116 protein-coding genes, 4 tRNA genes and 1 pseudogene (1 of these 121 running past the window's edge) are annotated in these 111614 nt (G+C 64.5%); 55 read left to right on the forward strand and 66 right to left on the reverse strand.

Annotation, left to right across the window (positions count from 1 at the left end):
* Both AUL28_RS23020 and AUL28_RS13650 read left to right on the forward strand, forming a co-directional pair.
* Positions 1–346: hypothetical protein (locus AUL28_RS23020; RefSeq protein ID WP_192843461.1), on the forward strand; the 346-nt coding region annotated here is incomplete at its 5' end.
* Between the two features lie 168 nt (positions 347–514).
* Complete coding sequence (locus AUL28_RS13650) at positions 515–2284, forward strand: AAA family ATPase (protein WP_062233532.1); 1770 nt, start codon at positions 515–517, stop codon at positions 2282–2284.
* A 29-nt stretch (positions 2285–2313) separates the two neighbouring features.
* On the opposite strand, the gene AUL28_RS22700 is transcribed toward AUL28_RS13650, so the two are convergent.
* On the reverse strand, positions 2314–2472 hold the full coding sequence (locus AUL28_RS22700; RefSeq protein WP_156420006.1) for a hypothetical protein: 159 nt from the start codon (positions 2470–2472) through the stop codon (positions 2314–2316).
* A gap of 17 nt (positions 2473–2489) precedes the next feature.
* On the opposite strand from AUL28_RS22700, the gene AUL28_RS13655 reads away from it, so the two are divergent.
* The 5 genes from AUL28_RS13655 (at position 2490) to AUL28_RS13675 (ending at position 5056) form a co-directional block, all read left to right on the forward strand.
* Positions 2490–2999, forward strand: a complete 510-nt coding sequence (locus tag AUL28_RS13655) for a metallophosphoesterase (RefSeq protein ID WP_062233536.1) — start codon at positions 2490–2492, stop codon at positions 2997–2999.
* Positions 3000–3218: 219 nt separating this feature from the next.
* Complete coding sequence (locus AUL28_RS13660) at positions 3219–4121, forward strand: metallophosphoesterase (protein ID WP_062233539.1); 903 nt, start codon at positions 3219–3221, stop codon at positions 4119–4121.
* Complete coding sequence (locus AUL28_RS13665; protein WP_156420007.1) at positions 4121–4333, forward strand: hypothetical protein; 213 nt, start codon at positions 4121–4123, stop codon at positions 4331–4333. The genes AUL28_RS13660 and AUL28_RS13665 overlap by 1 nt, the downstream gene beginning before the upstream one ends.
* Positions 4326–4631: a hypothetical protein gene (locus tag AUL28_RS13670; protein WP_062233544.1), complete on the forward strand. Its 306-nt coding sequence runs from the start codon at positions 4326–4328 to the stop codon at positions 4629–4631. The genes AUL28_RS13665 and AUL28_RS13670 overlap by 8 nt, the downstream gene beginning before the upstream one ends.
* A 23-nt stretch (positions 4632–4654) precedes the next feature.
* Positions 4655–5056, forward strand: coding sequence for a hypothetical protein (locus AUL28_RS13675; protein WP_062233546.1), 402 nt, complete (start codon positions 4655–4657; stop codon positions 5054–5056).
* A gap of 42 nt (positions 5057–5098) precedes the next feature.
* On the opposite strand, the gene AUL28_RS13680 is transcribed toward AUL28_RS13675, so the two are convergent.
* From AUL28_RS13680 to AUL28_RS22120, 4 genes are all read right to left on the reverse strand, one after another.
* The gene (locus AUL28_RS13680; RefSeq protein WP_062233549.1) at positions 5099–5593 is read right to left on the reverse strand and encodes a hypothetical protein; all 495 of its coding nucleotides are present in this window, start codon (positions 5591–5593) and stop codon (positions 5099–5101) included.
* Positions 5590–6483 carry a hypothetical protein gene (locus AUL28_RS13685; RefSeq protein ID WP_062233552.1) on the reverse strand — a complete coding sequence of 298 codons (894 nt, stop codon included), beginning with the start codon at positions 6481–6483 and terminating at the stop codon, positions 5590–5592. The genes AUL28_RS13680 and AUL28_RS13685 overlap by 4 nt, the downstream gene beginning before the upstream one ends.
* Positions 6480–6665 (reverse strand): hypothetical protein, encoded by a 186-nt coding sequence (locus AUL28_RS13690; protein WP_062233555.1) that lies wholly within the window; start codon positions 6663–6665, stop codon positions 6480–6482. Before AUL28_RS13690 ends, AUL28_RS13685 begins: the two co-directional genes overlap by 4 nt.
* Positions 6666–6789: 124 nt before the next feature.
* Positions 6790–7547, reverse strand: a protein-coding gene (locus AUL28_RS22120) for an IS5 family transposase (protein ID WP_374701419.1) whose coding sequence is annotated in 2 segments (ribosomal slippage) — positions 6790–7194 and positions 7197–7547 — 756 coding nt in all. Because the reading frame shifts where the segments join, the coding sequence is not laid out codon by codon here.
* A 344-nt stretch (positions 7548–7891) separates the two neighbouring features.
* Here AUL28_RS22120 and AUL28_RS13700 point away from each other — a divergent pair.
* From AUL28_RS13700 to AUL28_RS22130, 12 genes are all read left to right on the forward strand, one after another.
* Positions 7892–8230, forward strand: a complete 339-nt coding sequence (locus tag AUL28_RS13700) for an ArsR/SmtB family transcription factor (protein WP_062233558.1) — start codon at positions 7892–7894, stop codon at positions 8228–8230.
* Between the two features lie 12 nt (positions 8231–8242).
* Positions 8243–8668: a YeeE/YedE family protein gene (locus tag AUL28_RS13705; RefSeq protein WP_062233561.1), complete on the forward strand. Its 426-nt coding sequence runs from the start codon at positions 8243–8245 to the stop codon at positions 8666–8668.
* 3 nt (positions 8669–8671) lie between these two features.
* Positions 8672–9124 carry a YeeE/YedE family protein gene (locus tag AUL28_RS13710; RefSeq protein WP_062233563.1) on the forward strand — a complete coding sequence of 151 codons (453 nt, stop codon included), beginning with the start codon at positions 8672–8674 and terminating at the stop codon, positions 9122–9124.
* Between the two features lie 22 nt (positions 9125–9146).
* Positions 9147–9635, forward strand: coding sequence for a methyltransferase family protein (locus AUL28_RS13715; RefSeq protein WP_062233566.1), 489 nt, complete (start codon positions 9147–9149; stop codon positions 9633–9635).
* Between the two features lie 140 nt (positions 9636–9775).
* Entirely contained in the window at positions 9776–10429 is a 654-nt protein-coding gene (locus AUL28_RS13720) for a peroxiredoxin (protein ID WP_062233569.1), read from the forward strand.
* A complete protein-coding gene (locus tag AUL28_RS13725; RefSeq protein ID WP_062233572.1) occupies positions 10426–11313 on the forward strand; it encodes an MBL fold metallo-hydrolase in 888 nt (295 codons plus the stop codon). The genes AUL28_RS13720 and AUL28_RS13725 overlap by 4 nt, the downstream gene beginning before the upstream one ends.
* 1 nt (position 11314) lies before the next feature.
* Positions 11315–11749, forward strand: coding sequence for an ArsR/SmtB family transcription factor (locus AUL28_RS22125; protein WP_082640457.1), 435 nt, complete (start codon positions 11315–11317; stop codon positions 11747–11749).
* Positions 11750–11839: 90 nt separating this feature from the next.
* The gene (locus AUL28_RS13735; protein WP_062233575.1) at positions 11840–13528 is read left to right on the forward strand and encodes a bifunctional protein tyrosine phosphatase family protein/NAD(P)/FAD-dependent oxidoreductase; all 1689 of its coding nucleotides are present in this window, start codon (positions 11840–11842) and stop codon (positions 13526–13528) included.
* A gap of 62 nt (positions 13529–13590) precedes the next feature.
* Positions 13591–14379, forward strand: a complete 789-nt coding sequence (locus AUL28_RS13740; RefSeq protein WP_062233577.1) for a sulfite exporter TauE/SafE family protein — start codon at positions 13591–13593, stop codon at positions 14377–14379.
* A 130-nt stretch (positions 14380–14509) separates the two neighbouring features.
* Positions 14510–15937, forward strand: coding sequence for a cytochrome ubiquinol oxidase subunit I (locus AUL28_RS13745; RefSeq protein ID WP_062233580.1), 1428 nt, complete (start codon positions 14510–14512; stop codon positions 15935–15937).
* Positions 15938–15950: 13 nt separating this feature from the next.
* Positions 15951–16964: a cytochrome d ubiquinol oxidase subunit II gene (gene cydB / locus AUL28_RS13750; protein ID WP_062233583.1), complete on the forward strand. Its 1014-nt coding sequence runs from the start codon at positions 15951–15953 to the stop codon at positions 16962–16964.
* A gap of 9 nt (positions 16965–16973) precedes the next feature.
* Positions 16974–17105, forward strand: a complete 132-nt coding sequence (locus AUL28_RS22130; protein ID WP_082640458.1) for a DUF2474 family protein — start codon at positions 16974–16976, stop codon at positions 17103–17105.
* Between the two features lie 68 nt (positions 17106–17173).
* On the opposite strand, the gene AUL28_RS13755 is transcribed toward AUL28_RS22130, so the two are convergent.
* Positions 17174–18538 carry an ATP-binding protein gene (locus AUL28_RS13755; RefSeq protein ID WP_062233585.1) on the reverse strand — a complete coding sequence of 455 codons (1365 nt, stop codon included), beginning with the start codon at positions 18536–18538 and terminating at the stop codon, positions 17174–17176.
* Entirely contained in the window at positions 18535–19200 is a 666-nt protein-coding gene (locus AUL28_RS13760; RefSeq protein ID WP_062233751.1) for a response regulator transcription factor, read from the reverse strand. The genes AUL28_RS13755 and AUL28_RS13760 overlap by 4 nt, the downstream gene beginning before the upstream one ends.
* A 110-nt stretch (positions 19201–19310) precedes the next feature.
* On the opposite strand from AUL28_RS13760, the gene dsbD reads away from it, so the two are divergent.
* From dsbD to AUL28_RS13790, 8 genes are all read left to right on the forward strand, one after another.
* Positions 19311–21164, forward strand: coding sequence for a protein-disulfide reductase DsbD (gene dsbD, locus AUL28_RS13765; protein WP_082640459.1), 1854 nt, complete (start codon positions 19311–19313; stop codon positions 21162–21164).
* A 1-nt stretch (position 21165) separates the two neighbouring features.
* Positions 21166–21963, forward strand: coding sequence for a TlpA family protein disulfide reductase (locus AUL28_RS13770; RefSeq protein ID WP_062233587.1), 798 nt, complete (start codon positions 21166–21168; stop codon positions 21961–21963).
* Positions 21964–22003: 40 nt separating this feature from the next.
* A complete protein-coding gene (locus tag AUL28_RS13775) occupies positions 22004–22696 on the forward strand; it encodes a L,D-transpeptidase (RefSeq protein WP_062233589.1) in 693 nt (230 codons plus the stop codon).
* Positions 22693–23304 carry a DsbA family protein gene (locus AUL28_RS13780; protein WP_062233591.1) on the forward strand — a complete coding sequence of 204 codons (612 nt, stop codon included), beginning with the start codon at positions 22693–22695 and terminating at the stop codon, positions 23302–23304. Before AUL28_RS13775 ends, AUL28_RS13780 begins: the two co-directional genes overlap by 4 nt.
* Positions 23305–23423: 119 nt before the next feature.
* The gene (locus AUL28_RS23700) at positions 23424–23690 is read left to right on the forward strand and encodes a thioredoxin domain-containing protein (protein ID WP_374701420.1); all 267 of its coding nucleotides are present in this window, start codon (positions 23424–23426) and stop codon (positions 23688–23690) included.
* On the forward strand, positions 23690–23869 hold the full coding sequence (locus AUL28_RS23175; protein WP_202814889.1) for a hypothetical protein: 180 nt from the start codon (positions 23690–23692) through the stop codon (positions 23867–23869). Before AUL28_RS23700 ends, AUL28_RS23175 begins: the two co-directional genes overlap by 1 nt.
* Positions 23866–25164, forward strand: coding sequence for a L,D-transpeptidase family protein (locus tag AUL28_RS22135; RefSeq protein WP_244493525.1), 1299 nt, complete (start codon positions 23866–23868; stop codon positions 25162–25164). The genes AUL28_RS23175 and AUL28_RS22135 overlap by 4 nt, the downstream gene beginning before the upstream one ends.
* Before the next feature lie 72 nt (positions 25165–25236).
* Positions 25237–26004 (forward strand): substrate-binding domain-containing protein, encoded by a 768-nt coding sequence (locus AUL28_RS13790; protein ID WP_062233592.1) that lies wholly within the window; start codon positions 25237–25239, stop codon positions 26002–26004.
* Between the two features lie 322 nt (positions 26005–26326).
* On the opposite strand, the gene AUL28_RS13795 is transcribed toward AUL28_RS13790, so the two are convergent.
* The 11 genes from AUL28_RS13795 to AUL28_RS13845 form a co-directional block, all read right to left on the reverse strand.
* Positions 26327–26803 carry a VOC family protein gene (locus AUL28_RS13795; protein ID WP_244493526.1) on the reverse strand — a complete coding sequence of 159 codons (477 nt, stop codon included), beginning with the start codon at positions 26801–26803 and terminating at the stop codon, positions 26327–26329.
* A 407-nt stretch (positions 26804–27210) separates the two neighbouring features.
* Positions 27211–28416 (reverse strand): IS91 family transposase, encoded by a 1206-nt coding sequence (locus tag AUL28_RS13800; RefSeq protein ID WP_062233593.1) that lies wholly within the window; start codon positions 28414–28416, stop codon positions 27211–27213.
* 4 nt (positions 28417–28420) lie between these two features.
* Entirely contained in the window at positions 28421–29329 is a 909-nt protein-coding gene (locus AUL28_RS13805) for a tyrosine-type recombinase/integrase (RefSeq protein WP_062233594.1), read from the reverse strand.
* 157 nt (positions 29330–29486) lie between these two features.
* On the reverse strand, positions 29487–29669 hold the full coding sequence (locus AUL28_RS13810) for a hypothetical protein (RefSeq protein WP_062233595.1): 183 nt from the start codon (positions 29667–29669) through the stop codon (positions 29487–29489).
* Complete coding sequence (locus AUL28_RS13815) at positions 29666–30061, reverse strand: hypothetical protein (RefSeq protein ID WP_062233596.1); 396 nt, start codon at positions 30059–30061, stop codon at positions 29666–29668. Before AUL28_RS13815 ends, AUL28_RS13810 begins: the two co-directional genes overlap by 4 nt.
* Entirely contained in the window at positions 30058–30849 is a 792-nt protein-coding gene (locus AUL28_RS13820; RefSeq protein ID WP_062233597.1) for a hypothetical protein, read from the reverse strand. The genes AUL28_RS13815 and AUL28_RS13820 overlap by 4 nt, the downstream gene beginning before the upstream one ends.
* Before the next feature lie 51 nt (positions 30850–30900).
* Positions 30901–31344, reverse strand: a complete 444-nt coding sequence (locus tag AUL28_RS13825) for a hypothetical protein (protein ID WP_062233598.1) — start codon at positions 31342–31344, stop codon at positions 30901–30903.
* A 90-nt stretch (positions 31345–31434) separates the two neighbouring features.
* Positions 31435–31764: a hypothetical protein gene (locus AUL28_RS13830; RefSeq protein WP_062233600.1), complete on the reverse strand. Its 330-nt coding sequence runs from the start codon at positions 31762–31764 to the stop codon at positions 31435–31437.
* A 303-nt stretch (positions 31765–32067) separates the two neighbouring features.
* Positions 32068–33369: a Y-family DNA polymerase gene (locus AUL28_RS13835; RefSeq protein WP_082640460.1), complete on the reverse strand. Its 1302-nt coding sequence runs from the start codon at positions 33367–33369 to the stop codon at positions 32068–32070.
* A complete protein-coding gene (locus AUL28_RS13840) occupies positions 33327–33767 on the reverse strand; it encodes a LexA family protein (RefSeq protein WP_062233602.1) in 441 nt (146 codons plus the stop codon). The genes AUL28_RS13835 and AUL28_RS13840 overlap by 43 nt, the downstream gene beginning before the upstream one ends.
* A gap of 135 nt (positions 33768–33902) precedes the next feature.
* Positions 33903–34289 carry a Rap1a/Tai family immunity protein gene (locus tag AUL28_RS13845; protein ID WP_062233604.1) on the reverse strand — a complete coding sequence of 129 codons (387 nt, stop codon included), beginning with the start codon at positions 34287–34289 and terminating at the stop codon, positions 33903–33905.
* Between the two features lie 64 nt (positions 34290–34353).
* Between AUL28_RS13845 and AUL28_RS22705 the strand changes: the two genes are divergently transcribed.
* Positions 34354–34767 (forward strand): hypothetical protein, encoded by a 414-nt coding sequence (locus tag AUL28_RS22705; protein ID WP_156420009.1) that lies wholly within the window; start codon positions 34354–34356, stop codon positions 34765–34767.
* On the opposite strand, the gene AUL28_RS13850 is transcribed toward AUL28_RS22705, so the two are convergent.
* From AUL28_RS13850 to AUL28_RS22710, 6 genes are all read right to left on the reverse strand, one after another.
* Positions 34764–35075 carry a hypothetical protein gene (locus tag AUL28_RS13850; protein WP_062233606.1) on the reverse strand — a complete coding sequence of 104 codons (312 nt, stop codon included), beginning with the start codon at positions 35073–35075 and terminating at the stop codon, positions 34764–34766. The two genes, AUL28_RS22705 and AUL28_RS13850, sit on opposite strands and share 4 nt — an antisense overlap.
* Positions 35072–35503, reverse strand: a complete 432-nt coding sequence (locus tag AUL28_RS22140) for a peptidoglycan-binding domain-containing protein (RefSeq protein WP_192843462.1) — start codon at positions 35501–35503, stop codon at positions 35072–35074. Before AUL28_RS22140 ends, AUL28_RS13850 begins: the two co-directional genes overlap by 4 nt.
* Before the next feature lie 302 nt (positions 35504–35805).
* Entirely contained in the window at positions 35806–37023 is a 1218-nt protein-coding gene (locus AUL28_RS13860; RefSeq protein WP_062233608.1) for a DUF3800 domain-containing protein, read from the reverse strand.
* Positions 37024–37027: 4 nt separating this feature from the next.
* Positions 37028–38800, reverse strand: coding sequence for an AIPR family protein (locus tag AUL28_RS13865; protein WP_062233609.1), 1773 nt, complete (start codon positions 38798–38800; stop codon positions 37028–37030).
* Positions 38801–38887: 87 nt separating this feature from the next.
* A complete protein-coding gene (locus AUL28_RS13870) occupies positions 38888–39160 on the reverse strand; it encodes a hypothetical protein (protein ID WP_062233611.1) in 273 nt (90 codons plus the stop codon).
* A 1212-nt stretch (positions 39161–40372) separates the two neighbouring features.
* On the reverse strand, positions 40373–40846 hold the full coding sequence (locus tag AUL28_RS22710) for a hypothetical protein (RefSeq protein ID WP_062233615.1): 474 nt from the start codon (positions 40844–40846) through the stop codon (positions 40373–40375).
* A gap of 696 nt (positions 40847–41542) precedes the next feature.
* Between AUL28_RS22710 and AUL28_RS13885 the strand changes: the two genes are divergently transcribed.
* Both AUL28_RS13885 and AUL28_RS13890 read left to right on the forward strand, forming a co-directional pair.
* Positions 41543–43741: a hypothetical protein gene (locus AUL28_RS13885; RefSeq protein WP_192843463.1), complete on the forward strand. Its 2199-nt coding sequence runs from the start codon at positions 41543–41545 to the stop codon at positions 43739–43741.
* Positions 43725–44195 (forward strand): hypothetical protein, encoded by a 471-nt coding sequence (locus AUL28_RS13890; RefSeq protein WP_192843464.1) that lies wholly within the window; start codon positions 43725–43727, stop codon positions 44193–44195. Before AUL28_RS13885 ends, AUL28_RS13890 begins: the two co-directional genes overlap by 17 nt.
* 65 nt (positions 44196–44260) lie before the next feature.
* Here the strand turns inward: AUL28_RS13890 and AUL28_RS13895 are convergent, their stop codons facing one another.
* The 3 genes from AUL28_RS13895 to AUL28_RS13905 form a co-directional block, all read right to left on the reverse strand.
* Positions 44261–44713, reverse strand: a complete 453-nt coding sequence (locus AUL28_RS13895; protein ID WP_062233621.1) for a hypothetical protein — start codon at positions 44711–44713, stop codon at positions 44261–44263.
* Positions 44710–45054 (reverse strand): hypothetical protein, encoded by a 345-nt coding sequence (locus tag AUL28_RS13900; RefSeq protein ID WP_062233623.1) that lies wholly within the window; start codon positions 45052–45054, stop codon positions 44710–44712. The genes AUL28_RS13895 and AUL28_RS13900 overlap by 4 nt, the downstream gene beginning before the upstream one ends.
* Positions 45055–45253: 199 nt before the next feature.
* Positions 45254–45511, reverse strand: coding sequence for a hypothetical protein (locus AUL28_RS13905; RefSeq protein ID WP_156420012.1), 258 nt, complete (start codon positions 45509–45511; stop codon positions 45254–45256).
* A 189-nt stretch (positions 45512–45700) separates the two neighbouring features.
* Here AUL28_RS13905 and AUL28_RS13910 point away from each other — a divergent pair, with 189 nt between their 5' ends.
* On the forward strand, positions 45701–45970 hold the full coding sequence (locus tag AUL28_RS13910; RefSeq protein ID WP_062233636.1) for a hypothetical protein: 270 nt from the start codon (positions 45701–45703) through the stop codon (positions 45968–45970).
* On the opposite strand, the gene AUL28_RS13915 is transcribed toward AUL28_RS13910, so the two are convergent.
* The gene (locus AUL28_RS13915) at positions 45936–46622 is read right to left on the reverse strand and encodes a hypothetical protein (protein WP_062233639.1); all 687 of its coding nucleotides are present in this window, start codon (positions 46620–46622) and stop codon (positions 45936–45938) included. The two genes, AUL28_RS13910 and AUL28_RS13915, sit on opposite strands and share 35 nt — an antisense overlap.
* Before the next feature lie 266 nt (positions 46623–46888).
* Here AUL28_RS13915 and AUL28_RS13920 point away from each other — a divergent pair, with 266 nt between their 5' ends.
* Genes AUL28_RS13920 through AUL28_RS13940 form a run of 5 tightly spaced genes read left to right on the forward strand, consistent with a single transcriptional unit; the run spans position 46889 to position 49131 of the window.
* A complete protein-coding gene (locus tag AUL28_RS13920; RefSeq protein ID WP_062233642.1) occupies positions 46889–47194 on the forward strand; it encodes a hypothetical protein in 306 nt (101 codons plus the stop codon).
* Complete coding sequence (locus AUL28_RS23025) at positions 47191–47502, forward strand: hypothetical protein (protein ID WP_062233645.1); 312 nt, start codon at positions 47191–47193, stop codon at positions 47500–47502. The genes AUL28_RS13920 and AUL28_RS23025 overlap by 4 nt, the downstream gene beginning before the upstream one ends.
* Positions 47499–48410, forward strand: a complete 912-nt coding sequence (locus AUL28_RS13930) for a hypothetical protein (RefSeq protein ID WP_062233648.1) — start codon at positions 47499–47501, stop codon at positions 48408–48410. Before AUL28_RS23025 ends, AUL28_RS13930 begins: the two co-directional genes overlap by 4 nt.
* A complete protein-coding gene (locus tag AUL28_RS13935; protein ID WP_062233651.1) occupies positions 48407–48889 on the forward strand; it encodes a hypothetical protein in 483 nt (160 codons plus the stop codon). Before AUL28_RS13930 ends, AUL28_RS13935 begins: the two co-directional genes overlap by 4 nt.
* A 29-nt stretch (positions 48890–48918) precedes the next feature.
* The gene (locus AUL28_RS13940; protein WP_062233654.1) at positions 48919–49131 is read left to right on the forward strand and encodes a helix-turn-helix domain-containing protein; all 213 of its coding nucleotides are present in this window, start codon (positions 48919–48921) and stop codon (positions 49129–49131) included.
* On the opposite strand, the gene AUL28_RS13945 is transcribed toward AUL28_RS13940, so the two are convergent.
* Complete coding sequence (locus AUL28_RS13945) at positions 49128–49511, reverse strand: hypothetical protein (protein WP_062233657.1); 384 nt, start codon at positions 49509–49511, stop codon at positions 49128–49130. The two genes, AUL28_RS13940 and AUL28_RS13945, sit on opposite strands and share 4 nt — an antisense overlap.
* A 32-nt stretch (positions 49512–49543) precedes the next feature.
* Complete coding sequence (locus AUL28_RS13950) at positions 49544–49921, reverse strand: hypothetical protein (RefSeq protein ID WP_062233660.1); 378 nt, start codon at positions 49919–49921, stop codon at positions 49544–49546.
* Between the two features lie 159 nt (positions 49922–50080).
* On the opposite strand from AUL28_RS13950, the gene AUL28_RS13955 reads away from it, so the two are divergent.
* The gene (locus AUL28_RS13955; protein WP_156420013.1) at positions 50081–51163 is read left to right on the forward strand and encodes a PIN domain-containing protein; all 1083 of its coding nucleotides are present in this window, start codon (positions 50081–50083) and stop codon (positions 51161–51163) included.
* Positions 51164–51170: 7 nt separating this feature from the next.
* Here the strand turns inward: AUL28_RS13955 and AUL28_RS13960 are convergent, their stop codons facing one another.
* Both AUL28_RS13960 and AUL28_RS13965 read right to left on the reverse strand, forming a co-directional pair.
* Positions 51171–51476, reverse strand: coding sequence for a DUF3572 domain-containing protein (locus tag AUL28_RS13960; protein WP_062233666.1), 306 nt, complete (start codon positions 51474–51476; stop codon positions 51171–51173).
* Positions 51473–51673, reverse strand: a complete 201-nt coding sequence (locus AUL28_RS13965) for a hypothetical protein (protein WP_062233668.1) — start codon at positions 51671–51673, stop codon at positions 51473–51475. Before AUL28_RS13965 ends, AUL28_RS13960 begins: the two co-directional genes overlap by 4 nt.
* A 505-nt stretch (positions 51674–52178) precedes the next feature.
* Between AUL28_RS13965 and AUL28_RS13970 the strand changes: the two genes are divergently transcribed.
* Positions 52179–53102: a hypothetical protein gene (locus tag AUL28_RS13970; RefSeq protein WP_062233671.1), complete on the forward strand. Its 924-nt coding sequence runs from the start codon at positions 52179–52181 to the stop codon at positions 53100–53102.
* 708 nt (positions 53103–53810) lie between these two features.
* Here AUL28_RS13970 and AUL28_RS13975 read toward each other — a convergent pair.
* The 6 genes from AUL28_RS13975 to AUL28_RS14000 form a co-directional block, all read right to left on the reverse strand.
* On the reverse strand, positions 53811–54089 hold the full coding sequence (locus AUL28_RS13975) for an HU family DNA-binding protein (RefSeq protein ID WP_058598258.1): 279 nt from the start codon (positions 54087–54089) through the stop codon (positions 53811–53813).
* A 165-nt stretch (positions 54090–54254) separates the two neighbouring features.
* Entirely contained in the window at positions 54255–56681 is a 2427-nt protein-coding gene (gene lon, locus AUL28_RS13980; protein ID WP_062220394.1) for an endopeptidase La, read from the reverse strand.
* 239 nt (positions 56682–56920) lie between these two features.
* Positions 56921–58189, reverse strand: coding sequence for an ATP-dependent Clp protease ATP-binding subunit ClpX (clpX, locus tag AUL28_RS13985; protein ID WP_058598256.1), 1269 nt, complete (start codon positions 58187–58189; stop codon positions 56921–56923).
* 242 nt (positions 58190–58431) lie between these two features.
* The gene (locus AUL28_RS13990) at positions 58432–59064 is read right to left on the reverse strand and encodes an ATP-dependent Clp protease proteolytic subunit (protein WP_058633518.1); all 633 of its coding nucleotides are present in this window, start codon (positions 59062–59064) and stop codon (positions 58432–58434) included.
* A gap of 193 nt (positions 59065–59257) precedes the next feature.
* Positions 59258–60613, reverse strand: a complete 1356-nt coding sequence (gene tig / locus AUL28_RS13995; protein ID WP_062233760.1) for a trigger factor — start codon at positions 60611–60613, stop codon at positions 59258–59260.
* A 77-nt stretch (positions 60614–60690) separates the two neighbouring features.
* A tRNA-Leu gene (locus AUL28_RS14000) sits at positions 60691–60774 on the reverse strand.
* 300 nt (positions 60775–61074) lie between these two features.
* Between AUL28_RS14000 and AUL28_RS22150 the strand changes: the two genes are divergently transcribed.
* Together AUL28_RS22150 and trmFO are read left to right on the forward strand one after the other, a co-directional pair.
* Positions 61075–61218, forward strand: coding sequence for a DUF1127 domain-containing protein (locus AUL28_RS22150; RefSeq protein ID WP_082640465.1), 144 nt, complete (start codon positions 61075–61077; stop codon positions 61216–61218).
* A 205-nt stretch (positions 61219–61423) separates the two neighbouring features.
* Positions 61424–62848: a methylenetetrahydrofolate--tRNA-(uracil(54)-C(5))-methyltransferase (FADH(2)-oxidizing) TrmFO gene (gene trmFO, locus AUL28_RS14005; RefSeq protein ID WP_062233674.1), complete on the forward strand. Its 1425-nt coding sequence runs from the start codon at positions 61424–61426 to the stop codon at positions 62846–62848.
* Positions 62849–62902: 54 nt separating this feature from the next.
* On the opposite strand, the gene AUL28_RS14010 is transcribed toward trmFO, so the two are convergent.
* From AUL28_RS14010 to yajC, 5 genes are all read right to left on the reverse strand, one after another.
* Entirely contained in the window at positions 62903–64645 is a 1743-nt protein-coding gene (locus AUL28_RS14010) for a DUF4153 domain-containing protein (RefSeq protein WP_062233676.1), read from the reverse strand.
* 107 nt (positions 64646–64752) lie between these two features.
* Complete coding sequence (locus AUL28_RS14015) at positions 64753–65586, reverse strand: phytoene/squalene synthase family protein (RefSeq protein ID WP_280137277.1); 834 nt, start codon at positions 65584–65586, stop codon at positions 64753–64755.
* On the reverse strand, positions 65579–65974 hold the full coding sequence (locus AUL28_RS14020; RefSeq protein WP_058598251.1) for an Mth938-like domain-containing protein: 396 nt from the start codon (positions 65972–65974) through the stop codon (positions 65579–65581). Before AUL28_RS14020 ends, AUL28_RS14015 begins: the two co-directional genes overlap by 8 nt.
* A gap of 3 nt (positions 65975–65977) precedes the next feature.
* Positions 65978–68563, reverse strand: a complete 2586-nt coding sequence (secD, locus tag AUL28_RS14025; RefSeq protein WP_062233679.1) for a protein translocase subunit SecD — start codon at positions 68561–68563, stop codon at positions 65978–65980.
* Between the two features lie 123 nt (positions 68564–68686).
* A complete protein-coding gene (gene yajC / locus AUL28_RS14030) occupies positions 68687–69028 on the reverse strand; it encodes a preprotein translocase subunit YajC (protein ID WP_058598249.1) in 342 nt (113 codons plus the stop codon).
* Positions 69029–69163: 135 nt separating this feature from the next.
* Here yajC and AUL28_RS14035 point away from each other — a divergent pair, with 135 nt between their 5' ends.
* Positions 69164–70030 (forward strand): ATP-binding protein, encoded by an 867-nt coding sequence (locus tag AUL28_RS14035; protein WP_062233763.1) that lies wholly within the window; start codon positions 69164–69166, stop codon positions 70028–70030.
* Between the two features lie 66 nt (positions 70031–70096).
* On the opposite strand, the gene AUL28_RS14040 is transcribed toward AUL28_RS14035, so the two are convergent.
* The 12 genes from AUL28_RS14040 to AUL28_RS14095 all read right to left on the reverse strand — a co-directional run bounded on the left by AUL28_RS14040 (position 70097) and on the right by AUL28_RS14095 (position 82808).
* Positions 70097–71446, reverse strand: coding sequence for a M23 family metallopeptidase (locus AUL28_RS14040; RefSeq protein ID WP_244493527.1), 1350 nt, complete (start codon positions 71444–71446; stop codon positions 70097–70099).
* A gap of 106 nt (positions 71447–71552) precedes the next feature.
* On the reverse strand, positions 71553–72191 hold the full coding sequence (locus AUL28_RS14045) for a methyltransferase domain-containing protein (RefSeq protein ID WP_192843465.1): 639 nt from the start codon (positions 72189–72191) through the stop codon (positions 71553–71555).
* 18 nt (positions 72192–72209) lie between these two features.
* Complete coding sequence (gene surE / locus AUL28_RS14050) at positions 72210–72965, reverse strand: 5'/3'-nucleotidase SurE (protein WP_062233688.1); 756 nt, start codon at positions 72963–72965, stop codon at positions 72210–72212.
* 4 nt (positions 72966–72969) lie between these two features.
* Positions 72970–74253, reverse strand: a complete 1284-nt coding sequence (serS, locus tag AUL28_RS14055; protein WP_062233691.1) for a serine--tRNA ligase — start codon at positions 74251–74253, stop codon at positions 72970–72972.
* Positions 74254–74292: 39 nt separating this feature from the next.
* Positions 74293–75108, reverse strand: a complete 816-nt coding sequence (gene tatC / locus AUL28_RS14060) for a twin-arginine translocase subunit TatC (RefSeq protein ID WP_062233693.1) — start codon at positions 75106–75108, stop codon at positions 74293–74295.
* Complete coding sequence (gene tatB / locus AUL28_RS23705) at positions 75105–75608, reverse strand: Sec-independent protein translocase protein TatB (protein WP_082640466.1); 504 nt, start codon at positions 75606–75608, stop codon at positions 75105–75107. The genes tatC and tatB overlap by 4 nt, the downstream gene beginning before the upstream one ends.
* 48 nt (positions 75609–75656) lie before the next feature.
* The gene (locus AUL28_RS14070; RefSeq protein ID WP_058598243.1) at positions 75657–75887 is read right to left on the reverse strand and encodes a twin-arginine translocase TatA/TatE family subunit; all 231 of its coding nucleotides are present in this window, start codon (positions 75885–75887) and stop codon (positions 75657–75659) included.
* Between the two features lie 38 nt (positions 75888–75925).
* Entirely contained in the window at positions 75926–77026 is a 1101-nt protein-coding gene (locus tag AUL28_RS14075) for an ABC transporter ATP-binding protein (protein WP_062233766.1), read from the reverse strand.
* Between the two features lie 91 nt (positions 77027–77117).
* Positions 77118–78143, reverse strand: coding sequence for a glycoside hydrolase family 3 N-terminal domain-containing protein (locus AUL28_RS14080; protein WP_062233696.1), 1026 nt, complete (start codon positions 78141–78143; stop codon positions 77118–77120).
* Positions 78144–78238: 95 nt separating this feature from the next.
* A complete protein-coding gene (locus AUL28_RS14085) occupies positions 78239–79675 on the reverse strand; it encodes an SPOR domain-containing protein (RefSeq protein WP_062233699.1) in 1437 nt (478 codons plus the stop codon).
* 85 nt (positions 79676–79760) lie between these two features.
* The gene (gene argS, locus AUL28_RS14090; protein WP_062233702.1) at positions 79761–81512 is read right to left on the reverse strand and encodes an arginine--tRNA ligase; all 1752 of its coding nucleotides are present in this window, start codon (positions 81510–81512) and stop codon (positions 79761–79763) included.
* Positions 81513–81590: 78 nt separating this feature from the next.
* On the reverse strand, positions 81591–82808 hold the full coding sequence (locus AUL28_RS14095; protein WP_062233705.1) for a deoxyguanosinetriphosphate triphosphohydrolase: 1218 nt from the start codon (positions 82806–82808) through the stop codon (positions 81591–81593).
* 135 nt (positions 82809–82943) lie between these two features.
* On the opposite strand from AUL28_RS14095, the gene erpA reads away from it, so the two are divergent.
* Together erpA and xth are read left to right on the forward strand one after the other, a co-directional pair.
* A complete protein-coding gene (gene erpA, locus AUL28_RS14100; RefSeq protein WP_062220442.1) occupies positions 82944–83291 on the forward strand; it encodes an iron-sulfur cluster insertion protein ErpA in 348 nt (115 codons plus the stop codon).
* Between the two features lie 133 nt (positions 83292–83424).
* Positions 83425–84207: an exodeoxyribonuclease III gene (xth, locus tag AUL28_RS14105; protein WP_062233708.1), complete on the forward strand. Its 783-nt coding sequence runs from the start codon at positions 83425–83427 to the stop codon at positions 84205–84207.
* 38 nt (positions 84208–84245) lie between these two features.
* On the opposite strand, the gene AUL28_RS14110 is transcribed toward xth, so the two are convergent.
* The 8 genes and pseudogenes from AUL28_RS14110 to AUL28_RS14145 form a co-directional block, all read right to left on the reverse strand.
* Positions 84246–84977, reverse strand: coding sequence for a tetratricopeptide repeat protein (locus tag AUL28_RS14110; RefSeq protein WP_244493528.1), 732 nt, complete (start codon positions 84975–84977; stop codon positions 84246–84248).
* Positions 84978–85564: 587 nt separating this feature from the next.
* On the reverse strand, positions 85565–86914 hold the full coding sequence (locus AUL28_RS14115) for a long-chain fatty acid transporter (protein ID WP_062220451.1): 1350 nt from the start codon (positions 86912–86914) through the stop codon (positions 85565–85567).
* 321 nt (positions 86915–87235) lie between these two features.
* Positions 87236–90013 (reverse strand): valine--tRNA ligase, encoded by a 2778-nt coding sequence (locus AUL28_RS14120; RefSeq protein WP_062233711.1) that lies wholly within the window; start codon positions 90011–90013, stop codon positions 87236–87238.
* Between the two features lie 152 nt (positions 90014–90165).
* Positions 90166–90975 (reverse strand): PopZ family protein, encoded by an 810-nt coding sequence (locus AUL28_RS23545; protein WP_280137278.1) that lies wholly within the window; start codon positions 90973–90975, stop codon positions 90166–90168.
* Positions 90976–91150: 175 nt separating this feature from the next.
* Entirely contained in the window at positions 91151–92611 is a 1461-nt protein-coding gene (locus AUL28_RS14130) for a TolC family outer membrane protein (RefSeq protein ID WP_058633501.1), read from the reverse strand.
* A 341-nt stretch (positions 92612–92952) separates the two neighbouring features.
* Positions 92953–93603, reverse strand: coding sequence for a protein-L-isoaspartate O-methyltransferase family protein (locus AUL28_RS14135; protein ID WP_058598232.1), 651 nt, complete (start codon positions 93601–93603; stop codon positions 92953–92955).
* 121 nt (positions 93604–93724) lie between these two features.
* A tRNA-Cys gene (locus tag AUL28_RS14140) sits at positions 93725–93798 on the reverse strand.
* A gap of 173 nt (positions 93799–93971) precedes the next feature.
* A pseudogene (locus AUL28_RS14145) lies at positions 93972–94223 on the reverse strand (hypothetical protein); the annotation flags it as partial.
* A 230-nt stretch (positions 94224–94453) separates the two neighbouring features.
* On the opposite strand from AUL28_RS14145, the gene AUL28_RS14150 reads away from it, so the two are divergent.
* The 7 genes from AUL28_RS14150 (at position 94454) to AUL28_RS14180 (ending at position 101255) form a co-directional block, all read left to right on the forward strand.
* A tRNA-Asn gene (locus tag AUL28_RS14150) sits at positions 94454–94528 on the forward strand.
* A gap of 282 nt (positions 94529–94810) precedes the next feature.
* Positions 94811–95854, forward strand: coding sequence for a cysteine synthase A (locus AUL28_RS14155; RefSeq protein WP_062233721.1), 1044 nt, complete (start codon positions 94811–94813; stop codon positions 95852–95854).
* Positions 95851–96594 (forward strand): alanyl-tRNA editing protein, encoded by a 744-nt coding sequence (locus tag AUL28_RS14160; protein WP_062233724.1) that lies wholly within the window; start codon positions 95851–95853, stop codon positions 96592–96594. Before AUL28_RS14155 ends, AUL28_RS14160 begins: the two co-directional genes overlap by 4 nt.
* A gap of 69 nt (positions 96595–96663) precedes the next feature.
* Positions 96664–97515 carry a 3-mercaptopyruvate sulfurtransferase gene (gene sseA, locus AUL28_RS14165; RefSeq protein ID WP_062233727.1) on the forward strand — a complete coding sequence of 284 codons (852 nt, stop codon included), beginning with the start codon at positions 96664–96666 and terminating at the stop codon, positions 97513–97515.
* 17 nt (positions 97516–97532) lie between these two features.
* Positions 97533–98054 (forward strand): GNAT family N-acetyltransferase, encoded by a 522-nt coding sequence (locus AUL28_RS14170; RefSeq protein WP_058602363.1) that lies wholly within the window; start codon positions 97533–97535, stop codon positions 98052–98054.
* Between the two features lie 50 nt (positions 98055–98104).
* Complete coding sequence (locus tag AUL28_RS14175; protein ID WP_082640469.1) at positions 98105–100060, forward strand: bifunctional 2',3'-cyclic-nucleotide 2'-phosphodiesterase/3'-nucleotidase; 1956 nt, start codon at positions 98105–98107, stop codon at positions 100058–100060.
* 211 nt (positions 100061–100271) lie between these two features.
* Entirely contained in the window at positions 100272–101255 is a 984-nt protein-coding gene (locus tag AUL28_RS14180; RefSeq protein ID WP_244493529.1) for an alpha/beta hydrolase, read from the forward strand.
* Between the two features lie 39 nt (positions 101256–101294).
* Here AUL28_RS14180 and ilvA read toward each other — a convergent pair whose 3' ends face one another.
* Entirely contained in the window at positions 101295–102548 is a 1254-nt protein-coding gene (gene ilvA, locus AUL28_RS14185; RefSeq protein WP_062233734.1) for a threonine ammonia-lyase IlvA, read from the reverse strand.
* Between the two features lie 310 nt (positions 102549–102858).
* Complete coding sequence (ade, locus tag AUL28_RS14190; protein ID WP_062233737.1) at positions 102859–104643, reverse strand: adenine deaminase; 1785 nt, start codon at positions 104641–104643, stop codon at positions 102859–102861.
* A gap of 234 nt (positions 104644–104877) precedes the next feature.
* On the opposite strand from ade, the gene AUL28_RS14195 reads away from it, so the two are divergent.
* Together AUL28_RS14195 and AUL28_RS14200 are read left to right on the forward strand one after the other, a co-directional pair.
* Positions 104878–104962, forward strand: a tRNA-Leu gene (locus tag AUL28_RS14195).
* A 252-nt stretch (positions 104963–105214) separates the two neighbouring features.
* Entirely contained in the window at positions 105215–105397 is a 183-nt protein-coding gene (locus tag AUL28_RS14200; protein WP_062220588.1) for a hypothetical protein, read from the forward strand.
* Between the two features lie 63 nt (positions 105398–105460).
* Here the strand turns inward: AUL28_RS14200 and wrbA are convergent, their stop codons facing one another.
* Positions 105461–106060, reverse strand: coding sequence for an NAD(P)H:quinone oxidoreductase (gene wrbA / locus AUL28_RS14205; protein WP_062233775.1), 600 nt, complete (start codon positions 106058–106060; stop codon positions 105461–105463).
* Positions 106061–106255: 195 nt separating this feature from the next.
* On the opposite strand from wrbA, the gene AUL28_RS14210 reads away from it, so the two are divergent.
* The 3 genes from AUL28_RS14210 to AUL28_RS14220 form a co-directional block, all read left to right on the forward strand.
* Entirely contained in the window at positions 106256–107008 is a 753-nt protein-coding gene (locus AUL28_RS14210; RefSeq protein WP_062233740.1) for a competence/damage-inducible protein A, read from the forward strand.
* A gap of 79 nt (positions 107009–107087) precedes the next feature.
* On the forward strand, positions 107088–107585 hold the full coding sequence (gene gpt, locus AUL28_RS14215) for a xanthine phosphoribosyltransferase (RefSeq protein ID WP_058601037.1): 498 nt from the start codon (positions 107088–107090) through the stop codon (positions 107583–107585).
* A gap of 414 nt (positions 107586–107999) precedes the next feature.
* Positions 108000–111614, forward strand: partial view of a vitamin B12-dependent ribonucleotide reductase gene (locus tag AUL28_RS14220; protein ID WP_374701421.1) — the 5' portion only. Its footprint extends 201 nt past the window's final position; only the first 3615 of its 3816 coding nucleotides appear in the window; its start codon is at positions 108000–108002; its stop codon lies off the right edge, out of view.

A 111614-nucleotide genomic window follows, 5' to 3' on the forward strand; every position in this document is an offset into this window, starting at 1 on the left:
CCCCCGCCCCCGCCGCGAGAACATCCTCCCCCTCGACGACATCCTGGTCCTGGTGAACGACGTCCTCAGCAGCCTCGCACCCGACCGCCTGGTGACATGGCTCGGGGTCTCGAAACGGAATGCCGAGCGCTGGATCAGCGGAGATTCGACTTTCCCCCCTCGCGTCGTCTCCGAACTCCAGCGCCTGAAACCGCTGATCGCCGAACTCGACGCCGAGCTTGATGCCGTCGTCGCGAACTTCAAGGCAGACGGCGTGCCGGAAAATCTTCTGCGGCTACATATAAGAGAGTATACGAAACGCCTCTCAGACGCGCCGCCGCCGAAGCCCGAACCGGTCCGAGAGTAAGGAAACGCGGGTTCTCTAAAGAATTACACCGGCCGTTAACCCATTCTCCGAAGGATTGCGCTAGAATACCGTCATCGGGATCGACCCCGCATCCGCGGACGATTTCGAGAGCTCTCCCACGCCGGCACGGGCCGCCACGGGAAGCGTAGATGGCAGAGGCCATCCCCAATGATGTTCAACGATATATCCGTCGACGAAGCGGACGACTGGCGCGCCACCGAGGATTCCGTCGCCCGCACCGCTTCCGCGTACATGCGCGAGGCCAAGGCCTTCGACGCCCTTTCCGACGCCATCCGCGCCGGCAAGATCTTCCCGACCATCGCGCAGCTGCTCGACGGCCACCCTCCGTTCCGCGACGACCTCGCCGCCGACATCGAGGTCTTCGTCGCCCGCAGCCGTCAGATCTCCGGTCTGCCGGAGAGCCTCCGCGACGACCTGCGCGATTTTCATACCTGGCCCTGCGCCGATGGTTCGATCCGCATCGTCGACGCCGTCAAGGCGATCGACGTCGAGGACTTCGACGAGCGCGGGCTGCATGCCGTCTGGGCACGGGCGGCATGGTACGGCGCCATCTTCGGCGTCCCGCGCCTGCGCCGCGAGTTGTTCGCACCATACCGCGACACCGATCATCGCCGCGTCGCGTACCGCTGCGGACTGGAGCTGTCGGTGGACAGCCTCGGCCACGCGTCGCAGTGGAAGGCCGGACGGCAGTCGGACATCTCCGCCGACGGCCATCTGATCCTGCGCCGCCTCGCGGTTGCGGTAGAGGTCGTCGATTGGATGCGCGAGCACCACCAGCAGGTCCGTCTGTTCACCCGCGGCAAGCTGCAGCGCAGCGAACTTTTCGCGCTCGCCAACCCAGCCACCACCGAGATGTCTGCGGAACCGGAGCCTCCTTCCGAAACGCCGGCCGACCAGCCCCTGCTGCACGACGTCGAAGTCCGTCTCGCCCGCGCCCAGCGCCTCGCCGCCGAGGGGCAGACGGGCCTCGACGAGTCCGGGAACGTCATCGACGACGACGTCCGCCGCGCCGCCGAGGCCCTGGGGACGAAGACGATCGGCGAGCTTCTCGGCCGTCCGAAGCTTCGTGTCCTCGGCCCGCTGCCCGACGTCGGGACCGGCGACCAGCGCTCGTTCGCGAAGGGCTTTTCGGCCCTCGCGAACGTCGGTACGCCCCTCGTCGTCGCGAACGGGGTCGCGAAGATCGCCGCTGGTCTCGTCGAGATGTGGCCGCACGCCGCGAATGTGGTCCACCGCATCCTCGCCGACGTCCGCGACGGCGAGCCCGTCCGCATGCGTCCGATCCTGCTAGTCGGCAAGCCCGGCTGCGGCAAGACCTCGCTGCTCGGCTCCGTCGCCCGCCGCCTCGGGCTGCCGAGCGTCGTCTTCCCGTGCGCGTCGGTCTCCGACGGGTCGTTCGGAGGAACACCGGCGCAATGGCATACCCGCCGAGCGTCCACACCACTGCAGCTGATCCGTTCGTCCGGACGGGCGAATCCGGCTGTGATCCTCGACGAGCTCGAGAAGACCGGAGTCTCGGCGGCCAACGGCAGCTTGGTCCACGCATTGCTGCCCATGCTCGAGCGCCATTCGGCGGAGTCGTATTTCGAGACCGCGCTGGAGCTGTCCGTCGATCTGTCGGCCGTGAATTTCCTTGCGACGGCGAACGACCTGTCGGCGCTGTCGGACCCGCTCCGCGACCGCTTCCGCATCATCACGATGCCGGACGCGACCCTGGAGCACCTCGACGCGCTCGTCGACGGCGTGACGCTCGACGTTTTGCACGAACGCGGGACGCCGACGGGGTTCTACCAGACGCTGGCGCCGGACGAGGTCGAGGTCGTCGGTGCGGCATGGGGCGGCGGGTCACTGCGCAAGCTGCGCGTCGCGGTGGAGGCCGCTATCGATCACCGCGAAGCCTCGCGGACGATGCAGTGATGGAGGCGTATCGCATGGTGCTCACATTCTCACGCGACGTCGCCGCCCGCCTCCGCGCCATTGAAGACGAGGAAGGCGTCCCCGACGTCGAGCTCGTTCATCAAGCCGTCGCCGTATGGTCCGTCCTGACCGCGGACGAACGCCGCATCCTTGGCCTCGCCGCTATGCAGCTCGTCGTCGCCCGCCACTGGAATGGAGGTGCCTCATGACGACCTGGTTCACCGCAGACCACCACTTCGGTCACGCCCGCATCATTGAGCTCTGCCGTCGCCCCTTCGCTTCCGTCGACGAGATGGACGAGGCGATGATCGCGGCATGGAACGCCGCCGTCCGTCCAGCCGACGTCGTGTGGCACCTCGGCGATTTCGCGTACCGCAGCCCCCGCCATCCCGGCGAGATCCTGGATCGGCTGCATGGGACGAAGCATCTGGTTCGCGGAAACCATGACTCGCCACGCACGCGGGAGCTGGACGGCTGGGCGTCGGTACAGGAATCGGCGGAGATCGCGGACGGAGGGCAGCGTCTGTTCCTATCGCATTTCCCCCATCTCGAGTGGCCTGCCTATTGGCGCGGCAGCGTCCACCTCTTCGGGCACGTCCACGGGCGCCGCGCCGGCGTCGGTCGTTCGTGCGACGTCGGGGTGGACGCCTGGGGCTACCGTCCAGTCACGCTGCCCGAGATCCTGACGCGCATCGGAGACGCCCAGAATGAATGACCCGGTCACCGACTGGGGTCCGGCGGCCGCGCATCTCCTCGCCGTCCTCGAGTAGCGCGTCCGACGGCGCCGGGAAGCCGAACATGCCAAAAATATAGAGAAACAGCTAGAATTGGACCTATTCCGTCCATCGCCTGTCTACCACCGCCATGCGATAACGGACCCGTACCCGCCGCGGCCCCTGCCGCACCGCAGGACGCCGCGAGGAAAGCAGAAGGAATGCGATTCCATCCGATCTCCGACATCCACGAAGATTACAGCAGCGGGTCCGGCGCCAGCTACGACATCCCCACCGATCTCGCCGCCGACGCGATCCTCATCGCCGGCGACATCTCCGGCCGCCTCTCCCGCCGCGGCCTCCGCTGGCTCCTCCGCCAACGCGACCGCACCGGCCTGCCCATCGTCCTCATCGCCGGCAACCACGATTTCTGGCGCTCGTCCCTCGACACCGAGATCTCCCGCTTTCGCGATCGGCTGGGCGCCGAGGAAGGCATCCACCTCCTCGACGGCGACGAGCTGATCATCCAGGGCTGCCGCATCTTGGGCGGGACGCTCTGGACGGACTACGAAATCTACAGCGACGCTTACACCGCGCACGCGGAAGGCATGCGTTACATGACCGACATGCGCATGATCCGCACCCGCGGCTACACGCGCCGCCTCAAGAGCTGGATGCTCGCCGAGGAGCATGCTCGCTACCGGGCGTTCATCGAGCAGCGCCTCGCGACACCGTTCGACGGCACGACGATCGTCATGACGCACCATGCCCCGTCCGGGCGTTCGCTCCTCGGCGGCCGCTGCACGGAGCCCCTCGACGCCAGCTACGCTTCGAACCTTGAGCCTCTGATCCGTGGCTACCAGCCCGATTTCTGGATTCACGGGCACATTCACGAACGCCGAGACTACATGCTCGGCGCCACCCGCATCATCGCGAATCCGCGAGGCTACGTCCGCGCCGCCGCCGGCCGTCATCGCCCCGCCGAGATCGAGAACGCGTCGTTCGATCCCGCACTGATCATCGACACCGATGACATGCGCCCGCTCGCGACCGGCGCGAACATCGACGTCGCCATCGATCGCCCCGGCGATTTCCAATGGCCGTTCGGACGGACGCCGAGCTGATGGACGACGGAACCCGCCGCCTCGTCGAGGCCGATCTCGCCTCGATCATGCCGTTCACGCAGATCGCCGCCCGCCACGGCGTCTCATTCGTCGACGTCGCGCTCGTCCATCATCGCATGCGTCCGCAGCCCGTCGCGTGGCCCGAGCAGATCCCCGTCGAGCTCTGGAACGAGGCCCGCGACGCCATTCTCAGGGAGCCGACCGATGACTGAACTCGACCGCGAAGTCTTGCGCCTCTGGCTCGCCGACGAGTCCGCTTCGAACGTCCTCCGCCACGCCCGCCGTCTCGGCTGCACCCTCGTCGACGAGACGGCGATCGAGGGCCTTGCGGAGGCCGAGGGCATCGACTGGCGGACGGTACGCGAAGACGTCCGCCGGGAGCAGAATCGCCGCGATCTGCTTCTGGCGGCCACGATGTCGGACGACGAACTCGTAGATTTCGCGCTCGAGAACCACGGTCTGGCGCCGGCCTACATCGCGGCGCTCGAGGCGGCAGCCCGCAACACCTGAACAACCCCACCAGGAGATCCCGCATGCGAGTCCTTCTCGCCACCCTTTTGCTCGTCCTGAGCACGCCGATCGCCACGGCCGGCGCGCCCGACCCCTACACCGGCCGCTACGCCGCCGAATGCGGCGATCTGGTCTGTGACTTGGACATCGAGCCCCGCCGCGGCGGCTGGACCGTACGCTGGACCGCGACCGACCCTCGCTTGTTGGACGCCGTGCCGAAGTGCGCGTTCACGGCGACGGCGAAGATCGGCAGCGCGGCGATGGGACCGGCCGGCCGAGTGGATGGGATCGCGGTCGGAACGGTGAAGGGGAAGGCGTTCGGGATTTTCGATCTCGAGCCCGGGCGCGTGTCGTGGTCGTCGACGTGGGAGGCGTGCCCGGGCGTCAGCCCGAAAGCGTTCTACTCGGCGTTCGGCGACGAATAGTGAACGTACGAGCGCAGATCAGGCACGGTATTGCCTGATTGATCAGTCGAACGCTCCATCGAGAGCGAGGTCATCGAGACACTCTTCTTCCGAAGATATCGGAGACAATATCGAAGTATTTTCCTCGTCGGCCGGAACGTAGCGCGAAAATCTGAGGAAGGCGCCTCGCTCCGTCGGCGAGATTATCCACTCCCCATCCTTGAGACACTTCAAAGCGTAGAGAAGTCGCAGTTCGTAACCACGGCCACCTCTCTTCTTGAGACAGTCCACGGCATGGAGGACATGGCCCGAGGGCAGGATGCGGGATCGGACGCCGATCGGCAGATACCGGTTGCGACGTCCTTCGCCGTACGTAACGACCCGGTCCGGAAACACGACGAGGCTATCTTCGTAGGCTTGTGGTTCGATCGTTACGAAAACACTCGTGAGACCGAGCACGACCTCCGACGTATCCCCGTGCGCAACCCGGACTACGTGCGTGCGGCCGCGCAGATCGCGGGATATCTCATCCTGATGATCAGCCACGGTGCGGGTCACGCCGCCGCTCCGAAAAGGTCCGGCTCCGGTCCTTCCCGCAGATCGATACCCCGCATTCTCGCGACGCCGTCGATCCAGCCATGCGCGTGTTCCAGCGTCTTGCCAGAGGTCTTCTTGATGCCGGACAGAAAAGCGTGGACTCGCCGGATCGCGGCTTCCCAAGCTGCATTTTCGGTCGCGTAGGTCGGGACGACGTCGAGAGCGGGGTCGTCGTAGCTGTGAACGCCAAGGTGGACGGCGGATGTCTGCGACCAGCGGCCGTCGCCGTTCGGGGCGACGGCGATCGTGGCCGTGGGGGCAGCGGGGGCGCCGAGGAAGATGCGCTTCAGAGGGGCGATCGGCGCGGTCTCGACGGAATTCCTGATCTCGGCGAGCTTCGCCTCGAACTCGGCGATCTTCCGCTGCGCCGCCGCGCACCGACGGAGGTACGCGGGATCGGACGGTTCCATGCCGAATACCCCGGCTTCGGTCTCTTCGCCAACGATCCAGACCTCCGCCTTCGCGATGCCGCGAGAGTATCTCTCGATGGCGGCCTGCGTCCGGGATGCCTCCGCCGCCGCGACACTGCGCAGCCAGCCGACGTAGACGCGCAGCTGCTTCGCGTTCATCCCGACGGCCGGGTTCGTGTCGTACAGATCGCGGGGCGTCCTATGCTGCGTCCGGGCCTCCCTCATCAACCGGGCCACGGACGCCCGAATCGCGGCGGCGCGGGTCGGGAACACGTTGTGGTCCTGGGGCCTGCCGTCGACGAGGACGACCTCGATCGTCCAGCGGTCGTCCGGCAGCTCTGCAACGGCGACGTCGAAGACGAACAGGTCGCGGAGGACGCCGTCCCGGGGCGGGGTCCAGCGGTTGGTGGCGGCGATCTCGGTGGTGATGGTGTCGGTCACAGCAGGTCCTTCTGCTCGGTTTTCGGGGTCCATTCGGTACGGGGCGGCGCCTTGATCACCTCGCGGGCGAATCCGCTGCTCGACATCGAGCGGAGCCAGGCGTTCTCTTCCTCCAGCTCGCGGATCCGCGCCTGGAGCTTCACGGCGTAGCGGTCGAGCTTCGTCATCATCCTGCGCGTCATGCCCTGCCTTCGGGCCGGTGACTCTGATCGACGTCCTCGGCAGTGATCCGGCGGCGCGCCTCTTCCGTGCGACGCCTCTCGACGATGCGGGCCGGCGACGGACGGAGGTGCCTAGGTAGGGGACTCACCCAAGCCATTGCGTGACCGTTGCGATCAGGGCTATGGCGGCCAGATAGTTGATGGCGAGGCGGTCGTACCGGGTTGCGATGCGCTTCCAGTTCTTGAGCCTGCCGAACATGCGCTCGATGACGTTGCGGCGGCGATAGGCCCTTCTGTTCAGCGGATAGACCACGTCACGGGCAGCCCGTCCTGGAATGACTGGCTCGATCTGTCGGTCGATGAGCCAGTTTCGCAGCCTGTCGGCGTCGTAGGCTTTGTCCGCAATCAGCCGCTCGGTCGGTCTCATCGCCTCCAGAAGCGGGAGCGCCATGGTGATGTCTGCGATGTTGCCGGGCGTTAGGGTAAGGGCAACGATCCGGCCGCAAGCATCGGCCAAACAATGGATTTTCGTCGTTCGGCCGCCGCGCGAGATGCCGACCGCTTGGGCAAACTCCCCCCTTTTCCGCCCGATGCCGAGCGGTGTGCTTTGACATGGGTGCTGTCGAGGCAAAGCTCGTCAGGGACAGCACCTGCGGCTGCGACCTTGCCGAAGATCCGCTGCCAGACTCCACGCCGAGCCCAGCGAGTGTAGCGGTTATAGATCGTCTTGGCCGGTCCGTACTCTGGCGGCACATCCCGCCAGCGACCGCCGGTCTTCAAGATATGGAGGATGCCCGAAATCACCCGCCGGTCATCGACCCGTGGCTTACCGGGCTGGTTTTTCGGCAGGTGCGGCTCCAACACCGCCCATGCTTCGTCCGACAGCCAGAACAGATCGCGCATGATCGCCTCCATACAAAGACCCAATCCCGGATGGAATCTGCCAATTCGGGCAATATGTTGGTTGGGTCCCCTACCTAGTCACATTGATCGAGGCTCGGCCCTATAGGACGGCACAGTCCGGAAGCTTCCTCAAGACTCAGGATCCCGCAATGAGCGGTGATCGTGTCGATCTTCGATCTTCGAGCTTCGAGCTTCGAGCTTCGAGCTTCGAGCTTCGAGCTTCGAGCTTCGCGTTCGGGTAATGGAAGACGAACTTGCAACCCACTGCCCCTTGCATCCTTGAACATTAGAGATCTATAGATTAGATATCTCTAATACAATTAGAGGGGAAGAAAGTGCACGGCATGCGGGCGTTTGAAGCCAATGCGAGCGAGGTCGCTGCGATCCTGAAGGCGGTCGCCAACGAGCGGCGCCTGATGCTTCTGTGCAAGCTCCTCGACATGGGCGAAGCGAACGTGGGCACGCTGGCAGACGCTGTCGGCCTCTCGCAGTCGGCGCTCTCCCAGCATCTCACCGTCCTGCGCGAGCAGGGCATCGTCGCCTACCGGCGCGAGAGCCAGACGCTCTGGTACCGCATCGCCGATCCCCGGATCGAGGCGTTGTTCGGGGCGCTCCAGGGTCTGTTCTGCCCGCCGAAAGACGGGGCCACCGCCGCGCCCCCCTCGCACACGTTCACCGCCTGAGGCGCTGCGACCATGGACCAGTTCACTCCCCTATCCGCCCTCGGAGGCGGCCTCCTGATCGGGCTCTCTGCCGCGATCCTGCTTCTGGCGAACGGGCGCATCGCCGGGATCAGCGGCATCCTCGACGGAGCGCTCAAGCCCGGAGGGTCAGAGACCTCGTGGCGGCTCGCCTTCCTCGTCGGGCTGCTGGCCGCCGTCCCCGTGATGGCGCTTGCCGGCTACGCGCTGCCGGCCGTGCGCGTCGAGGCGACGCTTCCCGTCGTCGCGCTCGCCGGGATCCTTGTCGGCTTCGGCACCCGCCTCGGCTCGGGCTGCACCAGTGGTCACGGCGTCTGCGGCATCGGACGCGGGTCGGGCCGCTCGATCGCCGCCACGCTCGCCTTCATGGCGAGCGCCGCAGTTACCGTCTTCATCGTCCGCCACGTCCTCGGAGCCTGATCCATGGCCCGCATCCTCCTCGCCCTCCTGTCCGGCCTCGTCTTCGGCGTCGGGCTCGTCGTCTCGCAGATGGTCGTCCCGGAGAAGGTCCTCGGCTTCCTCGACGTGTTCGGGACCTGGGACCCGAGCCTCGCTTTCGTGATGGGCGGCGCGATCCTCGTCTCGGCGCCCGCCTTTGCGCTTGCCCGGCGCATGGGACGACCACTGGCCGCCCCGCGCTTCGAGATTCCGACGCGCCACGACATCGACGCCCGGCTTCTGTCCGGTGCCGCGATCTTCGGCCTCGGCTGGGGGCTCGTCGGCCTGTGTCCGGGGCCGGCGCTCGCCGCGATCGGACTGGCCCCGACACTTGCGATCGTCTTCGTCGCGGCCATGGTCGTCGGGATGCTCCTGTTCCGCCTCGTCCCGCCCAACCGAACGAACGTCGGCGCGCCGGAGCGGCCGGCAGATGCCTGACGCAGGGCCGAAGAGGTCGCCGATGAACCCTGGAGCCCATCCACCAAATCGCATTCCCTGGCCGCCGGTGATCCTTCTCGCGAGTATCGGCGGCGGTATGGTGTTCGGGCGCTTCCTACCGATCCTCGCCTTCGAACCGGGCTGGATCTCCCGCACGCTCGGCGCGGCCACCTGCCTTACAGGGATCGGTTTCGACGTCGCAGCGGTTCTCGCGATGCGCAAGGCTCGTACCAACATCCTGCCGCATCGGTCCGCCGACCGCCTCCTCACGCAGGGGATCTTCGGCTGGAGCCGCAACCCGATCTATTTCGGTAATGTCCTGGTCGTTCTTGGCCTGGTTGGGGTGACCGGGAACGGCTGGTTCGCTTTGTCGGGTGTCGCCTGCGCGCTTGCGACCCTACACCTCGCCATCCGGCACGAGGAGGCCCACCTCAGCGCTCGGTTCCCAGAGGCATTCACGGCTTACCGCTTGCGCACCGGTCGCTGGCTCAGCAGACGCCGAACCGGCTGACCCCGACGGTCGCCCATCTTTTTACAAAAATGTAGACTGATAGTTCAATTTCGTCGGTTATTTCGCATTTCGTGCAAGTGACCGATTGCCCCGCAGATCGGGGAAGAGTTCATTCGTCTCCGACACACAACGGACGAACGATGAGCGACAACACAGCATCCCCTTCGAAGACGGTCGGCCGCATGCCGATGATCGGCGACATCGCGCCGGACTTCGAATGCCGAACCACGCACGGCGTTCGTCGCCTGTCCGACCATCGCGGGCGGTGGCTCGTCCTCTTCTCGCATCCTGCGGACTTCACCCCGGTCTGCACATCGGAGTTCGTCGCCTTCGCGCGGATAGCGCCGGACTTCGAGCGGATCGGCTGCGACCTCCTCGGCCTGTCCGTCGACAGCCTGTTCTCGCACGTCGCCTGGGTGCGCACGATCGAACGGCGCTTCGGCCTCGCCGTCCCCTTTCCGGTCGTCGAGGACCCGTCCATGGCCATCGCGTCGGCCTACGGCATGATCCATCCGGGCGCGGCCGACAGCGCGACGGTGCGCGGCTGCTTCGTCATCGACCCGCAGGGCATCATCCGCATGTCCTGCTGGTATCCGATGTCCACGGGCCGGAACGTCGCGGAGATCCTGCGCACGGTGGTCGCGCTCCAGGTCCACGACGCCGAGGGCGTGTCGACGCCGGAGAACTGGCAGCCGGGTGAGGACGTCATCGAGATGGCCGCGTTCGAGACCGGCGACGGTCGTGACGTGGCGGAGTGGTTCTATCAAACGCGCAAGCTGGAGGCTGCGGAATGAGCGTTCCCATCGTCAAGGGTTTCTTCGATCCCCGGACCTTCTCCATACAGTATGTCGCCGCCTGCCCCGTTACCCAGCTATGCGCGATCATCGACCCGGTTCTCGACTTCGACGAGAAGTCCGGCGCGACCGGAACGGTCAGCGCCGATGCCATCCTGGACTATATCGAGGCCGAGGGGCTCAAGGTGGAGTGGATCCTCGACACCCACCCGCACGCCGACCATTTCTCTGCGGCTCGCTACCTGAAGGAGCGCACTGGCGCGCCGACGGCGATCGGCGAAAAGGTGATCGAGGTTCAGAAGCTCTGGAAGGGCTACTACAACTGGCCGTCCTTCCCGACAGATGGATCGCAGTGGGACAAGCTGTTCGCAGAAGGCGAGCGCTTCCGCGTCGGCGAGATCGACGCGCATGTCCTCTTCTCGCCGGGCCATACGCTCGCCTCCATCACCTACGTGATCGGCGACGCGGCCTTCGTGCACGACACGCTGTTCATGCCCGACAGCGGAACAGCGCGTGCCGACTTCCCCGGCGGCAGCGCCTCTCGCCTTTGGAACTCGATCCAGGGGATCCTCGCGCTTCCCGACGACACCCGCGTCTTCGTCGGCCACGACTACCAGCCTGACGGTCGCGAGCCGATGTGGGAATCGACGGTGGCCGAGCAGAAGCGCTCCAATATCCATCTATCGAAGGCATCGACCGAAGCGGAGTTCGTCGCGATCCGCGACGCCCGCGACCGGACGTTGCCGATGCCCAAGCTCATCCTGCATTCGCTCCAGATCAACATGAGCGGCGGGCGACTGCCCGAGCCCGAGGACAACGGCCGGCGCTACCTGAAGATTCCGCTGGATACGCTGGGCGGGGCCCCGTGGGACGAGGCGGCCTGAGATGTCGCCGCCGCTCGGTCGCCGCCCGGACGACGCCGCACGGGCCGCCGAGTTCCTGAAGCGGCTCGGCAATCCAGGCCGCATGGCCATCGTCGCCCGCCTGCGCGAGGGCGAGATGACGGTGGCGGAGATGGAAACGGAGCTCGGACTTCGCCAGCCGTCCCTGTCGCAGCAACTCGCCGACCTGCGTGCGGGCGGAATCGTCGAGGCTCGGCGGGAGGCGAAGTCCGTCCGGTATCGTCTGACCGACGATCGGGCCAAGAAGGTGGTCGATCTTTGCGACCTCCTCTTCGGCCCCGCGCCAGGGCGATCGGCGACGGGCGCTGGGCAGGATACGGGCGCGCCCCCCACCGCGAGGGCGAGCATCGGTGCCGCGGTCTTCGCCAGGGTCGGTGCCAGCCTGCCGCCACGCACGGACGATGCCGCCGGGGCCTGATCGGGCAACGACGCGACGGCGCCATGCCGCACGTGCCGGCAACCGCGACGGGCGGAATCGAACGAACGGAACACTTGGGAGGATCACGAGATGACCATCAAGACGCTCGACGAGGCCCTGTCGGTCTCTCCGCAAATCGCCGTTGCCGACCTGCCGAAGTTGAGAGAACAGGGCTTCCGCTCGGTGATCGTCGACCGACCGGACGGCGAGGAGGCGGGACAGCCGAGCTTCGCGGAGATCGAGGCGGCCGCCCGTGCCGAGGGCATGGAGGCGCGCCACGTGCCGATCCGTCCCGGAGAACAGACGCAGGCGGACGTGGGCGCCTTCCGCGAAGCTATGAAAGCGCTCCCGAAGCCCATTCTCGGCTACTGCCGTTCCGGCACGCGCACGGCGACCCTCTGGGCGCTCGCACAGGACGGGCGGATGCAGCGGGAGGAGATCGTCGCCCGCATCGGGCAGGCGGGCTACGACGTGACGAAGTCTCTTGCCGCGCGTCCGGCATCCGCTTCGCCAGCAAGGATGGACGGGGAGATGCGCCATGACATCGTGATCGTCGGCGCCGGAACGGGCGGCCTCGCCGCGGCCGCCAGCATGCTGGCGCGCGTTCCCGGTCTCGACATCGCCGTCATCGACCCGGCCGACGTGCACTACTATCAACCCGGCTGGACGCTTGTCGGCGCAGGCGTCTTCACCCCGGAAGAGACCCGGCGTGACATGGCGTCCCTCATCCCCAAGGACGTCACCTGGATCAAGGCGTCCGTTTCCGCCTTCGAGCCGGAGACGGACACGGTCGTCCTGTCGGACGGCCGAAGGGTCGTTTACCGGAAGCTGGTCGCCGCGCCCGGCATCGAGCTGAACTGGTCGGCGATCGAGGGTCTGGAGGAGACGCTCGGCCGGAACGGCGTCACCTCGAACTACCGCTACGACCTCGCTCCCTACACGTGGAAACTGGTCCAGGAACTGAAGGGCGGAAAGGCCTTGTTCTCGCAGCCGCCGATGCCGATCAAGTGTGCCGGCGCGCCGCAGAAGGCCATGTACCTGTCCTGCGACCACTGGCGCTCGGAAGGCTGGCTAAACGCCATGAAGGTGGAGTTCCTGAACGCGGGTCCCGTCCTCTTCGGCGTCGCGGACTACGTGCCGCCCCTGATGGAATACGTCGAAACCTACGGCATCGACCTGTCGTTCGGCCACAACCTCGTGAAGGTGGACGGGCCGGCGAAGAAGGCTTGGTTCGAGCGGAAGGACAAGGACGGGCAGGTCGAGACGGTGGAGCGCGAGTTCGACATGCTCCACGTCGTGCCGCCGCAACGCGCTCCAGGCTTCGTCCGGAACTCGCCGCTCGCCAATGAGGCAGGCTGGATCGAGATCGATCCGTCGACGCTGCGTCATGTTCGCTTCCCCAACATCTACGCGCTGGGCGACGCGACCTGCACGACCAATGCCAAGACGATGGCTGCCGCCCGCAAGCAGGCCCCTGTCGTCGCCGAGAACCTCCTGCGCGACCTCGGACGCCTGAACGTCAAGACGGTGGCGATCTACGACGGCTATGGGTCCTGCCCGTTGACGGTCGAACGCGGCAAGGTCGTGCTCGCCGAGTTCGCCTATGGCGGCAAGCGGGTCCCGAGCTTCCCCAAATGGTTCATCGACGACCTGAAGCCCTCGAAGGCGGCATGGCTTCTGAAGGAGCGCCTGCTCCCGCAGGTCTACTGGCGCGGCATGCTGAAGGGGCGCGAGCCCATGGCCAAGCCCGCCCATGCCCCGCTGAAGACGGCGGCCTGACGCGGCCGCCATCGTTGGGGAGCCCGTTTGGCTCCCCGTTTTACCGAACACTGGAGGCCCCGATGGTCCTCGAACCGCTGCAATATGGCCTCGGTGCCTTCTCGGGCTCGCTCGTCGGCTTCACCCTCGGCCTGTTCGGCGGCGGCGGGTCGATCCTCGCCGTTCCGTTGATGGTCTACCTCGTCGGCGTGCCGAGCGCTCATATGGCAATCGGCACCAGCGCGTTCGCGGTGGCCGCCAACGCCGCAACGGGTCTTGCCAGCCATGCGAGGCAAGGCACGGTGAAGTGGCGCTGCGCGGCGCTCTACAGCGTCGCCGGCATCGCGGGGGCCGCGCTCGGCTCGACCATCGGCAAGGCGATCGACGGCGAGAAGCTTCTGTTTCTCTTCGCGCTCCTGATGCTGGTCGTGGCCGTGCTGATGTTCCGCGGGCGCGGCAACGTCGGGATGCCGGGCGCGGAGTGCAACCGGGAGAAGGCGCCCAAGGTCTTGGGCTTCGGCGCCGCCACGGGCATCTTCTCCGGGTTCTTCGGGATCGGGGGCGGCTTCTTAATCGTCCCCGGCCTCATAGCCTCGACGGGCATGCCGATCCTCAACGCCATCGGCTCGTCGCTCGTTGCCGTCACGGCCTTCGGCCTGACAACATCGGTCAATTATGCCCTGTCCGGCCTCGTGGACTGGCCCCTCGCCTTCGTCTTCGTCGCCGGGGGCATCGCGGGCGGCCTGGTCGGCGTCCTGTTTGCCAAGCGCATGGCCACCCGCAAGGGCGTTCTCAACGTGGCCTTCGCGGGCCTCGTCTGCTGCGTCGCGGTCTATATGCTGGTCCGAAGCGCGGGAAGTCTCATTGGCTGACGTGGACGCTTCGTCCAATGGTCCAGCGACATGGAATCCTGTTTCATGACGGCGGCACTTCTGGAACCGACGCATCGACATCCCGCCGACGCCTCGCCGAGCGTCTTCGCATGACGAAGGGACACCCCTCATGTTCGATACCTTCGATCCCATCCTCCTCGCGCGGATCCAGTTCGCCTTCACGGTCGCGTTCCACTTCATCTTCCCCGCCTTCTCGATCGGGCTCGCGTCGTTCCTGGCGGTCTGCAACGGGATGTGGCTGGCAACGGGGCGGCAGGTCTACCTCACCCTCTTCCAGTACTGGCTGAAGATCTTCGCCCTGTCCTTCGCCATGGGCGTCGTGTCGGGCATCGTCATGAGCTACCAGTTCGGCACGAACTGGAGCGTCTTCTCCGACCGGACGGGACCGATCCTCGGCCCGATGATGGGCTACGAGGTGCTGTCGGCGTTCTTCCTCGAGGCCGGCTTCCTCGGCGTCATGCTGTTCGGCCTAAACCGCGTCGGCAAGGGGCTGCACTTCTTCGCAACGCTCATGGTCGCCGTCGGCACACTGGGCTCGGCCTTCTGGATCCTGTCGGTGAACTCCTGGATGCAGACGCCGGTCGGCTACTCCGTCGCCGCCAACGGCCAGTTCGTCCCGGAGGACTGGTGGGCGATCGTCTTCAACCCGTCCTTTCCTTATCGCCTCGGGCATACCGTGCTCGCGGCCTACCTGACGACAGCCTTCATCGTCGGCGCCGTTGGCGCCTTCCATCTCCTGCGCAACCGCCACAACGGCCCGGCCCGCAAGATGTTCTCCATGGCCCTCTGGATGGCAACGATCGTCGCGCCGATTCAGATCTTCGCCGGGGACGCCCACGGGCTGAATACGCTGGAGCACCAGCCGATGAAGGTCGCGGCCATGGAGGGGCACTTCGAGACGAACCGCGAGGGCGGAATGCCCCTCACCCTGTTCGGCCTGCCGGACATGGATGAAGGCCGCATGCGCGCCGAGATCGGCATCCCGAACGTCGGCTCGCTGATCCTGACCCACTCGCTGAACGGAGAGGTGCGCGGCCTCGACCAGTTCCCGAGGGAGGACTGGCCCAACGTCTGGATCGTCTTCTTCACCTTCCGCATCATGGTCGGCATCGGCTTCGCCATGCTCGGCATCGGCCTCTGGGGCCTCTGGCGCCGATGGAAGGGCACGATCTACGACGCGCCCTGGCTCCAGCGCGCCATGGTCGCCATGGGGCCTTCCGGGCTCGTCGCGGTGATCTGCGGCTGGTTCACCACCGAGGTCGGGCGGCAGCCCTACACGGTCTACGGCCTCCTGCGCACGGCCGAGAGCCATTCGCCGATCGAAGCCGCGGCCGTCGGCACCTCGCTCGTCGCCTTCGTCCTCGTCTACTTCGCCGTCTTCGGGGCCGGCACCTACTACATCATGCGCCTGATGGGACGCGGCCCCAGCGTCTTCGAGACGGGACCGGATCCGCGCGAGCCGATCCGCACCGCCGGCATCACGCCGGGCCCGGCCATGGACACGCAGGAGGGCCCCGTCTCCGGGGCCCGCATCTGACAGGAGGCGACCGATGGACCTTCCCCTGATCTGGGCCTTCATTTTAGCCTTCGCCGTCCTCGCCTACGTCGTGCTCGACGGCTTCGATCTCGGCATCGGCATCCTGTTCCCGTTCCTGAAGCGACACGAGAACCGTGACACGGCCATGAACACGATCGCCCCCTTCTGGGACGGCAACGAGACCTGGCTGGTGCTGGGCGGCGGCGGCCTCTTCGCCGTGTTCCCGCTCGCCTATGCGATCGTCATGCCTGCCCTCTACGCACCGATCATCGCCATGCTGCTCGCCCTGATATTCCGAGGCGTCGCCTTCGAGTTCCGGTGGAAGACCGTGCGCTGGCGCGGCGTCTGGGATCTGTCCTTCTTCGTCGGCTCCGTGGTCGCGGCTTTCGCGCAAGGGGTCTCGCTCGGCACGATCGTGCAGGGCATCGAGGTCGCGGACCGGGCCTATGCCGGCGGCAACTTTGACTGGCTGACGCCGTTCTCGGCCGCGACGGGCGTCGCGGTCGTGATCGGATACGCGCTCCTCGGCGCGACATGGATCGTCATGAAGACCGACGGCCCGCTCAACCGCCTGGCCGCCCGCTACGCCATAGGCCTAGCGATCGGTACGCTCGTCGCCGTTGGGCTCGTGTCAGCCTGGATGCCCTTCCTCCAGCCGACCTTCTTCTCGCGCTGGTTCGCCGTCCCGCAGATCCTCTTCGTCGCGCCGATCCCGCTCCTCGTCGCCCTAGCGGCCTTTAGCCTGTTTAGGGCGCTTCGCGACCACGTCTCGAACTACCGCCCGTTTCTGTCTGCACTGGCGATCTTCGTCCTGTCCTTCATCGGCATCGGAATCTCGTTCTACCCGAATATCCTGCCGCCCGAGCTCACGATCTGGCAGGCCGCGGCACCGGACTCCAGCCTCGTCTTCCTCCTCGTCGGAGCCGCCGTCCTGATCCCGACGATCCTCGCCTACACGGCCTATTCCTATTGGGTCTTCCGGGGAAAGGTCGTTGAGGGCGAGGGCTACCACACCCATCACCACTGAAGGTGGATCATGTCCCGCATCGCCTTCGAGCGCCTGCCACCGCGCATGCGCCAGCTCGCCTGGTTCGTCGGCCTGTGGGTCGGCAGCGTCGCCACGCTTGCCGTCGTGGCACTCGCCATCCGCTGGGTTCTTGTGCCCTGAGCCGTTGGGCGATGGACCGGATGGGGGCGCTGAAGCGCTGGCCTAAATCCCGCCACCTCAAGGCACTCTCAGGGTTTAAGGGCAGCCTCCGGATTTCGGCCGCCGAACCGCAACATCGCCGAGAACCCGCTAGGGGGAAGGTTCGCGAGGACGAGTTCGGCGCCCATGCGCCGGGCGCAGAGTTCCACGATGGTCAGGCCGAGCCCGCTTCCCACCGCGGTCCGGTTCGTCCCGCGGAAGAAGCGCTCGGCCGCCCGCCCGATCTCTTCCTCCTTCATGCCGTCCCCAGCGTCCACGACCTCGAGGCGAGAAGCGTCCCAGCGCACCGTCACCATGCCGCCGTCCGGCGAATGGTTGATGGCGTTCTCGATGAGGTTGCGAACGGCCAGCACCGCCAGGGTCTCGTCGACGGCGGGATCGGCGGCTCCCTTGGGGGGCATCAGGGTGATGCCGATGCCCCGGACGGACGCCCGGCCCGCCTGCTCGTCCGAAACCTCCCGCACGATCTGGCCGAGGTCCACCTGCGTCCCGGCCCGCTCGCCGACGCCAGCCTCGGCACCAGCCGTGTCGAGAAGCTGGCGGACGAGGCGCGAGGTCCGCTCCACCGCCGTCACGATCTGCGTTAGCGCCGTCCGGCGGACGTCCTCCCGGTCCGTGCGCAGGGAGATCTCCGCCTGCGTCTTCAGTCCGGCGAGCGGGGTGCGGATTTCGTGGGCGGCGTAGGCGAGGAAGTGACGCTCGCGCTCGCGCGTCTCGTGAACACGGCTGAAGAGGCCGTTGAGGGCGGTGACGACGGGGCGTATCTCCGAGGCTGCGCCCTCCGAGGCGATGGGATGGAGGTCGTCCGCCGCGCGACGCGCCAGCCCGTCCGCCAGCCGGTCGAGAGGACGCATGCCGCGCCCGACGCCGATCCAGAGGAGTCCCCCAAGGGCAGGCACGACGAGAAGCATGGGCAGGAGCAGCCCCTTAACGACGTCCCGCACCAGACGAGCGCGGATGTCAAGGTTGTCGCCCACCAGCACCTGAACCCCTGCCGCCTCGTTGCGGACCGCGTAGACGCGCCAGGCACGACCGTCGATGTCCCGCTCGGAGAAGCCTTCCGACGCGTCCGACATGCGCGTCTCCGGCGCACCGTCGGACCGTCCGAGGAGCGAACCCGACAGGGACCAGATCTGGCAGGATATCTGCCGTTCGTAGTCGCTGTGCCGGCGTGGCGGGATGGTGCTCGCGTCGAGCGAGGCCACGGTCACGTCGATCTCCTGGCTATCAACGAGCGACGACACCATGCGCGCCGCCTCGGTCAGGCGCGCGTCGAGGACGCGCTCCACCTCCGCCCGCGTGCTGAGGTAGATCCAGGCCGTCGCGAAGGCCCAAACGAGTCCCGTGCTGAGCACGAGGATGACGAAGAGGCGTCCCTTCAGGGATCCGGTCATCGCGCAGGCTCCGCCATCCGGTATCCGACGCCGCGCACGGTCTCGATGGAACGGCTGCCGAGCTTGGCCCGCAGGTTGTGGACGTGGACCTCGACCGCGTTGCTTTCGACGCCCTCTTGGAAGCCGTAGAGCTTCTCCTCGATCTGTGCTTTCGAGACGATCGAGCGGGGCCGTTCCATCAAAGCGTGGAGCACTCGGAACTCCCGGCGCGACAGGTGCACTTCGCCCCCCGCGTTGCGTGCCGTCAGCGCCGCCGGGTCGAGCGTCACCCCGTTCCACGTCAGGCAGGCCGTCGGCCGCTGCACGGCACGCCGCAGGAGGGCGCGCAGCCGCGCCGACACCTCATCGAGGTCGAAGGGCTTTCCAAGGTGGTCGTCCGCGCCAGCGTCGAGCCCCGCGATCCGGTCGGCAACGGAATCGAGCGCCGTCAGGAACAGGACGGGCGTCGAGTCGCCTCTCGCACGCAGGCGTAGCAGCAGATCCCTCCCCGAGCCGTCTGGCAGCATGACGTCGAGGACGACGGCGTCGATCCCGCCGCCCCGCAGCGCCGCCTCTGCCTCGTCGCAACGCGTCGTGAGGTCGGCGGTAAAGCCGTTCATTTCCAGGCCCACCTTGAGACCGCTCCCGAGGATGTCGTCGTCCTCCACGATGAGGATGCGCATGGACGCGCCTTTCATTCGGTTCCTTCCGTCCCGACCTGGGCGCGGCACCTTAAGCCTGCCTTAAGCTGCCGGGTCGACCCGGGGTGCAACGAACGCATCCGAGGGACGCCATGCCGCTCCACCGCCTCCTGCCCTTCGTAGCGGCACTCTTCGTCGTCGTTCCCGCCGGGGCACAGATCGCCGAGCCGCTGCCGGTCGACCAGGCGTTCAAGCTGACGGTCCAGCCGGGAACGGCAGGGTTCCGTACGACGGCCTCGTTCGAGATCGCGGACGGATACTATCTCTACCGGGACAAGATCGCCGTCAAAACCCCGACCGGAACCGCGTTGTCGCTCGAGCTTCCGGCGGGCGATCACAAGGACGATCCGAACTTCGGATCGACCGAGGTCTACCATCGGTCCGTGTTCGCCGGCCTGACGCTGCCGTCGAACCCTCCTTCCGAAGTCACCGTCTCCTACCAGGGCTGCCAGGAAGGCGGCATCTGCTACCGTCCGGTGTCGAAGACGTTCGATCCCGCCGTCGGTCTCCGGCCGGATGCCGGAGCCTCGACCTCACCGCTTGCGACGGGCAACTGGAAAGCTGGGACCGAACCTATAGAGACGACCGTCAGCAACCTGCCCGATGACGTCGGGACGCCCCCTTCGCCTGCGTCGGGCATCCAGATCGACACGTCGGCCGGTGGGCTCGTCGCCTCGCTTCTTGGCGAGGGCGGTGCCCCGTGGGTGATCGCATCGTTCTTCGTCCTCGGCCTCGGGCTTGCCTTCACCCCTTGCGTCTTCCCGATGTACCCGATCCTCGCCGGGCAGTTTTCGCGTGGAGGCGGGTCGGTGTCGCCTGCCCGAGGGTTCTTGCTCTCCCTGGTCTACGTCCTATCGATGGCCGCAGCCTTCGGACTGCTCGGCATCGTGGCGGCATGGTCGGGACAGAACCTCCAGCTTGCCCTCCAGTCACCTGCGGCGGTCGTCGCCGTGTCCGCCGTCTTCGTCGGCCTTGCTCTGTCCATGTTTGGCCTGTTCGAGCTGCGCTTGCCGGGCGCCTGGATCAATGCGGTAGCGGGAAGCGTCGGTCGAGCTGGCGGGAGCCTGCCGTCGAGCGCGGCGCTCGGCTTCACCTCGGCGCTGATCGTCGGTCCTTGCGTGACCGCCCCGCTCGCGGGCGGGCTGATCTACATCGCGCAGTCGGGCGACGTCGCGCTCGGTGCGGCGGCGCTGTTCGCCCTCGGCCTCGGCCAGGGCGTGCCACTCGTCGCGTTCGGGACGCTGGGTGCGGGCGTGCTTCCGAAGGCGGGTCCGTGGATGGCGGGCGTGACCCGTGCCTACGGTTTCGCCTTCCTCGCCATGGCGGTCTGGATGCTGTCGCGCGTCGTGCCGCACCCCGCCACGCTCGTCCTCTGGTCCGCGCTCCTGATCGGAGCGGGCGTGTTCCTCGGCGCGTTCGATCACCTCACGGCCGCCTCGGGGGCAGCCCAACGGGTCGCCAAGGCCACCGGGCTCCTCGCCATACTCTACGGCGCAATCCTCGCGGTCGGTGCCTCGTCCGGCGGGATGTCGCCCCTGCGCCCCTTGGCCCTCGGCAACGCCGGGCAGGATGCGCTGAAGGGTCTAGCGGCCAGCTTCCAGACCGTCCCGGACCCACAGGACCTGTCGTCCACGATCGCATCCTCAAAGCGACCGACCCTCCTCTACTTCACGGCCGACTGGTGCGTGTCCTGCGACGTGATCGAGCGGGAGGTGTTCTCCAATCCGGCCGTCCGAATGCGTCTCAACGGCTACCGCCTCCTGAAGGTGGACCTGACGCGGGACGAACCGGGCGGCCGTGCGCTGATGCGCGAGCTCGGCGTCGTCGGGCCGCCGACCATGCTGTTCGTCGACCGCGACGCGCGGGAGGTCGGGGGTTCGCGGCTTGTCGGGGAGGTCGACGCCGAGACGTTCCTGCGTTCGGCTCGGCTCGGGACGGGCGGCTAAGATGGCGACGCTGGCCCTCGGACCGTTCACCTTCGCCGGCGACCGCCTCGCGCTGTTCCTTGCCCTTGTCTTCCTGCTGGTCGCGGGCATGATCCTGTCGCTGCGCGTCGACGACCGCCTCGGCACGTGGGCGATGAGCATCGTCTCGATCGGCATCGTTGCGGCACGGCTCGGGCATATGGCGGCCCGTCCGATCGGCTTCGTCGACGACCCGGTCGCGGTCCTGCGCATAGCCGATGGCGGGCTGATGCTGTCCGTCGGGCTCGCGGCCGTCGCGGCCTACACGGCTTACGCCATGCGGGGCCGGCGGATGCGGCTCTGGTCGTTCGGCACCCTGTCGGCCGTTGTCCTCGTCTGGACGGTGAGCTGGCAGCTCGCGACGGCGACCGAGGCCATCGCGGCCCCGCGCACCGCATACCCGATCCTGAAGGGCGAGGCGGTACGGCTCGACGACTTCCGCGGCAAGCCGACGGTAGTCAACCTGTGGGCTACCTGGTGCCCGCCCTGCCCTCGCGAGATGCCGATGCTGGCGAAGGCCGCCGGCGAGCGGTCCGACGTCAACTTCGTCTTCGCCAACCAGGGCGAGGGACCGGACGCGATCATCCGCTACCTCGCGCAGTCCGGCCTCGACCTGCCCGCACTCCTTCTCGACCAAGGCTTCGAGATTTCCCGGCACTACTCGGTGCAGGGTTACCCCGCGACGCTCTTCCTCGACGCCGAGGGCACCGTGCGGACCATGCACTTCGGCGAGATCGACCGCCCCACCCTCGACGCCAAGATCCACGACGCCGGCTCGTAACGTCCGTTCCTTCCGACCTTCCCCCTGTACGGAGTATCGCATGAATCTCGCCTCTTCCCTCAGGGCGCTTGCCCTTGTCGCCGCCGGGCTCTCGGCGGCTGCCTGCACGACGGCGGGCGGCCCCAAGCCGGTCGCCTACGCGCCCGAACCGGCGGTCGACGCGGATGCGGCCCGCATGTACGGCGCGCTCGAGGACGGGGGCTGGACCATCCCCGCCGCCGACCTCAAGAAGATGGCCCCCCGCAATGTGCGCCAGGTCGTGGACTTCCGCACCGACGAGCCCGTCGGGACCGTCGTCGTCGATCCGCGTGCGCGGTTCCTCTACCTCGTGATGCCGGGCGGCAGGGCGATGCGCTACGGCGTCGGGGTGGGCAAGGCCGGTCTCGAGTTCACCGGCGAGGGGATCATTCAGAGAAAGGCGGCGTGGCCGCACTGGACCCCGACGCCGGACATGATCCGCCGCGAGCCCGAGAAGTACGGGGGTGAGCTGCGCAACGGCATGGACGGAGGCATCCAGAATCCGCTCGGCGCACGTGCCCTCTACCTGTTCAAGGACGGGCAGGACACGCTGTTCCGCATCCACGGGACCAACCAAGCGTGGTCGATCGGCAAGGCGGTCTCGTCCGGCTGCATCCGGATGCTGAACCAGGACGTCATCGACCTCAACAACCGCGTGCCGCCGAAGACTCGCGTGGTGGTCCTAGGCGCGCCCGCCACCGGAGCCACTTCATGAACCCGAACCGCCGCGACCTCGCTCGCCTTGGCCTTGGCCTCGGCCTGGCCCTCGCGCTCCCCCGCTGGGCGATCGCCGCGCCCGACCCGATGTCCAAGGAGGCCGTCCTCTTCGATCCCGATGCGCCCGCCCTCGGAAACCCGAAGGGCGACGTCACGATCGTCGAGTTCTTCGACTACCAGTGCCCCTACTGCAAGAAGGCGCATCCCGACGTCGCGCGCCTCGTCCGGGAGGACGGACGGATCCGGCACGTGATGAAGGACTGGCCGATCTTCGGGCCGCCGTCGCTCTACGCCTCGCGCCTGGTGCTGGGGGCGGGCAAGGACTCCACGAAGGCGCGGGACGCGCTGATGGCGACGCCCGGACGCCTGACGGCGGAGCAGATCGACGCCACGCTCCGGAAGGCGGGCCTCGACCCGCAGGCCATGAACGCCGCCTACGGGAAGGACAGGGCCCGCGTCGACGCCCTGATCGAGCGCAACGGCGTGCAGGCCGAGAACTTCAACCTCATGGGCACGCCCGCCTACATCGTCGGCACCACGCTCTTCCCTGGCGTGATGGATGTCGCCGACATGAAGCGGGCGGTCGCCGGGGCACGGCGCCGGTGACGGGCCGCAACGGGACGGGCGCGGCGCAGGCGACTCTCGACCGCCGGACGCTCATCGCGGGGGCCGCGGTCCTGCTCGGCGTCGCCGCGGGGGCATCCCCGTCGGCCGGGGCGACGCGGATGCCGACGCCCGCGGAGGTGTTCGACGACCCCGACATTCCGGTCCTCGGCAACCCCGATGGCGACGTCACTATCGTCGAGTACTTCGACTACCAATGCCCGTTCTGCAAGAAGGCGCATCCGGTCCTGCATGAGGCGGTCCGGACGGACAGGTCCGCCTCGTCCTCAAGGATTGGCCGATCTTCGGCGACGTTTCGGTGGAGGCGTCGCGCCTCGTTCTCGGCGCCGCCGGAACACCGGACTACGCCAGGGGACTCGAGGCCCTGATGGCGACGCCGGCGCGGCTCCAGCTCGTCGAGGTCGACGCCGCCCTGCGGGACGTCGGACTCGATTCGGAAGCCATGGCTGCGACCTACCGGCGGCGATCGACATTCGTGGACGGCATCCTTGCCCGCAACGCGGCGCAGGCGGACGGTTTCGGACTCTCGGGACCCCGGCCTTCGTGATCGGCACGCGCGTCTACGGCGGCGCGCTCGACGCCGCCGGGTTCGCCCAGCCCATCTCCGAGGCCCGCGGGGCCGAAACAGGGAAGAAGCGAACGATGAGCAGACGGGCCTTCCTCGGCCGCACCATGGGCGCCGCCGCCTCGCTCGCATGCGTCCCGCCGGCCTTCGGCGCCTGGGAGGACGGGTTCGACACGGACAACGCGACGCTCTCGACGCGCTTCACCGACGACCCGATACTCAGCCAACGCACCCTGGCTGCCACACACGAGGCCGCCGCTCTCTACGAGGCGATGGCAACCAGCGGCGGCTGGCCCGCCGTGCCGTGGTCGGCCAGGCTCAGCCTCGGCACGCGGCACCCCCAGGTCGCCGACCTCCGCCGGCGTCTTGCCGCCACCGGCGACCTGTCCCAGCAGATGGCGGACGGCGACGTGTTCGACAGCTACGTCGACGCGGCGGTGCGCCGGGCGCAGGCCCGACACGGGCTCGGGGTCGACGGGGTAGCCGGGCCCACGACGCAGGAGGCGCTGAACGTGTCCGCCGGTGTGCGAGCCGGCCAGCTCAGAGCGAACGTTCCCCGAATCGGTGACGCGCTCGTGAGCGACGCGCGGCAGGTCACGGTCAACGTGCCCTCCGCCGGGATCGAGCTCGTCGAGGACGGCCGCGTCGCCTTCCGGCACACCGCCGTGGTCGGCAAGGCGGACCGCTCCACGCCGCTGCTGTCCAGCGCCATCCACGAGGTCAACTTCAACCCGACCTGGACCGTGCCGCGCAGCATCGTGCGCAAGGACCTCCTTCCGATCATCCGCAAGGACCCGAACTACCTGCGTGAGATGGGGATGCGGATCTTCGACGGGTCGTGGAACGAGATCGATCCCGCGACGCTCGACTTCACCGGATCGGAGGCGGAGGCCTACTTCTTTCGGCAAGATCCCGGCTCGCGCAACGCCTTGGGGCGCGTGCGCATCAACTTCGCCAACGACCATCAGGTCTACCTCCACGACACCCCCCAGCCGGGGCTGTTCGGCGACGCAAGCCGCTTCCACTCCTCGGGGTGCGTCCGGATCCAGAACATTCCCGCCTTCGTCGCATGGCTCCTGCGCGAGACGCCCGGCTGGGACGAGCGCGCCGTGGCGTCCGCAATCTCGTCCGGCGACCGGCGCAACGTCTCGCTGTCCCGACCCGTGCCCGTCCACTTCGTCTACGTCACCGCCTGGGCGGGGGGCACCGACCTCACCGCCAACTTCCGCCAGGACATCTACGGTCTCCTGCCGACCCGCACCGCGGCGGACGGCTAGGCGGGATCCGCCGGCGCGACCGACGCGTTCCCTTAACCACGATCACCCAAGCCGAAAGGACCTCCCCTCCCGATGCGCAGCCGCTCCCTTCTCGCCGCAGGCCTTCTCGCCTGCATCCTCTCGCCCGCCGTTTCGCTCGCGGCCGATCTCCGGGTCTACGGTCCGGGCGGCCCGGCGCCGGCCATGAAGGAGGCGGCCGCGGCGTTCGGCAAGGCCAGAGGCATCGAGGTCGAGGTCACCGCGGGTCCGACGCCGCGCTGGATCGAGAAGGCCCTGATGGACGCCGACCTCGTCTACAGCGGCTCCGAGACGATGATGACGGACTTCGTCGCCGCGATGGACGGCAAGCTCCGCTCGGAGGATGTCCGCCCGCTCTACCTCCGCCCGTCCGCCATCCTCGTGCGGCCCGGCAACCCGAAGGGCATCCGAGGGCTGAAGGACCTGTTCGAGCCGGGGCATCGCGTCCTCGTCGTCAACGGTGCGGGCCAGAACGGCCTGTGGGAGGACATGGCCGGGCGCCTCGGCGACATCGCCTCCGTCCGCGCTCTGCGCGGCAACATCGTTGGCTTCGCGCCGAACAGCGCGGAGGCCAAGAAGGCCTGGACCGGGGACGCGTCCCTCGACGCCTGGATTATCTGGAACATTTGGGAGCGCGAGAGCCCGGACCTTGCCGACGTCGTCGAGGTCGAGCCGGAGTACCGTATCTACCGCGACACGGGGATCGCCCCGACGCAGAAGGGGAAGACCCAGCCGGCGGCCCGCGAGTTCATGACGTTCCTCGAGAGCGACGAGGGAGCCGCCATCTTTGAACGTTGGGGGTGGACCATGGCAAAACGGTAAATGCACGCGTCTGAAGTTGGCCGCTGACGCGGGTATCGTTGTCATCCCTTCAGATGCTATTTCCCCTTGCCAATGCTCAACAACGTCGGCTTCAAATCATCTGGAACAGCATCGATTCTCGAGAGTGACCGGGAAGCTGACTGTTTCCAATGCGCCTTATGGTGCCGATCGTTGATGGGAAGGAGGACGCCTGGGAGTGGTCCATCCGCTAACGACCCACCCCAGTCGCCCGAACTGCCGTCGAGGCTTCCCTGAAGCGGTCGTTCGCCGCAGCCCTGTCGACTTCGGATCGGGGCGACAAGCGACCTCTCTCCCGGCGTCGTCACAGATCTTGGACAGAGGATGGCGGCTGCATGAACTCGATCGTCGCGCCGTCAGGGCCAACAGCATAGATCACGCGCGTTCCCGCCCGCGCACCGCTTGCGATCGGCTGCGGAATGCCCTGCGGTTTCCAGCCGTAGGCGGCGATCCGCACCAGGAGCGCGTCGATGTCATCGACGACAAGGGCCAGATGAGCAAAGCCCGGTTGAACGGCTTGGCCGGCACGGTTGGCCGATCCAGCCCCCGATATTCCAGAAGTTCGATCGTCTGATCCGCCAGCGAGACGATCGCCATGCGAACCTGTGCCCCATGCGCGCCTGTCACCTGACCAAGGAACTCGCCACCCATCTCGCCAGTTAGTACAAGCTTTGCGCCGAGCCCATCGACCCAGAACCGAAGAGCCTCGTCGAGGAAGGCGACCGCGAAGCCGACATGATCGGCGCGACGCACGTGGATGCTCGTGTGTTCGTTCATGCAAAACTTCCTGCCGACAAAGGGGTCAATCGTCTGCAACGGGTCGTCGCCGGTCTCCCGGCTATGTCCGCTTGGATGCATTTGACATTTAGAAGCGGACCGGCAGGAAACCTGAAGAGTTTCGGGCGCCGCGAGGCGTACGAAAGTCGCGGAAGAACGAACCCGCGGGATGCCGTTCGGTGCGCTATGGGATTTTGGGCTGCCAGGCGTGCCGGGGCGTGGAGCTGCAATCCGGGAGCGGGGCGACTTGCGGGTCGAGGTTGACCCGTGGGGCGGCCGCCGGCACCGACGACCGGGCCTTTGATCCTGCGACCACGGGCCGGCGGCAGCTCGTGCCGACACGATGGCCGTACGCGAACCTCCCCGGGAGCGTGCTGCTCTCGGCGGATGCGGATGTCATGCCATTCGGGGTCATGGCGATCGCTCCCGGTTCGATGGCGGGCGTGGCGGCGGTCCTCGCGGCTGATGCCATCGCAGGAAGAGGCCGACGACGCGCATCGCTCCGCCGCAGCACGGGCAAGGCGGGCGGATGTCGGGCGGCTCGGGCTTGTCCGCTGCCGTGGTGGCGGGTTGAGGCGCGGGCGGCGTGCCGAGCATCAAGCGGATGCGCTCAAGCCCGGCTTTCCGATCCGGCCCGGTGAGGAACCCGTAGTGTCGGATGCGATGGAAGCCGCGCGGCAGGACGTGGAGGAGGAAACGGCGAATGAACTCGTCCGCCTCCAGCGTCAGGGTGCGGTAGCGGGCGGCGCCGTCCTGGCGGTAGTCCTTGACGCGGAAGGTGACGGTGCGGCCGTCGAAGGCGGTGATGCGCCGCGACGAGATGGCGACGCGGTGGGTGTAGCGCGACAGGTAGGCCAGAACGGCCTCCGGCCCCGTGAAGGGCGGCTTGGCGTAGACGACCCAGCGCTTGCGGCGCGCCGGGGCGAGATGGCGGGTGAAGGCGCGTGGATCGGCGAGGTGGGCGAGCGCGCCGTGGAAGGCGAGCTTGGCCGTCTTGTGGAGGGCGACGAGCCCTTCGAGGAAGAGGCGGCGGAACAGGGCGCCGAGCACGCGCACGGGCAGGAGGAAGGCGGGACGTGAGGCGATCCAGCGCGCCCCGTCCGGCGACAGGCCGCCGCCGGGCACGATCATGTGGATGTGGGGATGGTGGGTCATCGCCGAGCCCCAGGTGTGGAGCACGGCGGTCAGGCCGATCCGGGCACCCAGATGCTTCGGATCGGCGGCGATCGTCGTCATGGTTCGCGACGCTGCCTGGAACAGGAGGTCGTAGACGGCCCGCTTGTTCTGGAACGCGACGCTACCGATCTCGGCGGGCAGCGTGAAGACGACGTGGAAATATCCGACCGGCAGGAGGTCGGCCTGTCGCTCGGCCAGCCAGTCGCGGGCCGCCGCGCCCTGGCATCGCGGACAGTGCCGGTTGCGGCAGGAGTTGTAGGCGACGCGCAGATGGCCGCAGTCGTCGCATCCCTCGACATGACCGCCAAGCGCTGCGGTGCGGCAGGCCTCGATCGCCGACATGACCTTCAGCTCCGCCAGGCTTATGTGCCCGGCGCGAGTCGCCCGGAACGCAGGTCCGGCGATGCGCAGGATGTCGGCGACCTCGATGGAGGCGCCCATCGGCTCAGCCGGGCGAAGCCTCCTTGCGGGGAACCAGGGCGAGCCGGTCGAGCGGGCTGACCACGGCCCGCACCGTGCGCACGGCGACCTTGGCATAGAGCGCGGTGGTGTCGAGCTTGGCGTGGCCGAGCAGGACCTGGATGACGCGGATGTCGACGCCGTCCTCGAGAAGGTGCGTCGCGAAGGAATGGCGCAGCGTATGTGGCCCGACCCGCTTGGGGATGGCGGCCGCCCGCGCCGCCTCAACGACGATGCGGTGAAGTTGCCGTGTGGAGATCGGTCGATCCCAGCTCTGCCCGGGGAACAGCCAACCCTCACGGTGCAGGACGCCCTGCCGGTGGCCCTCAACCCACCATTCGCGCAGGAGGGCGAGGAGGTCGGCGGAGAGCATGGCGTTGCGGTCGCGCCCGCCCTTGCCTCGCTCGACGCGCAGGAGCATCCGCGTGGAGTCGACGTCGCCGACCTTCAGGCTCGCCACCTCGGCGACGCGCAGCCCCGCCCCGTAGGCGACCGAGAGCGCCGCCAGGTGCTTCAGGCAGACGGTGGCGCCGAGCAGGCGGCGCACCTCGTCGGGGCTGAGAACATCGGGTAGGCTGCGGGGATAGCGCAGCCGCACCAGCCTGCGGGCGAGGTCGGGCCGATCGATCGTCTGGACGAAGAAGAAGCGCAACGCCGAGACGACCGCATTCATCGTCGGCACGCAGAGACCGGCCTCTTGGAGTGCGATCTGGAAGCGACGCAGGTCCTCCCCGCTGGCCGTGTCGGGCGAACGTCCCAAGAAGGAGGCAAGGCGTCCGACGTCGCGCAGATAGTTGCGCTGCGTCTCGGCCGAGAAGCGGCGCATCGTCATGTCGGCGATCAGGCGCTGGCGCAGCGGGCTGACCGCCGCTGCGGGGATAAGGGAGGTCGTCATCGGGAGGCTCCGTCCGGGTGAAGGAACCAGCATCGTCCGCCCGCACCGGGCGACGCTCAATCAGCGCAGCGCGCTCGTATCATTCCCCCAACGACGAAGCCGCCGCCCTTCCCGCGGAAGCGGGTTCGTTCAACCACCCTTCTGCGAACCGCTTGGATCAAAGGAGGTCCTCCTCTTCCTCTGCGGGCGTCCAATCGATGCGGGGCGGCGCCTTGATCGCGCCGCGGGCGAATCCGCTCGACGACATCGAGCGGAGCCATTCGTTTTCGCGCTCGAGATCCCGGACGCGACACTCGAGCTTGACGACGTACCGGTCGAGCTTTGTCAGCGTCCGTCTCATGCGGACCCCTCCGGCCAGCGCATCTGGTCCGCGTCCTCCGCCGCGAACCGCTCGCGGACCTGCGCTTCGAGCCGTGCGCGCTCGACGGCATCCATCTTCGGCGGCCGGACGGGCTTGGGACCGCGGGCGACGTCGGACTTGGCGGCGATCATCGGGCTCTCCGGCGACGCGATGCCGTCAGCGTGCGCGAGGTGGACGGCGTAAGCGTCCGCCCTCATGGCCAAGGCGTTCTCGAGCTTGTCGCCGTTCCAGCGGAACTCGGGCGTGCGGCCCTTCCGGCGGATCCAGTCGCCGAGCTCGGCGACGTCGCCCTGGACGACGCGGCGGCGCCAGACCGTGGGTTCGGCGGCGAGGAGGATGGTCAGGACGCGGGCGAGATCGGTGCGGGTCATGCGCGTGCGCTCCCGATCCGTGCGGCCATTTCTTCCGGGAGCTGGCCGCGATGAAGCCTGGCCAGCTTCAGAGCGAACGCATCGTCGAGCGGCTGACGGCGGCGGACTGCCAGCTTCGACAGCCGGTGTCCGATCTTGGTGTGCGCGTGACCGAATCCGCGGCCGTTCAGGTACGTGGCGTGGTCCATGTCCGCGGCGGCGAGCAGCTTCATCGCTTCGTACGCGGCGTCGATCTCCTCGACGGCGGCGCCGACGAGATGCGCCATCGTGCCGGCGTTCTCCTCGTCGATCTTGCGCTGCCTCTCCGAGGCGGCGGCGGCCTTCTCGGCGGCCTTGGCGGCGGCGCGCTCGGCCCAGATGCGATCGATCCGCTCCCGCTCGGCGCGGTCGTACTCGCCCCAGGCCTCCACCTCCGCGAGGCACTCGGCCTCCGTTCGCCCGACGACGGTCGTCGCCCCGGCGAATGCCTCGCGGTAGTCCGGGTCCACGCCCGGGAATCGCGTCTGGAACTCGTCCCAGGCCTCGACCGTGAACTCCGGCGCGAACGGAACGGGGTGCATGCTGCCTTCGTAGAGCGAGCGGACGCTCGCGCACATGTCTGCGACGGCGTTCTCGGACCCGTACCAGCGGCGGCTCGGAAGGTCGTAGCGGAAGGCGGCGCGACGGGGGTCGTCCGTCGCTTCGTCGGCGGAATAGAACTGGACGAAGAACGAGAATTTCGGGCGGCTCGGGTCGAGGCGGATGACGAGAGGGCTGTGCGCGATGCGCTTGTCGCCGGGGTAGAGCATGGTGGGATCTCCTACGGGAAGGCGGGAGGAGCCTGAGCCCCTCCCGGGGCATCAGGACCTGACGAGCTCGTCGTGCAGGTCGCAGCCCTGCTCGTCGTCCGTGTAGTCGATGACCATCAGGCGGAATGACCCAGCGCCGTACTTGCCGGACTTCACGTCCGTCTCGGCCGCGTAGAAGGTCTCCTGCGCGAGGACCTTCAGCGCCTCGGGGTCGGCGACCTCGATGTCGCCCTGAGCGACGATGCCGTCGCCGTTCGGGACCGGGGCGTCCTCGTCCTCGGGGCGGATGGTGACAATGATGTGCCGGATCGTCTTGAACTCGACGGCTTCGATGACGTCGCGCCAGTCCTTGGTCTCCTCGCCGACGACGTCGCAGAGGTCGGCGTAGCTCTTGAAGCCAGCGCCGCGGGCGTAGGCCTCGACGGCGGCATCGGCGTCGGCGCCCTCGTAGGTGCCGAAGTAGTCGCCGCGGACGTTGATCTCGAATTTCTTCATCGTCGTCTTCCTTCACGTTGGCGGGCCGCGCCCGATGAACGTGAAGGTAGCCATGGGATGACCGATTGTCAATCCTATGGCTACTGTTGGTTAACGATTTCGGGTAGCCTTGAGAAACTCCTCGATCTCGTCGAGCCGCCGGGCAAGCGCCGCTACGTCTTCAGCCGACCGGGCGGCAGGCTGGGCTGGGGACGCGCCGGCGGGCCAATCGGCGGGACGGTAGCCGTCGAGGTACGCCTGCAGGAGCCTAGCCGTGTAAGGCATGATCTTGCGGTGATGCGGCTTGTCGACGTCGGCCTTGAGGCGCTTCATGTTCTGGGCGCTTTCGAAGCCCAGCATCTCCGCCATCTGCGCGTCGTCGAGGCCGAGCTCTTCCTGAATCCGGCGGAAATCCTGCGGGGTCATCGTCGGCTGCGGCATTGTCCGTCTCCAAATCCTTCCGGATCGGAGTCCGGCACCAAGGAAATGCCCTCGGGCCTGCCGAGAGTCAATCCCATGGCTACCGGATGGAACTGGAACTTAAGTATCCTTGGGATGGATACTGGAACGTAGTCACCGCCGCCGCCGTACGTACCCCGCCGACACCGTCGCCTCACGCTCCCGATCCATCTGCCACTGCGCCCTGATCAGTCCCGCGATCGCCGCACGCCTGGATCGCTTCCGCGACCGCCACGTCGATCTCGTCCACCGCGGACTGCCTGCGCTCGTTCATGGTCGCCTCCATCATCGCGCCACCGGAACCTCCGCCAACCGCGTCGTCCACGCAGGCGACTTCATGGCTCGCTTCGTGTCGTGCGTCCGCGCCCCGACGCCCGCCGCCCCGAGCGCCAGCGTGTCGCGCCCGAACCGCTGGTTCACCCCGTCCATCGCAGCCATCAGGTCGCCGCCCCGCGTATCGATCGGCGCGAACATGTCGGTCTGCTCCCGGCCGGCGTCGGACAGGTCTTCGAGCATGACGCCGCACTTCGTGTAGACGCCGCCCTGCTGCCACATGCTATCGACCATTCGGCTCGCCCATTTTACGATGACCCTGGAATCATTCGTCGGCGGCGACAGGCGGCAGGTCCGCTGCGCACTCGGAGCGTTCGCCTTGTGGCCGTCGCCGTGGGCGAAGCCGATCAGACGGGCCGCGACCGATCCTTCCTCGCGCAGCTTCTCGGCCGCCCTCGCCGCTCGGCGTGCCATCGCCTCGCGCAGGGAATCGATATCCGTCACCCGCTCGCCGAACATGCGCGTGACGGCGACAGCCTTGCGCTTCTCCGGCTCGACGACGAGGTCATCGCATCCGACCCCGTTCAGTTCGCGCACCAGGCGCTCGAGGACGACCGTCCCGACGTCTCGGGCTTGGTGCGGGTCCATCGCGGCGAGGTCCGCCGCCGTCCGGATGCCGAGCGGGCGCAGGCGCTCCGTCAGGGCGCGGCCGATCACCCACACCTCGTCGACCGGCCACTGCATGAACAGCCGCCGACGCAGCTCTTCGTCATGAAGATCAATGACGCCGCCGAAGATCTTCTCGCCTGCCTTGGAGAGACCGTTCGCGAATTTCGAGAGCGTCCGCGTCGGGCCGAGCCCGATGCGCGTCGGCAGGCCCGTGTACCGCTTGATGTCGTCGCGGATCCGGCGTGCGGTCGCGACGTCGCCGAGGCCGTCAGCGAGGACGGGTAGCCGGAACCAGCTCTCGTCGATCGAGTAGACCTCGATCTCCGGGCTGTGCTCGGCGAGGACGGCGTTGAAGCGGCGGTTCATGTCGGCGTAGAGCTCATAATTCGAGGACCGTAGCGCGAAGCCGTGACGCTCGATCAGGTCGCGCATCTTGAAGACGGGCGCGCCCATTTTGACCCCGAACGCCTTGGCCTCGCCGGACCTGGCGATCGCGCAGTGGTCGCCGTTCGACAGGACCAGGACCGGGACACCCTTCAGCTTGGGATCGAAGACGCGCTCGGACGAGACGTAGAAGTTCTCGACGTCGACGAGGCCCCAGCTCACGGTTTCAGATCCCGGACCGAAGCGCGGACGCAGCCCCATATTTCCACCAGCTCGTCGGCGACGCAGACCGGATAGCGCATCTGGGCGTTGCGGGCTTCGAGGTGCGGGACGCCGTGCTTCACGACGAACTGGCGGCAGACGAAGCCACCTTCGACGATCGCGATCACGATGCTGCCGTTGCGAGGGCGGCTGCCCTTGTCGATGATCACCAGGTCGCCGTCGAACAGGCCGGCCTCGATCATGGACGAGCCGGCCAGCCGGAAGACGAACGCCGACGCGCTGTCGAGGCGGAGGATCTCCACGAGGTTTAGTGCCTCATCTTCCCAATCTTGCGCCGGCGACGGAAACCCGCACGCGGCAGGCGACACGACGCGTAGCTTGAAGCCCGGCGGAAGCATCGTGATCGGTATTGGCTCAGGGGTGGAGAACTGGAGCATGCGCTGGATCCGCGGGCATTCGAATCAGAAGGGCCAGCGAAGGAACATATAGTGAACGGCTTTTGTAGGAATAGATACCTGTCGCGGTCGCGACGATGGGTGTGGAATCCGGGGACAACACAGGGGGTCTGGCGGCTATTTTTCGACCGGCTTCCAACCCGGCTCGCACCGGTACGCCTTCGCAATGGCGTACTCGACGAAGTCGAAGGCGTTCTGGTCCAGGGCTTCGGGAACGCTGCCGGCCTCTTTCATAACGATCCTCCAGGCGTCCCGCACGGGCATTTCAGACGGCGCACAGCGCAAAGCCGGGTCCAACTTCATCGACCACCCGTCAATGATAGCAACGAGATAACCCCAGCATGCATCGTTCTCGCGGGCACATTCGTCGATAAGCTCGCGTGCGGAAGTGCGCCCCTTCTGCTGCGCCGCCCACCGGTCCCTGTCCGAATTCGTCACTTCCGCATGAAGCGACGCGACATATCCAAAAACGAGAAGGCCGGTGATTATGAAACCTGATCGCATTGGTCGTCGCATCCGTAACGAGTAATCTACTGCGCAAAAGCTGTTCAACGCCTGAGGAGAGCCCTTGCCCGATCTTCCAACATACGACGTTCCACGCGTCACGTTTCGCAAGATTCTGTTCGCATATGAGCTCTACGTAACGACGCGAACCTTCTGGAAAAACGAACGCGAACGTCGGATATCACGGATCTACGGCTATGGTAGAAGGCTGAGGAAAGCTGGTCGACGAGGGGTCGAGAAACGGCTCGAGGTAATCGGATCGATTTGCAAGACTTCCGAAGATGAGAAGTCGAAGCTATTCGCGCACCGCTCGGAATTGGAGACTGCTGCGCTAGGTTTCCGTATTCCAGGTGTCGCATCAGTGCAGCTTGGCCTTATGACGCTTCTAGCTGTCCGATTGATGATCGATGATAAAGAAACCGCAGAAGCCCATCCAAATGTAGCGGCGGCGATCAAAGCCATCGAAGATCTGACTTAGCACCTCCCTATACTGCCCCAATACCGCCTCATCCCATGCGGCAGCACCGTCACTATGCTCCCGCCGTCAACGACGAGCGTCCACGACGGATATCGGATCGCCGTCGCGCCCCTCTCGATGAAGTCCCTGACCCGCTCCGGAGCGATCTCCTCCCGTGCTTCCGCCGGTGTCAAACCGAGCTCCCGGCAGCCGTGCTGGACGAGGTCGTGCTGCCCGAAATGGGCGGTGCAGCGAGAGAAATCGACGTGCCGGACGCGCTCGAGCCAGCGGAGCGAGGCATGTTCGGTGACAGGGCTGCGATCGGTCATGCCGGACCGGGCCCGCCAAGCGCCGGCGGCGGCGCCTGGATCGGAAGGACGAGCGCCGGGATCTGGATGCCGGCAGTGCGCATCAGACTCTCCAATGCCGCGATATGGCGGAGATAGGCGTCCGAGACCATGCGCAGATAATGGATTTCGTGCTCCTGATGCCGGAGTTCGCGACGCATCTCGTTGATGTTGTCATGCATGCGGGCTCCGAGCTTCTCGTCGGGGGACGTCCGGAACGTCGTGAACGCGGCCATGGTCTCGGGGCCGGCGACGCCATCCACGGCGAGGCCGAGTCGCTTCTGGAGGGCACGCACCGCGTCCCGCGTCGTCTGTCCGAAGTCACCGTCCACCTTCACCGGCTCTCCGGCGCGGACGAGCAGCGCCCGCAGCTCGCGTACACAGGCGCCCTTCGCGCCGAGGCGAAGCATACCGTCGGGGGAGCGTCCACGCGCCGTCCTTCCGGGCGTAGAGGGCACCGTCCTTCGGCGCCTGGGGCAGGTCGGACGATGCCGCCCACGCTCCCGCCTTGCGCACGTAGGATGCACCATCGGCCGGAGCCTCACGTCAACCTCGCCGCCTGAGATGGCGACGGTCTTGTCGGCGTGGACGGCGGAGGCGACGAGGGCGTCGAGGCCTCGGGCAATGGACTTGGACATGCGAAAGAATCCCCGAATCAGTATCGATCCCGGGAGCCTGCTTCAGGAGGTGCGCCCGTTTGGAGGCGCGATGCTCACTCGGTCGGCGTTACATCGCGCATCGGCGGATTGGAGCGCATGAAGGGAACGATCCCATCCCTCGCGTACTGAGCCAGCGAGTCGCGACGATGCTGCTCGAGGGTCGAAATCATCCCGCGGGACTCCTCGATCTGCTCGGGTGTCATCTCGCCGAACATGAGTTCGCGGTTGTTCGCCACGAACTGCCGCTCCACGCCTTCGAAGGAGAAGTCGTTGTGCCAGGCGCGGCTGATCGCGAAGGCGATCAAGGCGGAGCAGCCCCTGGGAAGATCCCTGCCGTTCCGCACCTGCTTGTAGAGCCAGAGGATCGTGTCGGCGATCTGGATGCCAGGGCTGTCGTCGTCGGCCTTTACCTCGAACGTGCTCCCGACGACCTTCTGGAACACCCACGTTTCCCCAGCCCAGTCCAAGGGTTCGTCGGATGCGTTCGAGAACATTTCGTGCCAGACCGCCAACGTCTTCTCGAACTGGTTCTGACGATCGTGCGTGATGCGGGCGACACGCTTCTTCCAGCGTTTCGAATAGCCATCGAGACCTTCGAGCAGGTTGCCGAAGGCGACGACGTTCGGGAAGTGTCCCTGCCGGGTCGACTTCGATGACACGTGCATCTGGATGGCCTCCGGGTGGTCGCGGGCCCATTCCAACGCCTCGGTGATGATTTCCCGCGACCGGGCATCCACGACGCGGTCGATGTGCTGGAGGAGACCAGTGCAGATCTCCGGGATCATGGCCTGGACCCTCTGCGGCCGGGGCTCGCACAGACAATCCCAGAATAGGCGCGCAGTCTCGACGTCGATCATCCGCGAGACCTTGTATGTCAGGGCCAGACGCAGGAACCGCACGTTGTAGCAATGCCACGGCACGGCGGCGTTCTCGCCGGAGTCGAACAGCGAATCGAACAGCTTCGTGGCGAGGAGGTATTGCTTCTCCACTCTAGAGAGGAAGAAGTGCGCATTCGCGTCGATCAGAAGTCGGATCAGGTCCGGCGCGATCTGCTCAATGCGACCAACACCCAACTCGTTCGCGTGGATCCCCTCCGCGCCGATCTTCGCGGCGATCGCCCGAAGCGCCTTCCCATGGACGGCGTCGAAATCACCTCGAAGGACGAGTGCGGCGGTGAAGTAGTCCGGCTGCGCCTCGTCGAAGATGTTGGCGCCCGTGTTCCCGGTCTCATCGACGTACGCGTGGATCGGACGTTTCTTCGATTCACCCATTCCCTCAATGAACCCTAACCACGGCGTTCTTCACCGTATCGAAAAACGTCGCGTAGGGCACTCGAAGGCTAGCTACGAGTTGCGAGAACGCCCTTGTCGTATCGGCTACCCGCTCCTGGTTCTTCAGACCGTCACTGAAGGCCGGGTCGAGGTAGGTATGAAGCGACGACAGCACCTGGACCGTCGGCGACCATATCCGCACGGCCTCGTCCGGCGACACCTTGTTTCCGAACGAGACGGCGAAGCGGTTCGGCACGACCGTCTCGATGATCGTCTCCAGACACTCCGCGACAGCTGCGGCCAGCAGGAACGCCGAACCACGCTTCCGATAGAATGCGAGCTTCGCCTTCTCAGCAGATGTGAGCTGCACTACGCCGGCAGACTCCTTAGTCCGAAGATCGTTCTTCTCGCTTTCGATAGCCCTCAATAGTCCGTAGGCGAACACGATATGCGTGGCGGTCAACGAGTCGTTGAAGAAGCGGCTGTAGAGACCGTCCCTGGACCAGATCGCGGATTTCTCATTGTACGCGACCGTTGGCGAACCATGGAAGGTCGCGAGCGCCTGACCGACCGAGTAGGAGGGCAACAACTTCGGGCGACGTTTGATAGCGGCCGATACGCCACCGCGCCGACCACCATCGTATTCCGCGTCGGGAATTACCTTCATCTCATCGACGAGGCGTCGTTGCGTCGGATCTGTGCTTCGGAAATCGGAAGCCGTGACGGCGTTCTGACTGTTGTTGTAGCGGACGACGTCGGCAACGAGCTCCTCGGCCTGGGTCGATATGAACCGAGCCAGCACATAGGCTGACTCCGGTGGTCGCTCGTTCGATGTTCCGATCGTTCCCGTCGTTTGCGCGCCGTTGACTATGGAGAGACCGTGGACCCTGACCCTGACCCGGTTACCTTCGATGCTTTCCTGCTCGATCTTATGCGTGAGAACGGTCAGACCGTTGTTGTAGACAAAGAAGTTGGTGGGCTTTTCCCGAAGCGACTTCTGCATCTGATAGTTGATGTTCGAGTCACCAGCCTTCACGCCGAGAAAGTCCCGGACGTTGGCGGAGAAGAGATTTGTCTTGTGCCGGGTGTAGAGGTCTTGGAGCAGACGGAGCTGCAGTGGTACGACCAGGCAATGCCAATCGCCTTCATCAAAGGCGAGTCCGGGAGCGGTCTCGAACTCGATCGGATCGTTCACCAAAATGGGCGTGTTGGTGTCGGTGTAGAGCTTCTCCAAGACAGGAGACGAAATCTCCTCCGCGTAGATGGAGACGGACCGATCCTTGAACCGGGACTTGAGGACGGAGGAAGCCGTCTCCTCGACGGCGCTCACCTCTTTCGCGACGTTGGGTGACGCGGGACAGTTGTGCACGAACCAAATATGGATCTGATCGACGTCGCCCTCGCTGATCGCTGTTCGCAGAGCAATCGCACTAGCCTTCAGACGCTCCGGTACCTTATCGATGGCGACTTCGAGAAGGTACGACAGGCCCTGACGCAGCGTCGCCGCCTTGTTATCCTGCGCCGACGCCCTGGGGGACTCGGCACGGTAGGCCTGTGCTACGATCGCGATGCTAAGGTCTCTGTCGATGTAGACAACGTCGCAGCCCTTGTCGTCCGGGCCGTCGACGACCGCGTCCGCGCCAATCGTTTCGAGATCGTCGTAGCCGAACTTCAAAGCCATTGCGAATAGCGCCAGGCCAGCGCTTCCGAAAGCGGAAAGATCTTCTCGCTGCCGATACGCCGTGTTCCACGATGAGGTCGTATCTGCGCCCGTCATGCCATCCTCGAACGTTCGAAATCGAAAGATTCAGATAGCGGGAGAAAGATGATCATTCAACCTGAGATTTAAACTATATGGCTCGCCTCACGCGCCCGGGATGTCGGTCGCCCGTCCGTAGGCGAACGCCGTCTTCCTCGTCGCGTCCGCATACACCTTTCCCATCACCCACACCGTCCCCTGGTCGATGGAGTTCGAACCGAGTGCGACCTCGCCGTCGCCCGTCAGGCCGACGTCCCAGAACTCGACGAGCTGGCGCGGCCCGTACTTGTTCGTGCTCCGGAACATGACGGACCCGTGAATGTCGAGCTTCGACGCGACACCCCAGAGCTTGCGCCCGGCGACGGCCGCTGCCGACACAGTGACCTTTACGCTGGGCGGCGGCGTGCGGGACTCAGGAACGCCTCCGTGAAGGCTCGCTGATAGGCGGAACGGGGGTCGGGAGGCAGTCGAACTTAGATCGGGCGCGAACGTGGGCTGAAAAGGCGTCTGCGGGCGTCTGGAGGGTCGTCGGCTGAACGCGGTCGGGGCGGCGGCGAGCATCGAGGGGCGGAATCGGGAAACTTCGCGACGCAGACGGATCGGACGGACGCGGCGTCGCAGGATGGGGCGCAGGACGGCAGCAGAGGCGCGCAGGACGGCGAACGGGCGGGGAGTCCGAAAATGTGACGGAGGGGCGCGAAACGGCGATAGGAGGGACGCTGGGCGGGTCCGAACGGACCCATGGAGGGTCGGAGCATCGTCCAAGACCGGCGTAGAAGCCCGTACAGGCCACGTTCGCGTCCGACCCCTCCCGTTCCGCGTCCGCGCCCCTTTAGCCCTCCTGCACGCCCTAAGACCGGCGACCGGCCCATCCGGCGCACCTCCCTCATGATCCGCAAGGCGATCTCGGGCGACATGCGGCCGCCGGCCCTCTCCACGCTGACGTTCCAGCCCTTCTGGAGCCTCGGGTTGCCCTCGTACTTCGACTGCCTCGCAGCGGCGACGAGGAACTGCGGCGCCGACCGCCGGCCGTTCCTGCGGTAGAAACCCTTCGGGCGGCGTGATCCGTTCGGGACGCCGTAGAAGACGCCCTGGTCGCTCGACGACGTGCTGCCGGTCAGCGAGACCAGGCGGCGCAGGATACCCATCGGCATGTTGCCATGAGGCATGCGGGTCTTCATCAACCGCTTCAACGCCTTCGCCTGCGGCACGAAGTTCGCCTTGTCTGCCGCGCCTACCTCGCCCGGACGGCGTCTGCGGCGGTCTCCGAGCTGGAACTGGAGCCATCGTGCGGCCTTCCGCGACACGCGCAGGCTGACGCCGACGTCGCCCTTGCCGCCCTTCAGTTCGGTCTCGTCGACGAGGACGGAAGACGACGGCGATCCCGGGCGGACTCGGGTCGCGGGCGCGGGCCCGCCGTCGATGTCGCGGCGGAACACGCCCTGGAGCAGGACTTGGGCGCGGTGTCCAGCGTCCCTGGCGCCTTCCCTCGATGCCCTAGGCACGACGACGTTCCCGAGGGCGGTCATGTTCCGCTCGAAGCGGCGCAGCGAGCGGCGGTCGATTTCGACGATCGGTCTGCGGGCCATGTCAGCGTCCTCCCTGCCGGCGCACGCGGTCCTGCTCGCGCCTCTGACGGGCCTCGGACTGTGCCAGCTTCGCGACGCGCAGCCCTTCCGTCTCGGCGGCGTCGGCACGGACGGCCATTGCCCAGGGCGACATGTCGTCCGGTTTCCTCGCCGCGGCGAAGACCAGCGGCCTCGGCGCCCCGACGATGAACGTCTCGCGGTTCGCGTCCTCGCTCGCCGACGGATCGCACGGACCGTCGTAGAGCAGCTCGACGGTCTCGCCGGCGGCGGCGACGCGGACGCAGAGCCAGTCCTCGACGTGTCCTGCGTGGCGCAGGCGGCGCTTCTCGACCGGCGCATCGCCCTTCGGCTCGAACGCCACGTGCCAGACGGGAGAGAGCGGCGCTCGCCAGGCCTTGCCGGATCCCCGCGGCCCGATGAGGCTCAGGCGAAATCCGGCGGCGGTAGGATCGGGCGCGTCGGTATGGTCAGACATGCAGGGTCTCCTCGTCCGCATAGGCTGCCGATTCGGGCGGCAAGGGGCAATCCTCCGCGGTTCGGGGCGGTTAACGGCCCTATCTGAACCTGCGTCGTTTCCGGGTTCACACGGCGGGTGGCAGCGCACACGGGATCGGAGGCATCCTGTATTTGTAACACGCAGAAATCTTCAGGAGGGTCGGTGGCGGGCTACGCTCTGTCGGAATGGGGCTCCGCCCCTTCTTCCGTTCCTTTCTTCCCGCCCGGGAGGGTCGATCCGGACACCGTCCTGTCCCGGTCTCCTGGAACCCGTCCGCGGGTCCGCAGGAGGAACCGACTCCTTCCACCGGCGGATCTCAAGGAATCACAGGGATTCTAGATTCTTAGATATTACAATTGCGCGGCGACCGAACGCCCTGCACGAACGGCATCCAGCCGTGTGAATTCGGGGAACCGTTTCCGACCGTCCCGCTCCTGATTTTCAGGACGCTACTTCGCACAACGGAACCCCCGGGATCCAGTCCAAGCCGCATGTCGCCGTGTGAAGCCCGACGTTCCTCCTCCGCCGGACGCCGCTCCGCGTCGGACCATCGTATTTATTCTTTCTCATACCGATATCGATGTTGTTTAATGCACTGGCGTACATAATTCCTACCGTGTGAAACCAAACCGTGTAAATCCAAATACGCCATTCCTCATGCTCCACGGCACCCGCATGTCCGAACCGTCGCCCGAAGCCTCCCCGAGCCGCCGCCGCGGTCGACCCGTCCTCTCGCCGGAAGAGAAGGCCGCACGGGAGGAGGCTCGCCGCGAGCGCTCGTGGCAGGCTCCCCAGACCCGCCTGACCTGGAGGACCCGCCGCGAGCAGGACGAGGCCGGCCGGCACTTCGCGTCGCCCGACCGCTTCTCCGTCTCGGCCCTCGCCGCCGGCGTCCTGCCCGACCGTCTCGAGGCTCCGCGCCCGGTCGACTTCCTCCTGTCCTTCCGCTGCGATCCCGCGCCGGCTCCGGACGGGAAGCAGTCCAGGGTCCTCGCCGCCGCCGATCACGTCGTCCTCGAAATGCTGATCGCCGGGGCGCGTACGGGCCACCTCGCTCTCGAGACCCAGATCGCATCCGTCCCCGTCGCCGCCGTCCTCGCGCCGTTCGAAGGCGGTCACGACGAGGACTGGCTCCGCGTCTCGCTCGGCCGTCTCGCTTCGAAGGAATGCGTCCTGCCCGGTCTCCGGCAGCCCCGCTTCCGCATGACGCTGCGCCGCCTGCGCATGGGCGTCCCGACGCCGGAGGAGGCCGAAGCCGATCCCCGGCCGGAGGACGCGGAGTTCGGCCCGATCCTCGCCCCCAAGGCCCGGCACGGCCAGATCCCGCCCGAGGCGCCGAAGCCGTCCCGCGCCGCGACGCTGCCGACGCGCATGCCGATGCTGCCGGTCCGGGGAGCGGCTCCCCGTCCGGTTCCGCACGACCACCCGCCGACGCCGGCGCCGGACTTCGTCCTGTTCCACCGGGGGACGCCGGAACGCGAGTTCGACTGGTGGGGCGCTCCCGTCCACCGCGAGCGCCGGTTCGTCCCGGTCGTCCGCTGGTCCATCGTCGATGGCGTCGTCTGGTTCGAGCTCGCTCGGTGGATGCGGCATTGGCTGAACGCGTTCCGGCTCGTCGACCACGCCCGAGCTCCGTACGCCCTCGTGGACATCAGGCAGATGGCGTCGTTCCGCTCGCCCTACAGCGCCCCGATCTACCGCAGGCTCGTCGCCGAGACGTACGACCCCGCGATCCGGAACAGCCTACTCGACGGAAAGGTCGTCGAGATCCCCACCCGCGAGCTCGCAGAGCTGGCCGGCTGGCGTCCGACCGGGGGCGGACTGTTCTCAGAGATGGACCGGGGCTTCCTGAAGAAGGTCGCCGCCGACTTCGACCGCATGGGCGGCCGTCTGACGATGCGCTGGCTCGACGTCGACGCCGATCGGAAGACGCTCGACAAGTCCAAGGTCCGCTTCTTCGTCCACGCCCCTCTCGACGTCGCCCGCATGCGCGCCGCCCGCACGTGGAAGGACGCGCTCGGCCGGACCGTCCCGATCGATCCGGAGGACCTCAAGCTGCTCGCCCCGTTCGACCGCGAGGCGTACCACGTCCCGGCCATCGTCTGGCTGAAGCTCGTCAACCGCCTGAAGATCGACCGGTCCACCGCGATGCGCATGGCCGAGGCCTGGCGTCTCGCCCTCGACGAAGCCCTGCACCTCGACCATCCGGTCTTCGGCCTCCTGACCGACGCCGCGGCGACGCGTCGGGCCCGCCGGCAGGAGCTGCTCCGGGTGCTGCGCGAGGAAGGCGCTCCCGCGACCGCGTTCCGCTTTGTCGTCGAGGAGCTCGAAGCGCCCGACCTTTCGGATCCGGATATGCTCGACGTCCTGCAGTCGGAGGGCGTCGTCGGCTGGGCCGCCGAGGACCGCACGGCCCGCTACCACCACGAGGAGAACGGCACCTCGGGCGAGCCTCCCGTCGCCCGCCGCGTCGATCTGCGCAACCGCGAACTCGCGAAGCTCGCCCTCTGGAAGCAGAGGAAGGAGCGCCGGGAGGACGAGTGGCTCCGCGAGATGGTCGAGGCCGAGGACCGGCAGGAGCGCAGCGAGTATTTCCGCGACCGCCGGCAGGCCGTGACGGTCGCGTCCGGAGGCGTCGAGCTCGATGCCTTCGACGGGAAGTTGTTCCTGGAGTTCGAGGGCGAGCGGATGGCGGAGCCGGTCGATCTGGCGGTCCTCCGCCGGGACGCGGTCCGCGACGACAAGTGGACGGCGCCGATCGGCACGGCCGACGAGCTGAACGCGTATCTCGGCCACATCTACGCCGGGATGAATTGGCGAGCCCTGTGGGTCCGAGATCTGATGGAGGAGGCGAGGAATGCCCGCGACTACTAACAGGACTGTACGACGGTTCGACGGCAAGCCCGGCAGCGAACCCGCACCGGCGCCCGTGCCGGAAGGATTCGTCGAGCAGCAGCCCATGGACGGAGACGACAGGCCGCTCTCGGCGACGACCCGGCGCTTCCGCGTCTGGATCGACGGCGTGCAGCTCCGCGATCCGGTCGAGCCGACGGTGTTCATTCAGGCCTGGCGAGACTTCGGCATCGTCGAGCCGACGGTGCTCGACCTGCGCCGCGCCTTGTCCTTCCGGCACGGCGAGGGTCAGGTCCGCGTCGTGCAGCTGAAGCGCATAGACGTCGATCCCTCGAAGGACGATCCCGAGGAGGTACGCAACGGCGCCGGATGGCTGGATCCCTATGCGGGGCTCGACGTCGACGATCTCGGAGCGCTGCCGGTGGAGATCGCGCCGGGATACGTCGGCGACGAGGAACGGCAGTACCTCGACTGAACGCGGAGAAGCCGCCGGAGACGATCCGGCGGCTTCTCCGCGTTCAGTCGAGGATCCGGACGACGTCAGTCCTCGTCGTCGTCGCGTCCGCCTTTCGCGATCAAGTCCCACATCGCCGCTTCCGCCATCTTCCGCTGGTAATCCTTCGGCGCCATGTCGACGCCTTCCGGCACCACCGGCGGCCGGCCGCGGCGCGCCATCTCGGGCGCCCGCTTCCCCGACAGGACGAGCATGGCCGCCGACATGGCCCACGGCCCAGGCCACTTGTCTCGGTCCACCTTCCCGATCCGCACGTCGTGCCAGAGCCGGGACAGAGCCCGTCCGTCTTCGAACGTCGCCGCCAATGAACCGGCCCTCTTCTTCTCGATCGCGGAGCGGGACTGCCCGAGATACCTCATGGCCTCGGCAGTGTCGCTCAGTCCGCACGCGTCCAGCATGAGCGCGAAGCCGCTCTTATCCCGGCGTTCCGGCGTCTGCTCGACGGTCTCCATGGCGTCGAAGTCCTCGGAATCGATCACCGGCGCATCCCCCTCGCGCTCGAAGCCGCCGCCGGCGCGTCGCGATCCCGCAGCGCCTTCGCGACGAGCCCGTCCGTCTGCGCGTCGATCTCGGCCTGCGTCAGCCTTGGCAGCGTCGTATCGGACCAGGCGTCCGGATCCTCCTCGGCCGCCGCCGTCGCCTCGACGAGGTCGAGCAGCTCGCACATCCACATGTCTTCGTCGAAGCTGAGGACCTGCCCAAGGGCTGCGTGCGTGTCGTCGTAACTCGCCGGCACGTTGTCGGCGCCGAGGACGTGGAGGGCGATGGCGCGGAGGGCGCGCTGGCGGGCGGCTTCGGCGAGGGTCTGGGCGTCGGTCATGTCGGTCACTCCGGTCCCGCGGGGTGCGGTCCATGGGCGCGAAGGTGCGACGTCTCCAAGAAAGATTTCAGCGAAAATGGGTGATGCCACACGTCATGAGAAAGCCGCCGCGGAGGGTGCCACGGCGGCTCTGATGTTCGCGTTACGCGGAAAGGTCGAATGCGTGACGCCGTATGAGGAAGTAACGCAGGTGTGGGGGCTACTGCACCGTGATGCCGTCACGCTTCGCCATATCCTCGCGGATCGCCTTCCGGTCCACGGCGGCACGGACGGAGCCGGACGTAGGCGTCGGCGAGACCCATCCCGCGAGCCGGAGAGCCGCCCGCTTCCGGGACGAATTCGGACCGTATCCGCGGAACTCGAGACCGGCCGCCGCCAGGTCGACCATCGTCGCGAGGAAGGCGGTCGCCTGCTCCGGCGGCAGCGTGCGGGCGTAGATCGAGATCGCTTCGCACATGGACTTGTCCACAGCCCGAACGTCCGGACGATTCGCCCGGCGCTCCCGGTATTTCGCCGCCCGGATCGCAGCGAGATCGCGTTCGCGACGCGCTTTCGTTATCGTTTTCTCAACCATTGTGTGCTCCTATTCCTTCCGTGAGACGCCCTCGGCCCGTGCCGTCCCAGCGTCCCGACGGAGGGACTTCCGATGACGTACAATCCGACCGGTTTCTGCCGTGGTCTCGAGGGCGGCATCCAATCGCTGGCCATGGCCGCCTTCAATGCGGCTCAGGCCGAACGTGCCATCGATCGCAGTGCGCCTCAGGCCATCGACCTCCTCGCTCGTCACCTGCGCCGCGAGCGCGGAATCAGCAAGGCGCTGGCCGCCGAGCTCGCGTGGGCCCGTGCCCGCATCGAGGAGCTGGAGGCCGCGCAGGCTGCGGCTACGCGGCCTCGTCGTAGCTCCGCTCCGCGCTGACCCTCCTCGGCAGGTCGTCGCCGATCCGGGCACGGGTGCGGACCAGGTCGCGGGCTTCCCGCAGCAGGTCGTCCATCTGATCGCCGTCGGGCGAATCCCCGTTCCGCGTCCTCTTGTCGATGAGGATCTGAACCCATTCGATCTCGGTCGGCAGCCTCTTCGCCTCGCGATCCTCCTCGGCGCGTCGCTCGTCGGCCGGCAGCATCGGGATCCCGCGGTAGCCGTCGCCCCGCAGATGGTCCTCGATTTCCGAATCCCTCGCGTTGACGAGCATGCCGAGGTGCAGGTCGCCCAGCGACTGTAGCCACTCGAGCACCTCCTTCTCCTCGGCGACGTCCGGATCGAAGAGCGCCCGCGAGACGGTGCGCCCTTCCATCAGCTCCCGTGCCGCCAGCCTGACGCGATCGGGCTCGGAACGCCGGACCTGCGCCGCCGCCTTCCGGGCCTCGCGGGCCGCTGCCATTTCCGCCAGCTGCTCGTCCGGGAAATCCTCGCCGACAACCTCCTCCGCGACGTCCAAGGAGCCGGTGTTCCGTGCCGGCATCAGCGTGGCGATGACGGTTCGGACACCATTGATCACGACCGCGACGGGAACGAGCACCAGGCGGGCGATGCCGGCCAGAGCGCTGCGGATGATGGACCTGATCGACATCGGGACTTCCTTTCCTTCGCGTGCGTGATCCGAACGTAGGCGCAGCGTAAGAAAGATTTCAGGTATCCGCGCCGCCGATCCTTCGGTCCATCGAAATCCTTCGAAAGTCGAACGATCTCCTTTCTCGCGCAAGAATTTGAACATTGTTCGACATTACTTTCCTTGCGAATGCATTTTGCTGATTTTCCGTGTCCGTACACAACGGTAATACTTGAAACCGAACCGTGGAGGGCGCATTTTCCAGCGATAGAAAGGCTGGAATTCGCATGTCGGAGACGAAGGGCGCCATAACGGGAAGGCCGTGGACGGACGCGGAGCGCGTGGAGATGCGTCGCCTTCTCGCGACCGGATCCACGATGCGTCAGACCGCCGAGGCGCTCGGCCGGCCGATCACGACGGTCCAGAGCATGGCCAGTCGCGCAGGGCTCGTCGCCTGGGACCGGATCCTCCCCTCCACGAAGGAAGGCATCCTCCATTTCGCCGCCCAGGGATGGTCGTCCCGCCGCATCGGTCAACGCTTCAAGGTCCCGGCCGAGTTCGTCGACCACGTTGCCGGTCGGACCGGCGCATGAAGAACACGCGCTGGACCCCCGAGGACGATGCCGTGCTTCTTTTGGAGGCTTCCGAGGGCGTCCCCTACGCACGCGTCGCGGAGCACCTCGACCGCACGCACACCGCCGTCATGCAGAGAGCCTGCATCATCGGCGCCGACTTCCGGAAGCGGCGATGGAGCCCCCGCGAAGAGGACGACCTACGGCGCGAGGTCGCCGCCGGACTGACCTACCGCGAAATCGCCGGGCTGCACGTCCGCACGGAGAACGCCATCCACATCCGTGCGCACGTCCTCGGCCTCACCAACATGGAGAAGGAGAACGCATGAGCAAGCCCGACATCGACCACCACATCTTCTTCGACGGCGAGACGCTGCCGACGAACCGCGCCGACGTCATCGAGCACCTCGACGCCAAGATCGAGGTGCCGAGCAACATGTCGAAGCCCGAGACGATCGAGGCGTGGTACGCCGAGAAGCGGCCCGGCGTCCTCAAGGAGGCCGTCGCGAAGACCAGCTTCGACGGCGGCTTCGGCCGGATCGCCAGCATCGCGTTCGCGGTCGGGAACGGCCCGGTGGTCTCGGCGACGAGCGCCAGGCCGGCCGTCGGCGACGTTCCCGCCGCCTACGACATCGAAAAGGAGCGCAAGCTCCTCGGCCGGTTCTTCGCCGCCTGCAACCGCGTCCGGAATCATATCGGCAAGCCGCCGACGCTCGTCGGGCACAACATCGTGGCGTTCGACGTGCGCTGGCTCTGGAAGCGCTCGATCGTGCTCGGCGTCGAGGTGCCGGAATGGTGGCCGGTCGAGGCGAAGCCCTGGCAGAAGGAAGCCGTCTTCGACACCATGACGGTCTGGGAAGGCGTCGGCGGCCGAATCTCGCAGGACCGCCTGGCGCTCGCGCTCGGCCTGCCGACGAAGTCCGATTTCGACGGCTTGATGGTCGCCGACGCCTGGGAGCGCGGCGAGTTCGAGCGGATTCGCACGTACAACGGCGACGACGTCGAGACCGTCAGGTCGATCTGGAAGCGCATCGTGGGCTGGCGGGAACCGGCCGTCGCGTCCGAGACCGTCGCCGAGGCGCCCGTGGAGACGAAGGAGGAGCGCGACGCCGCCGTGGACGCAGCGGTGAAGACGTCTCAGAACGGCGCCGGCTTCAAGCCCGGTCTGCGCCCCGGCTTCCGTCCGGCGGTCCGGGCCGAGAGCTCCGCGCACGCCACGACGGGAGCGGCCGCATGACCGAACTCGCTTCCGTCCGCGAGACGCTCGCCGCCATCGCCGAACTCCCCGACGCCCGAGCCGATGAGGCCGCCGTGATGGCCCGAGGCGCGCTCGCCCGCCTCGACAAGCACGTCTGGGATCTCCGGAAGTCGTACCCCTTCCTCCTCGCGTGCGTGACCGAGGACTGCATCACCAAGTGCGAGCCCTTCGGCGGCGGCGCCATGGACGTGCGCGCCCGTCTCGGCGTGGTCGAAGTCGCGGACATCTACATCGGCGACGAGTCGAGCATGTCCGACCAGACCATCCGCCGGAACGCGAAGGAGTCCGTCCTCGACTCCCTTCGCGTGGAGATCGTCCGCCGGCGCGTCCTCGAGGCGTCGGACCACGACCTCCTCGACGCCCTCGACGCCCTCGACGCCGCCGAGAGGGGTGGCGACGACGAGGTCGGAGAGATCAAGGCCGCCGCGCACGACCGCGGCCTCCGGCTCCTGTCGTGACCGCACCCGCCACCCGGAATGCGTGCGGTATGCCCGCACGATTTTCGCGCCTCTCGTCCGCCGCCCGCCTCCGCGCCCTCCGCGACGCCGCCGGCCAGTCTCTGGACGACGTCGAGCGGGGCACGCGGCTGCACGTCGCGCTGCTCCGGACGCTCGAGCACGGCCGGCCGATCACGCAGGCGCAGGCGGCCGTCTTGGCGCGACATTTCAGCGTTCCAACCGCCGAGATTGTCAACGGCTAGTCCAGGCGCCGGCACTCCTGCCCGCCTTTTCCGTCGTCGATCACCTCATCGAGGTCGGTCACGCCCCCCATGGTCTCCTCGCGGAATCGACCGCGGGCGAAGTCCGCGTCCAGGAGCCGGACGGGCGAATCGAGCGAGTTGCCGCCAGGCCGCGATATCGACGAGGCGACCACGCGCAGCCCGTCGTCGGAGCGCCATACCGTTCCGTAGCGATCCGTTTCCGCGTCCTCAGCCGGCGCCTTGCCCTCGGCGCGGGCCACCAGGAGGCCGTCGGTTCCGTCGGTCGTCATCCGGACGAAGCGGCGCTTGGACTTCAGACCGTCGGCGCCGACGCCGTAGGTCTCGCAGACCATCGAGGCCGCGGCGGCGTCGGCCGCCATCGTTCCGAGCAGGACGATAGCGACTAAGGCTCTCATTCGTTGTCTCCGTAGACGCACTTCGCGAGCACGGTCTCATAGACCGTCACCGACGCTGGATTGTCGAAGTCGCCGGGGTTATCCGCCATGAACCGTCTGAGGTCCACGACCCGCTCGTCGTCCGTCCGCGCCTTCAGGCAGGCTTCCGCCGCATCGGCGCATTCCGCCGGCACGGACAGGAAGGGCATCGTCCGCAGGCCGTCGGCGTAGCCGCGCAGGAACGTCTTCAGGTCTCCGTCCGACATCGCGGCTAGGTCTCTCGTCGAGACGCTGCTCGCCTGGAGCTTCACTTCGACGGTCGGAAGGACGCAGCCGGGCGCCGCGGCGGCGGGACCGGCGACAACCAGCAGCAGGGCGACGAGGGCAGTGCGCATTGGCGATTCTCCGGATTGCCACGCTGGATGATCGGACGAACGACTCTTCGAGTCCACGACGGGCGATGGAGTGACCGCAGCTGTCGCCGATGCTAGCTTCGGCGGGCATCGTTCGGGGTCGGAATGTCGGAAGCAGTCGCAGTCGAAGAGCAGCTCGAGATGGCCGAGCTGATCGCCGTGCCCGTAGGCCCACGTAGCCGCCACTTTCTCATCGACAGCAACGTCTTCATCAAGGAGCGCGTGAACCTGGACAGCCGGCTCTTCACCGAGCTGAAGGCCGCGGTCGAGGAGTTCGACCTCGTGCTCCACTTCGATCTCCTGATCCTGTTCGAGGTGACACGGTGGCTGACGGAGCAGATGGAGGAGATGGCGCGGGAGCAGCGCAAGAACGCCAGGAACCTCGAGTCATGGAATAGGCGTTTCCCGCTCGACGCCGTCGCGATTGGGCCCTCGATCGACGTCTCCGCCGCCGTGACCGCCGCGAGGACCAGGTTCGTCCTGCGGCTCCTGACAGAATTCCGTGCCGTCCAGCACGACCTCGAAGCTATCGAGCTGCCGGGAATCCTCGAACGGTACATGACGCGCCAGGCGCCGTTCCAGCCGAGGGAGAGCAAGGAGTTTCCGGACGCCTTCATCGTCGACGCGGCCAGGATATGGGCCTGGGAGAACAGCGAGGACGTCCATATCGTCACCTTGGACGAGGCGATGCTGGCGCACGCGGGATCGGTCGAGAAGCTCGTCCCCGTTCCTGGATTGCCGGCCTTCCTCGCCATGCTCGCTGAGGCCAAGGATCCCCAGGTCGTCGCGCTGATCGATCAGATCGTCGACGAGCAGGATTTCATTGACCAGCTCTTCGAGCGCGTGGACGTCGCACTGCGGACGGCGGAGTTCATCTACCGTGGCACGACCCTCGATGCCGCTACGGTCCATTCGACGGATCTCAGGGAGATCGGTCTGACGGAGAACTGGAAGGTCCTGTCCGTCCACGGACCTACCGTCGCCATGACGGCCAAGTTCAAGGCACTGGTCGGCCTGGAGGTCGAGTGGATCGGACAGATCGAGGACGAGGACGGCGGCAGGGCGATGGGTCTGGACGAGTGGGACGACGCCGTCAGGGGACGATTCTTCCTCGAATACGATCGCATGAACCGCAACATCGGGAGGGTCGAGATTCTCACGGCCCTCGATTTCGAGGAGCCGTACGACGGCTACGATGATGACTACTTCGACGACGATCGCTGACGCCGCCTCAAGACAGGTAGTCCTCCGGTTGGATACCGTCCCGCTTCGCCAGTAGGTTCCTAGCCTTCCCGATTCCCTCCGGCCGCATCGCCAGCTGCGATGCCAGGTCCAGCACGTCGGCCTCGTTCGCGAGGATGAAGTCCAGCACACCGACGAAGAAGCCGGGCTGGGCCGCGGCTTGACGCAGCTGGGAGACGTCAACGCCCGTGACTTCGACGAAGCGGTCGATCAAGTCCTGGTGGCTGGCGATGAACTTCAGGGCTTCGATACCGATGGCGTCGGGATCGGTATCGGGGGTGCGTTCGCGGATCATCGGCGGCCGAGCCCCTTCCGGACGTAGCCCGCGCTGATGCGGCTGTCGTAGGCCTCCATCAATGATCGCTGGCCGAGGATCAGGCTCTGGATGGCGAGACGGGCGTCGCCGCCGGAGGTCGCGAGGGCGGCGTCGACTGCGGCTTCGAGGTCGTCCGTCAACGGGAGGTCGATGAGGCGTTCTGCAAGCTTGGACATGAGGGAGGTCCTTCGATTCTGGCGCGTCAGGATGACCTTCGCAACGTCCGGAGTCGAGTTTTTGTTCTGGTTTCGTTCTAGTGCTGTGGATAAGTTTCTCGGTGGGTCCGATGACTTATATGCAAGGCACTAAGCGCTCGAATGGTCGCGATATCGACCATGACATGCAGGGTCGAACAGTTCCGTTAACCAGGGTGCAGGGACGATCGGAGAAGGCGGGTTGCGGAGCGGCGGGGAGCGTCCTACGTTCCGATTCGAGCGTCGGACGGATGGGCCACGCGTTAGTCAGCCGTGAGGAAGACGGCCACTTTGATCCCGAGGCCTCCGGTTGGTCTGGATGAAATGCGGGGCGTCGCCGGTGAGGAAAGCTGGCGGCGCCCTTTCAATTTGAGCACAGGATTCGGAGAAGATGCCCGGATTTCGCCCCGTGGATTGGGGCGAAATCCTTGGCGACGGATGATGGCGGTCGTGCCATCCTCGAGCAGAAGTCTGATCCGGAGCGACCGTGCCGAAGAATCCGAACCCGCCCCCTCCCCGCGAGGTCCGCACCTTCGTCAACCCGATCGCGATCCGATACGACACGCCGGACGGCCATACGTTCCACTACTATCGGGAATGGCACGGCCTCACGCTGCGGATCGACGACTATCGCCTCACCCGGTCTCTCGCGAGCACAGAGCGAGACTTCGGCGCCGGGCATCAGGAGGGTGACGACGAGATCCTGAAGGCGGCCTACGCCGACTATGCCGGCATGTCGGCCGACGATCGGCAACGCCTAGAAGACATCCAGCGTCGCGAGATCGTTCTGGCCAGGAACCCCGACGTCCGCCGCCTCGAGGGATGGGGCGAGATCGTCAACAAGAGGACCGTGCAGGTCTTCGAAGCGGGACGGGACGGCAAGCCTCAGGGAGATTACGATCGACGGTTCCGGCGGATTCACGTCAACGTCCGCTCCTTCGGCGGCGACGACCAGGTCGGCAGCATGTTCCTCTGGAGCGGCGATCGGCAGGATCCTGTCTCGGATGAAAACGAGTATCTCTCCGTCGATATCGCCGTCCGGGCCGAAGTCCTCGAGGCGCTGGAGCGGACGATCCGCGAGACTGGTGCGGCGCCGGTGCTGACCATGCATCTGGACGCCCTGCTCTACCAGACCGAGGTCGAGCGGTCGCTCGCGGAACCGTGGCATCCGCAGGACTACGCCATGCTCCGCGAGTCGTACGCGGGCGTTTCGATGTCGCACCTCATTTGGGACGTCGCGGAGCGCAAGGCGTCCCCCGAAGAAGAGGCGGACGTCGAAGTCCCGAGGGATGCGCGGGCTTCTCCCGCGCCGGCCGCCCCTCAGACGGACGTCGCTCGGAGGATCCGCGGGCTGGCGACGGCCGTATGGGGATTGGCGGCCGCGGTGGTCGTCGCGGCCATCCTGCGGTAATTCTTCCCCCTGCGCGCTCCCTGCCGCAGGGGGTTCTTCGAACCGTCTTTCGGAGGCTCCGCAATCCTACTGGGATGCCGTCAATCCCCTGCAGTTCAAGGTTTTCCCGCCGCGCCCTCCCCGCTTACACCGAGGATGTCGGGGATTCGAGTTCCTCATCGCCCACCACCCCTCCGCCCCCTGCGGCGGCGGGATTTTCGCCCTCCCGGTCTTAGGCCTCGGAGAGCGGGAAATCCTTACTCCCTGCCGACTCCCTGCAAGCGCGGGTCCTTCGGCGGGAAGATCGGACGCCGGCGACAATCCTTCGTCGAGGGTCCGATCCTGATGGTCGGAAGGACTACCGGGCGGGTCCCTCGCGTTTACACCGAGGATGTCGGCAGTTCGAGCCTGTCATCGCCCACCACGCCGGTTCGATTGCGGTTCAGGGTTTCATACCCTTTCATCACGATATCCATCATCCCGTGAAAGCGACGCTTCAGCGGTCTCGTATGCCGTTGCTGTACGAAACACCGCTCTCGGTCGTGTTGTCGTACGTCGTCGTCCGACCCCGAAAACGCATCGCGGCGTTGGCCTCTACGGCTCCGCTCCCCACGCAATGGTTTGCATATCGTCCCCTACGCCACGGATCTTCCTAAGGCCCCCGCTTCCCCCCCCAAAAAAAAGCCGACGGCGAGCGTCGGCTTTCCAAACTGCATTCTATGAACGTGGTCAGCTCGCGTTGACGGCGTCCTTGAGCCCCTTGCCAGGCGTGAAGCGCGGCACGTTGCGGGCGGGAATATCGACTTCCGCACCCGTCGACGGATTGCGTCCCTTCGAGGCGGCGCGGTGCGAAACGGAGAAGGTGCCAAAGCCGACGAGGCGGACGTCGTCGCCCTTGGCCATAGTTGCCTGGAGCGCATCGAAGACGGCATCGACAGCCGTCGTTGCGTCTTGCTTCGAAAGACCTGCCTTCTCCGCAACGACGGATACGAGCTCATTCTTGTTCATGCCAAATCTCCAAACGTTCTGTCTTCCCGACTCAGGCGGTCACGATGCTGAAAATGCCGCCCAGGTTCAAGGAGAGATGGACCAGAAGCCCTCGAAACAAGGCTTTTGCAAGCAAAATGCCGCCCGAGAGGGCGGCATCTCTTCGTTTTTAGCGGTCGATCGCTTTCAGTGAGCGATCGTGGGGGAGGCATCCTCTCCCGAATCACGGGCGGGCGTCGGCTCGCTCACCTCGGTCCACTCGATCGGTTCGGGCTTGCGTATCAGCGCGTGAGCAAGAACCTCGTTCATGTGCGAGACCGGGATGATCTCGAGACTGTTCTTCACATTGTCCGGGATTTCCGCGAGATCCTTCGCGTTCTCCTCAGGAATCAGCACCGTCTTGATGCCGCCGCGCAGAGCCGCGAGCAGCTTCTCCTTCAACCCACCAATGGGCAGGACGCGGCCGCGTAGCGTGACCTCCCCCGTCATGGCTATGTCACGACGCACGGGAATGCCCGTCATCACCGAAACGATCGCCGTCGCCATCGCGGTGCCCGCCGACGGTCCGTCCTTCGGTGTCGCGCCCTCTGGAACGTGAACGTGGATGTCACGCTTGTCGAACAGTGGCGGCTCGACCCCGAACTCAATGGCTCGTGAGCGGACATAGGACGCAGCTGCGGAAATCGACTCCTTCATCACATCGCGAAGATTGCCCGTCACCGTCATCTTGCCCTTGCCGGGCATCATGACGCCTTCGATCGTCAGCAACTCGCCGCCCACCTCCGTCCAGGCCAAGCCCGTGACGACACCAACCTGATCCGACAATTCCGCCTCGCCGTAACGATAACGTGGTACGCCCAGGTAGTCGGCGAGATTGGCGGCCGTCACAGCGACGGACTTGACATCACCCCGCACGATTTGCGTGACCGCCTTCCGTGCGAGCTTCATCAGCTCACGCTCATAAGACCGCACACCGGCTTCCCGCGTGTAACGGCGGGCGATCTCGCGAAGCGCATCTTCGGAGACCGAGAACTCGCTGTCCTGCAACGCGTGGTCCTTGATGGCCTTCGGCAGAAGGTGCCGCTTGGCGATCTCGACCTTCTCGTCTTCGGTGTAGCCGGCGATCCGAATGATCTCCATACGATCCATGAGGGGACCGGGAATGTTCAGCGTGTTCGCCGTCGTCACGAACATCGTGGACGAGAGGTCGTACTCGACCTCCAGATAATGGTCCATGAAGCTCGCGTTCTGCTCGGGATCGAGCACCTCCAGCATCGCCGACGACGGATCGCCACGGAAGTCTTGGCCCATCTTGTCGATCTCATCGAGCAGGAAGAGCGGGTTGTTCCGCTTCGCCTTCTTGAGCGACTGAATGACCTTGCCGGGCATCGAGCCGATATAGGTTCGACGATGACCACGAATCTCCGCTTCGTCGCGCACGCCACCCAGTGCCATACGGACATATTCACGGCCCGTCGCGCGAGCGATAGACTTGGCGAGCGACGTCTTACCGACCCCCGGAGGGCCGACCAAGCAGAGAATCGGACCTTTGATCTTGGGCTGACGAGCCTGAACCGCCAGATATTCGACGATCCGCTCCTTCACCTTATCCAGACCGTAGTGCTCTTCGTCGAGAATTTCCTCGGCGCGCTTCAGATCAATCCGAACCTTGGACGACTTGCCCCAAGGCAGACCCAGCAGCCAGTCGAGATAGTTGCGGACCACCGTCGCCTCGGCAGACATGGGGCTCATCTGCCGGAGCTTCTTCAACTCGGCGGACGCCTTCTCCTTGCCTTCCTTCGACAGCTTGGTCTTCTTGATACGCTCCTCGATCTCAGCCAACTCGTCGCGGCCTTCCTCGCCGTCGCCGAGTTCCTTCTGGATCGCCTTCATCTGCTCGTTCAGATAATACTCGCGCTGCGTCTTCTCCATCTGACGCTTGACGCGCGATCGGATGCGCTTCTCGACTTGGAGCACCGAGATTTCGGCCTCCATGAAGCCGAGGGCCCGCTCCAGCCGCTCACGAACGCTCACGATCCCGAGCATCTCCTGCTTTTCGGGGATCTTGATCGCAAGATGAGACGCCACGGTATCAGCCAGCTTGGAATAGTCATCGATCTGACCGGCCGTGCCGACAACCTCGGGCGAGATCTTCTTGTTCAGCTTGACGTAATTCTCGAACTCCGAGATCACGGAGCGGGCCAGGGCCTCGACTTCGACCTGATCGTCTTCCTCGTCTTCGACGATGAAGGCATTGGCTTCGTGCCACTCGGTGCGATCAGTGAAATCCGTGATCGACGCGCGCGCGATTCCCTCGACCAGAACTTTTACGGTTCCATCAGGCAGCTTCAGGAGTTGTAGAACATTGGCGAGCGTGCCGAGATCATAGATCGCGTCGGGCGCGGGATCTTCGTCGCCGGCGTTCTTCTGAGTGGCAAGCAAGATCTGCTTGTCCGACCCCATGACCTCTTCAAGAGCCTTGATCGATTTTTCCCGCCCCACGAAAAGAGGGACGATCATGTGCGGGAACACCACGATGTCACGGAGTGGGAGAACCGGATAGGTCTGCGCGTTCTCGGAGCCGTGACCGCTGGCGGATGTCGGAATGGACATGGAATTCCTTTCTGCGGCTGAGCCGCTGGAGGCCCCTCATCCCGGCCCTTTCAGGCACCGAGACGAAAGCCGTCATCGAACTGCAATGTGGCTATTTCCTCCGGCCCGTTCAAGCGTCTGGCGCGACGCGAAAGAACGAGCGGGTCGGTCGCTCAACGGAATATAAAAGCGAATGGCCCGCTCCGGTGTCTTGCCGGAACGGGCCATCCAACGATCAAACTTTCGAAGTGTTCAGACGATCAGGCACTCGCCGGTTCCTTTTCGTCCTTCCGCTCGGAATAGATATAGAGCGGACGCGCGTTTCCATCGATCACCTCTTCCGAGATGACCACCTCCCGAACGCCTTCGAGCGTCGGCAGGTCGAACATCGTGTCGAGCAGCATGGCTTCCATGATCGAGCGAAGGCCTCGAGCGCCTGTCTTGCGCTCGATGGCCTTGCGAGCGATCGCCTTCAGGGCGTCCTCGTGGAATGTCAGCTCGACATTCTCCATCTCGAAGAGGCGCTGATACTGCTTCACGAGCGCGTTCTTCGGCTCCACCAGGATCTGAACCAGCGCGGGCTCATCCAGATCTTCCAGCGTCGCGAGAACCGGCAGACGACCGACGAATTCCGGAATCAGACCGAACTTCAGAAGATCCTCAGGCTCCACACGGCGGAACAGTTCGCCGGTGCGACGATCTTCGGGTGATTCGACGTTGGCTGCGAAGCCGATCGACGTCTTGCGACCGCGATCCGAAATGATCTTGTCGAGACCGGCGAAAGCGCCACCGCAGATAAAGAGGATGTTGGCCGTATCCACCTGCAGGAACTCCTGCTGAGGATGCTTGCGACCACCCTGAGGAGGAACCGACGCGACGGTGCCTTCCATGATCTTCAGCAGAGCCTGCTGAACACCCTCACCCGACACGTCGCGCGTGATGGAAGGATTGTCGGACTTGCGGCTGATCTTATCGATCTCGTCGATATAGACGATGCCACGCTGCGCGCGTTCGACATTGTAGTCGGCCGACTGCAGCAGCTTGAGAATGATGTTCTCGACATCCTCACCGACGTAACCGGCTTCGGTCAGCGTCGTCGCATCCGCCATGGTGAACGGAACGTCGAGGATGCGCGCCAGCGTCTGCGCCAGCAACGTCTTCCCGCAGCCCGTCGGACCCATCAGCAGAATGTTCGACTTCGCCAGTTCGACGTCATTGTTCTTTTGCGCGTGGGCCAGGCGCTTGTAGTGGTTATGCACCGCAACGGACAGAACCTTCTTGGCGAAGGACTGGCCGATCACGTAATCATCGAGAACCGCAATGATCTCCTGCGGAGTCGGCACACCCTCGCGCGACTTCACCATCGAGGATTTGTTTTCCTCGCGGATGATGTCCATACAGAGTTCGACGCACTCATCGCAGATGAAGACCGTGGGCCCGGCGATCAGCTTGCGGACTTCGTGCTGGCTCTTTCCGCAGAAAGAGCAATAGAGCGTGTTCTTGCTATCGCCGCCGCTCACTTTGCTCATCGTTCTTCCTTCCGTTCCGCACCTCGGACTTGGAGGTCCGGAGATGGGTCGTCAGACCCTTTTCGTCATCCTATGCTGCAACGCTCACAAAGCAATCGTTCAAGTCGACCGGCAGAAGGCTTCGTCGCAGTTCCGTCACTACAAGGTAGCCGGATCATCCTTGATCGACGCTTAACGACAACGCCGGCTTCCACCGTTCAAGGTAGAAACCGGCGATGGCAACATCAAGGTCGTTTCGTCGATCAGTTCGCGGTGCTGGTTTCCAGCGCCTCACGCGAGGAATAGACCTTATCGATCAGGCCGAACTCGCGGGACTCGTCGGCCGTCATGAAATGGTCGCGGTCGAGCGTGCGTTCGATCGTCTCGTAGTCCTGGCCCGTATGCTGAACATAGACTTCGTTCAAACGACGCTTGAGCTTGATGATGTCCAGAGCATGGCGCTCGATGTCCGAGGCCTGGCCGGAGAAGCCACCCGAGGGCTGGTGAACCATGATGCGCGCGTTGGGCGTGGCAAAGCGCATATCCTTGTGACCCGCGCACAGGAGAAGCGACCCCATGGAGGCCGCCTGCCCGATGCAGAGCGTCGACACGGCCGGCTTGATGAACTGCATCGTGTCGTAGATCGCCATTCCGGACGTCACCACACCGCCCGGCGAGTTGATGTAGAGCGAGATTTCCTTCTTCGGGTTCTCGGCTTCCAGGAACAGGAGCTGAGCGCAGACCAGCGTGGCCATCGAATCCTCGATCGGCCCGGTGATGAAAATCACGCGCTCCTTGAGCAGCCGCGAGAAGATGTCGTAGGCGCGCTCTCCACGATTGGTCTGCTCCACCACCATGGGCACGAGGTTCATCGCGGTTTCGAGGGGATGCTTCATAGGAGGAATCGTCCGTTGATGGAGGGGTCGGTGGTGCCACCGCAATGCGTCGAATCGGGCTTTCGTCCGGAGCCCCCTAGATAGGGCTTTGCCGGGCCGCTTCGCAACCTTGGCCGCTGGAGCGTTACGGTCCGCTGAAAACGAAGAAGGCTGGCCCATGGGCCAGCCTTCAAATGGTCATTACGTCCAATGATCAGGCCGCGACGGCCTCGTCCTCGTCGTCCTTCAGGAGCTCTTCCTTGGAAACGGTCTTGTCGGTGACATCCACCGTGGCCAGAAGATGGTCCACGACCTTCTCTTCGAAGATCGGGGCGCGCAGACTCTGGACCGCGTCCGGCGTGTTGCGGAAGTAGTCGTAGACCTGCTGCTCCTGACCAGGATACTGGCGTACCTGCTCGATCACGGCGCGCTGAAGTTCCTCGTCGGACACCGTGACGCCGGCCTTTTCGCCGATCTCGGAGAGGACGAGACCGAGACGAACACGACGCTCGGCGAGCTTGCGATACTCGTCGCGCGCCTTTTCCTCGGTCGTGTCTTCGTCCTCGAACGACTTCCCGCTCTGCTCCAGTTCGCGCGTCACCTGCGCCCAGATGTTCTGGAACTCGGCTTCGACGAGCTTGGAGGGCAGTTCGAACGAATAATCCGCGTCCAGCGCGTCCAGGAGCTGACGCTTCACCTTCTGGCGCGTGGCCTGACCGAACTGGCTTTCAATCTGGCCGCGCACGATCTCGCGCAGACGATCGATCGACTCGAGGCCGAGCTTCTTGGCCAACTCGTCGTTCAGTTCCATCTCATCGGGCTTCGCGACGGCCTTGACCTTCACTTCGAAGGTCGCGGGCTTGCCGGCCAAGTGCTCGGCACCGTAATCCTCGGGGAACGTCACTTCGACGGTCTTGTCCTCGCCAGCGGACAAACCGACGAGCTGGTCCTCGAAGCCGGGGATGAACTGGCCGGAGCCCAAAACGAGATTCGAGTCGGTCGCCGAACCACCCTGGAAGGCTTCGCCATCCACCTTGCCGACGAAATCCATCGTGACGCGATCGCCGTTCTCGGCCGCGCCATCCTTCGGCTGGAAGGTGCGCGCGCTCTCGGCGATACGCTTGACCTGATCCTCGACTTCCGTCTCGTCGATCTCCACGACCGGACGCTCGATCTTGATCCCGTCCGTGCCCTTGAGCTCGAAGGTCGGCAGGGTTTCGTAAGCCACGGTGAAGCGGAAATCGCCCTCGCCGCGCAGAACCTTCTCGGCCTCGGACTCGTCTTCCGTCATCTGAATTTCGGGACGCATGGCCGAGCGCTCGTTGCGCTCCGCGATCACCGAACGCGGCGTCTCGTTGATGATCTGGTTCACGATCTCCGCCATGATCGACCGACCATATGTCTTGCGCATATGGCTCATCGGGATCTTGCCGGGCCGGAAGCCCTTGATCTTCACCTGATCCTTGATTTCGAAGAGGCGGGTCTGCAGCCGTGCCTCAAGGTCCGACGCCGGCACGACGATCTCGATCTCGCGCGACAGGCCTTCGGCCTTGGTTTCCTTAACCTGCATCATCAACCCTTTATGGTCTGCGACGGCGGCCCCTGGTCCGTCGTCGCGCGTCTATCTCGTTTGCCTGGGTTCAGACATGGTGCGGGTGGAGGGACTCGAACCCCCACGCTTTTGGCGCCAGAACCTAAATCTGGTGCGTCTACCAATTCCGCCACACCCGCCCGGTGTCGTGAACCATACGGCTTGCACGACGCGCGCTCTATATCATCGGTGCCTGCCGCGTCAAAGTTTAAAACAGGTTTGCGACAAAGCCAGTTGTATGCGCCTTGCGCCGAGCTGCCGCGCCGAAACGCCGTCCCAATCGTTTAAATCGGTTCATGTTGCATTGCATCATTCGCAGACCTGCCATGCGAGCCCGGCCATACCAGTCGGGAGTAGGCTCCCGTATGTTGTGACCACGGAAGCGGATCGCCTCTCGATCTCGACTTCAATCGATTAGAACCGATCACGGAACCCGACCGATGAACATTATCCGCTCGTATTCGACTTGGCGCCGCTACCGCGAAACCTGCACCGAGCTGAACCGCCTTTCGCAGCGCGAATTGTCGGATCTCGGTATCGCCCGGTCCGACATCCCGTCGGTCGCCCGTCAGGCCGTTCGCTGAATTCCCTTTATCCCTCGGGCTCTCTCCTCCTCCCATGAGCCCTTGTGGACAGCAAGCCTGCGGCTCCTCCTCCCATCGCAGGCTTCCTAACGACACCCGCCGGTCCTCCCCCGGCGGGTGTTGTCGTTTCGGGGATATGTCTTTCGCACCCGACTGGTTGTCGAAGCCCGTTCCGATCGGGCAGTCGATGCGGTAAGACAAGGGTATGACCAAGATCACACCCATTCACATTATCGGCGGCGGCCTTGCCGGCTCGGAAGCCGCTTGGCAGATCGCGCAGGCGGGCCAGCCCGTTATTCTTCATGAAATGCGCGGTGTCCGCGAAACGGACGCGCACAAGACCGATGCCTTGGCGGAGTTGGTCTGCTCCAACTCGTTCCGCTCGGACGATGCCTCGACCAATGCGGTGGGCGTTCTCCATGCGGAAATGCGCCTTGCGGGCTCGCTGATCATGCGATGCGCCGACGCGCATCAGGTGCCCGCCGGTGGGGCGTTGGCCGTGGATCGGGACGGTTTCGCCGAGGCCGTCACCGAGATTTTATCCGCTCATCCGCTGGTGGAAATCCGCCGCGAGGAAATCGCCGGCCTGCCGCCCGAAGACTGGGGTTCGACCATCGTCGCGACCGGGCCGTTGACCGCTCCTGCTCTCGCTGAAGCCATTCGCGATACGACCGGCGCGGATGCACTCGCCTTCTTCGATGCGATCGCCCCTATCGTTCATTTCGAGACGATCGATCTGGAGAAGGCGTGGTTTCAGTCCCGCTACGATAAGGTCGGCCCCGGCGGGACGGGCAAGGACTATGTGAACTGCCCTCTCGATCGCGATCAATATGAGAGTTTCGTCGCGCAGCTGATCGCCGGCGACAAAACCGAGTTCAAACAATGGGAAGGCACACCCTATTTCGACGGGTGTCTTCCCATTGAGGTGATGGCGGAACGCGGCGTCGAGACGCTGCGACACGGCCCGATGAAGCCGATGGGCCTCACCAACGCGCATCAGCGGGACATCAAGCCCTATGCGGTCGTCCAATTGCGGCAAGACAACGCGCTCGGCACGCTCTACAATATGGTCGGCTTCCAGACGAAGCTGAAATATGCCGATCAGGTACGTATCTTTCGCAGCATTCCGGGCTTGGAGAATGCCGAGTTCGCGCGGCTGGGTGGCTTGCATCGCAACACCTACCTGAACTCGCCGACGCTTTTGGACGGGACGTTGAGGCTCAAAAGCTTGCCGCGCCTGCGATTCGCCGGGCAGATCACAGGCTGCGAGGGCTATGTGGAATCGGCCTCGATCGGTCTTCTCGCGGGCCGTTTCGCGGCTGCGGAAGCGCAGGGCCAGATCGTCTCGCCGCCCCCCGCGACGACCGCTATGGGCGCTCTGCTAGGACATATCACCGGCGGTCATCTCGTGACCGATGAGGAACCCGGCAAACGTTCGTTCCAGCCTATGAACGTCAATTTTGGTTTGTTCCCGCCGATCACCATTCCTCGCGAAGAAGGAAAACGGCTTCGCGGCAAGGAGAAGACCATCGCCAAGAAAATGGCTTTGTCCGCACGTGCCCTGGAGCACTTCGCAGCTTGGCTGGCGAACACGTCCGAACCCGAATCCCTCTCCGAAGCTGCAGAATAGCTCGGCCATCCGGCATCGGTGGTTCCGCGAGTGCCGCCGGCGTCCGCCCAATCCTTAGCGCGCCGGTTCAGCGCCGGGCGACACATGCCACTGATCGGCGCGGATCAATAGTGTGGCGGTCAGCGCTGTGAGCCGTGGTGGCTGGCTCTCGTAGTTCGCGCGCGTGACATAAAGCCTGATCCCGCGCCCGTTCTCCGTACCAAGGTCGAGCACCAGAGGCTCGGCCACCGACACGCCCAGCTCGATCAGCCTGCGTAGCAACAGGCCCGTTTCGACATGGTCTGCGCGACCCTCGAAATGGATCGCCAAACGACGGCCATCGCTCTCTAGCTCAAGACGCCCTCGTCCAGTCTGCTCCTCGCCGCTCCCCGTTTGTAGATCGATCAGCGCGAGGTCATAGCCCGTCAGCGAAACGGCTTGGCCTTGCGGTGCGCGAAAGGAGCGGATCAGCGTCGGTTGCTCTGCTGGGCTGTCCCAGCCCAGCGCCTGAAACAAAACGGGAAGCGAAGACATCGAACCGTCCAGATGTTTGTCGGCGACCAACTGCGCGGGCAATGCTGAGCGAACCGCGTCCATACCTCCCACATCTTCCAGGATGGCAAGCCGCTCGCGAATCTCCGCGCGCCGACGGGAATCGCCTGTTCGCCAGACATCCACGCTCAAAGCACGAAGAGCCGATGTTTGGCTTCGTTCGACGCTGGCGATCATACTCCAGGGGCCGAAGCTGGAGGCGATCATGGCCGTCATGGGAATGGCTACCATCCAGCGAATATCCCCTCGGGCGCGAGGGACGATCTGAATGAGAACGATGCCAGCGAAGGTCGCGATCCACAGGGCGGAGTAGTAGGTCGATGGCGTGAGGCCCCACACATCCACCTCGCGCCATTGAGAGACTGCCAGGGTCGCAATGGGAGCGATCGTCACGCCAACCCAGTACCGATGGAAAAGCCGGGTCGACGTCGCGCTGGACGGCGCAAATGGGTCAGCGCCGATTCTCAGCATCAGCGCAAGGCTGCAGAACACGAATAGAAGCCACCGCGCTTCGCTCGCTTCCAAACCGCCCGAGAGCAACGTGCGAATGATGTAGGCGTGAAGCACCAACGCTGCGAGCCAGACGAGCGGCGCCAGAATCCAGTCGAACAACGGCCGAATCGCCTTTGCCAGTCGATCTTCGGAACCTGAGATGACGGGGGACGGAGACACTTCGGGCACGCGACCGAGCGCGATCAGCGGTGCGACGAGCGTCAGCCCTGTCACGAGGACGTAGCGATCTGCGTTCTCGAAAAGATCGGTGTCGAACAAGGTTCGAACCATTTCCACGATAGCGTAGAGCCCGACGAGGAAAACGCAGGCGGACAGAAACGCGATAACGAGCCCGACCGCCGCCCAAAGACCGAAGCTCCAGAATTCGTCCGAGCCGCCGTGCCGGACGAAAGGCGCAAGTGGCACGGCGAACATCATGGCGGACGAGAGGCCGGCTAGTTGATAAGGTGAGACGTCGACGAAGAGGACGATCGCTCCGACACATCCAGCCGTCCCCATCGACAAGAGCAGACCGATCAGGCGCCCCCATCCCTGCCCTTCCGCCGCCAATGCGACGATTAACCCAGCCATTGCGGCGAGCGACAGTGCGGTCAAAAATAGGAGCGAACGGTCGAAACCATCGATTGAACCGGCCTCGAGATTGGACGCAACCGAGAAGGCCACGATCAACAAGGCAGGAATGGGGAATCTCTGAAGACCGGACGCGGCGTTATGGGCGAGACCACGACCGATGCCTGCGATGCGTCCCAGCATGATCGATCCTCAAACTCGGAACCAGCGATTCAGGGGAGCCATCCCGGTTCGAAGCGGACTGATGCAATGCCCTCTTCCGCTTTCAGAACCGGTTCCTTGTAATCACCTCAAGAGCGCATCTGCCGCCAGTAGAACCAAAGCCGTCGGAGAGCGCTCGGTTCCGCACCGGCCGTGATCGGAGCCTTGCCGGCCCATAGCGCAGGCAGAAGTGCCGGGCGGACGGAGACGGGAATAGATGCCCACAGATGCAGGACGGGATCGAGATGCTCTCGCGCGAACGCACGCATGGCATCGCGGGCGCGCTCAGATCCGGCTCCACCTGCCAACCAAGTCGAGGCATCGATACCGGTCGCGGTCAGAATATCGGCGGGCACGTAGACTTGGTGACGGTTGCGATGAATCGCCTCCGAGCGCAGCACGGAGATCGCGGTTTGGCCCACTCCGGCGTGGCCGCACGCGTCCGCCAGACTGGGCGCGGCCGAGCGATCGAGCACCATCGTCGCCATCATGATCAAGGCGGAAGACGTCTCTCCTGCATAGGCTTCGAAGTCGGCGCGCGACGGCATCGGGTCGTTGTAGAGGTCGAAAACCCGAGCCTCGAGATAGCGCTCGAACGCATCGAGCGGCAGGGCGTGTTCGCGAATCGTCGCGATCAGAGCCGTCGCGATCGGGGAGCCCTGAGCGGCGTCCTCCAAGGGTTCCTCACTCGCCAAGCGGTCGCGCCACCATTGAAGGCGGATTTCGCCGGGCAATGGCTGCGACACCAGATCGCGAATGCGCAGCGTTTCGAGATGGAAGGCGTAGAGCGCAAACAGGTGCTTCTGCGCCGGCTTCGTGGCGAACCCCACCGCAACAGCACGATCGGGATCGCCGTCCTGAACGATTCGCTCACATTCGGCGTAAGCGGACAGTAGGCCGCCGGAAGGAGCTGAATCAGTCAACGGCGATCAGCGCCGCCGCGACCGGGCGTCCTTCCGCGAGCATGATATTGTAGGTTCGCACGGCGGCGCCCGTCGACATGGGATCGCAGGAGATCCCGGCCTTTCGAAACCGATCCAGCAAAGCCGGCGGAACACGGCGAATATCGCCGCCGGTGCCGTACAGGAAAAACCGGATATCCTCCGCTTCCTCGAACGCCTTCAGCAGCCTCGCGCCGCCGAAGGGCTCGTCCGCGTCAGCGGACCAGCCATAAATGCCGGACGGGAGACAGAGAATCGATCCGCGATGCGACATGTCGGCGAACCGGAAGCCGCCGTTCCCGTAGGCGTCGATCGGAGCGCGACGCGGATAATGTGCGTCGCGAATTTCGGGATCGCTCGGCTCGGCCATAGATCAGGCCTTGCCGGAGGTCGACGGCGTCGAGCCGCCAACGCGTTTCGGCTCGGGCGCATCGCTCTTGTCTCCGCCTCGGATCGTTTCCGGGCGAAGCTTGAAGTAGATCAGGACCGGCGCCGCGATGAAGATCGATGAATAAACACCGACCAACACACCCGCCAGCATCGGCGCGACGAATACGCGAATGACGTCTCCACCGAAGGCGTACAAGGCGACAAGGGCGAGCACGAGCGTCACGGCGGTGAGCAGTGTGCGCGATAGGGTTTCGTTCAGAGAAAGATCGATGATGTCCGATATCGGCATCTTCTTGTATTTGCGCAGGTTTTCGCGAATTCGGTCGAACACGACGACCGTGTCGTTCAGTGAGTAGCCGACAATCGTCAAGATCGCTGCGATGGAAGAAAGATTGAACTCCAATTGCGACACGACCAAGAAGCCGATCGTCATCGCGACGTCATGGGCCGTTGCGAGCAAAGCACCGATGGCGAACTGCCATTCGAAGCGCAGCCAGACATAGATCGAAATCGCGAGAAGCGCGGCGCCGACCCCGAACACCGCCGCCCAGGCCAGCTCGCCCGACACGGTCGGACCGACCACCTCCACGCGCTGGAAATCATAGTCGTTGGCGAGAGCCGAGCGTACTGCATTGACGCTGGCCTGCGGTGTTTGAGCGTCTTGGGGCTGCACTCCGAAGCGAACGAGAACATCACTCGCGGCGCCGAACTGCTGAACCTGGACGTCCCCCTCGACAATGCCGGAGAGATCCTGACGGATCGTGCCGACGTCGGCCGTTCCATTCTTGGCGCGCAGTTCGAGGACCGTACCACCGGTGAAATCGATGCCGAAGTTCAGGCCGCCGACGAAGAGACTGCCGATCGACGCCAGCGAAAGTCCGATCGTGATCGCAAAGGCCCAGCGACGAATGCTCATGAAGCGAATGCGGGTTCCATGCGGAACGAACGACACCCAGCCCTTCGGCACTTCCTTCGGGCGGCGATGACGGAGCCAATAGGACACCATCCAGCGCGTGAGCGTGAGGGCGGTGAAAACGGTCGTGAAGATGCCGAGCGCCAGTGTAATGGCGAAGCCACGCACCGGGCCCGATCCCAGGAAGAACAGAACGACGGCGGCGATCAACGAGGTGACGTTCGCGTCCATGATCGTGCCCAGCGCCTTATGGAACCCGGCATCGATCGACTGGACGACGGATCGCCCGTTTCGCCGTTCCTCCAGCAAGCGCTCATAGATGAGAACGTTGGAGTCGACCGCCATGCCCATCGTGAGCACGATGCCGGCAATGCCAGGCAAGGTCAGCGTGGAGCCGAGCGCCGACAGAAGCGCCACGAGCAGAATGACGTTCACCAGCAGCGCGATGTTCGCGATCACGCCGAGGAAGCCATAGGCCACGAACATGAAGACGACGACCAGCGCGCCGCCGATGATACCGGCGGCCTTGCCCGCCGCGATCGAATCGGCGCCGAGGCCAGGCCCAACCGTCCGCTCTTCGATGATATCGAGCGTCGCCGGAAGCGCACCGGCGCGCAGCAGGACGGCTAGATCATTGGCGGATTGAACGGTGAAATTGCCGGAAATCTGCGCTTGGCCGCCGAGGATCGGCTCGCGGATATTGGGTGCGGACAGAACCTTGTTGTCGAGGACGATGGCGAACGGCCGACCGACATTTTCCTGCGTCACCTGACCGAAGCGCTGCGCGCCCCGGGCGTCGAAGCGAATATTGACGACAGGCTGGTTGGTCTGCTGCTCGAAACCGGCCTGTGCGTCCGTCAGGTTCTCGCCCGAAATCATGACCTGACGCTGCACCAGAATCGGATGCGGCTTGGTATCCGTCGTTTCGAGCAACTCGTCACCGGCCGGCAGAGGCTGCGCGCCACTCGCCACGGCTTCGGCCGAGTTGTTCACGTCCACGAGGCGGAAGGTCAGACGCGCCGTCTGGTTGAGGAGGCTTTTCAGACGAGCCGGGTCTTGCAGGCCTGGAACCTGAACCATGATTCGGTCGAGGCCTTGGCGTTGAATCACCGGTTCGGTCGTGCCCAGTTCGTCAACGCGACGACGCACCACTTCGATCGACTGCGACACGGCGGTCGAGAGTCGATAATCGATGCCGGCATTCGTCAGCGCCAAGCGGTACGTGCCAGGCTGTGGTTCGGTGAGGTCGGTTTCCGTGACCGATCCGCCGGCTAGAAGCCCGCTGGAAATTGGCGAGGTCAGGCCCTGCAGAGCTGCGCGCGCGGCCTGAGCCTGGGCGGGATCGCGTAGGGCGAACTGGATCGCACCATTGTTCTCACGCAGATTCGTGAAGCCGACATTGGCCGAGCGCAAGCTGACCTGCACGTCCTCGCGCAGGCTCTGGAGCCGATCGTTGATCAACGAAGCGCGATCGACCTCCAGAAGCACATAGGAGCCTCCTTGGAGATCCAGCCCCAGTGTCATGGGCTGTTTCGGCATGAAGGAGGGCAGACTGGCCCTCTGCTGTTCCGTCAAAAGGTTCGGGAGCGCGAACAGCACGCCCAAGAGAACGGCGAGCCAGATGAAGGTGGTCTTCCACCGCGAGAAATAGAGCATGGCGTTCCCGAACGACAATCGGAGCACCGGACCTTCTGGCCTGCGGCGCTCCGAAAATGCGGTACGGCAGAGTGATCTGCCGAATACGAAAATGGATCGGGACGACCCCGATCCGCTGACAGATTACTTCGAATTCGCCGCCGTGGGCTCGCCCTTCACGCGCACATCCGCGACCATGGACTGGAGCACCCGAATCTTGGTCTGCTCGGAAATCTGCACTTCCAGTTCGCCATTCTCCTGGACCTTGGTGACCTTGGCGATGATGCCGCCACCGGTGACGATCGTGTCACCACGACGAATATTGCGCAGCATTTCGTCTCGCTTCTTCGCCGCGGAGCGCTGCGGGCGAATGATCAGGAAATACATGATCGCGAAAACGGCAATGAACGGCAGAATGCTGATGAGGATGCTCTCCGGCCCCCCCGCTGCGGTGGCGGTCTGTGCGAAAGCCGGCGATACGAACATCAAGATCTCCCAACAAACGGAAAACAGGGCGCCCGGCCCTTCACAAGATGCGCGCAATATACGATCGGTCGAACCGATTGCAACACGCGCCGCCCGGCAATGCCCGGCGGTATCGGTCTTTCCAGAGGTCAGCCCGTGACGTCCGAAACGGAACTTCTTTCTCTCCTGCGCCGCGCGGCGGATGCGCTGGAACGGCTCGCGCCGCGCGCAGCACCACCCCTCGACCTGGAAGCCGCCGATTGTTTCGTCTTCGCGCCGCCCTCTGGTTTGACGCCCGTACCCCGCGTGAACCGCGTGGATTTCGAACTGCTTCGCGGGATCGATCGCTCCCGTGACATTCTGCTCGACAACACGGAGCGGTTCGCAGCCGGGCTACCCGCCAACAATGCCCTTCTTTGGGGCGCGCGCGGCATGGGCAAATCCTCGCTGGTGAAGGCCGTGCACGCGAAGGTCAATTCGTCGCGAGGTGAACGTACGGCGCTGAAATTGATCGAAGTCCATCGCGAGGACATCGATGATCTTCCGCAGTTGATGACGATGCTTCGCGATCTGCCCTGCCCCATCCTGCTGTTTTGCGACGATCTGTCATTCGATCACGACGACACATCCTACAAGTCGCTGAAAGCGGCGCTCGATGGTGGCGTCGAAGGTCGGCCCGAGAACGTCCTGTTCTACGCCACCTCCAATCGGCGGCACCTCCTGCCGCGAAACATGATGGAGAACGAGCAGTCAACGGCGATCAACCCCAGCGAGGCCGTGGAGGAGAAGGTTTCTCTTTCCGACCGATTCGGTCTCTGGCTGGGTTTCCACAAATGCTCGCAGGACGACTATCTTGCGATGGTCGATGGCTACCTCGCCGCAGCGGGAATCGATCTGGACCCTGCGGAGATGCGACGCGATGCGCTAGAATGGAGCACGACCCGGGGCAGCCGATCGGGCCGCGTCGCGTATCAATTCGTGACGGACCTCGCAGGACGCCTCGGGCGGTCCCTAACGCGTTAACAAAAACGCCGCACCGAGCTTCGATAAGCTCGGTGCGGCGTTACATGACAATCGTTGAGCCGACGCTCAGCGAAGGTAGGTCATCGGGTTCACTGGCGAAGAGTCCTTGCGCACTTCGAAGTGAAGCATCGGGGCGTCGGCGTCACCGGTCATACCCGCCGTCGCGATCTCCTGCCCCCGCTTCACGGTCGCGCCGCGCTGCACCTTGATGTCGTCAGCGTGTCCGTAAACCGTCACGAGACCGTTGTCGTGCTTCACGAGAACGGTCTTGCCGAACTCCTTGAGCCCTTCCCCCGCATAGATGACCACGCCGTTCTCGGCCGCCTTGATCGGCGTACCGCGCGGCACGGAGATGTTGAGACCGTCGTTGCGGCGCGAACCGACCTTGTCACCGAAGCTCTTGATGACGCGGCCCTGAACCGGCCAGCGCATCTGGTCGATGCCTGTGCCGCTCGGGATCGTTGCGATCTCCTCTTCGTCTTCTTTCGAAGCGGATGCTGCCGGAGCCGCTGTGGCAAGCGCCGTGCTGGAAGCGCTGGGCGCTGCCGCAGGCTGCGCGGGGGCCTCATGCGCAACCTGCTTGGGCGCCGTCGCGACTGGAGCTGCCGCCGCAACCGGCGTAGTGATAGCCGGAGCAGTCGTAGCGGTCGCCGGCTTCGCCGAAGCCGCCTCGTGCGCCACGGGCGGTGCGGCTGCGGGTGCCGGGCGCGAATGAGCCGGAGGCGAGCGCGGAACGGCGATCGCGGCGGCCTGTGCCTGAAGCGTCGTCGGCGGTGCTCCGAGCGCTGCATAGCGCGTGTTGGTCGCCGGCTGCGCGGCTGCCGTCATGCTACCGCCCGCCGGAATCACCAGCTTCTGGCCAATCTTCACATTGTCGTCGCTCATACGGTTCGCGGCCCGCAGGTCACTCGACCGTACACCGTGGCGGCGCGCGATACCCAGAAGCGAGTCGCCGGACGTCACGACATAGGTGCCGGCAGAGCCAGTCGAAGCGGGCGCAATCGCGCGGGACGCTTCCGTGCGCGCGACTTCGGCGCGATTGACAGGCGAGGAAACCGGCTGGGACATGGTCGCCGCTGCCGCTGGACGGATCGGCTCATAGGTCTCGTTGCCGCCGCTATAGGACGCGGCCGGCGGAGGCGGCAGGGCCGAGCGCGAGACGCGCGGCGTCGCGGCGGCGTAGGTGCGCGGAGCGCCTGTCGTGCCGGCCCCGTAGGACGCGTTGGGCTGACCCTGCCCATAGGACGGGGCCGCCTCGGCCATAGCGGGCTGCGATTGGATCGGCGCCTTCGGTATGGCACCGGTATAGAAACTATCCTGCAAGCGCGTGGCGTCCGCGCTGCAACCAGCAGCCAAGGCGGCGAGCGCGATCAGCCCCGCCGAGCGCACAAGCCGAAACCGACTCTGATTCAACACGTCCGTCCGCATTGCAGTCCCCAAAAGCATTCGCCCAACCTGGGAACATTAGAGCGCGTTAATGTTACCCGAGGGTTAAACGCCGTCAGGTCATCGATCGAATTCTTTAGAGGTAGCTGGCGACACCCGTCTCAAGCGGCTGGAGACGCGCGTGAAACAGCGTCTCCTCTTCGAAGCGACTGCCTAGGCGCTGATGACGGACGACCCGCTGAACATGGCTCGGATCGCCCAAGGCGCACAGAAGAATGCCCTGAGAGGAAATCTGCTCGACGAAATTTCGAGGCAGCATCTCGAACGAGCCATGAACGACGATGCGATCGAACGGCGCCTGGTCGGGATAGCCCGTTCGCCCGTCTTCTTTCAGATAGGTCACGTTGCCGATGCCGCAGCTTTTCAAACGATCCTGCGCCTTGGTCAGGAGCGTTTTGTAGCGGTCGAGCGTCAACACCTGCACGCAAAGCTTGGCCATAAGTGCCGTAATATAGCCGCTCCCGGTCCCGACCTCCAAAACACGGTGTTCGGGTGCGATCTTCAACGCCGCAACGAGGCGCACCGCGTGGCGTGCGCCCGGCATGGATTGCCCGCAATCGATTGGAAACACCTTATCGCAGTACGCGTCCTTCGCATCCTGCGGAACAAAGAGGCGTCGCGGCACGGACTCGACGGCCGTCAGAACACGGGGCGTCATGCCGTCCACCGTTCGCACCGTCATCAGGAAAGCGGCCAATTGCTCGCGATCAAGCATGGAGTTCGGCATGACGGATCAGCGGAAGAGATCGCGCATCTGCTCTCGCAGAGCGTGATGCGTCAGATCGAGATGAAGCGGTGTCACGGAGATCCGGTGGGCGTTGAGTGCACCGATATCGGACCCGTCCAGTTCGCCCCCCGCTTGGCGGCCGAACTTCAACCAGAAATACGGGAAGCCGCGACCGTCGAGACGCTCTTCAACGCCCAAGGCATAATCCAGCTTTCCCTGCCGGGTCACCTCGATGCCTTCCACGGCGTCGGGCTCCACAGCCGGGAAATTGACGTTGAAAAGCGTGCCGGCCGGCGCATCCACCGAAAGCAGGCGTTGTACGATCAGAGCGCCGTGTTGGAGCGCCGTGGCCCAAACCACATCGCGACCCGAGTTCGGGCGATAGGCCTGACTGAGCGCAATCGAGCGAATGCCCAGCATCATACCCTCGATCGCGCCGGCGACGGTCCCGGAATAGGAGACGTCGTCGCCGATATTCTGCCCGGCATTGACGCCGGATAGAACGAGGTCCGGCGGCTCGGGCATCACATGCTTCACCGCCATGATGACGCAATCCGTTGGCGTACCGCGAAGCGCGAAGCGGCGCTCCCCCTCCTGACGGAGCCGAAGCGGCGATGACAGCGTCAGCGAATGCGACAAGCCGCTTTGGTCCGTTTCCGGTGCCACGACCCACACTTCATCAGACAGCTGGCGTGCGATCTCTTCAACGACCTTCAAGCCTTCGGCATGAATGCCGTCGTCGTTCGTCAGGAGGATGCGCATGAGATCAGCGAGCCCCGATCCGCTCGAGACCGCCGAGATAAGGTTTCAGCACCTCGGGAAGGAGAATGCTGCCGTCTTCCTGCTGGTAGTTTTCCATAACGGCGATCAGAGCCCGGCCAACCGCAGTTCCTGACCCATTCAACGTATGAACGAAGCGCGGCGCGGCCTTTTCCCCAGCCGGGCGATAGCGGGCGTTCATGCGGCGCGCCTGGAAATCTCCGCAAACGGAGCAGGACGAGATCTCGCGGTAAGCGTCCTGTCCCGGCAGCCACACCTCAATGTCGTAGGTCTTACGGGAGGAGAAACCCATATCGCCGGTGCACAGCATCATCGTGCGGAAATGCAGGCCGAGCTTGCTCAGCACGGCTTCGGCGGCCGCCGTCATACGCTCATGCTCTTCCAACGATGTTTCCGGGGTCGTTACGGAAACCAGTTCAGCCTTGTAGAACTGATGCTGACGCAGCATTCCGCGCGTGTCGCGGCCGGCGGACCCCGCTTCGGATCGGAAGCTGGGCGTCAGGGCGGTGAAGCGCAGCGGAAGCGCGGATTCGTCGGTGATCTCCTCGCGGACGAGATTCGTCAGCGACACTTCGGCCGTCGGGATCAGCCAGCGCCCGTCCGTGGTCTGGAACAGGTCCTCGGCGAACTTCGGGAGCTGACTCGTTCCAAACAGCGCCTCGTCTCGCACCAGCAAAGGCGGCGACACCTCTTCATAGCCGAACTCACGCGTGTGAGTGTCGATCATGAACTGACCGAGCGCGCGTTCCATCCGCGCCAGATCCCCCCGAAGCACCGTGAAGCGGGAGCCGGACATGCGGGCGGCGCGCTCGAAGTCCATGAGACCCAGCGCTTCGCCCAGTTCGAAATGCTCCTTGGGCTTGAAGGCAAAGGTCGGCTTTTCGCCTGTGCGCCGAACCTCGACATTGCCTGTTTCGTCGGTCCCGAATGGCACCTCGGGTAGCGGAACATTGGGCAGCGTGGCGAGGACGGCGTCGATCTCGGCATCGATCTCGCGCTCGAGCTTTTCGCCGTCCTGAATCTTCGCCTTCAGCTCCGCGACCGCACGCATGACCTCGTCGACAGCTGCCGCGTCGCCGGACGCCTTGGCCTTACCGATCTGCTTTGAGGCTTCGTTGCGCTGGCTCTGCCAATCCTGCAGAGCCTTGAGATGCTGGCGCCGCTTTTCGTCCAGACGAAGAATGTCGAAGGCGGTCGCGGTTGAACCGCGACGCTTCAAAGCTTCGTCCAGAACTTCCGCGTTTTCGCGGATCCATTTGATATCCAGCATCTTTTCCAGTCCGCTACAGGCGGGCCGGAACCGTCCGGATTACTCCGTGCCGGCTTCTCTGGCCGCCAGACGCACGCCACGTTTCTTCTCGATCATCCGCGCCGTGATGATGGAAATCTCGTAGAGAATGATGGCCGGGATCGCAAGACCGATCTGGGACATGGGATCGGGCGGCGTCAGCACCGCCGCCACGATGAAGGACAAGACGATCGCATATTTGCGCTTGGAGCGCAGACCATCGGCCGTCACGATCCCCGCCCGGACGAGAAGCGAGCAGATCACCGGCAGCTGGAACACGAGACCGAAAGCAATGATCAGGGTCATGATCAGCGAGAGATATTCGGACACGCGCGGCAACAAGAGAATCGCCGCATCGCTTCCCTGCCCCGGCTGCTGCATGGACAGGAAGAACCACATCACCATCGGGGTGAAGAAGAAATAGACCAGGAGCGCTCCCAGCAGAAACAGGAGCGGCGTCGCAACAAGGAACGGAATAAAAGCCGCGCGTTCGTCCCGATAAAGACCGGGTGCCACGAACTTGTAGATCTGGATCGCGATCACTGGAAAGGCGAGGAAGACGCCGCCGAAAGCAGCGACCTTCACCTGCGTGAAGAAATATTCCTGAGGGGCCGTGTAGATCAGCTCCACATTGGAAGGGTCGAGCCCAGCCCAACCGCTGGCGATCTGGTACGGGACGACCAGAACGTTGAAGATGCCCTTCGCGAAGAAGAAGCAGATCAGGAACATCACGAAGAAGCCGGCGATCGACCAGATCAGCCGACGACGCAACTCGATCAAATGTTCGATCAACGGGGCGGACGATGCCTCGATGTCGGACTCGGAACGCTCGGTCACTGAATGCCTCCAACGGGCGTGCGCGTAGCCGAGGATTCGCTGGCCGTCGACGTTTCGGGACGAACCTGAATCGGCGTCGAGCTTGCATCCGTTAGGGGGTAGGCACTCCCATTGACAGCCGAATCGGGTTGAGGAACGGGCCCGGACTCCATCGGCACGGGCGATTGCGTCGGAGACGGAACCTTGGGCTCCGGAGCCTCCGCCGCAGCCTTGATGGACGAACGAATTTCGTCGCCGACTGCGCGGATCGGATTCATCGCCTTGCGAAGGTCGTTGCGCGGATCGAGATCACGCACATCCTTGGCGGTCTGGCGCAGTTCCTCCAACTCGGCCTCTTTCAAGGCCTCGTCGAACTGACGGCGAAAATCCCCCGCCATACGACGCATTTGCGAGCTCACGCGCCCGAAGGTGCGCAGCATCTTGGGGAGATCCTTAGGACCAACGACGACGATCAGAACGACCGCAATTACTAGAAGCTCAAGTCCACCGATGTCGAACATGACGATCCCCGGAAGGCGAACGGCGGCACGATACGTGCCGCCCGTCCCTTAGATGCGGGACTTCTCCGTGACGGAGTCGTGGGTCATGGCGTCGCCCTCGCGAGCGTCCAGAGAACGACGCTCCTGCGTGACCGGCGTTTCGTCGTCGGCCATGCCCTTCTTGAAATTCTTGATGCCCTTGGCGACATCGCCCATCAATTCGGGAATCTTTCCGCGCCCGAACAGAAGCAGCACGACGGCCAGAACGATGAGCCAGTGCCAAATGCTGAAGCTACCCATGATACGCCTCCATGGCGCGGGCAGGCCGCGCACCAAATTCAAACCGAACCCTCGGTCCTTTCAAACACGAAAGTCTCAACCGGATCAACGGCTACAAAGACATCGTGCACATTGTCGGCGAGTTCGCCAGGATGAAACCTCGCCCTGACGGGACCGGATGCGCCATCGACCGCGAGAAGAACTAGTTCCTCGCCGCCCAGGAAACGCCGCTCCAGAACGCGAGCAGACGTTCCCCCCGTCGAAGTCGACAGTTTGACACCGGTCAAACGAACTGCAACGTCCATTTTCGTGCCATCCGATCGTGGCGAGTGTGCGACGATGCCCAGGGGCGTCGTCACTTTTCCTACCTGCACGCTCCCTGCCAAGACATTGATCTCGGACAGGAAACCGGCTGCAAAGAGGCTGGATGGATGGAGGTAGAGTTGTCTCGGCGTTCCCGTCTGGACGAGGCGCCCGTTCCGCAAGAGCGCGATCCGATCGCCCATGCGCATTGCCTCTTCCGGGTCATGCGTGACGATCACGGCAGTCGATCGCGTTTGTGCGAGGATCGCCAGCGTTTCGGCACGCACCTCATCCTTGAGGCGACTATCGAGCCCGGAGAAGGGCTCATCCATCAAGATCACGCGAGGACGCGGCGCCAGAGCGCGGGCCAGGGCAGCCCTTTGTTGTTCCCCGCCCGACAGATGATGCGGGAACGAATCGGCGAGAGGCCCGAGCCGGACATGGTCGAGCGCAGCCTCCGCTCGGGCCTTGGCCTCCCGACGCGGAAGACCGGCAAGGCCGTAGAGCACGTTGTCGCGAAGCGTCTTGTGAGGAAACAGGGCGAAATCTTGAAAGACCAGCCCGACGCCCCTCGTCTCGGGTGGCAGAAATCGCTCTGGTCCGGCAACCAGCCGATCCCCGATCCAGATTTCGCCTCGTGTTTGCCGCTCGATACCCGCCGCCATCCGCAGAAGGCTGGTTTTCCCAGAGCCGGATGGCCCTAGCAGGCACAAGACCTGCCCGGCTTCCGCTTGAATCGATACGTCCCGCAGAATCTCACGTCCCTCGGCCTTGAAGGAGAGATCGCGAAACGTGAGGGCGGATGGCCCAGAATGGATATCGAGAGCAGGTGTGTTCGCTGCAGCGACCGGACGCATGTGAAGTGTCATGTGTCGCGCCCCTCAGCCTCGCTCATCGACCGATCTGAACTTGATCGTTGCGATCAATTAAAGCCGAAGCCCGCTGTCCTCAAGCGAGAGTCGCTGTGAGTCTGGTGAACTCTTCGCGAAGCATCGGCTCGTCGAGAGCTTCCGGGGCGACGCGAATTACGTCCAGCGCCCGTTCCGCGCGCTCGCTGGCGCGTCCGCCCAGTTCGGGAACGCCGGCGGCCACCTGCACCATCTCTGTGATGTCGCCGTTGCAATGAAGCGCCAGATCGCAGCCCGCAGAAATCGCGCCCTTCGCCAGCTCGCCCATATTGCCTTGAAGCGCCTTCATCGACATGTCGTCGCTCATCAGCAATCCGTCGAAGCCGATCAGGCCGCGAATGATCTCGTTGATGACGATGGAAGACAGCGTCGTGGGATGCGCCGGGTCGAGCGCCTCAAACAGGAGATGGGCGGTCATTCCCGCTGGCAGATGGCGCAGATCGCGGAATGGCCGGAAATCGAAACCTTCCAGATCGGTCCGCTCCGCCGTCACGCACGGCAGTTCCAGATGGCTATCGGCGTTGCCACGCCCATGCCCCGGTATGTGCTTCATCACAGGCAGAACCGCGCCCGCCATCAGGCCACGGGCGGCGAGCCCGCCGAGTTCGGCGACGCTGCCCGGATCATCAGCATAGGCGCGATCTCCGATCACCGAATGCGCGCCGGGTTGCGGCACGTCGAGACAGGGAAGGCAATCGACATTGATGCCGTAACCCTGTCGAAGGTCGTGCGCCAGCAGGCGGCCTTGAAGCCATGCGGCCCGCCTGCCCTTGTCGCGATCGGCAGCGTAGACCTGCCCGATCGTCGCCGAGGGCGGAAAGCGCGGCGAAAGCGGAGGGCGCAGGCGCTGAACGCGGCCGCCTTCCTGGTCGATCAGCACAGGAACGGTGTCGCGGCCGTCGAGGCTTTGCAACTCCGCCACGAGGTCACGAACCTGCGCAGCTTCGGAAATATTTCGACCGAAGAGGATATAACCCCAGGGCCGCGCGTCCTGAAAGAAACTGCGCTCGTCGGCGGTCAGCCGAAGTCCGCTGCAGCCGGAAATCCAAGCCTTGGTTCCACTCATCGACACGTCCGTAGGATGCGATTGCTCTGGAGCGGGCTCTGGCGGCCCGCCCTTTCCGGGCAGCTGAACGCTGATCGTGAAGCCAGCCGCGAGGCTCAGCGCGTCACGAAACAGCTTCCGCCGGCTGATTTCAGGCTGTCGCACAGGGATGCCGCCTCGCCCTTGGTCTTGGCCGCCACGCGAACGCGATAGAACGTTCCCTTGCCCGCGATTTCGGCTGACTTGATGCCGACATTGCGGCCGCCGATCACGCTGGAAAACCGCTTGGACAGGTTGGCCATCGATTCTTCGGCCAACGCCTGGCTCGGCTGCGAGGAAATCTGCACAAAGAACGCATCGTCGCTTGGCTGCGCTGGCTGAACCGACGCCACCTGAACGGGGTCGGGCTGCGGAGCGGCGGCCGGCATGGTCGGCGCAACAACTGCGGCAACCGGGGCCGCCGCGGCCGGCTTATGGGCGATCGGCGTCGAAGACGTCGGCAGCATGGCCGGCTGGCCGGCGATACTCGCCTCTTCGGCGGCAGGCGCGAGCGAGCCGTCCGGGCGCACCGTCAGTGTGCGAACCTTGCGCGGTTGGAGCGTCCCTTCTGCCGAGGCGACCTGTGCGCCGGGTGCCGGCGGCACTTCGGGCTCGGCATCCGATTCGCTCGGTAATGCGACATTCTCTCCGACCATGACGCCAGGAAGAGCGGCGGACGATGCGTCGTCGTTTTCCGAAATGTCGATCGGCTCTTCCATCGCGGTCACGAGCTTGCGCTGCGTCGGCGCATCGACCTTGGCGTTTCCGGCCGCAACGTGCTCGTACACCGCCTTGTTCTGGTTCGGGATCGTCCGGCCGCCCGTCTCGGCCGGAACGACCTTGTAGGGCTGGGCGTCGGCCTTGATCAGGATCGGGCCGTCATTGCCCGGCGCGAGCGAGCCGCCGCCGGTGTAAACCATCGTTCCAGCCACGGCGACCACAACGGTCGCGGCCATGCCGCCCATGACCATCGCGAACTTGCGCAGGCGCGACGGACGACGCACGTTCGCGGCAGCCTCTTCGCCATAACGATCATCGTCATAGCCGTATTCGTCTTCGTCATAGGCTTGCGGAGCGGGCTGCATCGCGGCCCATTCGCTGGCGATCAGATCGTCGAAATCATCCAGCGTCAAAGTCTGGCGGGTGTCGGACAATTGCTGACGCGGCGCGACATAGGGCTCGGGCTCGATTTCCCGAGCCGGCGCGAACGATTGTGTTTCCGTCGGATAGCGATCGCGGGGGCGCGCAGGTTGGCTAAGATTGCGCAGGGCTTCCTGGGTCTCCGCGTTCACCGGTCGCGACGGGCGCCCCTGCGGCATGGGGGCGGCCACGCGATCTTCCGGCCCGAGAACGGGTTCATAGCCATGCGAACCCGCCCAATCCTGGCGGGCAGCCTGCGAAGAACCACGCCCCGACGAGCCCTCGACGGCGCGAACGAGATCCGCGAAAGGATCGCGATCGGTCGCGGAGAAATGGGCGTCCCTGTAGTCCTTCATCGCGCCGACCTCACGCAAGGATCACCTCCTAGAACCGAGGCGATCCGTCATTTCCTGAACGTCCTTCCGCCCTATGGGTCGAACATGGTCAAAGCGTGGAGCGTCAACGCATTTCCTCGGGGGCCGATACGCCGACCAGACTGAGACCAGAGGCAATGACGAAGGCGACGGCTTGAACCAATCCCAATCGAGCTGCGGTCATTGTCACATCGTTAGGCTTAACGAAGCGTAACTCGGGCTGATCCTTGCCGCGATTATACTGCCCGTGGAAGGCCGAAGCGACGTCGTAGAGATAGAATGCGAGGCGGTGCGGCTCCTTGGCCTGGGCCGCGCTTTGGATCAAGCGTGGATATTCCGCCAGCTTGCGCACCAGCGCAACTTCCCCTTCGTCCGTCAGACGCGCCAACGCATCGCGATCGACCCGGTCCAGAGCCGACACGTCGATGCCCTCGGCCTGCGCCTGGCGCACGATCGACAGAGCGCGGGCGTGCGCGTACTGAACGTAGAAAACCGGATTGTCTTTCGACTGTTCGGTGACTTTCTGAAAGTCGAAGTCGAGCGGCGCGTCACTCTTGCGGAAGAGCATCATGAAGCGAACGGCATCGCGGCCGACTTCTTCCACCACATCAGCCAACGTCACGAACTCGCCGGCGCGCTTGGACATTTTGACCGGCTCGCCGTTGCGAAACAGCTTCACGAGCTGGCACAGGACGACATCGACCTCGGCCTTGCCGCCGGACACGGCCTTTGCCACCGCTTCCAGACGCTTCACATAGCCACCATGGTCCGCGCCAAGCACATAGACCATCTCGTCGAAGCCGCGCGCGAACTTGTCCGCGAAATAGGCCACGTCGGCCGCGAAGTATGTGTAGGCGCCATTCGACTTGACGAGTGGACGGTCGACATCATCCCCGACATCGGTCGAGCGCAGCAGCGTCTGCTCGCGGTCTTCCCAATCCTCGGGGAGCTGGCCCTTGGGTGGCGGCAATGTGCCCTGATACACAAAACCGCGCTCGCGCAGCGCCTCCACGCTGGCGGCAATACGGCTCGGATCGCCCTCATGTAGCGTCTTTTCGGAGAAGAACACGTCCTGCGTGATGTTGAGCGCCTTCAGGTCGTCCCGAATGCTCATCATCATGGCGCTAATGGCATAGGCCTTCACGACGGGAAGCCATTCGGCCTCATCCTGCGCCAGAAGCGCGCGGCCGTAGCGGATGGCGAGTGCCGAGCCGACCGTCTTCAGGTAGTCGCCGGGATAAAGCCCGACCGGAATCTCGCCGATCGTTTCCCCCAGCGCTTCGCGATAGCGCAGGAAAACGGAGCGGGCGAGGACGTTCACCTGCTCGCCCGCATCGTTGATGTAATATTCCTTGGTCACGTCATGACCGGCAAAGCCCATCAAATTGGCGATCGCATCGCCGACGACAGCGCCCCGGCAATGGCCGACGTGAAGGGGCCCGGTAGGGTTGGCCGATACATATTCGACGTTCACGCGGTGCCCGGTCGACGCACCACGACCGTAATCCAAGCCCTGGATCAGAAGCGCGTGGAGATGGTTCGTCCAAAAAGCCGGCTGGAGACGCAGATTGATGAAACCCGGCCCGGCGATCTCGACCGATGCGACATCCGCGTCGTCCGCGAGCTTGGCAGCGATGTCGTCCGCCAGGTCGCGCGGCTTCAGTCCCAGCGGCTTGGCCAGAACCATGGCGGCATTCGTCGCGAGATCGCCATGGCTGGCGTCCCGTGGCGGCTCGACGGTAATGCGGGAGAGATCGGCTCCCTCAATTCCGCGTGCGGAGAGAATAACTTCAACTGCTTTGCGAACGCGCTGCTCGAAGTCGGTGAAGATATTCATGATCAGGTCCAGATTGGAGAAACCGGCACAACGAGACGCCGCCCACCGCTCGTCCGAACGGGAGTTGAAGCGGCGCGCCTAACGCAATTCGGGCGTATCGTCAAACAAGCGGCGATGTTCCGATACCGCGTAGCTGTCGGTCATACCGGAGAGATAGTCCGAAACGCGCCGCGCGAGGCGCGCCGCGTCCAGACCTTCCAACGCCTCGCTCCAGGCTCCGTGCATTTCTTGAGGAGCGGCGACAAAGCGATGGTACAGATCCTCGACCAAGGTCTCCGCCCGCGTCATGACACGCGAGACGCTTGGGCTGCGATAGACCCGCGCGAAGAGGAAGCTCTTGGTCCGACGGGCCAGTTCTTCCATCTCGGGCGAGAAACAAAGCAGGGTCCGGCCGGCATCGCGCACATCCTGCGCCGTCTCGATGCGATCCTCCTGCAACCGTCGCAAAGTCGCGGTGATCACGTCTTCGACCATGCGCGTGATGTGGCGGCGCATGATCTCGTTCGCCATGCGGGCCGGGTCGAGATTGGGATATTGGGCTCGAACGTCCCGCAGAATGGAACCTGCCAGATCCAGTTCGGCGAGATCATCCAGATGGATCAGCCCGGCTCGCAGCCCATCGTCCAGATCGTGAGTATTATAGGCGATGTCGTCGGAAATTGCCGCCGCCTGGGCTTCCAGGCTAGCGAACCGAGAGAGATCGAGTGGATAGCGCGCGTCGAATTCGAGGATCGGGCGGGGCACCTCACCCTGCCAGGTCGAGTGAGGACCGAGCATGGGTCCATTGTGTTTGACCAGCCCCTCCAGCGTTTCGAAACTAAGGTTCAGACCGTCGAACTCCGCATAGCGCCGTTCCAGCGCCGTCACGATCCGCAGCGACTGCGCATTGTGGTCGAAGCCACCATAGGGCGACATGCAGCGGTCGAGCGCTCGCTCCCCGGCGTGACCGAAAGGCGTATGGCCGAAATCATGGACCAGTGCGATCGCCTCGGTCAGATCCTCGTCCAGCCGAAGCGCACGCGCGAAGGCACGAGCGATCTGCGAAACCTCGATCGTATGGGTCAGGCGCGTGCGGAAGTGATCGCCCTCATAGGCGACGAAAACCTGGGTCTTGTGCTTGAGCCGACGAAAGGCAGTGGAATGGATGATCCGATCCCGGTCGCGCTGAAACGGCGTGCGCGTCGGGCTGTCCGACTCCGCCACGAGGCGGCCGCGCGACCGCTCGGGATCGCTCGCAAAGGGCGCGAGAGCGCAGCGGCCAAAGCCGATCGGGATAAAGCTTGAGTCCGCCGCCATGCAGCCCATCCCTTCGCCTGCGCGCCGAAACATCGGTTCGGCCCGGCGTTGACCCACCGGGAGCGCATCCATACGTTAGGAGCACGAGGTCAACAAGCAGAGGTCGGACAGCGCGTTCCGCTGGCCGAATTCGACATGAGCGAAGTGCTCGCAACGACGACGCCCGTCACGGTTTCCGACGCAGCCGCACAGCGGATCCTGTCCATTCTTCAAAAGACGCCCAGCGAAAACGCCTTACGCATTTCGGTGGAAGGGGGCGGATGCTCCGGTTTTTCCTACAAGTTCGATCTGACGCACGATTCCGAAGCCGACGATCTGGTGATCGAGAAGGACGGCGCGCGGGTGGTCATCGACCAGACCTCCCTCGCCTATCTGGACGGATCGGTCGTGGATTTCGTGGACGATCTCATGGGCCAGTCCTTCCAGATCCGCAATCCGAACGCCGTCGCCTCCTGCGGATGCGGAACCTCCTTCTCGATTTGACAGGGCGCGCCCGCAAGGGCATGGCGGGCAGGTCAGCGACCGAAACGCGCCAGCCGCGTTTTCAGGGCCGCTATGATGGATTGTGGTGGTCCCAGACGGTCTTCGCAGGCCTCGGGCTTCACGGAGAGTTTCGATGCTGGTCGCCACATGGAACATCAACGGCGTCAAGGCGCGGCTCGACGCTCTTCTTCAATGGCTGGACGAGTGTCAGCCTGATGTGGCCTGCCTTCAGGAGATCAAGAGCGTCGATGAGGCCTTCCCGCGCGCCGAAATCGAAGCGCGCGGCTGGCAGATCGAAACACATGGCCAGAAAGGCTTCAACGGCGTCGCGCTCGTGTCGAAGACCCCAGCCCTCTCGATCGAGCGCGGGCTGGCTGGCGACGAGACGGACGAGCAGGCGCGCTTCATATCGGGGCTATGGTCGACGAGCCGAGGTCCGATCCGCATCGCCTCGCTGTACCTTCCCAACGGCAACCCGGTCGGCACGGAGAAATTCCCCTATAAGCTTCGCTGGATGGAGCGTCTGGAGCGCACTGCACGGCAATGGTTGGCTGAGGAGACGCCGTTCGTTCTCGCCGGAGATTACAACGTGATCCCGCAGCCGGAGGACGCCAAGAATGCCGCAGATTGGCTGGGGGACGCGCTGTATCAGCCGGAAAGCCGCGCCGCTTATCGTCGTCTGATGAATCTGGGTCTGGTCGATGCCCTTCGCGCCACCACGGACCGCGCACAGACCTATACGTTCTGGGACTATCAGGCCGGCGCTTGGCCGAAGAACAACGGCATCCGCATCGACCATATGCTCCTGTCTCCCGAGCTATCGGCGGCCATGAAGGGCGTGCGGATCGACAAATATGTCCGGGCTTGCGAAAAGCCGTCCGACCACGTTCCGGTCGTGCTCAATATCGAAGACTGAGAACCCGCGACTGAAAGCTGGCCGATTCGGCTGGCCGCTTATTGCGGGTCCGGGTCGCTCTGGGACGCGTAAGCCAGCGCTGTGCGTCGTTCGGTTTCGCTCGACAGGGAGAAGGCTTCCTCCTGAAGCGGACGAATCCAATCCTTGTCCTTGTCGGGCGCCGCCTTCAGCGCGCGCGTCAGCATGGCGAGCCCCTTGGCCGGCTCGGCCTGAAGCGAAATCGTTTCGCCATCGAACAGGAGATAGCCGAGCAGCGCCTCAGCCTTCGCATAGCCCTTCTTGGCGGCAAGTTGCAACCAGCGCGCGGCTTGGCGAGGATTGGGGCGCCCGCCCTCGCCCGCCAGCAGCATTCGACCCAGTTCGAACTGCGCCTGCGCGTCCCCAAAATAAGTCGCCGCATGAGCGTAAAGCTGGCGCGCCTGCGCCGGGTCCGCCGAAACGGGCGTGCCGGGAATGCCGCTGCGCATATACTCCGCCAGCGCGATCACTGCGCTCGCGACATAGGCCGCGTTCGGCGAGGAAGACGTATCGTCTTCCTGATCGCGAACGATTTCCTCGAACATCTTGAAGGCTTCGAAATCGTCTTCCTTGACGCCGTCGCCTTCGGCATACATCTGACCGAGCTTCCAACGCGCGCCGGCATGACCGAGATCGGCTGCCCGCTGCAAGGCCTGTAAGGCTTCGAGCTTGTGGCCGCGCTTATAGGCCGCAAAGCCCATCGAGAAAAACTCGCGCGGCGATTTGCTGTGCGGGTCTGCCGCCAGGGACAAGGGATCGAGAGCCCACGCTTGCCCCAGCAAGCTGCAGACGATCACAAATGGCAGGCATAGGACGGAAACACCGGTCAGACGCATCGGCACGAAACTCAAGCGTCTCGAGTCCGAAGGACAATTGTGCTGGAGCCCATCGAACCGTCGACGCGAGTTTCCCAAGACGAACCGATCGTGATCACGCCAAACGTCGTCCGCATTTGAGCGGACATCCGAGGGACGGACGTTTGTTGACACACAATATCGCGGCGGCTCCCGGGAAGATTCGGGTGTCTGACGAGGGCCTGAGCGACCTTACTGACGGGAACTTGGTCGAACGTCATGACACCTCAACGACCCGACCAATCCTAAGGGAAAATCGAGTCTTTCCAGCGATGATGCTTGCCGGGTCTTGCCGTTCTTTTATGGCGGCAACGGGGCACCATCTCGCGGATCCATGTTATCCGATGAGATCGCACAATACTGTTGCCGTCACTCCACAGAATGCCCCTCGGCAACTTTGCGAACGAGTTGATTCCGAGCCGGCAACACAAAAAGCGCCCGGACGAAGCCGGGCGCAGACGCTCATTGATCGGTAGGTACGACGGTCAGAAGTTGAGTTTCAGCGAGGCATTTGCCGCATAGACCCAGTCGTCGCCGACCGTCGCATTGAAAAGCGCACCCCGACTGACGCTCTGGCTCCCGCCGGTCCAGTAGCCGACGAGACCACCGAAGCGGAGTTCCGCCCACTTGTTGTTCTTGAGCGAGACGCCGCCGGACAGCGTGTAGATATCCGTATAGGTCGTTTCGGACCCACGCGAGACGCCGCTGTCGTAGCCAATCGAAATGCTGCCCGAGACGTTCTCATTGAAGGCACGGCCGACGCCGAGGCTCACGGTGTAGCCATCATCCCAGTTGTAGGGGCTGATATTGGGAATGCCCGCTACCGTCGTCACAACGGCCTTGTTGGTGCTCCAGTCCGTCCAGCGGAATGAAGCGAGCAGAAGCGTGCCTTCTGCTATGCCGGTCTGGAAATTGACGTTCAGGCTTTGCGGGCTCGTGGCCGTGTTCTGATATGCCGGAAGACCGCTCGCCAGAACCGTTCCCGTGGTCGGAAGAGCGGAGATCAGCGCCGACGGAACGGAAATACCGTTGCCGGCGAGGAAGGCCGCAGCGGTTGGGATCGAAAGGCGGCGACCATCCGCGAGTTGGACAAATGCGTCACCCGTCGCGGCTAGAGTGCCTGTGCCTGCGATGTCGTCATGCTTCACTTCGGAGCGGTAGAGCACCTGAGCGCGCAGAGCGATCTCCGGGATCTCGAAGGCCGCGCCGATGCGATAGCCAGGCTTGTTGCTCGCGTCGGTATCGGCCGTCAATGCGACCGGAACTAGAAGGCTGGCCCCGAGACCGCCCAGCGTCCGGCTCAGGGAAGCCGGCAGGCTGGCCGAAATATTGCGGTTGGCGAGCGAAGTTCCGTTGAACTCGAAATCCTCGACGAACAAACCGCCGAGCAGGCTGAAGCGCATTCGATCCTGCGTATAGCTCACGCGGCAGGTCGCGCTCCATTCGTTGGATTTGAATTCCAGATCGCGCACGCGCGCCCCGCCGGGAAACTGCGCGGGCTGGGCGCCCCCGGGAAGCGATCGGTAATCGCCTTCCCCCGCAAAGGACTCCACGTAGTTGCCAGCGCAGGCGGCCGCTTCGCCGCCGAATTTGATGGCCGCGCTGGGGATCTGATAACTGCCGGTATAGGTCCCGTAGTCGCCGCGAACCCCGTTGATCGACTCGAAGCCGCGCTGGGGCGAAACATAGGTGAAGCTCAGTCGATTGGAGAACGTGCCCGGTTCGTAGAGAATGTCGGTATCGGCCGTTCCACGCTGGAAGCCGCCGGCCTGCGCCATTCCCATGGTCGACGCGAGCGCCGTCGAAGCGATGATCAGTTGACGCGCGAACTTCATGCAAATTTCCCCCAGACCGGTCTGCGCGCGAATTCTAGACGCTTCGGCTTGCTGGGAGCCTGTCATAAGTGCCTTCTGGTTGAAACCTTACGATCTGGCCATCTCGCGAATTGTGGCAGTGCTGTGATCCCGTCTCAACACCTGAAGCGTGATGCGAAGCGCAAGCGCCAAGATCCTGCGATTCCAGTCTATTTAAAGAAAAGGCGGAGGACCTGCCTGCGCGATCCTTCCGCCTTCCAATCGATATGGAACTCTTCCCTTTACGGAAGAGTTCAAATGCGTTGCGCGTAAGTCACATAATGCGGTGCGACAATTCTTTCGTCACTGCAGCATGTCCAGCGCAGCGCGAAGTTTGCGAGCCTCGCCCAAGAACGTTTCGCGCTTCTCACGCTCTTGCTCGACCAACTCTTCGGGCGCATTCGCCACGAACTTCTCGTTCGATAGCTTCTTGTCGATTCGCTCCACTTCGCCCACGAGCTTGGCTTCGGCCTTCTGCAGGCGAGTCCGCTCGGCGGCAAAGTCGATCATTCCCGCCAGCGGCAGCGCGTAGGTGACGTTGCTCAGAACGAGCTGCGCGGATTGCGTCGGCGCAATTGCAGCCACGGACACTTCCGAAAGCCTGGCCAGACGACGCAGCGCCGCATCATGCCGTGCCAGGCGCTCCCGCACGGCCTCGTCCGCTGCCACGGCGACCAGAGCCGCCTCCGCCGATGGCGGGACGTTCATCTCCGCTCGCACCGAGCGAATGGCGCCGACGAGATCGACCAGCCAGTTCAGATCACTGGCGGCAGTCTCGTCGCGGAAGGACATGCTGGGCCAAGGCGCGTGACACAGGAGCGTGTCGCGCGAGCGCCCTTCCGGCGCCGTCACGTCCCACAGCTCCTCCGTCAGGAAGGGCATGAAGGGATGCAGAAGCGCGTAGAGCTGATCCAACACGAAGCCGGTGACGACCCGCGTCTCGGCCTTCGCCTGTTCGTCGTCCGACAGGAAGATCGGCTTGGCGAGTTCGAGATACCAGTCGCACACGATGTTCCAGGCGAAGCGATAGAGCGTCGCAGCTGCATCGTTAAAGCGATGGGACGCCAGAGCCGTATCGACATCCGCAATCGCGCGGGACAATTCCGTCACGACCCAGCGGTTGACGGCAAGGGTCAGTTCCTCGCCGCGCACGCTCTGGCCATGAACAGCGCCGTTCATCTCCGCGAAGCGCGTGGCGTTCCAGATCTTGGTGCCGAAGTTGCGATACCCGGCGATGCGCTGTGGATCGAGCTTCACGTCCCGCCCCTGCGCAGCCATGATGGCCAGCGTGAAGCGCAGGGCGTCGGCGCCATACTCGTTCACGATGTCGAGCGGATCGATGACGTTGCCTTTCGACTTCGACATCTTCGCGCCGCTCTTGTCGCGGACCAGAGCGTGGACGTAGACGGTGTGAAACGGCTCCTGCTCCATGAAGTGAAGGCCCATCATCATCATCCGGGCGACCCAGAAGAAGATGATGTCGAAGCCGGTGACGAGCACGCTCGTCGGATAATAGGTCTTCAGCTCCGGCGTCTGGTCGGGCCAGCCCAGCGTGGAGAAGGGCCAGAGCGCCGAGGAGAACCAAGTGTCGAGCACGTCCTCGTCGCGCGTCAGGAACGGGTCGAGCCGCTCCTGATCGTCGGCGTAGGCGCGGGCTTCCGCATCCGTGATCGTGCCGTTGGTGACGTAATGGGCCAGAGCGGCCGCGATCGCCGCCTCCTCGTCCTCGTCGACGAAGATGGTGCCGTCCGGGCCATACCAGGCCGGAATGCGGTGTCCCCACCAAAGCTGGCGGGAAATGCACCAGGGCTGGATATTCTCCATCCACTCGAAATAGGTCTTTTCCCAGTTGCGCGGCACGAACTGGGTGCGTCCTTCGCGCACGCTGGCGATTGCGGGCTTGGCGAGCGTCGCGGCGTCGACATACCATTGGTCGGTAAGGTACGGCTCGATCGGCACGCCGCTGCGGTCGCCATGGGGGACCATATGCGTGTGGTCCTCGATCTTGGCGAGATAGCCTTCCGACTCCATCCATTCGACCAGCAGCTTGCGCGCGGCGAAGCGGTCGAGCCCCTCGAACAGCCCAATGGCGCGCTCGCCATCGGCGGGATAAAGCCCTTCGAGGAAATCGGCATTGTCGCGCAGCGCGATCGTGCCATCCACCGCCATGATGTTGATGCGGCGCAGATCGTTGCGCTTACCGACTTCGAAATCGTTGAAGTCATGGGCCGGCGTGATCTTGACGGCGCCGGACCCGGCTTCCGGATCGGCATAATCATCTGCGACAACGGGAATGAGACGGCCGATCAGGGGCAGGCGCACCATCTTTCCGACCAGCGCGGAATAGCGCTCGTCGCCCGGATTCACGGCCACGCCGGTATCGCCCAACATGGTTTCCGGCCGTGTGGTGGCGACCGTGACGAAGGTTTCCGGGTTCTCCGGGTCGTAATTGCGACCTTCCACCGGATAGCGGAAGTGCCAGAGCGAACCCTTCACCTCCTGCTGCTCGACTTCCAGATCGGAAATTGCCGTCAACAGTTTGGGGTCCCAGTTCACCAGGCGCTTGTCGCGATAAATCAGCCCCTCGCGATACAGCTGGACGAAGACCTTCCGCACGGCTTTCGACAGACCCTCGTCCATCGTGAAGCGCTCGCGCGACCAGTCGCAGGACGCGCCGAGACGACGGAGCTGGCCGAGGATCGTCCCGCCCGATTCGCCCTTCCATTTCCACACGCGCTCGATAAAGGCCTCGCGGCCCATGGTACGGCGCGAGGGCTCCTGCCGCTCGGCCAGTTGACGTTCGACGACCATCTGCGTTGCGATGCCGGCATGATCGAGGCCCGGCTGCCACAAGACGTTCTTGCCGCGCATTCGCTCGCTTCGCACCAGAATGTCCTGAAGCGTGTTGTTGAGCGCATGGCCGATATGGAGCGAGCCCGTGACGTTGGGCGGGGGAATCACGATCGAGAAGGGCTCGGCGTCGGGCTTGGCAGCCGCACCGGCGGCGAAGGCATCGGCGCTTTCCCAACGCTCCGCGATTCGGGGCTCGACGACGGCCGCGTCGTAGGTCTTCTCGATCATGATTGTCCAACCATTCCAAAGGAGGATTGTCGGTTACAGGCAGAGTTTTGCGGGTGTCAACGCGGCGGCAACGCCCAAGCGCACGCCGCGCCTCCTAAAACAAAAAAGGAGCGGTCGGACCGCCCCTTTCGCACCCCATCGAGGTTAGCGGCTCAGCGACGGCCGCCGCGCGACAGGCGCTCGATTTCTTCGCGCACCAGACGCTCCACCATGCGGGGCAAATTGTCGTCCAGCCATTCGGCCAGCATCGGCTTCAGCATGTCCTGCGCCATGGCTTCGAGCGATTTCAATTCGCCGTTGCGAATGGCTTGGGCCAATTCCTCGAAGGACGCCGCGACCATCTGCCCGGACGATCCCGACAGAAGCGGATCATGTCCTGCCGTGGAATAGGTCTGATAATCGGCATGGGATTCGAGATCGCGGCGATCGGTATTGGCGGGCTCGAAAGACGAACGGTCGGTGGAGGCCGGGTGGCGTGCGGTTTCGCTCATCTCTGTGTCTTCCCTGTTGGGGGCGGTCGGCATCGGGTCTGGCGTGACTTGCGAATGGGGCTGCGCTGGGATGGGCGCGACATGAGTTTGCGCCGCATAGGCTGTTGCCGGCTGAACGGCGGACAGCGACCCGCCATCCATGCGGTGATGTATCTCGAAATCGCCCCAGGAGGCGGCGAGTTCACTTTCCAGCTCAACCGTCAGATGATCGACATCCACACCATGCGAATGGATCGAGGCCTCCGGCGCCGTGTCGCGAAGCGGCGTAACCGACGCCGTCGCGCGGTCGTCCGCTCGAGGAATAGGGGCCTGCGAGAGAAATACTTCGTCGGTCGCTTCCGCATCCTCCGCCGCGCGGCGAATGGCGTCGAGAGCGACATCTCGAACCGGCGTCGGTCGCACGCCGGACGGCGACGTCCGATCCTCCCCTGTCTCGATAATCCGCCGAATGGACGCCAGAATTTCGTCCATGGACGGTTCTTGCGCGACGTTCGCCTTGCTCATGACTCCGCACCCGATCTCGACTCGCGGCCTGACGCGACCTCGATGAAACATAGGTAGAGACAAAGAAAGCGTCGTTGAAGCCTTTTCTGGGCCTTAACGACGCTTCGCAACGCTTTTTTAATAAATGGTTAGCGGCTTATTCTTAACGACCGTCCGGCGTGCGCAAACCGTACCACTTGTCCTTGACGGCCTGATAATGCTCTTCAGGCTCGTAAGCCGCGACGTTCAGGCTCAAGCGCTGGGGCGAAAGATGCCCAACGGAGGACACCAGCGTATAGGCCGCGACCACGGCGTCACGCTGCGCGCCGGCCAGAAGAATCTGCGCGGTGATGACATCGGACTGCGCGTTCAAGACGTCGAGCGTCGTCCGCTGTCCGACATTGCGCTCTTCGATGACGCCGTTCAAAGCCAGCTGCGCGGCCGAAACCTGCGCGCGGTAGCCGGTGACATTAGCCTCCGCCGCCTGCTTCTGGGCCCAGGCGGTTGCGACGGCCGAGCGCACCTGATCGCGCGTCGAATCGACCTCGATGCGGCGCTGACCCAGGACTTCCTTGGACTGACGAACGCGGGCCGAGACAATACCGCCCTGATAGATCGGGACGGTCAGACGTGCGCCGACCGTGGCAGACACCTGATTCTGCGTCACCACATCGACGCCCGGCAGGCTGGCGCTGTTGGGATCGGTGTCGTTCAGCGAGTAGGTGTTCTCGACCGAACCGGTAACGGCCAGATTGGGCAGGCGCTGGCCTTCGGTCGCCTTCACCTGGAACGACGCCGCATCCACGGCGAATTGCGTCGCCTGAATGGCGGGGTGCTCGTTCTGCGAGATCGTCAGAGCCTGAGACACGCTGGGCGGCAAGGTCGCGCGTGGCGGCAGGCTGCCATTGTCGAGCTCGCCCGGCGGATCGCCGACAATATCGAGATACTGCGCTTCGCTGCTGGCGACCTGAGCCAATGCGCTATTCAAAAGCGCCGTCGCCAACGCCTGTTGCGACTGGGCCTGCGCCACGTCGGTACGGGTGCCCTCACCCACGTCGAAACGTGCCCGCGCAGCCCGGACCTGTTCGTTCAGGAAGGCGAGGCTCTGGCGCCGGAACGCGGCGATCTCGCGGTCACGACGAACGTTCATATAGGCGGTCACCGTGTTCAGAAGCGTGTTCTGAACGGTGTTTTCCAAATTCTTCTGGGACGCGCGGACCTGAGCCTCGGCAGCGTTCACATTGTTCGGCGTCTGAAAACCGTCGAAGATCGTTTGGTTGATCTCGATACCGCCGACGAGCGCGCCCGTGCGGGAGCGGGTCGAGCGGATATTGTCGCCGAAGGTCGTGCTGGACCGCGACGCCTGCGTCTGACCAACAGCCGAGACGGTCGGGCGAAGTCCGCCCTTGGCGATCGGCACGTTTTCGTCCGTCGCGCGAAGCTGAGCGCGCGCGACATTCAAATCATGATTGTTGGCGTAGGCTTTGGCCAGCGCACCGCGAAGCGTCTCGGCACCGGCAAAGCTACCGCTTCCCAGCAGAAGCGCCGCCGATAGGGACAGCAGAACCCAGGACTTCTTCCGCAATGGCTCACTCCGAATATCGGGCGTCGAACCTGATGGCATCAGGATATCTTCAACATCAGACAAGCCTAGCCCGAACCTTGGCTTCCCTTACCTACTCGAATGAACCTTCGAACCCGTGAACACCAGATCACCCGTGCCGAAAGTCGCCATTTTGCTCAAGAGTGTGGCCGGGCTAAAACACTTACAGCACGTAAACACCCGACCCCTTCGCCGAGATTCAGGCAAGCTCCGTACTGACCAGTCTGGTTCCTGCCCGACGCTTCAAGCACTTAAGAAAAAGGGCGCGCCGCAACGCGACGCGCCTCTGATGATTTTCGGATTCGATTCCAATTGTCCACAGGGCCGAGGCACACAACGTCCTCGGCCAGCATCAAGGATAGTTAGAAAACGAATGTCTTCTCACGCTCGAAGCCGGGGAGCGGTTTCACGCCGCAATTGAAGGCGAACCGGCCCGAAACGACTCCATCTTCCTTGACGTAAAGCTTGGCATCGGCCGACAGACCCTTGCCTTCCACGACCACGAGACGACCGCGATCACGCAGTTGTTCGAAAAACGCCGAAGGGATTTCTTCGACCGAACCCTGGAAGATGATCACGTCATAGGGCGCATCGGCAGCATAGCCGGCCTTGAGGGGGCCTTTGGCAACGGCGCAGGACAGGCCACCGATCCGCGCCAGAATGTCGCTTGCCTGATCGGCCAAGGCTTCGTTCTCTTCGAGCGCGACAACCGAGCCCGCCAGATGAGCCAGAATCGCCGACGAGTAACCGGTGGCGCACCCGACATCCAGAACCACGTCCTGCGGACCGATCTGCGCCAGCTGGATGAGCTTGGCGATAGGCGACGGCTCCATCAGATAGCGCCCGCCACCCAGCGGAATATCCTCGTCGATATAGGCTAGCGCCTGCCGCTCTGCGGGCACGAACATTTCGCGCGGCACGGTCAAGAACGCGCGAAGAATCTCGTGCGAGGTGACGTCCGTCGTTCGAATCTGGTTGTCGACCATTTTGGTGCGAGCAGCCGCGAAATCCATGGCAGTTCCCGGATTGGAGGTTTCGCGCCACCCATAGGCGTCTGCCGAAACACTGGCAAGAGAAACCGCTCCTGCGCGAATGGGCAGCACGGTTTCGATCAAGCTCACGGTGTTTTGGGATTGGAGGCCTCGGCCGGAATCGAACCGGCGTGCAAGGATTTGCAGTCCTCTGCGTAACCACTCCGCCACGAGGCCCCTGTGGGATGGCTACCTACCGGGCGATCCGCACTTGCGCAAGCCCTGTCATACGACATTCGCATTCATGCGTCTTATCGCCGGCCAAAGGACGGCAGCCGGACCCAGCGATACCAGCCTCTGCTCTCCTCACCCGTGGCGGCGGCTATGTATTTGGGCCGACGATAACGGCCCCACTTTACCTCGCTTCGACGCCGAAACCGTCGCACGAAGGGCATGTCGACCGACAGAATCACCAGCCCCAGCGGCAGCATCCAGAGCCCCAAAATGGGAAGGAAGCTGAAGACGCCGCCGATCATGAAGGCGATGCCCAGGCCCATGCGTGCGAACCGATTGGCCGGCAAGCGGATCGACCGACCGAAAATCTCGATTCGATTGCCGCGAAGCTTGAAGAATTCGCGCTTGCGCGGCGGATCAACGCTCATGCACCTGATGCCCCTCGAAACAGCGTCTGACTTGATCGACATAGGATCATGATCCCCGCTTCTCCAGAGGTGGTCGGGGCCATGGCTGACGCGTACGAGAAAGCATCTTTACCATGACGGTGCCGAAAGAAGGGCAGATCGAAAAAACAGCCGCGACAGGTGCCCGCCCTCTTTCCAAATCAAAACGACTCGATGTATAGGGCTCTTCGTTCGCAGCAGATGCGAACCATTCCCCGGTAGCTCAGTGGTAGAGCAATCGACTGTTAATCGATCGGTCGCTGGTTCGAATCCGGCCCGGGGAGCCACAAGAAACTTTCCCCTACCCCTTATGATAACTTCCTCGCGACGTGGTACGTTTCGCGAAGACTGCTTGCGTGTGCATCCGCGGAGACAGCGTTCTCCCGCTTCTGAACATCGCTTGAGTAGGCCACACCGAGCGTGCTTCGAACGAAATCAGCGTTGCGCCGATGGGTCCGATACGAGATCAAGCTTCCAATGGTTGGGCTTTCGGGGGATGCCGCGTCCTTGCCGCCCCCCTGCCGCCACCCTAGGCTCCTGCTCATCAACGCACTCGATTCGGAGCCGCCATGTCCAGATTCAACTCCGTTATCGACGCCATCGGCAACACGCCGTTGATCCGCCTCGCCAAGGCCAGCGAACTCACGGGCTGCGAGATTTACGGCAAGGCGGAATTCCTGAACCCCGGTCAATCCGTGAAGGATCGCGCCGGGCTCTTCATCATTCGCGACGCCGAAGCGCGGGGCCTGCTTCAGCCGGGCGGCATCATCGTCGAGGGGACGGCGGGCAATACGGGCATCGGCTTGTCGCTCGTAGCGGACGCGCTCGGCTACAAGACCGTCATCGTCATTCCCGAGACGCAGGCGCAGGAGAAGAAGGACGCACTCCGCCTGATGGGCGCGGAGCTGATCGAAGTTCCAGCCGTCCCCTACAAGAACCCCAACAACTACGTGAAGCTGTCCGGCCGCTTGGCCGAGCAGCTGGCCAAGACCCATCCGAACGGCGCGATCTGGGCCAACCAGTTCGACAACCTCGCCAACCGCGAGGGGCATGTGGTCACCACCGCCGAGGAAATCTGGCACCAGACCGGCGGTCAGGTCGATGGCTTCATCTGTGCCGTGGGAACCGGCGGCACGCTGGCGGGCACCGCCATGGGGCTGAAGCGCCATTCCAGCCATATCAAGATCGGCATTGCCGATCCCTTGGGCGCAGCGCTCTACAGCTATTACACGACGGGCGAATTCCATTCGGAAGGCAGCTCGATCACCGAAGGCATCGGGCAGGGTCGTATCACGGCCAATCTCGACGGGTTTGAGCCCGACTTCGCGTATCAAATTCCCGATGAAGAAGCTTTGCCGATCCTGTTCGATCTGATCGGTGACGAAGGCCTGTGCCTCGGTGGCTCATCGGGCATCAACATCGCGGGCGCCATCCGTATGGCGCGCGAAATGGGTCCGGGCCATACGATCGTGACGATCTTGTGCGACTACGGCAATCGCTACCAGTCCAAGCTCTTCAATCCGAGTTTCCTGCGCTCGAAGAACCTGCCTCTTCCCGCATGGCTAGAGCGGCAGCCGGAGTTCGACATCCCGTTTGCACGGGTTGACGCATGAGCGGGGAAACCGACGCCGTCTATAGCGAGGACAGCTATCTCTCGACCATGGAAGCGCGTCTCCTTCGAATCGAAGGCACAGCCGGTCTGGTCTTCGATCGCTCGAACTTCTTTCCCGCGGGCGGAGGACAGCCGGGAGATCGCGGCTTCATCGAGCGGGCGGACGGGACGCAGCTGCTTGTGGTGGATACCCGCTACAACGAAGATCGCTCGGCGATCCTCCTGGTGCTGGACGAGACCTCACCGCAGCCCGAGCCCGGCGAAACGCTGATCTTACACGTGGATTGGGCGCGGCGTTATCGCATGATGCGGATGCACACGGCGCTGCACCTCCTCACCGTCGTCTGTCCCTATCCGGTGACGGGCGCGGCGGTGGGAGAGGACGATGGCCGAATCGATTTCGATCTACCGGAGGCCGACACCGACAAAACGGAGGTGACGCGCCAACTCATGGAGTTGGTGCGGGCCAATCATCCGGTTTCCATCCGCTGGATTACGGATGCCGAACTCGACGCCAACCCATCTCTGGTGAAATCCGCCCATGTGCGCCCGCCGCATGGCTCGGGCAGAGTGCGGCTCGTCGTCATCGGAGCCGAGGGCGAGGTGGATTCCCAGCCCTGCGGTGGAACGCATGTGTCCGAAACGCAAGAAATCGGAGACATTCACATCGCCAAGATCGAGAAGAAGGGCAAGACAAACCGCCGCTTTCGTGTGCGCTTCGGCGAGGCGTCCCTCGCCTGACGCTTCGCTCTTCCGTCCAGCGGCCGCTCTCTCTATGTTGGCGGCCGAACAGTCGGCAACGAGGCTCCGGTGAGCGACAATCCCTTCTTGATCAGCGCGTCTGAACTCGAACGCCATATCGGCCGTGACGGTCTCTCGATCGTGGATGCGTCCTGGTATCTGCCGGCGCAGAAGAGATTGGCGCGGCCTGAGTTCGAGGCCGGCCATATCCCCGGAGCGGTGTTCTTCGACCAGGACGAGATCGCCGACACATCGTCGCCCCTGCCCCACACGCTGCCGGACGAAGCCTTCTTCGCTCAGGCGGTCGGCGCGTTGGGGATTCGCGAGACCGATACGGTCGTCGTCTATGACGGACTCGGCTTCTTTTCCGCGCCGCGGGTCTGGTGGTTGCTGCGAACCTTCGGCGCTCGGGATGTGCGGCTGCTGGATGGCGGCCTGCCGGCCTGGACGGAAGCCGGCTATCGCCTGGAAACCGGCCCGGCCTCCCCGCGGCCCGCTTCGTTCCAGGCCAAGCTCGACACGAACGCGGTCGTGTTTCTGGATGAGATGAAGCGCATCGTGGATAGCGGCGCACACCAGATCGCCGACGCGCGCTCGCCGGAACGCTTCCGGGCCGAAGCGCCCGAGCCGCGCCAAGGCGTCCGCAGCGGGCACATGCCGGGTGCGCGCTCCGTGCCCATCGGGCATTTGGTTGAGAACGGCCGCCTCAAGAGCCTGGACGCGTTGCGCACCGTGTTCGCTGAAGCCGGCATCGATCCCTCCCAGCCCGTCGTGACCTCCTGCGGATCGGGCGTGACGGCCGCAGCCATCAATTTCGCGCTCGCCTCGCTCCACAATCACACTGTACGACTCTACGACGGCTCCTGGACCGAATGGGGCTCCCGCGACGACACGCCGGTCGAGACCGGCCCCGCTCGATGAAAGACTGACCCCGAATCATGCGCCTTCTCACCACCACCGTCACGCAGCTCGTCATGCACCAGCTGCCCGAACGGCCCGTGCCCGCCCCTCAGAACGGGCGCGACTATGTGCTTTTGAAGGTTCGCCAGATTCCGCTCGGCTATTACCGCTATCTCTACGAAGCGGTGGGCAAGCCCTATCACTGGACCTCGCGCCGGCTGCCCGACGCCAGCCTGTCACGCGAAATTCATGCGCAGAATGTACGATTACGCATCCTCTACTGCGACGGCGTTCCGGCCGGATGGTTCGAACTGGATGTCGGCCGCGCGCCGCGCGACACGCGACTCGTTCATTTCGGAATTCTGCCCGAATTCCGAGGGCAAGGTCTTGCACGCCACCTCCTGTCTCAGGCCATCACCACCGCCTTCGAGGAGCAGCCGAGCGCGCTGACGGTGGAAACGAACACGCTGGATCACCCGGCAGCGCTTCCGCTCTACCGCAAGATGGGGTTCCGTCCGCTGTCGACCCGCGAGGTTTCGACGCCGGCCTACGACGATTGATGAAGCGGCCCGGCGCTCGGAGCTTGGGTCCGCGTTCGAAAGGACATGCCATGACTGCCGACGCCAAGCTCAACCGCAGACATTTCCTGGCCGCCGGCAGCGCGGCGGCGGCCGGTGTCCTCATGCATCCCTGGAGCGCGCGGGCCGAGGCCCATCAGGCTCATCTGCGCCTGATGGAAACGACCGATCTCCACGTCAACGTCTTCCCCTACGACTATTACGCCGACAAGGAGACGCCGACCGTCGGGCTGGCGCGCACGGCAGCCCATATCGATCGCATCCGGGCCGAGGCGCGCAACTCGCTGCTGTTCGACAATGGCGACTTTCTGCAAGGCAACCCGATGGGCGATTACATCGCCTTCGAGCGCGGCATGAAGGCAGGCGACATGCATCCGGTCGTCGCGGCCATGAACACGCTGAACTATGATGCCGGCACGCTCGGCAACCACGAATTCAATTACGGGCTCGACTTTCTCGACCATACGCTCGCCAAAGCGAACTTTCCTGTCGTCAGCGCCAACGTGCTGAAAGCGTCGGGCGAGCCGCTCGTTCGTCCGTACATCGTGTTGGACCGCCAGCTCGAACTCGGCGACGGCACGCGCCATCCGATCCGCATCGGGGTGATCGGCTTCCTGCCGCCGCAGATCAGCGTCTGGGACGCGCAGAACCTCAAGGATCGCGCCACCACGCGCGGGATCGTGGAAGCGGCGCGCGATCTCGTGCCCAAGCTCCGCGCCGAGAAGGTCGATCTCATCTTGGCGCTTTGCCATTCCGGCATCGCCTCCGGCTCGACTGACGACGCAGGGCTGGAGAACGCCGCGCTGCAGCTCGCCTCGGTGGAAGGGATCGACGCCCTTTTCTGCGGCCACCAGCACCTGCGCTTTCCCGGCGAGGATTTCAAAGCCATCGATGGCGCGGATGCGGAAAAGGGAACGCTGGCCGGCAAGCCCGCCGTTATGGCTGGCTTCTGGGGCTCCGATCTCGGCGTGATCGATCTTCGATTGGAACGCGCAGGCGATCGCTGGAAAATCGCCGAGGCCAGTTGCGAACTGCGCCCGATCTATGAGCGGGTCGATCGCAAGCCCAAGGCGCTGGTGGAATCGAAGGCCGCCGTTCTCGATGCCGCGCGGGCCGAGCATGAGGCGACGCTGACCTATGTCCGGCGCCCGGTCGGCGAGACGAGCGCGCCGCTTCATTCCTATTTCGCGCTGGTGGCGGATGATCCGTCCGTCCAGATCGTGAATCAGGCCCAGCTCTGGTACATGAAGGAGATCCTGGCGCAGACCGAGCTGAAGGATCTGCCCCTTCTGTCGGCGGCAGCACCCTTCAAGTCGGGCGGTCGTTCTGGGCCGGATTATTTCACCGATATTCCGGCCGGCCCGATCGCGATCCGCAACGTGGCCGATCTCTATCTCTATCCCAACACGGTTCAGGCCGTTCGCATCACGGGCGCCGGCGTGCGGGACTGGCTCGACATGTCGGCCGGCATCTTTCGGCAGGTCGAACCGGGCAAGGCCGATCAGGAACTGATCGCCGACGGCTTCCCGTCCTATAATTACGATGTGATCGACGGTGTGACCTATCGGATCGACGTGACCAAGCCGGCCCGCTTCGACAAGGATGGCAAGCTCGTCAACGCGAATAGTTCCCGCATCGTGGACCTTGCCTTCGACGGCAAGCCGATCGACCCACAGGCCGAGTTCGTCGTGGTGACGAACAATTACCGCGCGGGTGGCGGTGGCAAATTCCCCGGAATCGGGCCGGACAAGATCGTCTTCATCGCGCCGGACGCCAATCGCGACGTGCTGATTCGCTACATCATCGAACAGAAGACGATCAACCCGACAGCCGATCGCAACTGGCGCTTCGAGCCGGCGGCCGGCACCTCCGTTCTGTTCAGCACAGGTCCTGCCTCTGCCGCGCATCTCAACGACGTCGCCGATCTGAAACTTCAGGATGCCGGCCGCACGGACGATGGATACGCGCGTTATCGCTTGCCGCTCTAATGCCCTTCCCGCCGAGGCGAGACGGCGGCGGCGGGATTTTCTTGGCAAGCGAGCGACGATCCTGGCAGTTGTGGTTGAAGTCCCGGCTTCAAAAGATCGTCTTGGTCTTTTAGAGCCTGTTGGAGAGCCGTGGCCAAAGTCTGGCCCGGCATCCCAATTGCCTTCGTCGCACCGCTCGCTCGCGCGGCCCTGCGCGCCATAGGATGCTCACTTGCTGATCTTGCGCCGCACCTTGCTCGTTCTCATCCCGATCGTTCTGATTCTCGCGGGTCTCTGGGTTTTCGGCCCGCGCGAGCCTGCAAGGCTGGAGCCGCAATTCAGCGCGGCCGCGATCGGCGATGATCCCGCAAGCTATCTCGCTCGAACGGAAGCCGACGTCCCGAACCTTCGTTCGAATGCGGAGAAGGAGATCGTCTGGGCCTACCCGCTTTCAAAAGCTAAGACTCCGATCGCCTTGGTCTATGTTCATGGCTTTTCCGCCGCCAAGGGTGAGCTCCGCCCCCTTGTGGACGATGTGGCCAAGAAGATCGGCGCAAACCTCTTCTACACGCGCCTGTCGGGCCACGGCCGCAACGGCGCGGCCATGGGCGAAGCGACCGTCGGGGATTGGGTCGATGATATGGCGGAAGCCATGGCGATCGGCCGGCGCATCGGCGAGCGGGTCGTGGTGATCGGCTCCTCGACCGGCGCGACCCTGGCAACGCTGGCCGCCAGCCGCCCGGACCTGTCGCAGGATATGGCGGGCCTCGTCGCCCTCTCGCCGAATTATGGGCTGCAGAACTGGCGCAGCTTCGCTCTGACGTTGCCCTTCGCGCGCAAGCTCCTGCCCTATCTCCAGGACGAGACCTATTCCTATACGCCGCTCAACGACGCCTTTACCACCAATTGGACGGTGAGCTATCCCACCAGCGCGCTTCTACCCATGGCACGTCTGGTCGAGGTCGTGCGCGGCCTCGATATGTCCGCAATCCACGTCCCGGCCTTGTTCATCACCTCGCCCAACGATGTTCTGGTGAACCCGGAGAAAACGGCCGTGATCGCCGCTCATTGGGGCGCGCCGCATGAGGAGATCAGCGTGACCGACGATGGCGATCCCGAGCACCATCTCCTGGCGGGCGACATCGTGTCGCCTGCGACGACCGCACGGCTGGCAGACCAGATCGCCCGATGGATCGAAGCGCTGCCGGCGCGCTGAAACGAAGACGGGCGGCTCGAAGGCCGCCCGCTCGCATCGTCAGATCAACAGATCGGACATGATCTGGTTTTCGGTGATATCCTGATAGCGGATGCCTTCGTCGGCAAAGCGACGCAGCAGGATGTCGAAATTGCCGGGCTCGCGCGTTTCGATGCCAAGCAGGATCGAGCCGAACTCGCGGGTGCTCTTCTTCAAATATTCGAAGCGAGCGATATCGTCGTCCGGTCCCAGCAGGGCCAGGAAGTCGCGAAGCGCACCGGGGCGCTGGGCCAGGCGCAGGATGAAATATTTTTTGCGGCCCTCGAAGCGCAGTGCGCGCTCCTTCACATCCGGCAAGCGCTCGAAATCGAAATTGCCGCCCGAGACGACCAGCACGACCGTCTTGCCCTTCACCTCGGGTCCGAGCGTGCGCAGCGCGTCGATCGCCAGCGCGCCGGCGGGCTCCAACACGATGCCCTCGACATTCAGCATTTCCAGCATGGTGCGGCAGAGTCGACCTTCCGGGGCCAGCACCACCTGCTCCGGCGAGAAGCGGCTGAGGATTTCGAAGGGCAAGGCGCCGATCTCGGCCACCGCCGCGCCGTCCACGAAGCCTTCCATCTGCGGCAGACGCACGCGGCGCTTCTCCTGAAGGCTCGTGCGCAGGCTCGGTGCGCCCAGCGGCTCCACGAGGCGGAAGGCGGGCTTGCGCTGACCATCGAAATAGAGCGCCATGCCCGAAGCGAGGCCGCCGCCGCCGACCGGCAGGACGAGCATATCCAGCGCTTCGTCGCCGAGCTGGCGCAAGACTTCCAACGCGACCGTCGCTTGACCTTCGACGATATCGGCATGATCGAAGGGCGGCACCATTTCGGCTTGGCCGGAGGCCGCGTAAGCGCGGGCCGCCGTGTAGCAATCGTCGAAAAAGTCGCCGACGAGTTCGATCTCGACCGCGCCGTTGCCGAAGGTTCGCGTCTTGTCGATCTTCTGCTGCGGTGTCGTCACGGGCATATACACGCGCCCTTCGACCCCGAAGTGTCGGCAGGCGAAGGCGAAGCCCTGCGCGTGATTGCCGGCCGAAGCGCAGGTGAACCGCGCCGCCGGGCCGCCCTGCGCCAATCGCTTGCGCATAAAATTGAAAGCGCCGCGGATCTTGTAGGAGCGCACCGGCGTCAGATCCTCGCGCTTCAGATAAATGCGCGCGCCATAGATGTTCGAAAGATGCTCGTTGAGCTGCAGCGGCGTCTCGGGGAAAAGCGCGCGTAGGGAGTCTTCCGCCTGCGCGACGCGGGCGTGAAAGTCAGACTGGGTCATGAAACGAATCTTCGTCGAAGGGCGGGACGGTACGGAAATGCTCGTGCCGCTTGGAAGCGGGCCTCAAGGCCTGATAGGCTCGGATGCGGCGGGCCGTCATCGGACGGGCGGCGCAAGCCGGACGCGCTCTGCGCTGATCGCTGCCACGCAGCGGCGGCGAACCTAGAGGGCGCCGGCGCCGATAATCAGGGAGACGATCCCGCCGATCGATGTTCTTGGCGTCATCGCACGTCTCCCTTCGCTTCCCGTTTCGATCGGCTTTGCTCTTCCTCCATGGCGGAGGATTTGTAAAGCCGCGCCGACGTAGGCATCAGAAGAAGACGTCCACAATTTCGAAGCGCGTCACGTCCACCAGCCCCTTGTCTGAGATGCGCAGGGCGGGAATGACGACGAGCGCCAAGAGCGAATGCTGCATATAGGCATTGTTCAACGCGCAGCCGGCCGCGCGCATGGCAGCGATCAGGCGGTCCGCCTTTTCGGCGACGATTTCCGCCCGCTCCACCGACATGAGACCGGCCACAGGCATCTCGATCAAAGCCTTTTCTTCGCCATCGGCAAAGAAGACCACGCCGCCCCCGACTTCGCCCAGCCGATTGGCGGCCTTGGCCATGCACTCGCCATCCGTGCCGACGACGATCATGTGGTGGCTGTCATGGGCGACCGTGGAGGCCATGGCACAGCGGCCACGATAGCCGAAGCCAGAGACAAACGCGTTCACGACCTCGCCCGTCGCGCGATGGCGTTCGACCAGCGCGATACGGCAGATGTCCTGGGCCTCGTCGCCGGGCACCGCGCCATCGACAACCGGCAAGGTCGCCGTCAGCGCTCGCGTCGGCGCCTGGTTTTCCACGACGCCGATCACCCTCGCCGTCACCTCGTTGCGTCCCTCAGGCGCGGCCAGCAGGAAGTCCTCCGCCTTCATGCGGCGACCAAGCTTCACCGTTCCGATGGCGCTGCCCGGATAGGCATATGCGGGGATGTCCGCCACGAGCCGCCCGTTTTCAGCGAGCTTCCGGCCGCGCGCGAAGACGGCGTCGATCTTGAGCTCCGCCAGATGAGACACGAGCAGGAAATCCGCGCGGCGGCCGGGGGTGACGGAGCCGATCTCGCGCTCGAGGCCGAAATGCTCGGCGGTGTTGATGGTGGCCATCTGAATCGCGGTGATGGGCTTCAGTCCCTGCGCGATAGCATGGCGCACGACGCGGTTCATGTGGCCGTCATGAATCAGCGTTCCCGAATGGCAGTCGTCCGTGCAGAGAATGACGTGCCGGGAGTCGAGCCCCTGTTCCGTGACGGCCCGGATCTGTTCGGCCACGTCGTACCAGGCCGATCCCAGGCGCAGCATGGCCTTCATGCCCTGCCGCACACGCGCGATCGCATCCTCCATGCGGGTGCCTTCATGGTCGTCCTGCGGGCCGCCGGCGACATAGGCATGGAAGGACCGACCGAGATCGGGCGAGGCGTAATGGCCGCCGACCGTCCTGCCCGCACGCCGCGTTGCCGCGATGGCGCCGACCATGGTCGGATCGTTGGCGATTACGCCGGGAAAGTTCATGACCTCGCCAAGGCCGATCATATTGGGCCATGCCATGGCCTGCGCCACGTCGTCCGGCGTCACGCTCGCGCCGGCTTCTTCAAGCCCCGGTGCCGACGGCACGCAGGAGGGCATCTGCACCCAGACATTGACGGGTTGCTCCACCGCCTCATCATGCATGAGCCGAACGCCGGCGAGCCCCAGAACGTTGGCGATCTCATGCGGGTCGATGAACATGGAGGTCGTGCCATGCGGGATGACCGCGCGGCAGAACTCCGTCACCGTCACCATGCCGCTTTCGACATGCATATGCGCGTCGCACAGGCCGGGCACGACATAGCGCCCGTTCGCTTCCACGATCTCGGTTCCCTCGCCGATGCAGTGGGAGGCGTCCGGGCCGCAATAGGCGAAGCGACCTTCCACGACCGCGAAATCAGTCTCCGGAATGATCTCGCCGGAATGGACATTCACCCAGCGTCCGCCGCGCACAACGAGATCGGCCGGCCGGCGGCCCATCGCGACATCCACGAGCTTCGGGGCGACGTCTTCGAAAGCGTTCATCGGAGTTCCATTCGGCTCGGCCAATTCCTCTCTTCGTATCGGCCCAACGTCCGAAAATCCATGCTGTCGGGTCAGAGGACGTGTTCCACCACGGCTCGCGGGACAGGTGATCGAGAGCGCGAAAACAGGGATTGAGGAAGTGATGCGAGGAGGCTATCAAGCAAGAAGCAGATGCGCTACGGCGTCTTGAACGAGACCCGCTGACGCGGCTTCAAATCCCCACACGTGGGGTGCGCGGGCTTGGCGAAATGGTAGACGCAAGGGACTTAAAATCCCTCGAACTTTGTTCGTGCGGGTTCGAGTCCCGCAGCCCGTACCAAATGATCAGACGATGGATCGCTTCTCGCGGCTCAGCTTAGCAATTTTTAACTATGCCGTGCGGTGGGTGAATGTCATCTGACCATCTATCGAGCGAAGTTTCAGCTTCAATCGCAGCAACTTACCAATTTATCAGACTATTTGATCTTCGAGTTGTGCGCCAATAAGCGCAGGTTTGGGGCGCTTGTTAAGGTTTATGCGCTGTGCTGTGATGCCGGTAGCGGTTCAAGGTTGCTTCCAGGGGGAACACCTTATGATGCAGGCAAGACTTTTCCCACTTTCCTCCACGCCGGACGCCGACTGGATTGCGTTCGATCACGACGACATCCGTATGGACGAAATGCTGGATCACCTGCGCAGCGACAATGTCGCTCTGGATACGCTTCGCGTCGCCTTGGAGCGAGACGGATCGTCCGACGCGGCCACCTGCAAATAAAGAACAGATCAGTTCGCAACAGGCATGGCGCGGCGGAGCTCCTCCCCACCGCGCCATGAGCCATCAGGCGGTGAGCTTGGCCGCGATTTCCGCGATATGCTTGCCTTGGAACTTCGCGCCGTCGAGTTCGATCGCGCTGGGCTGACGCGAGCCATCGCCATTGGCGATCGTCGTCGCGCCGTAGGGCGTGCCGCCGACGATCTGATCCGAGGCCATCTGGCCCTGGAAGGAATAGGGCAAGCCGACGATCACGAGACCGTGATGCAGGAGGGTCTTGTGGACAGACAGGATCGTCGCTTCGTTGCCGCCATGCTGGGTGGCCGAGGAGGCGAACACGCCACCGACCTTGCCGATCAGCTTGCCCTGGTACCAGAGGCCGCCGGTGCGATCCCAGAAGGCGGCCATCTGCGAGGCCATGTTGCCGTAGCGGGTCGGCACGCCAACGATGATCGCGTCGTAGTTGGCGAGTTCTTCCGGCTGCGCCTCGGGGAAATCATGGTTGGTCTTGAAACCGGCGGCCTGGACCACTTCGGCCGGCGCGGTCTCGGGCACGCGCTTGATGTCCACTTCCGCGCCAACCTCGCGCGCGCCTTCGGCCACAGCCTTCGCCATGGTTTCGATGTGGCCATAGCTCGAATAATACAGCACGAGAACCTTCGCCATCGTCATCCCTGTCGCTCAAATCTGACGCGGCCTACCCGCGCCATGCCGAGGGCAAGATAGAGCGCCATTCGCGCGGTAAAGCGAGCCACGATCCATTGACGCTCTGTCTTCCGGTTGGCACCTGCCGCCGTCGCTTTATCTTCATGCGACTGCCGGCCCCTGTCGCGCGACAGGCGAATCGAAGGATCGATCGAAATGACTGAGGCTCTTCAGCCCGCCCCCACGGCTGCCATGCTGGCGATCGGGGACGAACTCCTGTCCGGCCGCACCAAGGATCGCAACATCGCTCATCTCGCCGGCGTTCTGACGCTCGCCGGCATTGATCTGAAGGAAGTGCGCATCGTCGCGGACGACGAGAGCGCGATCATCGAAGCGCTGAACGCGCTACGCAACCGTTACGATCACGTCTTTACCTCCGGCGGCATCGGCCCGACCCATGACGACATCACGGCGGAAGCCGTCGCAAAAGCCTTCGCGCTGCCCTTGATCCAGCATCCCGAAGCGATGGACCGGCTGGCGCGGCACTACGCCGCGCGCGAGCTCCCCTTTACGGAGGCGCGGATGCGCATGGCCCGAACGCCCGAGGGCGCGTCGCTGATCGACAATCCGGTTTCGGTCGCGCCGGGCTTTCAGATCGGCAATGTGTTCGTCATGGCCGGCGTGCCGTCCATCTTCGTCGCGATGCTGGACAATGTCCTGCCCACCCTGCCCGGTGGCCCGGTCATGGAAAGCGCCTCCGTCGCCTGCCCTTTCGGCGAGGGCGACATCGGCGGCCCGCTCTCGCAGATCCAGAAGCAGCATCCCGCCGTCGCCATCGGCTCCTATCCGCGCTTCGACGGGCAGCGCTATTCGACGGAACTCGTTATCCGCTCGCGCGACGCGCAGGCGCTGGCCGGCGCGCGCGAGGCGGTGGAAGCGATGGTCGCCGAAATGGCGGCGAAAAGCTGAAGCGGGCCGAAGACTTGCCCGAAACGATGCGAGGCGTTATCGCACGCCGCTTACGCGCGTAAGCCCTTCGGAGATCAGCATGACGACGCCCGACAAGTCCTTTCCCGTGTCCTGGGAACAGTTCCACCGTGACGCGCGGGCGCTCGCCTGGCGTCTGGCGGGTCTGCGCAGCGAGTGGAAGGCGATCGTCTGCATCACGCGCGGCGGGCTCGTGCCGGCCGCGATCATCGCGCGCGAGCTGGGCACGCGGTTAATCGAGACGGTCTGCATCGCCTCCTATCACGACTACGACACGCAGGGCGAATTGCAGGTTCTCAAAGACATCTCCCCTATCCTGCGGGAAGAGGACGGCGAAGGCATTCTGATCGTCGACGACTTGACCGATACGGGCAAGACAGCCGCGCTGGTGCGCGCCATGCTGCCCAAGGCGCATTTCGCCACGGTCTATGCCAAGCCCAAGGGCCGGCCGCTGGTGGATACGTTCATCACCGAGGTGAGCCAGGACACCTGGATTTTCTTCCCGTGGGACCTCGGCCTCACCTTCCAGGCGCCCATCGCCAAGGGCTCGGCAGGCTGAGGTTTTCCCCAGCATCCACACCTGTCCCAAGCCAATTTTATCGAACGCTGGTTCCTCCGGGAGCCAGCGTTTATTTTTGGCCGTCTGGGAGCCACCGCTCGATCCGACCGAACTTGTGGATAAGCGATAGCGCAGGGAACCGAACGATCCATGAGGCTTTGAGTCGCGTGACCGTGAGCGTCCGACCGCTCCCAATTTTACGCTTTCCACACCCTTTGACGCGAGATTGTGGATATTAAAGTTTCACTACAGGCAGTAGGTCGCAGCCCGCACCGACACCATATATAGTGAAGCCAACACAAACTGAGAATCATACCGCCGTTCGGCCTCGCGATCGGCGCCGGCCTTGGAGTCGGCGCTCGTTTTTGCGCGTTCGTCAGGCGGGCATTCCCTGATCGGAGTAGGACGATGGGCCTGAAGATCGAACGGCGCTATACCAAGCGAGGCCAGGGCGCCTATGCCAGCGTGGAGTTCCGCAAGGCAACGAGCGAAATCCGCAATCCGGATGGCTCCGTCGTCTTCCGCCTCGCCGACATCGACGTGCCCGCACAGTTCAGTCAGGTCGCAAGCGACATTCTGGCTCAGAAATATTTCCGCAAGGCCGGTGTTCCGAAGGCCCTTCGTAAGGTCGAGGAGAACGACGTTCCGTCCTGGCTCTGGCGCTCGGTAGCGGACGAGAACGCCCTCGCCGCCGTCCCCGAGGACGAGCGTTACGGCTCCGAGATGGACGCACGTCAGGTCTTCGACCGCCTCTCCGGCACCTGGACCTATTGGGGTTGGAAGGGCGGCTACTTCCAGACGGAAGAAGACGCGGCCGCCTTCCGTGACGAGCTGGCCTTCATGCTCGCGACACAAAAGGTCGCGCCGAACTCGCCGCAATGGTTCAACACCGGCCTGCACTGGGCCTATGGCATCGACGGCCCCGGCCAGGGCCATTTCTATGTCGATTATCAGAGCGGTGAACTGACGCGCTCGGCCTCGTCCTATGAGCATCCGCAGCCGCATGCCTGCTTCATCCAGTCCGTCGCCGACGATCTCGTCAACGAAGGCGGCATCATGGACCTGTGGGTCCGCGAAGCGCGCCTCTTCAAATACGGCTCGGGCACCGGCTCGAACTTCTCGCAGCTGCGTGGCGAAGGCGAGAAGCTGGCGGGCGGCGGCAAGTCCTCCGGCCTCATGAGCTTCCTGAAGATCGGCGACCGCGCGGCGGGTGCCATCAAGTCGGGCGGTACGACGCGTCGCGCGGCCAAGATGGTTGTGGTCGATATCGATCACCCCGACATCGAGTCCTATATCGACTGGAAGGTGCGCGAAGAGGAAAAGGTGGCGGCGCTCGTCACCGGCTCTAAGATCGTCTCCAAGCACCTGAAGCTGATCCTGTCGGCCTGCGTGAACTGTGAAGGCGGCACGGGCGAGGAATGCTTCGACCCGAACGTGAACCCGGTGCTGAAGCGCGCTGTAAAGGACGCCAAGCGCGCCCAGGTTCCCGAGAGCTACATCAAGCGCGTTATCCAGTTCGCGCGGCAGGGCTACACGGACATCGACTTCCCCGTCTACAACACCGACTGGGATTCCGAAGCCTACCTGACCGTCGCCGGCCAGAACTCGAACAATTCCGTGCGCGTCACGGATGAGTTTCTTCAGGCGGTCGAACAGGACGGCGAGCACCATCTCATCGCCCGCACCACCGGCAAGGTGACCAAATCCCTCAAGGCGCGCGAGCTTTGGGAGAAGATCGGTTACGCGGCCTGGGCATCGGCCGATCCCGGCATCCAATTCCACACGACGATCAACGACTGGCACACCTGCGCGGCGGCCGGCGCGATCAACGCGTCGAACCCCTGCTCGGAATACATGTTCCTGGACGATACGGCCTGCAATCTTGCGTCCATGAACCTGCTTCAGTTCCGCGAGCCGGGCGGCCGGTTCGATGTGGATGCGTATGAGCACGCCACCCGTCTCTGGACCGTCGTTCTCGAAGTCTCCGTGCTGATGGCGCAGTTCCCGTCGAAGGAGATCGCCCAGCGTTCCTACGACTATCGCACGCTGGGTCTGGGTTTTGCCAATATCGGCGGCCTCCTGATGACGGCCGGCATTCCCTATTCCTCCGCCGAGGGCCGGGCGATCTGCGGCGCGTTGTCGGCGATCATGACCGGCGTCGCCTATGCGACATCGGCGGAAATGGCGCGCGAGCTCGGCCCCTTCCCCGACTACGAGCGCAATGCCGCAGGAATGCTGCGCGTCATCCGCAACCATTCGCGCGCCGCGCATGGCCTCGCCAACGGCTATGAAGGCTTGGCCGTCGAGCCGGTTCCCCTCGACCATTCCTCGCTGAAGGACAAGCGCCTTTCGGCCCGCGCCAAGCAGGCCTGGGCGCTGGCGCAGGAACTGGGCGAGAAGCATGGCTATCGCAACGCGCAGGTTTCCGTCATCGCGCCGACCGGCACGATCGGCCTCGTGATGGATTGCGATACGACGGGCATCGAGCCTGACTTCGCGCTGGTGAAGTTCAAGAAGCTCGCCGGCGGCGGCTATTTCAAGATCATCAACCGCGCCGTCCCCGAGGCTCTTCGCACGCTCGGCTATTCCGAAGCACAGATCGCAGAGATCGAGGCCTATGCGGTCGGCCACGGCAATATCAACCAGGCACCCGCCATCAACCCGGGCTCGCTGCGCTCCAAGGGCTTCGGCGACGAGCAGATCGAGGCGTTGAACGGCGCGCTCAAGAGCGCCTTCGACATCAAGTTCGCGGTCAACAAGTGGACGCTGGGCGAGGCCTTCTGCAAGGAGGTGCTCGGCCTCAACGACGAGCAGCTCAACGACTTCTCGTTCGAGATCCTGCCCTTCCTAGGCTTCTCGCGGAAAGACATCGAGGCCGCCAATATTCACGTCTGCGGCGCGATGACCCTGGAAGGCGCGCCCTTCCTGAAGGCTGAGCATTTGCCGGTCTTCGATTGCGCCAGCCCATGCGGTCGCATCGGCAAGCGCTCGCTTTCGGTGGAATCGCATATCCGCATGATGGCGGCGTCGCAGCCCTTCATTTCCGGCGCGATCTCCAAGACGATCAACATGCCGAATGATGCGGCGGTGGAGGACTGCACCAACGCATACATGCTGTCCTGGAAGCTCGCGCTGAAGGCCAATGCCCTCTATCGCGACGGCTCCAAGCTTTCCCAGCCGCTCAACGCGTCGCTGATCGCTGACGAGACGGACGAGGACGATCTGGTCGAGGAGACGGCAGCCGCCATCGCAGCCGCCCCGGCCGCTGCCAAGGCGACGGAAATCGCCGAGCGGATCGTCGAACGTGTGGTCGAGAAGGTCATCCGCGAGCGCGAGAAGCTTCCGAACCGCCGCAAGGGCTATACGCAGAAGGCGATCGTCGGCGGCCATAAGGTCTATCTGCGCACCGGCGAGTTCGACGACGGGCGTCTTGGCGAAATCTTCATCGACATGCATAAAGAGGGCGCTGCCTTCCGCGCGATGATGAACAATTTTGCCATCGCCATCTCGCTCGGCCTGCAGTTCGGCGTGCCGCTCGATGAATATGTGGAGGCCTTCACCTTCACGCGCTTCGAACCGGCCGGCATGGTGCAGGGCAACGAGGCGATCAAAAACGCGACGTCGATCCTCGACTACGTGTTCCGCGAGCTGGCGGTCTCCTATCTCGGCCGACACGACCTCGCCCATGTCCAGCCGGAAGAGTTGAGCGCCTCGACGATCGGTCGCGGCGTGGAAGGCGACAAGCCCGCTCCCTTGCCGATTTCGGCCGGCATGGTGCGTGGTCAGACCTCGAAGTTCCGCCTCGTGTCCTCGTCCGATCCGCAGGGTTCGGGCAGCACGCTGTCGGCCCCTGTCGCGAAGGCGACGACCGGATCGGTGGTCACGGCCGTTCTGCCGCGCTCCGCCGCACCGCTCGCCCGCTCGGGCGGCGCGCAGGTGACCGCGTTCAAGCGCGATTACGAGACGGCTCCGCTCGCAGAACCCGCCCCTATCGCGGACACATCTCCAGCGCAGGGTCTCTTCGAGTCC

The organism is Aureimonas sp. N4 (genome assembly GCF_001463925.1).
Lineage (GTDB): Bacteria > Pseudomonadota > Alphaproteobacteria > Rhizobiales > Rhizobiaceae > Aureimonas > Aureimonas ureilytica_A.

Excerpts from the sequence above, each read along its gene's own strand:
- AUL28_RS13755 (WP_062233585.1), bottom strand. The coding sequence starts at position 18,538 with ATGACCGGATCCCTGAAGGGACGCCTCTTCGTCATCCTCGTGCTCAGC.
- AUL28_RS13945 (WP_062233657.1), bottom strand. The coding sequence starts at position 49,511 with ATGGCGGCCGACGCCGCCGCGGCCTCGATGGTCTGCGAGACCTACGGC.
- AUL28_RS13705 (WP_062233561.1), top strand. The coding sequence starts at position 8,243 with ATGGACCAGTTCACTCCCCTATCCGCCCTCGGAGGCGGCCTCCTGATC.
- AUL28_RS14135 (WP_058598232.1), bottom strand. The coding sequence starts at position 93,603 with ATGGATTTCGCGGCTGCTCGCACCAAAATGGTCGACAACCAGATTCGA.
- ilvA (WP_062233734.1), bottom strand. The coding sequence starts at position 102,548 with ATGACCCAGTCTGACTTTCACGCCCGCGTCGCGCAGGCGGAAGACTCC.
- AUL28_RS14115 (WP_062220451.1), bottom strand. The coding sequence starts at position 86,914 with ATGAAGTTCGCGCGTCAACTGATCATCGCTTCGACGGCGCTCGCGTCG.
- AUL28_RS14010 (WP_062233676.1), bottom strand. The coding sequence starts at position 64,645 with ATGCTGGGACGCATCGCAGGCATCGGTCGTGGTCTCGCCCATAACGCC.
- trmFO (WP_062233674.1), top strand. The coding sequence starts at position 61,424 with ATGACCAAGATCACACCCATTCACATTATCGGCGGCGGCCTTGCCGGC.
- AUL28_RS23545 (WP_280137278.1), bottom strand. The coding sequence starts at position 90,975 with ATGGACGAAATTCTGGCGTCCATTCGGCGGATTATCGAGACAGGGGAG.
- AUL28_RS14160 (WP_062233724.1), top strand. The coding sequence starts at position 95,851 with ATGAGCGGGGAAACCGACGCCGTCTATAGCGAGGACAGCTATCTCTCG.
- secD (WP_062233679.1), bottom strand. The coding sequence starts at position 68,563 with ATGCTCTATTTCTCGCGGTGGAAGACCACCTTCATCTGGCTCGCCGTT.
- AUL28_RS13740 (WP_062233577.1), top strand. The coding sequence starts at position 13,591 with ATGGTCCTCGAACCGCTGCAATATGGCCTCGGTGCCTTCTCGGGCTCG.
- AUL28_RS13710 (WP_062233563.1), top strand. The coding sequence starts at position 8,672 with ATGGCCCGCATCCTCCTCGCCCTCCTGTCCGGCCTCGTCTTCGGCGTC.
- AUL28_RS13960 (WP_062233666.1), bottom strand. The coding sequence starts at position 51,476 with ATGATCCGCGAACGCACCCCCGATACCGATCCCGACGCCATCGGTATC.
- AUL28_RS13745 (WP_062233580.1), top strand. The coding sequence starts at position 14,510 with ATGTTCGATACCTTCGATCCCATCCTCCTCGCGCGGATCCAGTTCGCC.
- AUL28_RS13815 (WP_062233596.1), bottom strand. The coding sequence starts at position 30,061 with ATGACCCGCACCGATCTCGCCCGCGTCCTGACCATCCTCCTCGCCGCC.
- AUL28_RS14045 (WP_192843465.1), bottom strand. The coding sequence starts at position 72,191 with ATGCTTGATCGCGAGCAATTGGCCGCTTTCCTGATGACGGTGCGAACG.
- AUL28_RS13810 (WP_062233595.1), bottom strand. The coding sequence starts at position 29,669 with ATGAGACGGACGCTGACAAAGCTCGACCGGTACGTCGTCAAGCTCGAG.
- lon (WP_062220394.1), bottom strand. The coding sequence starts at position 56,681 with ATGTCCATTCCGACATCCGCCAGCGGTCACGGCTCCGAGAACGCGCAG.
- AUL28_RS14080 (WP_062233696.1), bottom strand. The coding sequence starts at position 78,143 with ATGAGTGGAACCAAGGCTTGGATTTCCGGCTGCAGCGGACTTCGGCTG.
- AUL28_RS13905 (WP_156420012.1), bottom strand. The coding sequence starts at position 45,511 with ATGTGCGAAGCGATCTCGATCTACGCCCGCACGCTGCCGCCGGAGCAG.
- AUL28_RS13715 (WP_062233566.1), top strand. The coding sequence starts at position 9,147 with ATGAACCCTGGAGCCCATCCACCAAATCGCATTCCCTGGCCGCCGGTG.
- AUL28_RS14175 (WP_082640469.1), top strand. The coding sequence starts at position 98,105 with ATGACTGCCGACGCCAAGCTCAACCGCAGACATTTCCTGGCCGCCGGC.
- AUL28_RS13800 (WP_062233593.1), bottom strand. The coding sequence starts at position 28,416 with ATGGGCGCCTCCATCGAGGTCGCCGACATCCTGCGCATCGCCGGACCT.
- AUL28_RS13655 (WP_062233536.1), top strand. The coding sequence starts at position 2,490 with ATGACGACCTGGTTCACCGCAGACCACCACTTCGGTCACGCCCGCATC.
- AUL28_RS13930 (WP_062233648.1), top strand. The coding sequence starts at position 47,499 with ATGAGCAAGCCCGACATCGACCACCACATCTTCTTCGACGGCGAGACG.
- AUL28_RS13665 (WP_156420007.1), top strand. The coding sequence starts at position 4,121 with ATGGACGACGGAACCCGCCGCCTCGTCGAGGCCGATCTCGCCTCGATC.
- AUL28_RS13845 (WP_062233604.1), bottom strand. The coding sequence starts at position 34,289 with ATGCGATCAGGTTTCATAATCACCGGCCTTCTCGTTTTTGGATATGTC.
- AUL28_RS14155 (WP_062233721.1), top strand. The coding sequence starts at position 94,811 with ATGTCCAGATTCAACTCCGTTATCGACGCCATCGGCAACACGCCGTTG.
- AUL28_RS13835 (WP_082640460.1), bottom strand. The coding sequence starts at position 33,369 with ATGGGGCTGCGTCCGCGCTTCGGTCCGGGATCTGAAACCGTGAGCTGG.
- AUL28_RS14075 (WP_062233766.1), bottom strand. The coding sequence starts at position 77,026 with ATGCGTCCGGTCGCTGCAGCGAACACACCTGCTCTCGATATCCATTCT.
- AUL28_RS22140 (WP_192843462.1), bottom strand. The coding sequence starts at position 35,503 with ATGCTTCGCCTCGGCGCGAAGGGCGCCTGTGTACGCGAGCTGCGGGCG.
- AUL28_RS13840 (WP_062233602.1), bottom strand. The coding sequence starts at position 33,767 with ATGCTCCAGTTCTCCACCCCTGAGCCAATACCGATCACGATGCTTCCG.
- AUL28_RS13890 (WP_192843464.1), top strand. The coding sequence starts at position 43,725 with ATGCCCGCGACTACTAACAGGACTGTACGACGGTTCGACGGCAAGCCC.
- AUL28_RS13725 (WP_062233572.1), top strand. The coding sequence starts at position 10,426 with ATGAGCGTTCCCATCGTCAAGGGTTTCTTCGATCCCCGGACCTTCTCC.
- AUL28_RS13820 (WP_062233597.1), bottom strand. The coding sequence starts at position 30,849 with ATGCTCTACCCCGGCGACAAGCGCATCGCGCACAGCCCTCTCGTCATC.
- AUL28_RS23025 (WP_062233645.1), top strand. The coding sequence starts at position 47,191 with ATGAAGAACACGCGCTGGACCCCCGAGGACGATGCCGTGCTTCTTTTG.
- AUL28_RS13935 (WP_062233651.1), top strand. The coding sequence starts at position 48,407 with ATGACCGAACTCGCTTCCGTCCGCGAGACGCTCGCCGCCATCGCCGAA.
- AUL28_RS13675 (WP_062233546.1), top strand. The coding sequence starts at position 4,655 with ATGCGAGTCCTTCTCGCCACCCTTTTGCTCGTCCTGAGCACGCCGATC.
- AUL28_RS13770 (WP_062233587.1), top strand. The coding sequence starts at position 21,166 with ATGGCGACGCTGGCCCTCGGACCGTTCACCTTCGCCGGCGACCGCCTC.
- AUL28_RS13690 (WP_062233555.1), bottom strand. The coding sequence starts at position 6,665 with ATGACGCGCAGGATGATGACGAAGCTCGACCGCTACGCCGTGAAGCTC.
- AUL28_RS14170 (WP_058602363.1), top strand. The coding sequence starts at position 97,533 with ATGCGCCTTCTCACCACCACCGTCACGCAGCTCGTCATGCACCAGCTG.
- AUL28_RS13940 (WP_062233654.1), top strand. The coding sequence starts at position 48,919 with ATGCCCGCACGATTTTCGCGCCTCTCGTCCGCCGCCCGCCTCCGCGCC.
- AUL28_RS14020 (WP_058598251.1), bottom strand. The coding sequence starts at position 65,974 with ATGGCCGAGCCGAGCGATCCCGAAATTCGCGACGCACATTATCCGCGT.
- AUL28_RS14070 (WP_058598243.1), bottom strand. The coding sequence starts at position 75,887 with ATGGGTAGCTTCAGCATTTGGCACTGGCTCATCGTTCTGGCCGTCGTG.
- AUL28_RS13950 (WP_062233660.1), bottom strand. The coding sequence starts at position 49,921 with ATGCGCACTGCCCTCGTCGCCCTGCTGCTGGTTGTCGCCGGTCCCGCC.
- AUL28_RS23700 (WP_374701420.1), top strand. The coding sequence starts at position 23,424 with ATGCCGACGCCCGCGGAGGTGTTCGACGACCCCGACATTCCGGTCCTC.
- AUL28_RS13720 (WP_062233569.1), top strand. The coding sequence starts at position 9,776 with ATGAGCGACAACACAGCATCCCCTTCGAAGACGGTCGGCCGCATGCCG.
- AUL28_RS22710 (WP_062233615.1), bottom strand. The coding sequence starts at position 40,846 with ATGTCTGACCATACCGACGCGCCCGATCCTACCGCCGCCGGATTTCGC.
- AUL28_RS13850 (WP_062233606.1), bottom strand. The coding sequence starts at position 35,075 with ATGACCGATCGCAGCCCTGTCACCGAACATGCCTCGCTCCGCTGGCTC.
- AUL28_RS14210 (WP_062233740.1), top strand. The coding sequence starts at position 106,256 with ATGACTGAGGCTCTTCAGCCCGCCCCCACGGCTGCCATGCTGGCGATC.
- AUL28_RS13965 (WP_062233668.1), bottom strand. The coding sequence starts at position 51,673 with ATGTCCAAGCTTGCAGAACGCCTCATCGACCTCCCGTTGACGGACGAC.
- AUL28_RS13775 (WP_062233589.1), top strand. The coding sequence starts at position 22,004 with ATGAATCTCGCCTCTTCCCTCAGGGCGCTTGCCCTTGTCGCCGCCGGG.
- dsbD (WP_082640459.1), top strand. The coding sequence starts at position 19,311 with ATGCCGCTCCACCGCCTCCTGCCCTTCGTAGCGGCACTCTTCGTCGTC.
- AUL28_RS13780 (WP_062233591.1), top strand. The coding sequence starts at position 22,693 with ATGAACCCGAACCGCCGCGACCTCGCTCGCCTTGGCCTTGGCCTCGGC.
- serS (WP_062233691.1), bottom strand. The coding sequence starts at position 74,253 with ATGCTGGATATCAAATGGATCCGCGAAAACGCGGAAGTTCTGGACGAA.
- wrbA (WP_062233775.1), bottom strand. The coding sequence starts at position 106,060 with ATGGCGAAGGTTCTCGTGCTGTATTATTCGAGCTATGGCCACATCGAA.
- AUL28_RS13885 (WP_192843463.1), top strand. The coding sequence starts at position 41,543 with ATGTCCGAACCGTCGCCCGAAGCCTCCCCGAGCCGCCGCCGCGGTCGA.
- AUL28_RS13670 (WP_062233544.1), top strand. The coding sequence starts at position 4,326 with ATGACTGAACTCGACCGCGAAGTCTTGCGCCTCTGGCTCGCCGACGAG.
- gpt (WP_058601037.1), top strand. The coding sequence starts at position 107,088 with ATGACGACGCCCGACAAGTCCTTTCCCGTGTCCTGGGAACAGTTCCAC.
- AUL28_RS13805 (WP_062233594.1), bottom strand. The coding sequence starts at position 29,329 with ATGACGACCTCCCTTATCCCCGCAGCGGCGGTCAGCCCGCTGCGCCAG.
- AUL28_RS13760 (WP_062233751.1), bottom strand. The coding sequence starts at position 19,200 with ATGCGCATCCTCATCGTGGAGGACGACGACATCCTCGGGAGCGGTCTC.
- AUL28_RS14200 (WP_062220588.1), top strand. The coding sequence starts at position 105,215 with ATGATGCAGGCAAGACTTTTCCCACTTTCCTCCACGCCGGACGCCGAC.
- AUL28_RS13860 (WP_062233608.1), bottom strand. The coding sequence starts at position 37,023 with ATGGGTGAATCGAAGAAACGTCCGATCCACGCGTACGTCGATGAGACC.
- AUL28_RS14120 (WP_062233711.1), bottom strand. The coding sequence starts at position 90,013 with ATGATCGAGAAGACCTACGACGCGGCCGTCGTCGAGCCCCGAATCGCG.
- AUL28_RS13955 (WP_156420013.1), top strand. The coding sequence starts at position 50,081 with ATGGCCGAGCTGATCGCCGTGCCCGTAGGCCCACGTAGCCGCCACTTT.
- surE (WP_062233688.1), bottom strand. The coding sequence starts at position 72,965 with ATGCGCATCCTCCTGACGAACGACGACGGCATTCATGCCGAAGGCTTG.
- AUL28_RS13920 (WP_062233642.1), top strand. The coding sequence starts at position 46,889 with ATGTCGGAGACGAAGGGCGCCATAACGGGAAGGCCGTGGACGGACGCG.
- erpA (WP_062220442.1), top strand. The coding sequence starts at position 82,944 with ATGAGCGAAGTGCTCGCAACGACGACGCCCGTCACGGTTTCCGACGCA.
- AUL28_RS13990 (WP_058633518.1), bottom strand. The coding sequence starts at position 59,064 with ATGAAGCATCCCCTCGAAACCGCGATGAACCTCGTGCCCATGGTGGTG.
- AUL28_RS13825 (WP_062233598.1), bottom strand. The coding sequence starts at position 31,344 with ATGAAGAAATTCGAGATCAACGTCCGCGGCGACTACTTCGGCACCTAC.
- AUL28_RS13735 (WP_062233575.1), top strand. The coding sequence starts at position 11,840 with ATGACCATCAAGACGCTCGACGAGGCCCTGTCGGTCTCTCCGCAAATC.
- AUL28_RS13790 (WP_062233592.1), top strand. The coding sequence starts at position 25,237 with ATGCGCAGCCGCTCCCTTCTCGCCGCAGGCCTTCTCGCCTGCATCCTC.
- AUL28_RS22125 (WP_082640457.1), top strand. The coding sequence starts at position 11,315 with ATGTCGCCGCCGCTCGGTCGCCGCCCGGACGACGCCGCACGGGCCGCC.
- AUL28_RS13830 (WP_062233600.1), bottom strand. The coding sequence starts at position 31,764 with ATGCCGCAGCCGACGATGACCCCGCAGGATTTCCGCCGGATTCAGGAA.
- argS (WP_062233702.1), bottom strand. The coding sequence starts at position 81,512 with ATGAATATCTTCACCGACTTCGAGCAGCGCGTTCGCAAAGCAGTTGAA.
- AUL28_RS23175 (WP_202814889.1), top strand. The coding sequence starts at position 23,690 with ATGGCGACGCCGGCGCGGCTCCAGCTCGTCGAGGTCGACGCCGCCCTG.
- AUL28_RS14095 (WP_062233705.1), bottom strand. The coding sequence starts at position 82,808 with ATGGCGGCGGACTCAAGCTTTATCCCGATCGGCTTTGGCCGCTGCGCT.
- AUL28_RS13660 (WP_062233539.1), top strand. The coding sequence starts at position 3,219 with ATGCGATTCCATCCGATCTCCGACATCCACGAAGATTACAGCAGCGGG.
- AUL28_RS13915 (WP_062233639.1), bottom strand. The coding sequence starts at position 46,622 with ATGTCGATCAGGTCCATCATCCGCAGCGCTCTGGCCGGCATCGCCCGC.
- AUL28_RS22130 (WP_082640458.1), top strand. The coding sequence starts at position 16,974 with ATGTCCCGCATCGCCTTCGAGCGCCTGCCACCGCGCATGCGCCAGCTC.
- tatB (WP_082640466.1), bottom strand. The coding sequence starts at position 75,608 with ATGTTCGACATCGGTGGACTTGAGCTTCTAGTAATTGCGGTCGTTCTG.
- AUL28_RS13975 (WP_058598258.1), bottom strand. The coding sequence starts at position 54,089 with ATGAACAAGAATGAGCTCGTATCCGTCGTTGCGGAGAAGGCAGGTCTT.
- xth (WP_062233708.1), top strand. The coding sequence starts at position 83,425 with ATGCTGGTCGCCACATGGAACATCAACGGCGTCAAGGCGCGGCTCGAC.
- clpX (WP_058598256.1), bottom strand. The coding sequence starts at position 58,189 with ATGAGCAAAGTGAGCGGCGGCGATAGCAAGAACACGCTCTATTGCTCT.
- AUL28_RS14130 (WP_058633501.1), bottom strand. The coding sequence starts at position 92,611 with ATGCCATCAGGTTCGACGCCCGATATTCGGAGTGAGCCATTGCGGAAG.
- AUL28_RS13650 (WP_062233532.1), top strand. The coding sequence starts at position 515 with ATGATGTTCAACGATATATCCGTCGACGAAGCGGACGACTGGCGCGCC.
- yajC (WP_058598249.1), bottom strand. The coding sequence starts at position 69,028 with ATGTTCGTATCGCCGGCTTTCGCACAGACCGCCACCGCAGCGGGGGGG.
- tig (WP_062233760.1), bottom strand. The coding sequence starts at position 60,613 with ATGCAGGTTAAGGAAACCAAGGCCGAAGGCCTGTCGCGCGAGATCGAG.
- AUL28_RS13910 (WP_062233636.1), top strand. The coding sequence starts at position 45,701 with ATGACGTACAATCCGACCGGTTTCTGCCGTGGTCTCGAGGGCGGCATC.
- AUL28_RS22150 (WP_082640465.1), top strand. The coding sequence starts at position 61,075 with ATGAACATTATCCGCTCGTATTCGACTTGGCGCCGCTACCGCGAAACC.
- cydB (WP_062233583.1), top strand. The coding sequence starts at position 15,951 with ATGGACCTTCCCCTGATCTGGGCCTTCATTTTAGCCTTCGCCGTCCTC.
- AUL28_RS13900 (WP_062233623.1), bottom strand. The coding sequence starts at position 45,054 with ATGACCGACGCCCAGACCCTCGCCGAAGCCGCCCGCCAGCGCGCCCTC.
- AUL28_RS13700 (WP_062233558.1), top strand. The coding sequence starts at position 7,892 with ATGCGGGCGTTTGAAGCCAATGCGAGCGAGGTCGCTGCGATCCTGAAG.
- ade (WP_062233737.1), bottom strand. The coding sequence starts at position 104,643 with ATGAACGCTTTCGAAGACGTCGCCCCGAAGCTCGTGGATGTCGCGATG.
- AUL28_RS13865 (WP_062233609.1), bottom strand. The coding sequence starts at position 38,800 with ATGACGGGCGCAGATACGACCTCATCGTGGAACACGGCGTATCGGCAG.